The 114,300-nt window shown below is 66.9% G+C and carries 108 protein-coding genes and 1 pseudogene (2 of these 109 running past the window's edge); 82 read left to right on the top strand and 27 right to left on the bottom strand.

Features of this window, described 5'->3' with window-relative positions; translation table 11 throughout:
- The 7 genes and pseudogenes from QQS53_RS05820 to pyk all read left to right on the top strand — a co-directional run.
- Positions 1-72 carry the end of an inositol monophosphatase family protein gene (locus tag QQS53_RS05820; protein ID WP_472775060.1) on the top strand. 705 nt of this gene lie to the left of the window's left edge, so 72 of the gene's 777 nt are visible here — the last part of the coding sequence; its start codon lies off the left edge, out of view; the stop codon is at positions 70-72.
- A gap of 64 nt (positions 73-136) precedes the next feature.
- A pseudogene (gene hisF / locus QQS53_RS05825) lies at positions 137-907 on the top strand (imidazole glycerol phosphate synthase subunit HisF); the annotation flags it as partial.
- A 15-nt stretch (positions 908-922) separates the two neighbouring features.
- The gene (gene hisI / locus QQS53_RS05830) at positions 923-1,300 is read left to right on the top strand and encodes a phosphoribosyl-AMP cyclohydrolase (protein WP_472775061.1); all 378 of its coding nucleotides are present in this window, start codon (positions 923-925) and stop codon (positions 1,298-1,300) included.
- A 32-nt stretch (positions 1,301-1,332) separates the two neighbouring features.
- Positions 1,333-1,980, top strand: a complete 648-nt coding sequence (locus tag QQS53_RS05835; protein ID WP_472774946.1) for a TIGR02234 family membrane protein — start codon at positions 1,333-1,335, stop codon at positions 1,978-1,980.
- 110 nt (positions 1,981-2,090) lie between these two features.
- The gene (locus tag QQS53_RS05840; RefSeq protein ID WP_472774947.1) at positions 2,091-2,921 is read left to right on the top strand and encodes an indole-3-glycerol phosphate synthase TrpC; all 831 of its coding nucleotides are present in this window, start codon (positions 2,091-2,093) and stop codon (positions 2,919-2,921) included.
- A gap of 37 nt (positions 2,922-2,958) precedes the next feature.
- Positions 2,959-3,852 (top strand): prolipoprotein diacylglyceryl transferase, encoded by an 894-nt coding sequence (gene lgt, locus QQS53_RS05845; protein WP_472774948.1) that lies wholly within the window; start codon positions 2,959-2,961, stop codon positions 3,850-3,852.
- A gap of 111 nt (positions 3,853-3,963) precedes the next feature.
- Positions 3,964-5,379 (top strand): pyruvate kinase, encoded by a 1,416-nt coding sequence (gene pyk / locus QQS53_RS05850; protein WP_472775062.1) that lies wholly within the window; start codon positions 3,964-3,966, stop codon positions 5,377-5,379.
- Positions 5,380-5,469: 90 nt separating this feature from the next.
- Here pyk and QQS53_RS05855 read toward each other — a convergent pair whose 3' ends face one another.
- Together QQS53_RS05855 and QQS53_RS05860 are read right to left on the bottom strand one after the other, a co-directional pair.
- A complete protein-coding gene (locus QQS53_RS05855) occupies positions 5,470-7,845 on the bottom strand; it encodes a glycogen/starch/alpha-glucan phosphorylase (protein ID WP_472774949.1) in 2,376 nt (791 codons plus the stop codon).
- Positions 7,846-7,939: 94 nt separating this feature from the next.
- Positions 7,940-9,151, bottom strand: coding sequence for an amidohydrolase (locus QQS53_RS05860; protein WP_472774950.1), 1,212 nt, complete (start codon positions 9,149-9,151; stop codon positions 7,940-7,942).
- Between the two features lie 36 nt (positions 9,152-9,187).
- Between QQS53_RS05860 and QQS53_RS05865 the strand changes: the two genes are divergently transcribed.
- Positions 9,188-9,586, top strand: a complete 399-nt coding sequence (locus tag QQS53_RS05865; RefSeq protein ID WP_472774951.1) for a hypothetical protein — start codon at positions 9,188-9,190, stop codon at positions 9,584-9,586.
- Here the strand turns inward: QQS53_RS05865 and QQS53_RS05870 are convergent.
- A complete protein-coding gene (locus QQS53_RS05870; protein WP_472774952.1) occupies positions 9,583-10,707 on the bottom strand; it encodes a glycerate kinase in 1,125 nt (374 codons plus the stop codon). The two genes, QQS53_RS05865 and QQS53_RS05870, sit on opposite strands and share 4 nt — an antisense overlap.
- A 252-nt stretch (positions 10,708-10,959) precedes the next feature.
- Between QQS53_RS05870 and gdhA the strand changes: the two genes are divergently transcribed.
- Both gdhA and QQS53_RS05880 read left to right on the top strand, forming a co-directional pair.
- Positions 10,960-12,306, top strand: coding sequence for an NADP-specific glutamate dehydrogenase (gene gdhA / locus QQS53_RS05875; protein ID WP_472774953.1), 1,347 nt, complete (start codon positions 10,960-10,962; stop codon positions 12,304-12,306).
- Between the two features lie 147 nt (positions 12,307-12,453).
- Positions 12,454-13,212 carry a DivIVA domain-containing protein gene (locus tag QQS53_RS05880; protein WP_472774954.1) on the top strand — a complete coding sequence of 253 codons (759 nt, stop codon included), beginning with the start codon at positions 12,454-12,456 and terminating at the stop codon, positions 13,210-13,212.
- Between the two features lie 73 nt (positions 13,213-13,285).
- Here the strand turns inward: QQS53_RS05880 and QQS53_RS05885 are convergent, their stop codons facing one another.
- Entirely contained in the window at positions 13,286-13,846 is a 561-nt protein-coding gene (locus tag QQS53_RS05885) for a hypothetical protein (protein ID WP_472774955.1), read from the bottom strand.
- Between the two features lie 172 nt (positions 13,847-14,018).
- Here QQS53_RS05885 and QQS53_RS05890 point away from each other — a divergent pair, with 172 nt between their 5' ends.
- From QQS53_RS05890 to QQS53_RS05910, 5 genes are read left to right on the top strand one after another with little or no spacing between them, the layout of a single operon-like run.
- Complete coding sequence (locus tag QQS53_RS05890; RefSeq protein ID WP_472774956.1) at positions 14,019-14,567, top strand: YceD family protein; 549 nt, start codon at positions 14,019-14,021, stop codon at positions 14,565-14,567.
- Positions 14,564-15,343: a ribonuclease III gene (gene rnc, locus QQS53_RS05895; RefSeq protein ID WP_472774957.1), complete on the top strand. Its 780-nt coding sequence runs from the start codon at positions 14,564-14,566 to the stop codon at positions 15,341-15,343. Before QQS53_RS05890 ends, rnc begins: the two co-directional genes overlap by 4 nt.
- A gap of 29 nt (positions 15,344-15,372) precedes the next feature.
- On the top strand, positions 15,373-16,197 hold the full coding sequence (mutM, locus tag QQS53_RS05900; RefSeq protein ID WP_472774958.1) for a bifunctional DNA-formamidopyrimidine glycosylase/DNA-(apurinic or apyrimidinic site) lyase: 825 nt from the start codon (positions 15,373-15,375) through the stop codon (positions 16,195-16,197).
- A 34-nt stretch (positions 16,198-16,231) separates the two neighbouring features.
- Complete coding sequence (locus QQS53_RS05905; protein ID WP_472774959.1) at positions 16,232-17,731, top strand: alanine/glycine:cation symporter family protein; 1,500 nt, start codon at positions 16,232-16,234, stop codon at positions 17,729-17,731.
- A gap of 36 nt (positions 17,732-17,767) precedes the next feature.
- Positions 17,768-18,049: an acylphosphatase gene (locus QQS53_RS05910; RefSeq protein ID WP_472774960.1), complete on the top strand. Its 282-nt coding sequence runs from the start codon at positions 17,768-17,770 to the stop codon at positions 18,047-18,049.
- Between the two features lie 52 nt (positions 18,050-18,101).
- On the opposite strand, the gene QQS53_RS05915 is transcribed toward QQS53_RS05910, so the two are convergent.
- The gene (locus tag QQS53_RS05915) at positions 18,102-18,665 is read right to left on the bottom strand and encodes a TetR/AcrR family transcriptional regulator (RefSeq protein WP_472774961.1); all 564 of its coding nucleotides are present in this window, start codon (positions 18,663-18,665) and stop codon (positions 18,102-18,104) included.
- A 234-nt stretch (positions 18,666-18,899) separates the two neighbouring features.
- On the opposite strand from QQS53_RS05915, the gene smc reads away from it, so the two are divergent.
- From smc to ffh, 11 genes are all read left to right on the top strand, one after another.
- The gene (gene smc, locus QQS53_RS05920; RefSeq protein ID WP_472774962.1) at positions 18,900-22,406 is read left to right on the top strand and encodes a chromosome segregation protein SMC; all 3,507 of its coding nucleotides are present in this window, start codon (positions 18,900-18,902) and stop codon (positions 22,404-22,406) included.
- A 50-nt stretch (positions 22,407-22,456) separates the two neighbouring features.
- Positions 22,457-24,289 carry a signal recognition particle-docking protein FtsY gene (gene ftsY / locus QQS53_RS05925; protein WP_472774963.1) on the top strand — a complete coding sequence of 611 codons (1,833 nt, stop codon included), beginning with the start codon at positions 22,457-22,459 and terminating at the stop codon, positions 24,287-24,289.
- A 193-nt stretch (positions 24,290-24,482) separates the two neighbouring features.
- The gene (locus QQS53_RS05930; protein ID WP_472774964.1) at positions 24,483-27,428 is read left to right on the top strand and encodes a DUF4040 family protein; all 2,946 of its coding nucleotides are present in this window, start codon (positions 24,483-24,485) and stop codon (positions 27,426-27,428) included.
- Positions 27,429-27,914 (top strand): sodium:proton antiporter, encoded by a 486-nt coding sequence (locus QQS53_RS05935; protein ID WP_083319211.1) that lies wholly within the window; start codon positions 27,429-27,431, stop codon positions 27,912-27,914. It begins immediately after the preceding gene.
- 6 nt (positions 27,915-27,920) lie between these two features.
- Positions 27,921-29,462, top strand: coding sequence for a monovalent cation/H+ antiporter subunit D family protein (locus tag QQS53_RS05940; RefSeq protein ID WP_472774965.1), 1,542 nt, complete (start codon positions 27,921-27,923; stop codon positions 29,460-29,462).
- On the top strand, positions 29,463-29,981 hold the full coding sequence (locus QQS53_RS05945; RefSeq protein WP_472774966.1) for a monovalent cation/H+ antiporter subunit E: 519 nt from the start codon (positions 29,463-29,465) through the stop codon (positions 29,979-29,981).
- Positions 29,982-30,272, top strand: coding sequence for a cation:proton antiporter (locus QQS53_RS05950; RefSeq protein WP_409338163.1), 291 nt, complete (start codon positions 29,982-29,984; stop codon positions 30,270-30,272). It abuts the gene before it with no gap.
- A gap of 4 nt (positions 30,273-30,276) precedes the next feature.
- Positions 30,277-30,624, top strand: a complete 348-nt coding sequence (locus QQS53_RS05955) for a Na+/H+ antiporter subunit G (protein WP_472772878.1) — start codon at positions 30,277-30,279, stop codon at positions 30,622-30,624.
- Between the two features lie 22 nt (positions 30,625-30,646).
- Positions 30,647-30,985, top strand: a complete 339-nt coding sequence (locus tag QQS53_RS05960; protein WP_472774967.1) for a P-II family nitrogen regulator — start codon at positions 30,647-30,649, stop codon at positions 30,983-30,985.
- Complete coding sequence (locus QQS53_RS05965) at positions 30,973-33,075, top strand: [protein-PII] uridylyltransferase (RefSeq protein ID WP_472775063.1); 2,103 nt, start codon at positions 30,973-30,975, stop codon at positions 33,073-33,075. Before QQS53_RS05960 ends, QQS53_RS05965 begins: the two co-directional genes overlap by 13 nt.
- Before the next feature lie 48 nt (positions 33,076-33,123).
- Positions 33,124-34,737 carry a signal recognition particle protein gene (gene ffh, locus QQS53_RS05970; RefSeq protein WP_472774968.1) on the top strand — a complete coding sequence of 538 codons (1,614 nt, stop codon included), beginning with the start codon at positions 33,124-33,126 and terminating at the stop codon, positions 34,735-34,737.
- Here the strand turns inward: ffh and QQS53_RS05975 are convergent, their stop codons facing one another.
- Entirely contained in the window at positions 34,738-36,909 is a 2,172-nt protein-coding gene (locus QQS53_RS05975; protein ID WP_472774969.1) for an acyltransferase family protein, read from the bottom strand.
- A 294-nt stretch (positions 36,910-37,203) separates the two neighbouring features.
- Between QQS53_RS05975 and rpsP the strand changes: the two genes are divergently transcribed.
- The gene (gene rpsP / locus QQS53_RS05980) at positions 37,204-37,728 is read left to right on the top strand and encodes a 30S ribosomal protein S16 (protein ID WP_472774970.1); all 525 of its coding nucleotides are present in this window, start codon (positions 37,204-37,206) and stop codon (positions 37,726-37,728) included.
- Between the two features lie 237 nt (positions 37,729-37,965).
- Here rpsP and QQS53_RS05985 read toward each other — a convergent pair whose 3' ends face one another.
- The 3 genes from QQS53_RS05985 to QQS53_RS05995 form a co-directional block, all read right to left on the bottom strand.
- Complete coding sequence (locus QQS53_RS05985; protein ID WP_472774971.1) at positions 37,966-38,967, bottom strand: HNH endonuclease signature motif containing protein; 1,002 nt, start codon at positions 38,965-38,967, stop codon at positions 37,966-37,968.
- A gap of 262 nt (positions 38,968-39,229) precedes the next feature.
- Positions 39,230-39,859, bottom strand: coding sequence for a TetR/AcrR family transcriptional regulator (locus QQS53_RS05990; RefSeq protein ID WP_472774972.1), 630 nt, complete (start codon positions 39,857-39,859; stop codon positions 39,230-39,232).
- 134 nt (positions 39,860-39,993) lie between these two features.
- Positions 39,994-40,407 (bottom strand): cupin domain-containing protein, encoded by a 414-nt coding sequence (locus QQS53_RS05995; protein WP_472774973.1) that lies wholly within the window; start codon positions 40,405-40,407, stop codon positions 39,994-39,996.
- Positions 40,408-40,448: 41 nt separating this feature from the next.
- Here QQS53_RS05995 and rimM point away from each other — a divergent pair, with 41 nt between their 5' ends.
- The 13 genes from rimM (at position 40,449) to QQS53_RS06060 (ending at position 52,135) form a co-directional block, all read left to right on the top strand.
- On the top strand, positions 40,449-40,949 hold the full coding sequence (rimM, locus tag QQS53_RS06000) for a ribosome maturation factor RimM (protein WP_472774974.1): 501 nt from the start codon (positions 40,449-40,451) through the stop codon (positions 40,947-40,949).
- Complete coding sequence (gene trmD / locus QQS53_RS06005) at positions 40,946-41,821, top strand: tRNA (guanosine(37)-N1)-methyltransferase TrmD (protein WP_472774975.1); 876 nt, start codon at positions 40,946-40,948, stop codon at positions 41,819-41,821. The genes rimM and trmD overlap by 4 nt, the downstream gene beginning before the upstream one ends.
- Before the next feature lie 2 nt (positions 41,822-41,823).
- Positions 41,824-42,192 carry a hypothetical protein gene (locus QQS53_RS06010; protein WP_472774976.1) on the top strand — a complete coding sequence of 123 codons (369 nt, stop codon included), beginning with the start codon at positions 41,824-41,826 and terminating at the stop codon, positions 42,190-42,192.
- Positions 42,193-42,220: 28 nt separating this feature from the next.
- The gene (locus QQS53_RS06015; protein WP_472774977.1) at positions 42,221-44,560 is read left to right on the top strand and encodes a Tex family protein; all 2,340 of its coding nucleotides are present in this window, start codon (positions 42,221-42,223) and stop codon (positions 44,558-44,560) included.
- A gap of 128 nt (positions 44,561-44,688) precedes the next feature.
- Positions 44,689-45,033, top strand: coding sequence for a 50S ribosomal protein L19 (gene rplS / locus QQS53_RS06020; protein ID WP_070768861.1), 345 nt, complete (start codon positions 44,689-44,691; stop codon positions 45,031-45,033).
- A 228-nt stretch (positions 45,034-45,261) separates the two neighbouring features.
- Positions 45,262-45,978: a signal peptidase I gene (gene lepB, locus QQS53_RS06025; RefSeq protein ID WP_472775064.1), complete on the top strand. Its 717-nt coding sequence runs from the start codon at positions 45,262-45,264 to the stop codon at positions 45,976-45,978.
- A gap of 160 nt (positions 45,979-46,138) precedes the next feature.
- Entirely contained in the window at positions 46,139-46,813 is a 675-nt protein-coding gene (lepB, locus tag QQS53_RS06030; protein ID WP_472775065.1) for a signal peptidase I, read from the top strand.
- 6 nt (positions 46,814-46,819) lie between these two features.
- Positions 46,820-47,461: a ribonuclease HII gene (locus QQS53_RS06035; protein WP_472774978.1), complete on the top strand. Its 642-nt coding sequence runs from the start codon at positions 46,820-46,822 to the stop codon at positions 47,459-47,461.
- 69 nt (positions 47,462-47,530) lie between these two features.
- Positions 47,531-47,836, top strand: coding sequence for a DUF2469 domain-containing protein (locus QQS53_RS06040; protein WP_070768865.1), 306 nt, complete (start codon positions 47,531-47,533; stop codon positions 47,834-47,836).
- A gap of 207 nt (positions 47,837-48,043) precedes the next feature.
- Entirely contained in the window at positions 48,044-48,412 is a 369-nt protein-coding gene (locus tag QQS53_RS06045) for a YraN family protein (RefSeq protein WP_472774979.1), read from the top strand.
- Positions 48,399-49,952, top strand: coding sequence for a YifB family Mg chelatase-like AAA ATPase (locus QQS53_RS06050; protein ID WP_472774980.1), 1,554 nt, complete (start codon positions 48,399-48,401; stop codon positions 49,950-49,952). Before QQS53_RS06045 ends, QQS53_RS06050 begins: the two co-directional genes overlap by 14 nt.
- Before the next feature lie 31 nt (positions 49,953-49,983).
- Positions 49,984-51,180 (top strand): DNA-processing protein DprA, encoded by a 1,197-nt coding sequence (dprA, locus tag QQS53_RS06055; protein ID WP_472774981.1) that lies wholly within the window; start codon positions 49,984-49,986, stop codon positions 51,178-51,180.
- A 58-nt stretch (positions 51,181-51,238) separates the two neighbouring features.
- Positions 51,239-52,135: a tyrosine recombinase XerC gene (locus QQS53_RS06060; RefSeq protein WP_472774982.1), complete on the top strand. Its 897-nt coding sequence runs from the start codon at positions 51,239-51,241 to the stop codon at positions 52,133-52,135.
- A gap of 26 nt (positions 52,136-52,161) precedes the next feature.
- Here QQS53_RS06060 and QQS53_RS06065 read toward each other — a convergent pair whose 3' ends face one another.
- Complete coding sequence (locus tag QQS53_RS06065) at positions 52,162-52,659, bottom strand: M23 family metallopeptidase (RefSeq protein WP_472774983.1); 498 nt, start codon at positions 52,657-52,659, stop codon at positions 52,162-52,164.
- A 400-nt stretch (positions 52,660-53,059) separates the two neighbouring features.
- Between QQS53_RS06065 and rpsB the strand changes: the two genes are divergently transcribed.
- The 5 genes from rpsB (at position 53,060) to QQS53_RS06090 (ending at position 57,669) form a co-directional block, all read left to right on the top strand.
- Positions 53,060-53,938 (top strand): 30S ribosomal protein S2, encoded by an 879-nt coding sequence (gene rpsB, locus QQS53_RS06070; RefSeq protein ID WP_472774984.1) that lies wholly within the window; start codon positions 53,060-53,062, stop codon positions 53,936-53,938.
- Positions 53,939-54,226: 288 nt separating this feature from the next.
- Positions 54,227-55,039: a translation elongation factor Ts gene (gene tsf / locus QQS53_RS06075; RefSeq protein WP_472774985.1), complete on the top strand. Its 813-nt coding sequence runs from the start codon at positions 54,227-54,229 to the stop codon at positions 55,037-55,039.
- A 243-nt stretch (positions 55,040-55,282) separates the two neighbouring features.
- Positions 55,283-56,020, top strand: a complete 738-nt coding sequence (pyrH, locus tag QQS53_RS06080; RefSeq protein ID WP_472774986.1) for a UMP kinase — start codon at positions 55,283-55,285, stop codon at positions 56,018-56,020.
- Between the two features lie 74 nt (positions 56,021-56,094).
- Positions 56,095-56,652 carry a ribosome recycling factor gene (gene frr / locus QQS53_RS06085; protein WP_472774987.1) on the top strand — a complete coding sequence of 186 codons (558 nt, stop codon included), beginning with the start codon at positions 56,095-56,097 and terminating at the stop codon, positions 56,650-56,652.
- Positions 56,653-56,763: 111 nt separating this feature from the next.
- Positions 56,764-57,669 carry a phosphatidate cytidylyltransferase gene (locus QQS53_RS06090; RefSeq protein ID WP_472774988.1) on the top strand — a complete coding sequence of 302 codons (906 nt, stop codon included), beginning with the start codon at positions 56,764-56,766 and terminating at the stop codon, positions 57,667-57,669.
- On the opposite strand, the gene QQS53_RS06095 is transcribed toward QQS53_RS06090, so the two are convergent.
- Positions 57,666-58,073, bottom strand: coding sequence for a LapA family protein (locus QQS53_RS06095; RefSeq protein WP_472774989.1), 408 nt, complete (start codon positions 58,071-58,073; stop codon positions 57,666-57,668). The two genes, QQS53_RS06090 and QQS53_RS06095, sit on opposite strands and share 4 nt — an antisense overlap.
- A gap of 104 nt (positions 58,074-58,177) precedes the next feature.
- Here QQS53_RS06095 and rlmN point away from each other — a divergent pair, with 104 nt between their 5' ends.
- From rlmN to QQS53_RS06110, 3 genes are read left to right on the top strand one after another with little or no spacing between them, the layout of a single operon-like run.
- The gene (gene rlmN / locus QQS53_RS06100; RefSeq protein ID WP_472774990.1) at positions 58,178-59,314 is read left to right on the top strand and encodes a dual-specificity RNA methyltransferase RlmN; all 1,137 of its coding nucleotides are present in this window, start codon (positions 58,178-58,180) and stop codon (positions 59,312-59,314) included.
- 43 nt (positions 59,315-59,357) lie between these two features.
- On the top strand, positions 59,358-60,164 hold the full coding sequence (locus QQS53_RS06105; RefSeq protein WP_472774991.1) for an ABC transporter ATP-binding protein: 807 nt from the start codon (positions 59,358-59,360) through the stop codon (positions 60,162-60,164).
- Positions 60,157-61,776: a hypothetical protein gene (locus QQS53_RS06110; RefSeq protein ID WP_472774992.1), complete on the top strand. Its 1,620-nt coding sequence runs from the start codon at positions 60,157-60,159 to the stop codon at positions 61,774-61,776. The genes QQS53_RS06105 and QQS53_RS06110 overlap by 8 nt, the downstream gene beginning before the upstream one ends.
- Positions 61,777-61,867: 91 nt before the next feature.
- Here QQS53_RS06110 and QQS53_RS06115 read toward each other — a convergent pair whose 3' ends face one another.
- On the bottom strand, positions 61,868-62,332 hold the full coding sequence (locus tag QQS53_RS06115) for a DUF2631 domain-containing protein (protein WP_472774993.1): 465 nt from the start codon (positions 62,330-62,332) through the stop codon (positions 61,868-61,870).
- Between the two features lie 163 nt (positions 62,333-62,495).
- On the opposite strand from QQS53_RS06115, the gene dxr reads away from it, so the two are divergent.
- The 5 genes from dxr (at position 62,496) to map (ending at position 69,113) form a co-directional block, all read left to right on the top strand.
- Positions 62,496-63,662 (top strand): 1-deoxy-D-xylulose-5-phosphate reductoisomerase, encoded by a 1,167-nt coding sequence (gene dxr, locus QQS53_RS06120; RefSeq protein ID WP_472774994.1) that lies wholly within the window; start codon positions 62,496-62,498, stop codon positions 63,660-63,662.
- Positions 63,663-63,685: 23 nt separating this feature from the next.
- Positions 63,686-64,894, top strand: a complete 1,209-nt coding sequence (locus tag QQS53_RS06125) for a M50 family metallopeptidase (protein WP_472774995.1) — start codon at positions 63,686-63,688, stop codon at positions 64,892-64,894.
- Between the two features lie 175 nt (positions 64,895-65,069).
- Positions 65,070-66,233: a flavodoxin-dependent (E)-4-hydroxy-3-methylbut-2-enyl-diphosphate synthase gene (gene ispG, locus QQS53_RS06130; RefSeq protein WP_070769459.1), complete on the top strand. Its 1,164-nt coding sequence runs from the start codon at positions 65,070-65,072 to the stop codon at positions 66,231-66,233.
- Positions 66,234-66,307: 74 nt separating this feature from the next.
- On the top strand, positions 66,308-68,167 hold the full coding sequence (locus tag QQS53_RS06135) for a penicillin-binding transpeptidase domain-containing protein (protein WP_472774996.1): 1,860 nt from the start codon (positions 66,308-66,310) through the stop codon (positions 68,165-68,167).
- Positions 68,168-68,243: 76 nt separating this feature from the next.
- The gene (map, locus tag QQS53_RS06140; protein WP_472774997.1) at positions 68,244-69,113 is read left to right on the top strand and encodes a type I methionyl aminopeptidase; all 870 of its coding nucleotides are present in this window, start codon (positions 68,244-68,246) and stop codon (positions 69,111-69,113) included.
- A 104-nt stretch (positions 69,114-69,217) separates the two neighbouring features.
- Here map and QQS53_RS06145 read toward each other — a convergent pair whose 3' ends face one another.
- From QQS53_RS06145 to QQS53_RS06160, 4 genes are all read right to left on the bottom strand, one after another.
- On the bottom strand, positions 69,218-69,622 hold the full coding sequence (locus QQS53_RS06145) for a hypothetical protein (RefSeq protein WP_472774998.1): 405 nt from the start codon (positions 69,620-69,622) through the stop codon (positions 69,218-69,220).
- 42 nt (positions 69,623-69,664) lie between these two features.
- The gene (locus tag QQS53_RS06150) at positions 69,665-70,066 is read right to left on the bottom strand and encodes a hypothetical protein (protein ID WP_472774999.1); all 402 of its coding nucleotides are present in this window, start codon (positions 70,064-70,066) and stop codon (positions 69,665-69,667) included.
- A 340-nt stretch (positions 70,067-70,406) separates the two neighbouring features.
- Complete coding sequence (mtr, locus tag QQS53_RS06155; RefSeq protein ID WP_472775000.1) at positions 70,407-71,816, bottom strand: mycothione reductase; 1,410 nt, start codon at positions 71,814-71,816, stop codon at positions 70,407-70,409.
- Between the two features lie 95 nt (positions 71,817-71,911).
- Complete coding sequence (locus tag QQS53_RS06160; protein WP_472775001.1) at positions 71,912-72,961, bottom strand: alpha/beta hydrolase; 1,050 nt, start codon at positions 72,959-72,961, stop codon at positions 71,912-71,914.
- 220 nt (positions 72,962-73,181) lie between these two features.
- Here QQS53_RS06160 and mqo point away from each other — a divergent pair, with 220 nt between their 5' ends.
- Positions 73,182-74,684 carry a malate dehydrogenase (quinone) gene (gene mqo, locus QQS53_RS06165; protein WP_472775002.1) on the top strand — a complete coding sequence of 501 codons (1,503 nt, stop codon included), beginning with the start codon at positions 73,182-73,184 and terminating at the stop codon, positions 74,682-74,684.
- Positions 74,685-74,815: 131 nt separating this feature from the next.
- On the opposite strand, the gene QQS53_RS06170 is transcribed toward mqo, so the two are convergent.
- A complete protein-coding gene (locus tag QQS53_RS06170; protein ID WP_472775003.1) occupies positions 74,816-76,282 on the bottom strand; it encodes a protein adenylyltransferase SelO family protein in 1,467 nt (488 codons plus the stop codon).
- 19 nt (positions 76,283-76,301) lie between these two features.
- Positions 76,302-77,168 (bottom strand): PhzF family phenazine biosynthesis protein, encoded by an 867-nt coding sequence (locus tag QQS53_RS06175; RefSeq protein WP_472775004.1) that lies wholly within the window; start codon positions 77,166-77,168, stop codon positions 76,302-76,304.
- A 51-nt stretch (positions 77,169-77,219) separates the two neighbouring features.
- On the opposite strand from QQS53_RS06175, the gene QQS53_RS06180 reads away from it, so the two are divergent.
- Positions 77,220-78,512, top strand: a complete 1,293-nt coding sequence (locus tag QQS53_RS06180) for a DUF4921 family protein (protein WP_472775005.1) — start codon at positions 77,220-77,222, stop codon at positions 78,510-78,512.
- Between the two features lie 19 nt (positions 78,513-78,531).
- On the opposite strand, the gene yaaA is transcribed toward QQS53_RS06180, so the two are convergent.
- Positions 78,532-79,296, bottom strand: a complete 765-nt coding sequence (gene yaaA, locus QQS53_RS06185) for a peroxide stress protein YaaA (protein WP_472775006.1) — start codon at positions 79,294-79,296, stop codon at positions 78,532-78,534.
- Positions 79,297-79,326: 30 nt separating this feature from the next.
- On the opposite strand from yaaA, the gene QQS53_RS06190 reads away from it, so the two are divergent.
- Both QQS53_RS06190 and QQS53_RS06195 read left to right on the top strand, forming a co-directional pair.
- Positions 79,327-81,087 (top strand): proline--tRNA ligase, encoded by a 1,761-nt coding sequence (locus QQS53_RS06190; RefSeq protein WP_472775007.1) that lies wholly within the window; start codon positions 79,327-79,329, stop codon positions 81,085-81,087.
- Positions 81,080-81,436 (top strand): DoxX family protein, encoded by a 357-nt coding sequence (locus QQS53_RS06195; protein ID WP_472775066.1) that lies wholly within the window; start codon positions 81,080-81,082, stop codon positions 81,434-81,436. The genes QQS53_RS06190 and QQS53_RS06195 overlap by 8 nt, the downstream gene beginning before the upstream one ends.
- Here QQS53_RS06195 and QQS53_RS06200 read toward each other — a convergent pair.
- Positions 81,433-81,762: a transglycosylase family protein gene (locus tag QQS53_RS06200; RefSeq protein ID WP_472773219.1), complete on the bottom strand. Its 330-nt coding sequence runs from the start codon at positions 81,760-81,762 to the stop codon at positions 81,433-81,435. The two genes, QQS53_RS06195 and QQS53_RS06200, sit on opposite strands and share 4 nt — an antisense overlap.
- Positions 81,763-81,932: 170 nt before the next feature.
- Positions 81,933-82,829, bottom strand: coding sequence for a DUF4439 domain-containing protein (locus QQS53_RS06205; RefSeq protein WP_472775008.1), 897 nt, complete (start codon positions 82,827-82,829; stop codon positions 81,933-81,935).
- Between the two features lie 37 nt (positions 82,830-82,866).
- On the opposite strand from QQS53_RS06205, the gene rimP reads away from it, so the two are divergent.
- From rimP to QQS53_RS06250, 9 genes are all read left to right on the top strand, one after another.
- Positions 82,867-83,424 carry a ribosome maturation factor RimP gene (rimP, locus tag QQS53_RS06210; protein WP_472775009.1) on the top strand — a complete coding sequence of 186 codons (558 nt, stop codon included), beginning with the start codon at positions 82,867-82,869 and terminating at the stop codon, positions 83,422-83,424.
- A gap of 15 nt (positions 83,425-83,439) precedes the next feature.
- Positions 83,440-84,456, top strand: a complete 1,017-nt coding sequence (gene nusA / locus QQS53_RS06215; protein WP_472775010.1) for a transcription termination factor NusA — start codon at positions 83,440-83,442, stop codon at positions 84,454-84,456.
- Between the two features lie 133 nt (positions 84,457-84,589).
- On the top strand, positions 84,590-84,949 hold the full coding sequence (locus QQS53_RS06220) for a YlxR family protein (protein WP_472775011.1): 360 nt from the start codon (positions 84,590-84,592) through the stop codon (positions 84,947-84,949).
- A gap of 107 nt (positions 84,950-85,056) precedes the next feature.
- On the top strand, positions 85,057-87,861 hold the full coding sequence (infB, locus tag QQS53_RS06225) for a translation initiation factor IF-2 (RefSeq protein ID WP_472775012.1): 2,805 nt from the start codon (positions 85,057-85,059) through the stop codon (positions 87,859-87,861).
- Between the two features lie 164 nt (positions 87,862-88,025).
- Positions 88,026-88,463 (top strand): 30S ribosome-binding factor RbfA, encoded by a 438-nt coding sequence (gene rbfA / locus QQS53_RS06230; protein WP_070768491.1) that lies wholly within the window; start codon positions 88,026-88,028, stop codon positions 88,461-88,463.
- Between the two features lie 4 nt (positions 88,464-88,467).
- The gene (locus tag QQS53_RS06235) at positions 88,468-89,436 is read left to right on the top strand and encodes a DHH family phosphoesterase (RefSeq protein WP_472775013.1); all 969 of its coding nucleotides are present in this window, start codon (positions 88,468-88,470) and stop codon (positions 89,434-89,436) included.
- A gap of 53 nt (positions 89,437-89,489) precedes the next feature.
- Entirely contained in the window at positions 89,490-90,830 is a 1,341-nt protein-coding gene (locus QQS53_RS06240; RefSeq protein ID WP_472775067.1) for an MATE family efflux transporter, read from the top strand.
- Positions 90,831-90,868: 38 nt separating this feature from the next.
- Positions 90,869-91,678 carry a metallophosphoesterase family protein gene (locus tag QQS53_RS06245; protein ID WP_472775014.1) on the top strand — a complete coding sequence of 270 codons (810 nt, stop codon included), beginning with the start codon at positions 90,869-90,871 and terminating at the stop codon, positions 91,676-91,678.
- 2 nt (positions 91,679-91,680) lie between these two features.
- Positions 91,681-92,349 carry a 4'-phosphopantetheinyl transferase family protein gene (locus tag QQS53_RS06250; protein ID WP_472775015.1) on the top strand — a complete coding sequence of 223 codons (669 nt, stop codon included), beginning with the start codon at positions 91,681-91,683 and terminating at the stop codon, positions 92,347-92,349.
- 42 nt (positions 92,350-92,391) lie between these two features.
- Here QQS53_RS06250 and truB read toward each other — a convergent pair whose 3' ends face one another.
- Positions 92,392-93,285, bottom strand: a complete 894-nt coding sequence (truB, locus tag QQS53_RS06255) for a tRNA pseudouridine(55) synthase TruB (protein WP_472775016.1) — start codon at positions 93,283-93,285, stop codon at positions 92,392-92,394.
- A gap of 38 nt (positions 93,286-93,323) precedes the next feature.
- Between truB and QQS53_RS06260 the strand changes: the two genes are divergently transcribed.
- The 5 genes from QQS53_RS06260 (at position 93,324) to QQS53_RS06280 (ending at position 98,929) form a co-directional block, all read left to right on the top strand.
- Positions 93,324-94,352, top strand: coding sequence for a bifunctional riboflavin kinase/FAD synthetase (locus QQS53_RS06260; protein WP_472775017.1), 1,029 nt, complete (start codon positions 93,324-93,326; stop codon positions 94,350-94,352).
- Between the two features lie 33 nt (positions 94,353-94,385).
- Positions 94,386-95,318 carry a nucleoside hydrolase gene (locus QQS53_RS06265; RefSeq protein ID WP_472775018.1) on the top strand — a complete coding sequence of 311 codons (933 nt, stop codon included), beginning with the start codon at positions 94,386-94,388 and terminating at the stop codon, positions 95,316-95,318.
- A gap of 131 nt (positions 95,319-95,449) precedes the next feature.
- The gene (gene rpsO, locus QQS53_RS06270; RefSeq protein ID WP_070768484.1) at positions 95,450-95,719 is read left to right on the top strand and encodes a 30S ribosomal protein S15; all 270 of its coding nucleotides are present in this window, start codon (positions 95,450-95,452) and stop codon (positions 95,717-95,719) included.
- A 257-nt stretch (positions 95,720-95,976) separates the two neighbouring features.
- Complete coding sequence (locus QQS53_RS06275) at positions 95,977-98,229, top strand: polyribonucleotide nucleotidyltransferase (protein ID WP_472775019.1); 2,253 nt, start codon at positions 95,977-95,979, stop codon at positions 98,227-98,229.
- Between the two features lie 67 nt (positions 98,230-98,296).
- A complete protein-coding gene (locus QQS53_RS06280) occupies positions 98,297-98,929 on the top strand; it encodes a DUF1707 SHOCT-like domain-containing protein (protein ID WP_472775020.1) in 633 nt (210 codons plus the stop codon).
- A 40-nt stretch (positions 98,930-98,969) separates the two neighbouring features.
- On the opposite strand, the gene QQS53_RS06285 is transcribed toward QQS53_RS06280, so the two are convergent.
- Both QQS53_RS06285 and QQS53_RS06290 read right to left on the bottom strand, forming a co-directional pair.
- The gene (locus QQS53_RS06285) at positions 98,970-99,632 is read right to left on the bottom strand and encodes an AMIN-like domain-containing (lipo)protein (RefSeq protein WP_472775021.1); all 663 of its coding nucleotides are present in this window, start codon (positions 99,630-99,632) and stop codon (positions 98,970-98,972) included.
- An 85-nt stretch (positions 99,633-99,717) separates the two neighbouring features.
- Entirely contained in the window at positions 99,718-100,134 is a 417-nt protein-coding gene (locus QQS53_RS06290) for a VOC family protein (RefSeq protein ID WP_472775022.1), read from the bottom strand.
- A gap of 216 nt (positions 100,135-100,350) precedes the next feature.
- Here QQS53_RS06290 and dapB point away from each other — a divergent pair, with 216 nt between their 5' ends.
- From dapB to QQS53_RS06325, 7 genes are all read left to right on the top strand, one after another.
- Positions 100,351-101,097, top strand: a complete 747-nt coding sequence (dapB, locus tag QQS53_RS06295) for a 4-hydroxy-tetrahydrodipicolinate reductase (RefSeq protein WP_472775023.1) — start codon at positions 100,351-100,353, stop codon at positions 101,095-101,097.
- A 3-nt stretch (positions 101,098-101,100) separates the two neighbouring features.
- Complete coding sequence (gene thyX / locus QQS53_RS06300; protein ID WP_472775024.1) at positions 101,101-101,853, top strand: FAD-dependent thymidylate synthase; 753 nt, start codon at positions 101,101-101,103, stop codon at positions 101,851-101,853.
- Between the two features lie 62 nt (positions 101,854-101,915).
- On the top strand, positions 101,916-102,824 hold the full coding sequence (gene dapA, locus QQS53_RS06305; RefSeq protein WP_472775025.1) for a 4-hydroxy-tetrahydrodipicolinate synthase: 909 nt from the start codon (positions 101,916-101,918) through the stop codon (positions 102,822-102,824).
- 2 nt (positions 102,825-102,826) lie between these two features.
- Positions 102,827-104,998, top strand: coding sequence for a ribonuclease J (locus tag QQS53_RS06310; RefSeq protein ID WP_472775026.1), 2,172 nt, complete (start codon positions 102,827-102,829; stop codon positions 104,996-104,998).
- Between the two features lie 64 nt (positions 104,999-105,062).
- Complete coding sequence (locus QQS53_RS06315) at positions 105,063-105,689, top strand: TIGR03085 family metal-binding protein (RefSeq protein WP_472775027.1); 627 nt, start codon at positions 105,063-105,065, stop codon at positions 105,687-105,689.
- A 77-nt stretch (positions 105,690-105,766) separates the two neighbouring features.
- Entirely contained in the window at positions 105,767-108,988 is a 3,222-nt protein-coding gene (locus QQS53_RS06320) for a DNA translocase FtsK (RefSeq protein WP_472775028.1), read from the top strand.
- A gap of 187 nt (positions 108,989-109,175) precedes the next feature.
- The gene (locus QQS53_RS06325) at positions 109,176-110,291 is read left to right on the top strand and encodes a TerC family protein (RefSeq protein WP_472775029.1); all 1,116 of its coding nucleotides are present in this window, start codon (positions 109,176-109,178) and stop codon (positions 110,289-110,291) included.
- Between the two features lie 148 nt (positions 110,292-110,439).
- Here QQS53_RS06325 and QQS53_RS06330 read toward each other — a convergent pair whose 3' ends face one another.
- On the bottom strand, positions 110,440-110,727 hold the full coding sequence (locus QQS53_RS06330) for a YciI family protein (RefSeq protein WP_368519161.1): 288 nt from the start codon (positions 110,725-110,727) through the stop codon (positions 110,440-110,442).
- A gap of 256 nt (positions 110,728-110,983) precedes the next feature.
- Here QQS53_RS06330 and pgsA point away from each other — a divergent pair, with 256 nt between their 5' ends.
- From pgsA to QQS53_RS06350, 4 genes are all read left to right on the top strand, one after another.
- Positions 110,984-111,529 carry a CDP-diacylglycerol--glycerol-3-phosphate 3-phosphatidyltransferase gene (gene pgsA, locus QQS53_RS06335; protein ID WP_472775068.1) on the top strand — a complete coding sequence of 182 codons (546 nt, stop codon included), beginning with the start codon at positions 110,984-110,986 and terminating at the stop codon, positions 111,527-111,529.
- Entirely contained in the window at positions 111,522-112,037 is a 516-nt protein-coding gene (locus QQS53_RS06340) for a CinA family protein (RefSeq protein WP_472775030.1), read from the top strand. The genes pgsA and QQS53_RS06340 overlap by 8 nt, the downstream gene beginning before the upstream one ends.
- 36 nt (positions 112,038-112,073) lie before the next feature.
- Positions 112,074-112,415, top strand: a complete 342-nt coding sequence (locus QQS53_RS06345; RefSeq protein ID WP_070768471.1) for a helix-turn-helix domain-containing protein — start codon at positions 112,074-112,076, stop codon at positions 112,413-112,415.
- Between the two features lie 110 nt (positions 112,416-112,525).
- Positions 112,526-113,395 (top strand): PspA/IM30 family protein, encoded by an 870-nt coding sequence (locus QQS53_RS06350; RefSeq protein ID WP_472775031.1) that lies wholly within the window; start codon positions 112,526-112,528, stop codon positions 113,393-113,395.
- Positions 113,396-113,493: 98 nt separating this feature from the next.
- On the opposite strand, the gene QQS53_RS06355 is transcribed toward QQS53_RS06350, so the two are convergent.
- Complete coding sequence (locus QQS53_RS06355) at positions 113,494-114,111, bottom strand: energy-coupling factor transporter transmembrane component T family protein (RefSeq protein ID WP_472775032.1); 618 nt, start codon at positions 114,109-114,111, stop codon at positions 113,494-113,496.
- A 19-nt stretch (positions 114,112-114,130) separates the two neighbouring features.
- A protein-coding gene (locus QQS53_RS06360; protein ID WP_472775033.1) for an energy-coupling factor ABC transporter ATP-binding protein crosses the window boundary here: on the bottom strand, positions 114,131-114,300 show its end. Its footprint extends 523 nt past the window's final position; the window shows 170 of its 693 coding nt (coding positions 524-693); its start codon lies beyond the right edge, outside the window; the stop codon is at positions 114,131-114,133.

A 114,300-nucleotide genomic window follows, 5' to 3' on the forward strand; every position in this document is an offset into this window, starting at 1 on the left:
ATGGTGGTCGGCACCGCGCAGGTGCACGCGACCATCCTGGATTCCATCCGCGCCAACCGGGCCGACAACTAAAACACCAGCTATCCGGCCAGCTCCCACGCTGGCCCAGACTTTTTAAATAAGGAGAGTGCTCCCCGTGAGCTTGTCTGTGCGGGTTATTCCCTGCCTCGACGTCGATAACGGCCGCGTGGTCAAGGGCGTCAACTTTGCCAACCTCCGCGACGCCGGCGACCCGGTGGAGCTGGCCGCCCGCTACGACCAGCTCGGCGCCGACGAGCTGACCTTCCTGGATGTCTCCGCCTCGAAGGAGGGCCGCGGCACGCTCATCGACGTCGTGCGCCGCACCGCCGAACAGGTCTTCATCCCGCTGACGGTCGGCGGGGGAGTGCGCAGCGCCGACGACGTGCGCGCCCTCCTGCGCGCCGGCGCGGACAAGGTCTCCGTCAACACCGCGGCCATCGCCCGCCCCGAGCTGCTGCGGGAGCTGGCGGAGATCTTCGGCTCCCAGTGCATCGTACTTTCGCTGGACGCGCGTCGGACCGCGCAGCGCCAGGACTGGGCCCCGTCGGGCTTCGAGGTCACCACGCACGGCGGCACCCGCTCCGCCGGCCTCGACGCCCTGGAGTGGGCCCGGACCGCCGCCGACCTGGGCGTAGGTGAAATCCTGCTTAACTCCATGGACAGCGACGGCACCGAAGGTGGCTTCGACACCGAGCTCATCGGCGCCGTGCGCGCCGCCGTTAACGTACCGGTCATCGCCTCGGGCGGGGCGGGCGCGCCGGAAGACTTCCCGCCGGCCGTGGCCGCCGGCGCGGACGCGGTCTTGGCCGCCTCCATCTTCCACTTCGGCAAGACCACCATCGGCGAGGTCAAAGACGCCCTGGCTCACGCCGGGTATCCGGTCCGGCCGGTGCCGGAGCCGGTGTCGCAACCGGAGGCGGAGCCTGCCCCGGCCAACCCGGCAGAGTGCGAACTGGACCCGGCGATTGCTCGCCGCCTGAAGCGCAACGCGGACGGGCTGGTGCCGGCCGTCGTCCAGTCGGAGGACGGCGAGGTGCTGATGCTGGCCTGGATGGACGACCACGCGCTGGCGTTCACCCTGGCCACCCGCCAGGGCACGTATTTCTCCCGCTCGCGGCAGGAGTACTGGGTCAAGGGTAAGACCTCCGGCAACACCCAGGAGGTCTTGGGAGTCCAGCTCGACTGCGACGGCGACACCCTCCTGGTGACCGTCCGACAAAAGGGCGGGGCCTGCCACACCGGCGATCGCAGTTGCTTCGACGCCGATGTACTACTCTAGGATCCCTGAGTAACCGCAGGAAGGGAGTAGACGTGGGAAAGCGAATTGGCCCGCTGCTCATGGCCCTCGGCGCGATTGGGCTGTGGGGCTCGTCGCGCATGAGCTGGGTCCAGGCCTCCGCCGAGGACGATAAGTCCGGCGGGCAGGTCGTGGACATCCTGGGCTCGCACTGGTCGGTCGAGCTCATGGCCGTCATGCTGTTGCTGCTGGCCGGCACGCTGGCCGGGCTGGTGCTGCGGCGGCTGGCCCGCCGGGTGGTGGCCATCGTCTGCGCGGTGGCGGCGGCCGCGGTGGCCTGGCGGCCCCTGCAGCTGCTGACCGCCGGCCCGGACGTGCAGCGCGCCCAGGACATTTTGCAGGCCGGCCAGGACAACGACCTGGCGGTGGACGTGACCTCCATTTCGGACTGGGCCGTCATCACGGAGGCCACGGCGCATACCGCCGGGCCCGTGCTGGCCCTCGTCGCCGCGGCCGTCGCGCTTTTCGGCGCGGTGCTGTTGGCCACCCGCCCGGGCGAGGACACCGCCCGCTCCAACAAATACGAAACCCCCGCCATGCGGCAGGAGAAGCTGGCCCAGGATCTGCAGGAGTCCCCGGACAGCGGCCGGGTGCTGTGGGACGCGCTGGACGCTGACATTGACCCCACCGATTTAGACAACCAACGTGGGCGTTTAACATAAAGTTTGCCAATCGGGGGTACCTCTGGATTTCCGCTGGGCACGCTTGAAGGGATAGCCTTAGGTGAGACTGCGCATGTGATCCTTGTCGCTTACTTCGAGGAGGTGCCCCGGTGCCCACCCCTATTGCCGTTGACCGTCTAGTCACCGGCGTCCTCGAAGACGTAGCCGCGCGCGAAGCGAAGGTCTCTTTCCAAGACATCAAGGCGAAATCCCGGTCCATGGAACCGCCCCGGGACGCCAAGGCGGCGCTTTTGACCAACGGCTGCTCGGTCATCACCGAATTCAAGCGGGCGGTGCCGTACCTGGGGGAAATCGCGCGCCTGGACAACCCGGAGCGGATGGCGCGGCTCGCCCGGGACTTCGAAGACGCCGGCGTGGTGATGATGGCCTGCCAGACCGACCGGCGCCGCTTCCACGGCTCGCTGGACGATATGCGGCTCATCCGGGCGGCCACCGAGGTGCCGATGATCTGCCGGGACATCATCGTCGACCCGTACCAGATCCACGAGGCCCGCTGCTTCGGCGCGGACGTCGTGCCGCTGCAGGTCGCCCTCTTGGAACAGGCGCGCATGGAGGCCCTGCTGGACCGGATCGAGTCGCTCGGCATGGTCGCCCTGCTGGAAATCCGCAGCAGCCAGGACGCGGACCGGGCCATGCAGGCCGGCGGGACCGTGGTGGGCATCAACGCGTGGTCGCTGTCCTCGGACGCCATCGACCGCGGCGCCTTCGCCGAGATCGTGCCCGGCCTGCCCGAATCCCTGCTGCGGATCGCCGTCGGTGGGGTGGAAAACCCCCGCAACTTACTTGGTTATGCCTCGCAGGGCGCCGACGCCGTCCTGGTGGGCGAGTCGGTGATGACCGCCCAGGATCCCACCGCCCTGGCCCGCAGCCTGGTGGCCGCCGGCAAGCACCCGGCGTGCCCGTCGCGCAAGACCCCCTGATCTCGCATTCGGGTGGGCTTTGGGGCACACTGTGTACGTGCAGATTATGAACTTGGCCAATATCCCGTCCCCGCCGCAGGGCGTGTGGCACTTAGGCCCGATTCCTATCCGCGCCTACGCGCTGTGCATCGTCGCCGGCATCCTGGTCGCAATGTGGATGACCCTGCGCCGCTACCGGGCGATGGGCGGGAACCCGGACACCGTCTGGGACGCCGCCATCGTGGTCATCCCCGCCGGCATCATCGGCGGGCGCCTCTACCACGTCATCACGGACTACGACAAGTATTTCTGTGCCGAGTGCAACCCGGTCGACGCGCTGAAGATCACCAACGGCGGCCTCGGCATCTGGGGCGCGGTGGCGCTGGCGGCGGTGGCGCTGTGGGTGATGTTCAAGGTCAAGGGCATCCCGCTGGGGCCGTTTGCGGACGCGGTGGCGCCGGGGCTGGTGCTGGCCCAGGGCATCGGCCGCCTGGGCAACTGGTTCAACCAGGAGCTCTACGGGGCGGAAACCGATGTCCCGTGGGCGTTGGACATCTACTATCGCGTCGACGAGGCCGGCCGGGTCGCGCCGGTCAGCGGCACCTCCACGGGTGAGGTCATCGCCTCGGTCCACCCGACCTTCCTCTACGAGCTGATGTGGAACGTGGCCGTATGCCTGTTCCTGCTGTGGGCGCACCGCGCGTGGAAACTGGGGCACGGGCGGGTCTTCGCGCTCTACGTCATGGGGTATACCTTCGGCCGCTTCTTCATCGAGCAGATGCGCACCGATGAGGCCACGCTGATTTTCGACGTGCGCGTCAACGTGTTGGTTTCCGTGGTGGTCTTCGTGGCGGCCTGCATTGTTTTCTTCCGCCTGCCGCGCGGCCAGGAGTCCGCGGACGAGGTGGATCCGAAGTTTGCCGCGGCGGGGCAGGAGCGCTCCGAGCCCTAATGTGGGAATCTGTGGGATTGTTTCCGTTTTTGCAGTGGCACCGGCCGCGGGGGCGGGGTACGTTGGGAATGGTTAGGCAGTCACCATTACAGGAGTATGCACAGATAGATGTTGGATAGAAGAACCAAAATCGTATGCACGCTCGGCCCCGCGGTCGCGAGCGAAGACGCTATTTACCGCTTGGTTGAAGACGGCATGGACGTTGCCCGTCTCAACATGTCCCACGGCGACCACGCCGATCACGAGCAGAACTACCGCTGGGTGCGCGAAGCCACGGATAAGACCGGCCGCGCGGTCGGCATCCTGGCCGACCTCCAGGGCCCGAAGATCCGCCTCGGCCGCTTCAAGGAGACCGAGACCTACTGGGCAACCGGCGAGGTAGTCCGCATTACCATCGACGACGTTGAGGGCACCCACGACCGTGTGTCCACCACCTACAAGGGCCTGGCTAACGATGCCAAGCCCGGCGACCGCCTGCTCGTCGACGACGGCAAGGTGGCTTTGGTCTGCAAGGAAGTCGACGGCAACGACGTCATCTGTGAGGTCACCGAGGGCGGCCCGGTCTCCAACAACAAGGGCGTGTCTCTGCCGGGCATGGACATCTCCGTGCCCGCCCTGTCCGAAAAAGACATTGAGGACCTGCGCTTCGCCCTGCGCCTGGGCGTGGACTTCATCGCCCTGTCGTTCGTGCGCTCGCCCGCGGACGTGGACCTGGTCCACGAGGTGATGGATGAGGAGGGCCGCCGCCTGCCGGTCATCGCCAAGCTGGAGAAGCCGGAGGCCGTGGACGCGCTCGAGTCTATCGTCCTGGCCTTCGACGCCATCATGGTCGCCCGCGGCGACCTGGGCGTCGAGGTGCCGCTGGAGCAGGTCCCGCTGGTCCAAAAGCGCGCGGTCCAGATCGCCCGGGAGAACGCGAAGCCGGTCATCGTGGCTACCCAGATGCTGGATTCCATGATCGAAAACTCCCGCCCGACCCGCGCGGAGGCCTCCGACGTGGCCAACGCCGTGCTGGACGGCGCGGACGCGGTGATGCTCTCCGGCGAGACCTCCGTGGGCGTGGACCCGCACAACGTGGTGCGCACCATGGCCCGGATCGTCTCCCGCGCGGAGACCGACGGCCGCGTGCCGCCGCTGGCGCACGTCCCGCGCACCAAGCGCGGCGTGATTTCCTATTCCGCCCGCGACATCGCTGAGCGCCTCAACGCGAAGGCCATCGTGGCGTTTACCACCTCGGGCGACACCGCCCGCCGCGTGGCCCGCCTGCACTCGCAGCTGCCCCTGCTGGTCTTCACCCCGAACCAGGCGGTGCGCTCCCAGCTGGCGCTGACCTGGGGCGCGCAGACCTTCCTGAGCCCGCAGGTCGGCTCGACCGATGAGATGATGCAGGCCCTGGACGAGGCCCTGCTGTCCATGGACGCCTACGACGAGAACGACCTGATGGTCGTCGTCGCCGGTACCCCTCCGGGAATCTCCGGCAACACCAACATGATCCAGTGCCACCTGCTGGGGGAGACCCGCTCCTAAGGCCTCCTACGGCCCCCTAAGACACTGTGATTGAAGGCGCAAGCGCCCGGCACCGATTCCAGGTGCCGGGCGCTTGTCCGTGTCTAAGTCCTAGTCGATCGGTAGGGCGTCGAGGTGCCAGACCTCGGTGGCGTAGTCGTGGATGGTGCGGTCGGCGGAGAAGCGGCCCGAGTAGCAGATGTTAAGCCAGCACTTGCGGGCCCAGCCGCGCGGGTCGTTGGCGTAGTCGGCGGCCGCCTGGTCGCGCTTGTCGCGGTAGTCGGCGAAGTCGCCCAGGACGTAGTAGGTGTCGGCGGCGGAGGTGCCGTAGCCATCGAGAAGGCTGGAGCGCAGGTCCTCGAAGTTGCGGTCCAAGGTGCCGTTGGTCAGGGCATCCAGGGCGCGGGCCAGGCCGGGCACCTCGTGGTAGAGCGCGCCCGGGTGGTAGTTCTCGCGCAGGCCCGGCAGCTCGTCGTTGCGGGCGCCGAAGATATAGGCGTTCTCGCGGCCTACGGCGTCGACGATTTCGACGTTCGCGCCGTCGAGGGTGCCAAGTGTCAGCGCGCCGTTCATCATGAACTTCATATTGGAGGTGCCGGAGGCCTCCTTGCCGGCGACGGAGATCTGCTCGGAGACGTCGGCGGCCGGGATGATGTGCTCGGCGGGGGAGACGTTGTAGTTTTCCACGAAGACCACGCGGATGATATCCCGGGTGGCCGGGTCGTTGTTGACCAGCTCGGCCACGGAGTTGATGAGCTTGATTACCTCCTTGGCGCGCACGTAGCCGGGAGCGGCCTTCGCGCCGAAGATGAAGGTGCGCGGCGTGGGCTTTTTCCCGTCCTGGGTGATGCGGAAGTACAGGTCCAGGATGTAGAGCGCGTTGAGCAGCTGCCGCTTGTACTCGTGCAGGCGCTTGATCTGCACGTCGAAGAGGGAATCCGGGTCGACCTCGGCGCCCTGGTGGCGGTGGATCCACTCGGCGAAGTCGCGCTTGTTAGCGGCCTTGACCTGACGCAGCTCGTCCAGCAGCGCGGCGCCGTCGGGGCCATCGGCGAGCCCGGCGAGGCCGGCGAGTTCGTCCAGGTTGGTCACCCAGCTGTCCGAACCGCTGGCCCGGGTGAGCAGGTCCGCCAGCCGCGGGTTGCACATCTTGAGCCAACGGCGCGGGGTAACCCCGTTGGTCTTGTTGTTAAACTTCTCCGGGTACATCTCGTACCAGTCGCGCAGAGTGTCGGCCTTGATGATCTCGGTGTGCAGGGCCGCCACGCCGTTGATGGAGTAGGAGGCGTAGCAGGCGATCCAGGCCATGCGGACCTGGCCGTCTGCCACCGGGGCCAGGTAGTCGATGGTGCCCTGGTCCAGGCCACGTTGGGCCATGTCCTCGCGGAAGCGGCGGTCGATTTCTTCGACCAGTTCCCAGATGCGCCAAAACAGGCGCTGGAAGATCGAGACCTCCCACTTCTCCATGGCCTCGGCCAGGACGGTGTGGTTGGTGTAGGCGAAGGTCTCGGTGACCACCTTCCAGGCATCATCCCAGCTCATCTGGTGCTCGTCGAGCAGGATGCGCAGCAGCTCCGGGATAGCCAGCACCGGGTGGGTGTCGTTGAGCTGGATGCAGTTGTACTGGGCGAAGCCGCGCAGGTCCTCGCCGTGGTGCTCGAGGTAGTTGTCCACCATCTCCTGCAGGGAGGCGGAGACGAAGAAGTACTGCTGGCGCACGCGCAGGACCTTGCCCTCGTAGGTGGTGTCGTTGGGGTAGAGCACGCGGCAGATGTCCATGACGCGCTCGCGCTCGACGATGGCGTCGGTAAAGCGCTGGGAGTTAAAGGCGTCGTAGTCGAAATCATCGATGGGCTCCGATTTCCACAGGCGCAGGGTGCCGACGTTGCGGGTGCCGTAGCCGGTGATCGGCAGGTCGTAGGGGATGGCGCGCACGTCCATGTCGTCGAAGTGGATGCGGCGCTGCGTGCTGGCGCGGCGGACCAGGAAGTCGTAGCCGTTTTCCATCCACGCGTCCGGCTTCTCGACCTGGTAGCCGTTGTCGAAGGTCTGCTTGAACAAGCCGTAGCGGTAGAGCAGCCCGTAGCCGGTCACCGGCAGGTTCTGAGTGACCGCGGAATCTAGGAAGCAGGCGGCCAAACGCCCCAGGCCGCCGTTGCCCAGGGCCGCGTCGTGCTCCGCCTCTAGGACGTCGGCCAGCTCGCGGCCGGTGGACTGAACATACTCCCGGGCGTCATCGACCAGGCCCAGGTTGGTGAGGTTGTTGAGGAGGGCCCGGCCCTGGAGGAACTCGGCGGAGAAGTAGTGCTGGCGGCGGGCCGGCGCGTAGGCGCGGCGGGTGGTTTCCCAGTCCGCGGCGATGTGGTCCATGACCGCGTTGGCGAGGCCGGACCAGTACTTGCGGTTAGAGGCGGCGGGCGGGGTCACGCCGGCGGCGGCGCGGACGTGACCGGGGATGACAGAGGAAAATTCCGTGGGAGAGGCCATGGGCTAAGACACCTTCGCGTCGAGGGGAGAGTGTAAAAACACTGCCTACTGTAACGGAAGGTAGCCTGGCCCGCCTGACTTCGCGCGCGGCGCCTTAGCGGCCCAGATAGGCAAGCACCGCGGTAAGACCCGCCTGGGTGGCAGCGGCTACGGTCGGGGCGTAGTCGGGCAGGAAGTCGGCCTGGTGGTTGACCGGCGGGTTATCCAGCTGCGCGGCCGGGGTGCAGCCGACGTGCCAGAAATAATAGGGCACGCCCCAGGCCTGCGGGAGATAGCAGAAGTCCTCGGAGGCGGTGCTGCCCGTGGTGGTCACGGACTGCTCGCCGAAGACGGCATCGAAGGCCGGGCGCAGGGCGGCATCGACGCCTGCGTCGTTGTCGGTGACCTCGCCGTGGGCGTAGTACTCGAAGCTCGGGTCCTGCGGGCTGCCGGAGGCCCAGCATTCGGCGCGCACGACGCGCTCCAGGCTGGCGTAGACGCGCTCGGCCACCTGCGGGTCGTAGTAGCGGGTGTTGAGGACCAGCTCGGCGGAGGCCGGGATGATGTTGTTCTTATCCCCGGAGTGCAGCTCGCCGACGGAGATGACAAAGAACTCGTGCGGGGCGACCTCGCGGCCGACGATGCCCTGCAGCCGCACCACGATCATCGCCGCCAGGAAGGTCGGGTCGATGGAGTTGTGTGGCATGGAGGCGTGGGCGGAGCGGCCGAAGACGCGGATGCGCAGGCTGTCGCAGCCGGCCATGATGGGCCCGGGCGTGCTTTGCACCGTGCCGGCCGGCCCGGGCATGATGTGCTGGCCGAAGCAGACGTCCGGCTTGGGCACGCGGTCGGTCAGCCCGTCGGCCAGCATGTATTTCGCCCCCATGGAGGACTCCTCGGCCGGCTGGAACAGCGCCAGGAAGGTCCCGGCCCAGGCGTCGCGCCGGGCGTCGAGGACCTCGCACACGCCCAGCAGGGCGGTGGCGTGCATGTCGTGGCCGCAGGCGTGCATGGCGCCGTTGGTGGACGCGTAGTCCGCGCCGGTGGCCTCCCGCACCGGCAGGGCGTCGAAGTCGGCGCGCATCAGGGCCGTGGGGGTGGCCTCGGTGGCGTCGTTGCGGAAGATGGCAACCATCCCGAAGCCGCCGATGCCGTCGACTACCTCGCAGTCCAGGCCGGCTAGCCGGGCGCGGATCTGGGCCGCGGTGCGTTCCTCCTCGTGGGAGAGCTCCGGGTGGCGGTGGAGATCCTGATAAAAATCCTCCTGCCAGGACAGGTCGACGCCGTGCTCGCGGACGAATTCCGGATTCTTTGTGGGGGAAGCCATAGATTTCACTCCGATAGTTTGGGTAGGGTTACCTGCATGCCACTTATTCAGTTCGATGTCCTCGTCCCCGACCACCAAGCCGACCGCGTGGAAGAAGTCTTCCGCGAAGCCCTGGATCGGCTAGTCGACAACGGGCAGCTGGCCCAGGCGAGTGTAAAGCGTCATGATACTCCGCGCCTGGCGGAGGGGGTAGAAGAACAGCTGCGCCAGACCTACCGCGACGAACACGAAGACCGCGACCTCGAGCATGCTCAGGTCCGCCGCTACGCCCTAGCCGTGGAGGGGGCTACCGGTTCCCTCAACCAGCTGACCATGGTGCTCGCGCGCTTGCTCACCCCGCATGCGGCGTTGCCCAAGGACCACGTCCTACTCGAGGATGAGACCGCCCACGAGCGCCCGGCCATCTTCCCGTGGACCGTGGATATCCAGCGCTAAGACCCTAGCTTTTCCTGGATCTGGCGGGCCAGGGCCTGGCCGGCCGCGCGCAGGCGTTCGGGCATCTCGCCGCCGGCTGGCAGCGCGGCGTGAAAGCTGCCGGCGGGCAGCTCGGCATCGTCAGCGAATTGGCCGGCCGCGATGGCCACGCGCGGTGCGTTGGGGGAGGCTGCCGCGCGGTCGGCGACGGTGCCCACGGCCTTGCCGGTCAGCGACTGGGCGTCGAAGCGCCCCTCGCCGGTGACCACGACGTCCGCCTCGGCCAGGCGGCGGTCGAGGTCGAGCGCGTCGGCGACGTACTCGGCGCCGCTGAGAACGCGCACGTGTTCGTCGTTGCCCCACAAGATGCGCGACATCCAGCTAAGGCCCACCGGGATCGCCCCGGCCGCTCCGAAATACTCGGCGGCGGGGTCGTGCTCGGTGAATTCGCACAGGTTAAGCAGCGCGCCGGTCAGCAGGGCGACCTGCTCGCGGTTAGCGCCCTTTTGCGGGCCGTACATGGCCGGTGCCTCCCGCGGGGTGCAGCGGGTGTCCGCCAGCAGGGTGTAGTCCAGCATCCCGGCCTTGTAGTTCAGCTGCGCGGTGTCGATATCGCCCAGGCGCACCAGCTCGGCCGGGCCTTGGGCCAGGGCGAGCCCGCGGGCATCGTGGGGCGCGGCACCCAGAGCGCACAGGATGCCGATGCCGCCGTCGACGGTCGCGCTGCCACCCAGGCCCAGCACGATGGACTTGGCGCCGCGGGTCTCGGCGTCGGCGATGAGGGCGCCGGTGCCGAAGGAATCCGCGCGGAGGGGATCCGGGCTATCGGCGACTGCGGGCAGGCCGGTGGCGGCGGCGACGTCGATATAGGCGGTGGCGGTTTCCGGGTCGAGGTAGTATTCGGCTTCCGTGAGGCGGCCCAACGCGTCCACCGAGGGGATGCGCACGCGCTCGAGCTGCCGGCCCGCCAGGCTGGCTGCCGTGGCGAGCGTGTGCGCGGTGCCTTCGCCGCCGTCGGCTAGGGGACAGGTCACCACCGTGGCCTCGGGCAGCTCCTGGCGGATGCCGGAGGCCAGGCCGGCGGCGGCCAGGCTCGAGCTAGCAGTACCTTTGAAGGAGTCTGGGGCGACGACGATATGCATGGGCGCAATTATATGGCACGCACCTCCCGCTACCTGCGGACCACCGTGCGGCGGGCGATTTTACCCCTCAATTTCGGTAAAGTGACAGAAAAGATAATGCGCAAAAATGCAGGTAGGGAGGTTGGGTTCTTCCGTGCTGGCTAAAAAGTGGTTGCGAAAGCGGGCCCGCCCAAGGAAACTGTCACTAGGCAAGTTCCCGCGTTTTAGGGGCTGGCCCAAGCCAATTAGTTACTTCCGAGCACAGGAGAAGAGATGTCCGTAGACCTCCAGATTTCCGATTACTACAACAAGCTGCTGAAGAGGAACGCGGGCGAGCCGGAGTTCCACCAGGCGCTTTCCGAGGTCCTGGACTCGCTGAAGATCGTGCTGGAAAAGGATCCCCACTACGCGGATTACGGCCTGGTCGAGCGGCTCTGCGAGCCGGAGCGCCAGCTCATCTTCCGCGTGCCGTGGACGGACGCCGAAGGCAATATCCGCGTCAACCGCGGCTTCCGCGTGCAGTTCAACTCGGCACTGGGGCCGTACAAGGGCGGTCTGCGCTTCCACCCGTCGGTCAACCTGGGCATCATCAAGTTCCTGGGCTTCGAGCAGATCTTCAAAAACTCCCTGACCGGCCTGCCCATCGGCGGCGGCAAGGGCGGCTCGGACTTCGACCCGAAGGGCAAGACCGACCAGGAAGTCATGCGCTTTTGCCAGTCCTTCATGACGGAGCTGCACCGCCACATCGGCGAGTACCGCGACGTGCCGGCCGGTGACATCGGAGTCGGCGGCCGCGAGATCGGCTACCTGTTCGGCCAGTACCGCCGCCTGTCCAACCAGCACGAGTCCGGCGTCCTGACCGGCAAGGGGCTCAGCTGGGGCGGCTCCCTGGTGCGCACCGAGGCCACCGGCTACGGCACCGTCTACATCACCGAGCAGATGGTCCAGTCCCACGGCGAGGACCTCTCCGGCGCCCGCGTGATTGTCTCCGGCAGTGGCAACGTGGCCATCTATGCCGCCGCCAAGGCCCAGGAACTCGGCGCGACCGTGGTCGCCATGTCGGACTCCGCCGGCTACGTCACCACCCCGGACGGCGTGGACATCGACCTGCTCAAGGACGTCAAGGAAAACCGCCGCCAGCGCATCTCCACCTACGCCGAGGAGGCCGGCGGCAACGTCGAATACCACGAGGGTGTCGGCATTTGGTCGGTGGCCGCGGACGTGGCCCTGCCGTGCGCGACCCAGAACGAGCTGGACGGCGACGCCGCCCGCCAGCTCATTGACAACGGCGTGAAGTACGTGGCCGAGGGTGCGAACATGCCGTGCACCCCGGAGGCCGTGCACGCCTTCCAGGATTCCCACGTCAACTTCGTGCCGGGCAAGGCCGCCAACGCTGGCGGCGTGGCCACCTCCGCGCTGGAGATGCAGCAGAACGCCTCCCGGGACTCCTGGTCCTTCGACTACACCGACGAACGCCTGCGCCAGATCATGTCGAATATTTTCACCAACATCGACAAGACCGCCGCGGAATACGACCGCGAGGGCGACTACGTCGCCGGCGCGAACATCGCCGGTTTCAAGAAGGTTGCCGACGCCATGCTGGCCCAAGGCGTCATCTAAAACCGGCGCAGCCCGCGCGGGCATACCGCGGGCGCTTAAGCGTTTGCGGCACGGGGCGGAAATAGTCTCAAGTTAAACTTGAGAATTTCCGCCCTTTTCCAGTGTGGGAAGCCGTTGTAGCCGCTCGCGCTGGCTAGGCTGGTCACCATGTACCGCGTATTCGAAAGCCTTGATGAACTAGTACAGAACCTGGAGCAAGCCCGGGGCGTTCCCATGACCTCGAATTGCATGGTCCCCCGCAACGAGATGCTCGCCCTGCTGGACGATCTGCGCAACGCCCTGCCCGTCGAGATCGACGACGCGCAGGACGTGTTGGATAAGCAGGACGAGATTATCCGCGGCGCGGAGGAACGCGCCGAACACACCGTGGCGGAGGCCAACGCGCAGGCCGATGACATCATCGCCCGCGCGCAGGCCGATTCCGAATCCATGGTCGCCGACGCCCAGGCCCACGCCAACGGCCTGGTCGAGCGCGCGCAGAACGAGGCCGACTCCACCGTGGAAAAGGCCCGCGCCGACGCCGAGCGCGCCGTCGCCCAGGGGCAGGAGTCCTACGAGCGCGCAGTCGCCGCCGGCCAGGAAGAGCAGGACCGCCTGGTCTCCGAGTCGGAGGTAGCGCGCCGGGCGAACGAGGAGGCCCACCGGATCGTGGACACTGCCCACTCTGAGTCCCACCGCCTGCGCACCGAGTGCGACGAGTTCGTGGACAACAAGCTCGGCGAGTTCGAAGAAACCCTCAACTCCGTGCTGCGCACCATCTCCTCGGATCGTTCCGCCCTGCGCCGCGGTGCCGGCGCCGCCGGCCGGGCAGGTGGCAGCGATTATTCCCGCGGTTACAACGGCTACGGCCAGGACTCCTACGACGGCTACGACGGCTACGACGGCGGTTACGACAACCGCGGCTAGCTCGGCCCGCTAGCGCCGGCGACAGCGCCCGCTAGAGGAGCAGCGGGCGCTGGGGCAGTGGCGGGCGCGGTAACTAGAAATACGCCGGCGTGCGCTGGGAGGGTACCGGCTCAGTCGGCGCGGACTTGATGTTGAGGATGGCCGCGATCAGGGCGAAGATGAGCCCGGGCAGCGCGCACAGCGGCCACAGCAAGAGGAAGGACGTCAGCAGATCGCCCTCCCCGCCGCTGGTGACGTGACCCGTGAGCAGCCCCAGCGCGTAGACGGAGGCATGGACCAGTCCGATCCCGGTGGTCAGCGCGCCCACGGAACAAAACGCGGCACTGAGTGGTTCCTTCGCGCTCCAGGTCAGTTGGGCGGCGCAGACCGCCATGCAGGCCGCGCCCAGCATGACGGTGATTTCGAAGGGGACCGGTACAAACAGCAGGGCGCCGACGAGCATGCCGGTCAGCAGCGCACTGCGGCAGACCCGGCGCAGGCGGGAGCCGGTGGCACCGGTGAGCCCCGCCGGGTGCGGGCCGCGTAGCCGGCGGACAAGGCAGCCCACCACGCCCAGGCAGACTGTCGGGGCGACGACCGCGAGGGGGAAAGACCACGCCACCTCGCGCAGGCCCGCCAACATGGATATGTTCATGGTCAACCAGTCTAGGAAGCCTGCCGGCGCGGTTAAAGGGAAAACCCGCCTACCTAAAGCATTATGACCGCGTGCTCAGGGGGCTGACAGATTAGCCGGGAAAGTCGTGCGCCAGCTGTGGGTCTGGGCAGCGCGCCGCGGTGTTGACCGGCGGGGTAGGATATCCGGTGATATGACTTCACCACTGAAATTCAACGTTGCTTCGCTGCTGGGGGCGTCCGCCGAGGGCCTGCCGACCCAGCGCAGCCAGACGGGTCCCGCCCCAGCGCGCATCGGCGGCGAAATGCTCGCCGTGCCGGAGGGCGAGGAGCTTACCGTGGACGCCACCCTGACCCCGCTGGGCGGGGGCGTGCTTGTCGATGCCGACGTGCGCGGCCTCCTGCACGGCGAGTGCTCCCGGTGCTTAAGCCCACTGAACCCGCCGCTGGACATCCACGTCAGCCAGGTGTATGCCGCCGACGAGGATTTCATCACCGGCGACCCGGAGTCCGAGGAGGAGCAGGGCTCCGGCGACGAGATCGGCCAGGTCGAAGGCGACGAAGTGGATCTGCTGCAGCCGCTCATCGACGAGGTTGGCCTGAGCCTGCCTTTTGCCCCGGTCTGTGAGAATGGCTGCGATATCCAAACGCCCAAGGGCGTGACCGCCGGGGTATCCGGTGAGAAGGACCCAGACGACGAGGCAGTGGACCCGCGGTGGGCCGGACTGGAGAAGTTCCTGTGAGCAAGAAAGCAAAGCTAGACCCGCTGGCCGCCTGGGCGGCCGCCTACGACGCGGTGGATCACGAGCCCCTGCGTGAGAAGCTCCAGGTCAACCTGGACGATGAGCACCTGCGCCTGGCGCTGACGCACCGCTCGTTCGCCAACGAGAACGGCCACCTGCCCAACAACGAGCGCCTGGAGTTCCTGGGCGATGCCGTGCTGGGCCTATCCGTGGCCGCGGAGCTCTACGAGCAGTACCCGTCCCGGCCCGAGTCTGATATCTCCAAGATGCGCGCCTCCATCGTCTCGCGCTACGGCCTGGCGGACATCGCCCGGGAGATCGGCCTGGGCGCCTTTATCCTGCTGGGCAAGGGCGAGCAGTCCTCCGGCGGGGCGAACAAGGAGTCGATCCTGGCGGATACCACGGAGGCGCTGCTGGGCGCCATCTACCGCCAGTTCGGCTTCGCGACCGCCCGCCGGGTGGTGCTGCGCCTGTTTAGGCACAAGATTGATACCGCCACCGTCGCCGGCCGCCACCTCGACTGGAAGACCACCCTGCAGGAGCTGTGCGCGGAGCTGCACGCGCCGATGCCCGTCTACGAGGCCAGCTCCACCGGCCCCGAGCACGATCAGACCTTCACCGCCGTCGCCCTGGTCAACGGCCAGGAATTCGGCCGCGGCGAAGGCCACAACAAGAAGCTGGCGGAGCAGCAGGCCGCGCACCTGGCCTGCGACAAGCTGCGCGAGTCCCCGCGGCTGGTCGCCGGTACCGCGCACCCGGACGCGGGGTCGGACTAATACCGCGAACCCGAAGACCCTGAAACACTGTGCCGGAATTACCAGAAGTTGAGGTCGTCCGCCGCGGGCTAGAGCCCTACGTGATCGGGCGCACCTTCGAGGCCGTCGAGGTGCTCCACCCGCGCGCCACGCGCGGCCAGGACGCGCCGCTCGGCGAGCTCATCGTGGGCGCCCGCGTGCGCGCGGTGGCCCGCCGCGGCAAGTACATGTGGCTAGAGCTGGCCGACGAGCCCGCCGCGGACCCCGCCCGCAACGTGGTTTTCATCCACTTGGGCATGTCGGGGCAGCTGCGGGTGGGACACAACGACTCCGCCCACGTGCGCATCCGCACGCGGCTGTCCGGCGGAGTAGAGCTGGATTTCATCGACCAGCGCACCTTCGGCCGCTGGCACTTCGGGCCGCTGGCAACCATCGCGCACATCGCCCGCGATCCGCTCGACCCGAACTTCGATATCGCGGCCGCCGCGCGCCGGATCACGGCGAAGAAGGTCCCCATCAAAACGGTCCTGCTGGACCAGACGGTCGTGTCCGGGATCGGCAATATCTACGCCGACGAGGCCCTGTGGCTGGCCGGCCTCGACCCCCGAAAGCGGGCGAGCGCCCTGCGCCAGTACCGCGCCCGCGAGGTCATCGAGTCTGCCGCGGCGGTTATGCGCACCGCGCTGGCGGCCGGCGGGACGAGCTTCGATTCCCTCTACGTCAATGTCAACGGTGAGTCCGGGTATTTTTCCCGCGATCTTAACGCCTACGGGCGGGCGGGATTGCCGTGCCGGCGGTGCGGCAGCCTCCTGCAGCGGCGGGTCCTCGGCGGGCGCTCGACGCACTACTGCCCCCAGTGTCAGACCTTCGAGTGATCTCCCACCGGGTGATCTAGGCTATGTTATTTACATGACTTTTCTTGAAAACATCGTTGGCACAGGCAACGATTTTCTGTGGACCTGGGTGGTGCCGTGGCTGCTGATCGGCGCGGGCATCTTCTTCGGCATTCGCACGGTTCTGGTCCAGATCCGCATGGTACCCGACATGTTCAAGGCCGTCGTCGAGCGGCCCAACGGCACCGGCCGCGATGAGGACGAGGACTACGGCGGCATCTCCGCCTTCAAGGCGTTTACCATCTCGGCCGCCTCCCGCGTGGGCACCGGCAACATCGCGGGCGTAGCCGTGGCCATCTCCCTGGGCGGTCCGGGCTCGGTGTTCTGGATGTGGATCATCGCCATTCTGGGCGGCGCGACCGCCTTTATCGAGTCCACGCTGGCCCAGCTGTGGAAGGTCCGCGACGGCGACGCCTATCGCGGCGGCCCGGCCTACTACATGAAGCGCGGCCTGGGCTGGGGCCCGCTGGGCGTAATCTTCTCCATCGCCATCGCCTTTACCTTCGGCTTTGTCTACAACGCCTTCCAGACCAACGCCATCGCGGATTCCCTGTCGACCTCGATGGGCAACGACAGCTTCGCCTTCAAGGCCATCGTGGGCGTTGTCATCGCGGCGATTTCCGGCCTCATCATCTTTGGCGGCGTCCAGCGCATTGCCAACATGACCCAGCTCATCGTGCCGTTCATGGCCGGCGCCTACCTGATTGTGGGCCTGTTCGTGGTGGTGACCAACCTGGACGCCGTCCCGGCCATGCTCGAGGCCATCATCGGCCACGCGCTCGGCTTCAGAGAGATCGCCGGCGCCGCCCTGGGTACTGCCATGATGCAGGGCATCCAGCGCGGCCTGTTCTCCAACGAGGCGGGCGAGGGCTCGGCCCCGAACGCCGCGGCGACCGCCACCGTCTCCCACCCGGTCAAGCAGGGCCTGGTGCAGACCCTGGGCGTGTACTTCGACACCCTGGTCGTGTGTACCATCACCGCCTTCATCATCCTGCTGGGCTCCGAGATCAACTACGGCGAGGAGGCCGAGGGCGTGTCCCTGACGCAGACCGCGCTGTCGTCCGAGGTGGGCGACTGGGGCATCCACTTCGTGACCTTCATCCTGTTCTTCCTGGCGTTTTCCTCCATCCTGGGCAACTACTACTTGGCCGAGGCCAACGTCGAGTACCTGTCGCGGTCCAAGGTCGTGCTGGTGGTCTTCCGCCTGGTCGTCCTCTTCTTCGTCTGGTTCGGCGCGGTGGGCACGCTGCCGCTGGTCTTCTCGCTGGCAGATACCGGCGCCGGGACCATGGTCGTGCTCAACATCATCGCCATCGTGCCGCTGAGCGGCGTGGCCATCAAGCTGCTCAAGAACTACAACGAGCAGCGCCGCAAGGGCGTGGACCCGGTCTTCCACCGGGACATGCTGCCCGAGGTCAAGCACGTCGAGTGCTGGGACGGCAGCGATCCGGTCACCCGGCGCAGCGTCGAGGATCGCCAGATCCTGCGCGACGATGCCGCCCCGGACAAGTCCTAGCCCGCCGCACGCAACAGGAAATAGGTGACAGCACAAATGACCAAGCGCATGACCGCCTTCGTCCACGGCCACGTCCAAGGGGTGGGGTTTCGGTGGTGGACCCGCTCGCGGGCGCTGGAGCTCGGGCTGTCCGGGCACGCGACCAACCTGCGGGACGGGCGCGTGCAGGTCGTGGCGGAAGGGACGGAAGAAGGCTGCGCGCGGCTGCTCGAGCTGCTGCGGGAAGAGCCCACAACGACGTCTCGCCCCGGCCGGGTGGATACTGTCGTGGAACAGTATTCCGACCCGCGGGGCGAGGAAGGATTTATCGAGCGCTAAAAGCCCAGCGCCTTAGCTGCTGTCAACGGCTGTCAACGGCTGTCAACGGCTGCTAGCGCGGTGGGCGGATCGTGGTGGAGACCAGGTTAGGCGGCTCGGGTAGGGAGCGGGTGACCTCGACGGCGCGCTCCAAAAGCTCCTCTTTGGGCATGGAGAAATCGTTATCCGCCCAACACATGATGATGTTGAACAGGAGCCCGTTCCAGGTCACGCCGGCGATGGTGTCGTCGAATTCCGTGAGGTTCTTGTTGAGCTCTTCTAGGATGCGGTAGTGCGCGCCGGCGGAGATGGCCAGGGTCAGCTCCTCGCGGTAGTGCCAGGTCTTGTCCAGCACCGCGGCCCAGTAGCTGCGCAGGGAATCGCGCGCTGAGGGGGTGGTGCCGATTTCGTCGAAGACGCGGTGGATGAACTGTTCCACTACTGAGTCTTTGGTGGGGAAGTGACGGTAGAACGAGGACCGCGAGATCTTCGCGGTCCGGATGATCTCGGAGGCCGTGATATCGGCAAAGAGCTTGTCCTTAGCGAGGACTTTGACGGCCTGGAAAACTGCCCGGCGGGTTTCTTGCTTACTGCGCTCGTTGTGAGCGCGCAAGGCCCGGGCCTGAGGAGTGGTCACCTTGTTTTCAACTCAGCTTTCTTGGGTAGGGTTCAACCGGGGAAGTTGAACTAAGGTTCAACAGTTAATCCTAGAGCATATTCACGGGAAAATTTAACTTAGTTCAGCAAAATTTTACCTGATATGTTAACACCGTTTGGTATGGGTTGCGCTTATACCCAAACGGTGTCATCCGCCGTGGTTAGCCGCGTCTGGTGCGCGGCCGGGGCGGGATAAGTTGTTAGACTTTGTCCAATGCACCTGAAATCACTCACGCTCAAAGGCTTTAAGTCCTTTGCCTCGGCGACGACGCTCAAATTCGAGCCGGGGATCTGCGCGGTGGTGGGCCCGAACGGCTCGGGTAAATCCAACGTGGTCGACGCCCTCGCGTGGGTGATGGGGGAGGGCAGCGCCAAGACGCTGCGCGGCGGCAAGATGCAGGACGTCATCTTCGCCGGCGCCGGCGACAAAAAGCCGCTCGGCCGCGCCGAGGTTACCCTGACCATCGACAACGCCGACGGGGCGCTGCCCATCGACTACCGCGAGGTCTCCGTGACCCGCCGCATGTTCCGCGACGGCGCCAGCGAGTATGAAATTAATGGTTCCAAGGCGCGGCTCATGGACATCCAGGAGTTGCTCTCGGACTCCGGTATCGGCCGCGAGATGCATATCATCGTCGGCCAGGGCAAGCTCGCGGAGATCCTCGAGTCCCGGCCGGAGGAGCGGCGTTCCTATATTGAGGAAGCGGCCGGCGTCTTGAAACACCGGCGCCGCCGCGAGAAGGCCCAGCGCAAGCTCAACGGCATGCAGGCCAACCTGGACCGGCTGACCGACCTGACCGAGGAGCTGGGCAAGCAGCTCAAGCCCCTGGCCCGCCAGGCCGAGGCCGCCCAGCGCGCCGCGACCGTCCAGGCGGACCTGCGCGACGCCCGCCTGGGGCTGGCCGGCGCCCGGATCGTCTCCCTGCGCGGCCAACTCGACGATGCCCGCGCGGCCACCCAGCGCGTTTCCGAATCCCTGGCCACGTCCCAGGCCGTGCTGGAAGAGACCACCGGCGCCCAGCTCGACATCGAGACCGAGTTGGAAGAGGTCGCCCCCGCGGCGGAGGCGGCCCAGCAGGTCTGGTTCGACCTGTCCAACCTGAGTGAGCGGATCGCCGCGACCCTGCGCATTGCCGCCGAGCGCGCTCGCAACTCGGGCGAGGCCACCGCCTACCAGGGCCAGGACCCGGAAGAATTGGAGGCTCGGGCCCGCCAGGCGGACGAGGACTACGAGATGCTGCTGGCCAGCGCCGAAGCCGCCGCTGAGGCCTTCGAGGAGGCTAAGGAAGAAGTCGCCGCGCGCCAGGAGGACTACGCCGCGGAGGAAAAGGAACACCGCGCCCAGGTCCGCGCGCTGGCCGACCGCCGCGAAGGCGTGGTGCGCCTGGTCGCGCAGGAAGAATCCCAGACCGCCCGCGTGGAGCAGGCGGAGGCGGAGCTGGCCCGCCAGGAGGCCACGTGCGAGTCCACGCGGGAACGCGTGCACAACGCCCGCCGGGAGGCCGACGACGTCGGCGACAAGCTCACCGCGCTGCAGGCCGAGCGCGAGCCGCTCGACGAGGCCCACGTGCGCGCCGCCAGCGAATCCGACGCCGCCGACAAGCGCCTGGAGCAGCTGCGCGACGATCAGCGCGACCGCGACCGTGAGGTCTACACGCTGCGGGCCCAGATCGACACCCTGGCGCAGACCGCCCCGCCGGCCATCGAGCTCGGCGCGGCCTTTTCCCCGCTGGCCGAGCACGTCACCACGAAATACGACACCGCCCTGGCCGCGGCGCTGGGGGCCTTTGCCGAGGCCCAGGCCGGGCACGTCGACGGCGACGTGTTGGACAAGCTCATCGGCGCCGCCCGCACCGCCGTGGTGGACACCGACGCCCCGGCCAGTTCCGGCTGGCGCCTGCGGGCCGAGCTGCCCGCCGGGACCAGCTGGCTGCTCGACGAGGTCGAGGTAGACCCCGCCGTCAGCGCCGGCCTGAACCGCCTGCTCGCCGACGTCGTGTTAGCCCCCACGGTGGATGCCGCCCGGGAGGTCGTCGCCGCCGACCCGCGCCTGCGGGCGGTGACCCCCGACGGGGTGCTCTGCGGCGAGGGCTGGCTGCAGGCCGGCACCGGCGCGTCTTCGACCGTGGAGGTCAGCGCGCAGATCGCGCAGGCGCGCCAGCGCCTGGAGGCGGCGCAGACCGCCGCCGAGGAACTCTCCGGCACCCTGGAGGGCGCCAAGCAGGCGGCCGAGGAGGCCCGCGTCGCGGCGGCCTCGGCGACCGCGGCCCTGCAGGAGCACGACGCCCAGATCGCGGCCTGGCAGCGCGACCACCAGCGCCTAGTCCAGCAGGTCGAGGCCAACACCAAGGAGCACGAGAAGGCCGCCGCCCGCGCCACCGAGCTGGATGTCGAGCTCGATAAGGCGCGCGAAGAACTAGAGCAAACCCGCGACCGGCTTAGCCGCGTCGATGACGACGAGGCCACCGAGGAGCCGGATTCCGCGGCCCGCGACGCGGCATCGGCGGCGCTGGAGCAGGCCAAAAACCGCCAGGTGGAGGCCCAATATGCCGCGCGCTCGGCGCAGGAGAAGGTCTCCCAGGTAGCCGGCAAGGCGGACAACTTGCGCCGGCAGGCCGAAAACGAGCGCCTGGCCAAGCAGCGCCACGACAACGCCCAGGCCCGCCGCCGCGCGCAGGCCCGCCTGGCGGCCGCCGTGCAGCGCCACGCCGAGGACCTGGGCGCCCGGGCCGCGGACGCCCTTGACCGCGCCACCGAGCGCCGCGACGAGCTGGTCAACCAGCGCAACGTGCTCAACGCGCGGCTGGCCTCGGCCAAGCAGGCCGTTTCCTCGGCCCGGCAGCAGGCCGAAAGGCTTACCCAGCAGGCCCACGATGCCGAGGTCGCCCAGACCCAGGCCCAGGTCCGCGTCGACGAGGCGGAGGCAAAGGTCACCGAGCAGCTTGGCATCTCCATCGCCGACCTTTTGCGCGATTACACCCCGGGCCCGGAGTTCGACCAGGCCGCGGAGAAGAAACGCCTCAAGCAGGCGGAGAAGGACCTGAACTCGCTGGGCAAGGTCAACCCGCTGGCGCTGGAGGAGTACCGCGCGCTGGAGGAGCGCTACCGCTACCTGTCCACGCAGCTCGACGACGTCATCCAGGCCCGCCGCGACCTGGAAGGGGTCATCGAGGACGTCGACGCGCGCATTCTGCAGCTGTTCACCGACGCCTGGCGCGACGTGGAGGCCGAATTCCCGAAGGTCTTTTCCACCCTCTTCCCGGGCGGCGAGGGCCGCTTGGTGCTCACCGAGCCGGATTCCATGCTCACCACCGGCATCGAGGTCGAGGCCCGCCCGCCGGGGAAGAAAGTCAAGCGCCTGTCCTTGCTTTCCGGCGGGGAGAAGTCCCTGACCGCGCTGGCGATGCTGGTCGCCATCTTCCGCGCCCGCCCCTCGCCCTTCTACGTCATGGACGAGGTCGAGGCCGCCCTCGACGACGTCAACCTGCGCCGGCTTATCGCGCTGTTCGAGGAGCTGCGCAACGACTCGCAGCTCATCGTGATCACCCACCAGAAGCCGACGATGGACGTGGCCAACGTCCTCTACGGCGTGACCATGCGCGGCGACGGCATCACCCGGGTCATCTCCCAGCGTATGAACCCTGCCGGCACGGCTCCGGGCGCCGAGCAGGCTGCTGACGATGCCGCCCGCCTCGGCGTCGATGCCTCCGCCCGGGGTTAAACCGCGGGCCCACCTCACTAACGCGGCCGTTTGCTGGCACTATGGAAGGCATGGAATCTAACTTAGCGCTATGGATTGGCATTGCCGTCGTCGTGCTTATCGTCATCGCCCTAGTGGCGGTGGTTTTAGTAGGCAAGCGCCGCGGCGACAGCAAGAAGGTGTCCTTCAACCAGGAAGACACCGAGCCGAAGGAACTGACCCAGCAGGAAAAATCAGGGAACTACCAGGCCAAGTCCGGCTTTAACTTTGCCGCCGGCAGCGAGCCCGACAAGCAGCCCGCCGGCACACCGAACGCCACCGGCAACGCGAACGCCGCGGGCATGGCGGGGGTCTTTGCCTCTGCCCACGACGCCCCGGCCAAGGGCGAGCAGCCGGCCCCGGCGGCCCGGGCCGACTCCTCCCGGCCCGACTCCGCCCAGGTGGACGGCCAAGAGCCGAACGCCGGCACGACCGGCGGCGAAAAGCCCGAGAGCGTCACCGATATCGCGGCCGCGGCCGTCGCCCGCGCGAAGTCCGATGAGCTCGCCGACGCCCCGCTCGCCTCCGAGGCCGACCGTGCCGAAGCCGCGGCGCCGTCTGAGAATCCTGAGAAGGCCAAGCCGTCCGAGGCAGCCGAGAAGGCCGAGGCAGCCGAGAAGACCGAAGCAGGGGAGAAGGCCGAGCCCGCAGCACCGGCAGAACCGTTAAAGCCGGCCGAAGCTGACGGCCCGGCTGAGCCGGAAACCCCGGCGGCCCCGCAGGAGCCGGAGGCCGCGGACCAGCCCGCACAGGATGAGACCTCCACCGCGGAGGCCGAGGAAGCCGCGGCGGCCGCCGACGCGCAGACCAGCTCCGCGGAGCGCGCGCTCGCGGAGACCCCGGCGCCTTCGCCGGCTCCCGCCGCGGACGCGGCAGCGGAGTCGGCGGATGAGCCCGCGGCGGAGACCGCGTCCGAACCCGCGGAACCGCGCGAGGAGATCGCGCCGGCCGTCGGCCGCCTGGGCCGGATGCGCGGGCGCCTGTCGCGTTCCCAGAACGCTATCGGCCAGGGCCTGATGGGCATTCTGTCTGCCGGCGACCTGGACGATGACGCCTGGGAGGAAATCGAAGACACCCTCATCATGGCGGACCTGGGCACCAAGTCGACGCTGAAGGTCACGGAGTCCCTGCGCGAGAAGATCGCCGAGCGCGGCGTCAGCAGCGAGGACGAGGCCCGCGCCATGCTGCGCGAGGCGCTCATCGAGGCCGGCCACGTGGAGATGGACCGCTCCATTAAGGCGATGCCGCACGACGGCAAGCCCGCGGTCGTCATGGTCGTCGGCGTCAATGGCACCGGCAAGACCACCACCACGGGCAAGCTGGCCCGCGTGCTGGTCTCCCTGGGTAAGAAGGTTCTGCTGGGCGCGGCGGATACCTTCCGCGCCGCGGCGGCGGACCAGCTCGAGACCTGGGGCAAGCGCGTGGGCGCGGAGACCGTGCGTGGCAAGGAAGGCGCGGATCCGGCATCGGTGGCTTTCGATGCCGTCGCCGCCGGCGTCGAAAACCAAGTCGACGTCGTTCTGGTCGACACCGCCGGCCGCCTGCACACCTCCACCGACCTGATGGACCAGCTGGGCAAGGTCAAGCGCGTGGTGGAAAAGAAGTCGCAGGTCGACGAGGTGCTGCTGGTCATCGACGCCACCGTCGGCCAGAACGGCCTGGTCCAGGCGCGTATCTTCCGCGAGGTCGTGGACATCACCGGCGTGGTGCTGACCAAGCTGGACGGTACCGCCAAGGGCGGCATCGTCTTCCAGGTGCAGGAAGAACTCGGCGTGCCGGTGAAGCTCGTGGGGCTGGGCGAGGGCGCCGACGACCTGGCGCCCTTCGAGGTCGAAAGCTTCGTCGACGCCCTGTTGGGGAGCTAAGAAAACACCCCATCTGTCCCACCTTGGCCCCTGGCTGCTGCTGGCAGCCGGGGCCAAAGTGATCGGCGGTCCGCCCGGGCAGTGACGTGATCCGGATTAACCACAGTGCTAATCTGGGGAGGCTGTATTTATGCTATTTTCAGCAAACTCCATACATGTCCATTACCGTCCATCGTGTTAAGGCTTTAAACCTGTGACGCTTTTATATGTTGTCCTTCTCGCGGCGCTGGCAGTGGTGTGCTCGCCCGTCGCGGTCAAGGTACTTGATCGAAAAGCAGGGTGGCCGCTGGCGGCTATCTTCGTCGTGGCGGCGGGACTCCTCCTTCGAGAAATTCCCGCAATCTCTAGCGGGAATGGCATCGAGTACCAGCTGATCTGGGTCGCGGACTTCCTCGCGCCCGGGGTGGACGCTGGGGTCTCGTTGCGCGCGGATGCCCTCGGCGCGTTCTTCGCACTGCTCGCGCTTGTGGTAGGCGCCGTCGTCCTTATCTATTCCGCCGCGTACCTTCCCAAGCACCAAGGCAACGTCAGCTTCTACACGCTGATGACCGCCTTTACTATGTCGGTGCTCCTGCTGGTGCTGGCCGACGACGTGATCGTGCTTTTCATGGCCTGGGAGCTGGTCTCCCTGGCCTCGTTCATGCTGATCGCGCGCTCCGGTGCCACCGGTGAACCGGGCTCGCAGCGCACCCTCGTCCTGACGTTTATCGGCGGGCTGACGCTGCTGACCGCCGTGGCGATTGCCGCTACCGCCGTGGGGTCGACGAACCTGCACGCCATCCTGACTTCGCCAGTCTGGGCGGAGAACCACGCGCTGACTGTCGGGGTCGCGGTGCTCATCGCCGTCTCCGCCTTCACCAAGGCCGCGCAGTTCCCGTTCCACTTCTGGCTGCCGGAGGCCATGGCGGCCGCCACGCCGGTCTCGGCGTTCCTGCACGCCGCCGCCGTGGTCAAGGCGGGCATCTACCTGCTTATCCGTTTCTCGACGGTATTCCACGACGTCGCGGTCTGGAACTGGTTGCTGATCGTGGTCGGCATGGGCACGGCAATCATGTCCGCGCTCTTTGCCGTCCAGAAGACCGACCTGAAGAAGCTGACCGCTTATTCGACGGTCTCGCACCTGGGCTGGATCGTGGCGACCATCGGCGTGGGCACCCCGTTTGCCATCGCCGCCGCCGTCGTCCACACCCTGGCGCACGCGCTGTTTAAGTCCTCGCTGTTCATGCTCATCGGCGTCATCGACCACGAGGCCGGGTCCCGCAACATCAAGGACCTGGGCAAGCTGTGGAACAAGATGCCTTTCACGTTCGTCTCCGTGGTCATCGGCGCGGCCTCCATGGCCGCGGTCCCGCCGCTTCTGGGCTTCGTGTCCAAGGAGGGCATGCTGACCGCGTTCCAGGACGCACCCATCGGGGGCGCCGGGGTAGTGGTCCTGCTGATAGCCGCCGGCATCGGCGCGCTGCTGACGTTTACCTACTCGGCGAAGCTCGTCTTCGGGGCCTTCATCGACGGCGACAAGGACATGTCCGGCGTCCACGAGGCCCCGGTCTCCCTGTGGCTGCCGGCCGCCCTGCCCGGACTCATGTCCGTCCCGCTGGTCTTCATCCTCGGGCTTTTCGATGCCCCCTTGGACAACATTGCCGCCGCCGTCGGCATGGATCACCACAGCCACCTGGCGCTGTGGCACGGCATCAACGTGCCGCTGGTGATTTCCGTGGTGGTGCTGGTGCTCGGCATCGCCGGCTTGGCCGTGCGCCGCCCGCTGTGGTCGGCGCTGGAATCCCGCGAGCTGCTGCCCGCCAACGGCAACCAGCTCCTGCACGGGCTGCACAAGGCCAGCGAGGGCATCGGCCGCGTGTTCGCCTCCCTGGCCGCCACCCACAACCCGTCGCGCCACCTGCTGCCCATCGTGCTGCTGGTGGTCCTGCTGGCGGCAACGACGCTGTTCGGCAGCGAGGGCATCGACGGCCAGGCCCTGGCCCCGCGCGTCGACGGCCTGGACAACCCGTGGGACCTGCTGCCCCTGGGCATCATCGTGCTATCGATGTTCGGCCTGGTGCGCACCCAGAACCGCCTGACCGGCGCGGTCATGGTCGGCGCGGTCGGCGTCGGCGTGACCCTGCAGATGTTCCTGCTGGGCGCGCCGGACGTCGCCCTGACCCAGTTCACGGTGGAGGCCCTGTCCGTCATCGTGATGATGATGGTGCTGCGCTACCTGCCGGAGAAATTCGAGCCGGTGCGCAACCCGCGCCGCCGCTACGGCTCCGTGGTGGTGGCCGTGCTGGCCGGTATCACCGCCTTCCTCGGCGTGTGGACGCTGATGGGCCGCCACGAGCGCTCCGACCTGGCCGAGTGGTACTTGAACAACGCCCCGGACATCACCGGCGGCGACAACGTCGTGGCCACCATCATCGTGGAGTTCCGTGCCCTGGATACCCTGGGCGAGCTCTCCGTGCTGGGCATGGCCGCCGTGGTCATCGCCGCGGTGACGACCACGCTGCCGCGCTTCCCGTTCTCGCCGGGCACCCGCCCGGCCCCGTTCGGGCAGTCGCAGCTGAACTCCGTGCCCATGCGTAAGGCCCTGCAGATCGTGGTGCCGATCCTGGTCATCATGTCGGTCATCGTCTTCTTCCGCGGGCACAACGCCTCCGGCGGCGGCTTCCCGGCTGCGCTTATCATGGGCGCGGCCATCGGCCTGACCTACCTCTCCCGGGGCCGCGACGAGATCGTCTTCGGCCAGATGGCGCCCATCCGCCTGACCGGCATCGGCATCATCATCGCGCTGGTGGCCGGCTTCATCGGCTACCTGGCCGACCCGAGCGGCTTCCTGGTGGCCATCCACGGCGAGGCCCTGGGCCAGCACTGGACCACCTCGCTGATTTTCGACCTGGGCATCTACCTGGCCGTGCTGGGCATGCTGACGATGGCCATCAACGCCCTGGGCGGCTACCTGCGCCCGGGCACCGAGCGCGAGTACCTGCCGTGGGTCCACGACGACGACTCCGTGCTCACCAACACTCCGCAGGCCACGATGGAAGACATCGACGACCCGTACCCCGACCCAATCAACCCGGCGCAATCGCCGAAGCCGGTGCTGACCCGCTCGCGGCGCGGCGCCCGTAAGAAGGGGGAGAAATAAATGATTCTGGCTTTGACCATCGCCGTCTTGATCGGTGGGGCCGTCTACCTCATCCAGCAGCGCGGCCTCGTGCGGATCGTGCTGGGCATGATGTGCTTCGGCCACGGCGCTAACCTGACGCTGCTGGCTACCGGCGTCTACTCCTTCCGCGGTGAGGCCTTCCCGTCCCAGACCCCGCCGGAGCAGATGGCGGACCCGCTGCCGCAGGCCTTCGTGCTGACCGCCGTGGTGATTTCCATGGCGACCGCGACCATCCTGCTGACGCTGGCCGCCATGGGGCCCAACGACGACACCGATGCCGCCGACCCCGTCGACGACAACACCGTCGACCACCCGTTCTCGACCCTGGGTCGCGACGCGCACAACCAGGACATCCGACAGCGCTCCGACGAGGCGGTGCGCCGCATCCAGCACGCCCGCGACGCCTACGAGGACGTCTACGAGACCCAGCAAGCTGCCGCCGACCGCACCGCGAAGGAGGGCTAGGCACCAATGTACGACCTAGTAAGCCAAATGCTGCCGCTGTTTCCGGCAGTACCGCTCATCGCGGCGGCCTTCGCGCTGCTGGCGCCCTGGCGCCCGGTCCGCGACGCCATCATGCTGGTGGTGCCCGCCGTCGGCGTCTTCGCCGGCCTGGGCCTGCTGGCCTATACGGTCAACAACGGCCCGGTGGCCCACAACGTGGGCATGTACCCGGGCAACGTGGCCATCCCGTTCGTGGGTGATTCCTTCTCCGCGATCATGCTGACCACCGCGATGATCGTCTCCTTCGGCGCGAACTGGTTCGCCATCGCCGGCGGGGAGACCAAGTCGCGCTACTACCCGTCGCTGACGCTCATCCTGCTGACGGGCGTGGCCGGCGCGCTGATTACCGCCGACCTGTTCAACTTCTTCGTGTTCATCGAGGTCATGTTGCTGCCGTCCTACGGGCTCATCACGATGTCCGGCACCTGGGCCCGCCTGGCCTCGGGCCGCGCCTTCGTGCTGGTGAACCTGTTCGCCTCCACGCTGCTGGTGGTGGGCGTGGGCTACATGTACTCCGTGACCGGCTCCGTGAACATTGCGGCCTTGAACGGCGTGGCGGCCGGCAACGGCCCCGCGACGGTGGCCGCCGGGCTAATCATCATCGCGATTTCGGCCAAGGCCGGCGTCTTCCCGGTCCACACTTGGCTGCCGCGCACCTACCCGGGCACCTCCGCCGCGGTCATGGGCCTGTTTTCCAGCCTCCACACGAAGGTGGCGGTCTACATGCTCTACCGCCTCTACGTCCACCTCTTCGACCTGGACGCCCGTTGGGGCGCGCTTATCGTCGTGGTGATGATCCTGTCGATGGCCGTCGGCTCTTTCGGCGGCCTGGCCGAGGCCACCATCCGCCGCGTGCTGGGCTACCAGATGCTCAACGGCATGCCGTTCATCCTCATCATGCTGGCGTTTACCGCCGCCGATGCGCAGCGCGCCCTGGCCGCCGGCATCCTCTACACGATCCACCACATGATCACCGTCGGCTCGCTCATCCTGGCCTCCGGCGCCATCGAGGAGACCTACGGCACCGGCCGGCTCAACAAGCTGTCCGGGCTGGCGCGCAGGGATCCCATCATCGCGTGGATCTTCGCCGCCGGCGCCTTCTCCGTGGTCGGCTTCCCGCCGTTTTCGGGCATGTGGGGCAAGGTCATGCTGGTCGTGGAGATTGCCCGCAACGGCAACGGCTGGGCGTGGGCCGCGATTACGGCCATCGTGGTGGCGTCCTTCGCGGCCTTCCTGGCCATGCTGCGCGTGTGGCGCAAGGTCTTCTGGGGCCGCCAGCTCTCCCAGGACGAGGTCCCCGACGAGCTGGTCATCCGCAAGAAGCTCATGGCCCCGTCGGCCGCGCTCATCCTGGGTTCGCTGACGATGTTCATCCTGGCCGGCCCCGTCATCGAATACACCATGGCGGCCGCGGGCGACCTGCTGGATACCGGCAGCTACATCCACGCGGTCCTGGGCGATGATGCCGTCGCGCTGCCTAACCCGTCCGTTCTGGAGGGAGGAGCATAAATGCACGTTGTAACGTATATCCTCTGGTTCATTAAGGAAATCTTCGTCTCCGGCTTCCAGCTCGCAGCCTGCTCGTTCAAGGCTGATACGGGCTACCACCCGGTCATTGTGCGCTACCCGCTGCGCGTGACCAGCAGCTGGGAGCTGTTCTGGCTGACTTCCTCGATTACCGCCACGCCGGGCACCCTGTCGCTCGGCCTGCGCGAACCCCCGCGGGAGGGCCTGCCGCGCATCGTCATCGTTCAGGCCGTGCTGGGCGACGACCCCGCGGAGGTCCTGGCCGGCATCGCGGAGATGGAGGAGCGCCTGGCCCCGCACGTCAAGGAGCTCGACTACGGAGTGCCCGGGCAGGGCAGCGCCACCGAGGCCGACCCGGCGTTCTACGAGTACCCGCTCGAGTCCGTGGGCCGCTACCTGCGCGCGCCGGAGCTGGCCGACACGGAAGATCAGCCCATCTCCGAGGACGAGTCCCTGGCCACCCGCAGCTGGCGCCGCCAGCAGAAAGGCAAGGACGTTTAAATGTTTGACGTATCCGCTTTTACCGCTTTCGACTGGTTGGTTGCCGCCTGCGTGTTCATCATGGGCCTGTGCGTTTTCGCCGCGCTCGTGCTGACCCTGCGCACGCGCGACGAGCTCACCCGCGCGGTGGTCGCCGACCTCATCTTCTACGGCATGCTCGCCATCTTCCTGGCCCGCTCAACCATCGTCTACTCGTCCATCGCCTACGACATCGCGCTGCTGGCCGCCATCGCCGGCGGCGTGCTGCCGACGCTGTCGATGGCCCGCATCATCTCGAAGGGAAGGCGCTAAACCCATGGCTATCTACGAAATTGTGGCCTCCGTGCTCATCATCGTCGCCACGGTGCTGGTTCTGGCCACCACCGTCGCGGTCTGGCGCGCCCCGGACGCGCTGACGCGGGTGAACCTGCTGGGCCCGACCATCTGTCTGGCCATCCCGCTGCTGCTCGTGGCTAAACTGGTGGTGGACTTTTCCACGGAGGGCTTCGACGTCATGTCGCTTGTCAAGGCGCTCGCCGCGTGCTTCGGCGTGTGGATCATCGGCGCCATCGGCTCCTACTACATGGGCCGCTCGATTTACGGCGTGACCGTCACCGACGTCAAGCATTCCCTCCGCATCCAACAGCAGCAGAAGCAGCAGTAGAGCACAGGAAGGTTTTTCATCCATGAAACTCGTGACCGCCATCGTGAAGCCGTTTACCCTGCCGGAAATCCGCGAGGCCTTGGGCCAGCTGGAGGTCCACGGCCTCACCGTGACCGAAGTGCAGGGTTTCGGCCGCCAGCGCGGCCACAGCGAGGTCTACCGCGGCGCGGAATACGCCACGGACTTCGTGCCGAAGGTCAAGCTCGAGATGGTCGTGGCTGACGACGCCGCCGCCGAGGTCATCGACGCCGTCATCGACGCGGCCTACACCGGCAAGATCGGCGACGGCAAGATCTGGGTCAGCCCGGTCGAGGACGTCGTCCGTGTACGCACCGGGGAGCGGGGAGAATCCGCCCTCTAGAACTGCGGGACAACGCCTATCAGCGCGCGCTAGAACTCCTGCGCAGCCTGCCCGTCCCGCCAGGCTGCGCGCTGGCCGCCACGGGCTCTTTCGCCCGCCGGGAGATGACCCCGCGCTCGGACCTGGACCTGATGCTGCTGTGCCCGGACGATGCCCCCATCCCGGATGCCACCGACCTCTGGAACCCCATCTGGGACGCGGGCTACCACCTGGATTTCGCGGTGCGCACCCCGCGCGAGTGCGGCGAAATCGCCGCCCAGGATACCGCCGCCGGCCTGTCCCAGCTGGAGCTGACCCACGTCTCCGGCTCCAAAATGCTTGTCGATGCCGCCCGCGCCCGCCTCTATTCCTCCTGGCGGCGCCAGCTCCAGCGCAACTTCGACGCCTTCTTGGATCTGGCCATCCGCCGCTGGCACCGCTCCGGCTCCGTGGCGACGATGACGAAGCCGGACGTGAAAAACGGCCGCGGGGGCCTGCGTGATATCCAGCTGCTGCGCGCGCTCGCGCTGGGCAACCTGTGCGACGCGCCCGACCTGAGCGCCGAGACCCGCCTGCTGCTCGACGTGCGCACGCTGCTACACGAGCACGCGCGCCGGCGCCGGGATGTGCTGGACCCGGAGTTTGCGGCATCGGTAGCCGCGGAGCTGGGGTACGCGGACCGCTACGAGCTGTCCGCGGCCTTAGTGGATACGGCCACGCGCGTCGACCGCGCGGTGGAGCGCGGGCTGGCCACGGCCCGGGGGCTGGTGGGCAAGCGGGGCGCGCACTCGCCGCGGCGGCCGCTGGACCTGGACGTTATTGACAACGGCGGCTATATCACGCTCTCGCGCCACCCCAACCTGGAAGACCCCGCCCTGGTTTTACGCGTCGGGGCGGCCGCCGCCCGCACGGGGCGCCCCGTGGCCGCCGGCGTGTGGCACACCTTGCGCGAGCTGCCCGCCCTGCCGGAGCGCTTCACCGCCGCCGCCACCGACGACTTTTTCGCCCTACTGTCCTCGCCGGCGAATACGCCGCGGGTCATCCGGGAGATGGACGCGCACGGGCTGTGGGAGAAGATCGTGCCCGAGTGGGCGCACATCCGGGGGCTGATGCCGCGCGAGCGGGTTCACACCCACAGCATCGACTACCACAGCCTGGCGACGGTGGCGCGCTGCGCCGAGCAACGTACCAGCGTGGCCCGCCCGGACATCTTGCTGCTGGCGGCGCTCTTCCACGACATCGGCAAGGGCTATGACCGCCCGCACGCGCTAGTCGGGGCGGAGATGGTAACCCGCATGGCCGCGCGCTTGCGGCTGAACCTGGCCGACAGGTCGCGGGCGCAGACCCTGGTCGCCGAGCACACCACCCTGTCGCGGCTGGCCCGCACCATGGATCCGGCCTCGGACGCGGCCCGCGACAGCCTCCTGACCGCCTGCCACTACGATCAGCTCACCGTCTCCCTGCTGTCCGTGCTCGCGCGCGCCGATGCCGAGTCCACCGGCCCCGGGGTCTGGAACAACCGGTTGGAGTCGGCCGCGGGGCAGCTGTGCCGCCGCGCTCTGCAGGCCCTGGTGCCGCAGCCGCACGTGCGCCCGCGCGTGGCCGCGCCCAGCCAGCTGACGGTGACCCGCGATAGCGACAACCAGCTGCTGACGGTGTCGCTGCACGCGGAGCAGCGTGGCATCGTCGAGGTTTTGGCCCTGCTGGCCGCCCTGGGCTGGACCGTGGTCAACTCGCGCATGGAGTACACGGGCGGGGCGCTGGCGGCGGAGTTTTCCGCGCGCACGGTGCAGGAGTCCTGGGAGGACGCCAGCGATATCGACCGCTTCCTGCAGGCCTACAAGTCCGGCGTGCACTCGCGGCTGCCGCAGGTCGCCGGCGGGCACACGACGGCGATGTTCAACGCGGAAGGCCTGCTGGAGGTGCGCACCGTCGAGCGGCGGGCGGCGCTGGGCACGCTCATCGCCCAGCTGCCGGAGATCGAGTGGATGGAGCACGCGGCGCTGGGCGCGACGATGATCGTGACCATCTGCCTGCGCGGCAACCCCTACACGGGCTTAAGCCGCGCCGCGGTGGTTGCGAATGTGACCGCGGCCCTGTCAAGCGACTAAGCTGGGGGAGTTAATAGATAACCCCAAAGATAATGGAGAGCCAGAAACGTGTTTGAGTCATTGTCCGATCGCTTGCAATCAGCCCTCAAAGGGTTGCGTGGCAAAGGCAAGCTGACCGAGGCAGACATCAACGCCACCGCGCGCGAAATTCGCCTCGCGCTGCTGGAGGCGGACGTCTCCCTGACGGTAGTCCGCGGGTTCATCAAGCGAATCAAGGCGCGCGCGGCCGGCGCGGAAGTCTCCGAGGCGCTCAACCCGGCGCAGCAGGTCATTAAGATCGTTAACGAAGAGCTGGTTGAGATCCTGGGCGGGGAGACCCGCCGGCTGAACCTGGCGAAGAACCCGCCGACGGTCATCATGCTCGCCGGCCTGCAGGGCGCCGGTAAGACCACCCTGGCCGGCAAGCTAGCCAAGCACCTAGAAAAGGACGGCCACACCCCGATGCTGGTGGCCTGCGACCTCCAGCGCCCGGGCGCGGTCCAGCAGCTGCAGATCGTCGGCGAGCGCGCCGGCGTGAAAACCTTCGCCCCGGATCCGGGCACGTCCCTGGATTCCCACGACCACGAGATGGGCACCTCCCACGGGGACCCGGTGCAGGTGGCGCGCGACGGCATCGCTGAGGCGCAGCGCGCGCAGCACGACGTGGTGATTATCGATACCGCCGGCCGACTGGGCATCGACGAGACCCTGATGACCCAGGCGCGCAACATCCGCGACGCCGTCAACCCGGACGAGGTCCTCTTCGTCATCGACTCGATGATCGGCCAGGACGCCGTCCAGACCGCCGAGGCCTTCCGGGACGGCGTCGACTTCACCGGCGTCGTGCTGACCAAGCTGGACGGCGACGCCCGCGGTGGTGCCGCCCTGTCCATCCGCGAGGTCACCGGCAAGCCCATCCTGTACGCCTCCACGGGCGAAAAACTCGGCGACTTCGACGTCTTCCACCCCGAGCGCATGGCCAGCCGCATCCTGGGCATGGGCGATATGCTCTCGCTCATCGAGCAGGCCGAATCCACCCTCGACCAGCAGAAGGCCGAGGAGGCCGCGGCCAAGATGGGCAGCGGCGAGCTGACCCTGAACGACTTCCTGGATCAGCTGCTGATGATCCGCAAGATGGGTCCCATTGGCAACCTGCTGAAGATGATGCCCGGCGGCAAGCAGATGAACGAGATGGCCGACATGGTCGACGAGAAGCAGCTCGACCGCATCCAGGCCATCATCCGCGGCATGACCCCGGCCGAGCGCGAAAACCCGAAGATTTTGAACGCCTCGCGCCGCAAGCGCATTGCCAACGGCTCCGGTGTGAAGGTCTCCGACATCAACCAGCTCATCGAACGCTTCGAGCAGGCGAAGAAGATGATGACCAAGATGGCCGGCCAGTTCGGCATGGGCGGCGGCTCCCGCTCGGCGACGAAGAAGAAGCCGAAGGGCCGCAAGGGCAAAAACGGCAAGCGCAAGAAGGGCAAGGGCGGCGGCCGCCAGCGCTCCGGTATGCCCGGTGGGATGCCGGGTATGCCGTCCATGGAGGAGCTGCAGAAGATGCAGAACCAGATGGGCAGCGGCGGCATGCCAGGAATGCCGGGTGGGATGCCGGGCATGCCCAAGGGCATGGAAAACATCGACCTCAACAACCTTGACTTCGGCCAAGGCAAGAAGAAGTAACTAGTAGTAGATTTCCTCCGCCGGCTCCGGCTCTGCCTCGTCCTCCGGGACGGGCGGGGCCGGAGCTTCTTGCTGCTGGGGCTCGCCGGCTAGGAAGGGCGCGATGAGGTCTTCCAGGAGTGGCTTCATGGACATCGCGTAGGCATTCGAGATGTGGTGCATGTCGCGGTAGACCATGACATTACCGATGACGACTGGGCACTTGTCCGCGTCGCAGTACCAGTCGGAGGTATCCACGGCGATCATGTTCGGCCACTGGGCCAGGATGGCCGCCGACGGGTCGACCGGCTGATAGGTCTGCTCGCGGGTTGTGCCGCAGCCGATGGCGTCCTCGTTGGCCACGTAGCACTCATCGAACTCGATGGGGTTGAAGTTTTCATCGAAGCCCCAGGGGTTCTCGCGCAGGCCCAAGAACGGGATCTCGTCGTCGGCCAGAACCTCCCAGAAGCGCTCGTAGCCGGCCGGCACGATGTCGGGGCCGGTGCCGTGCTCGCCCATGGGGCGGGTGGTATTCGAGATGACCAGGTCGGGGTCGGCATCGAGGATGCGCTCGGTGGCCAGCTCGGACCACTGGGCGCACTCCGGGGTGACGGTGAGCTCGTCGCCCAGCTCGATGGGGCAGTCCTGGCGCAACAGCGGCACGACCTTGAAGCTCATTTCCTTGCCCAGCGAGTCGATGGCGGAGGCGTATTGCTCCGCGTGGGAGCCGCCCACCAGGTAGACCTCGACGTCGGAATCCGGGTCGCCGAAGATGCACGGGTTGCCGTCCTTGTCGATCTCGAAGAAGGAATCCCCGGGCTCGGTGTCCGGGATGAAGCAGTGCTGGTAGGCCACCGGCGGGACCATGCTGCCCACGCGCACGGGGTCGGGCTTGACCGGCTGGTTGTCCGGCACGTCCTGGCCCATCAGCGCCATCACGCCGGGGTAGAGGGCCGGGTCCAAGTATTCGGCTTCCTCGCTGTCGAGGGTCGACTTGAACCACGGGTGCACCGACAGCAGGGCGATGACCAGGGCGGTCGCCGCAACGCCGCCGGCCGCACGCAGCGCGCCGACCTTCTCCCGCATGGTCGCCATGGCCTTGTGGACGGGCATGTCGTCGGCCAGGGGGCGCTTGCGATGCTGCCGCAAGGGGGCCTCGATGAAGCGGTGGGTGGCATCGGCAAGCACGAGGGACAGGGCGATGATGATGGCGCCCAACCACCAGGCCGGGCGCTCCATGCCGAGCGCCGAGGTGGACAGGATGAGCAGGGGCCAGTGCCACAGGTAGAGGGAATAGGCGACATCGCCAAGCCAGCGGGCCGGCTTGGACGCCATCGCGCGGGAGATGCGGCCGCCGCCACCGATGATGATGAGCACCGCGCCGCCCAACGGAATCAGGGACAGCGGGCCCGGGTAGGCGGTCGAATCCGCGATGGCCGCGCCGGTGAACATGAGCAGCAGCAGGCCCAGGCCGGTCACGACGTCGGACAGGCGCTGCGGGATGCGGATGCGGTGGCCGTAGATGGCCAGCACCGCACCCAGGGTCAGCTCCCAGGCGCGGGAGAAGGTCGAATAGTAGTTTTCCGGGGTGCCGAAGAAGCCGAAGCGGCTGGCGTAGGCGAACGAGGCGATGGTGACCACGATGAGGATCGGGCCCGCCACGGCGTTGACCTGGCTGGACCGGCCGCGCCAGCGCATCACCGCACCCAGGATCAGCGCGAAGGCGATGCCCAGCAGGTAGAACTGGCCCTGCACCGACATCGACCACATGTGCTGCAGGGGAGAGGTGTCCGCCGCGGCCGCTGCGTAGTCGGCGTTCTGGGAGGCCAGCTCCCAGTTTTGGTAGTAGAGCATCGTGGCGGTGATCTGCTGGGTCAGCTCGATCCGCATCAGCTGCGGCGTCCAGAAATACACCAGCAGGTAGGTCACCGCGATGACGAGAGCCAGGGCCGGCACCAGGCGCCGCAGGGTGCGCCAGATGGGCCACCAGGGGTTGAAGGTGGCGTTCGGCTTCGTTACGTACCGCAGCTGGGAGCCGAGGAAGAAATAGCCGGAGAGCAGCAAGAAGACGTCCACGCCGCCGGAGACACGGCCGACGAATACGTGGTAGATAACCACCAAACCGATGGCAATACCGCGGAGACCGTCGAGGTCATACCGGTACTGAAAACTGCGTGGGGAATCTTGTGACATAAACTCTATTCGCGTTTCATTCTTTGACGTGCGACTTTGGCCCGAGTCTGCGGACACGGCCGCTTAGTAGATTACTCTGTCCCACCCTAGAGTCCACAACAGCCTGCCCGCCGGCGCGTTGGGATTTCGTTTTTCGGGGGGTTATCCAGTAATGTGTCTAGGGTTGCTGCGTAAACCCGTTCCCGTCTACGGTCGGCCGGTAGTCACGCGCAGCTAAAATCCAAGGGCTGAACCGGCCCGCCGGCAAGCGGCGGGTGTCCGAACTGCCCAGTGACTTAAGTAAAGGAGCCACACATGGCTGTCAAGATTAAGCTGCAGCGGTTGGGCAAGATCCGCACCGCTCACTACCGTGTTGTCATCGCGGATTCCCGTACCCGTCGTAACGGCAAGGTTATCGAGAACATCGGTATCTACGAGCCGAAGCAGGAGCCGTCCCTGATCGACATTGACTCCGAGCGCGTTCAGTACTGGCTGTCCGTCGGCGCTCAGCCGACCGAGCCGGTTCTGGCTCTGCTGAAGGTCACCGGTGACTGGCAGAAGCACAAGGGCCTGCCGGGCGCCGAGGGCACCCTGAAGGTCGCCGAGGAGAAGCCGTCCAAGCTTGACCTGTTCAACGCTGCTCTGTCCGAGGCCAACAACGGCCCGACCATCGAGGCCATCACCGAAAAGAAGAAGAAGGCCAAGGAAGAGGCCGAGGCTAAGGCTGCTGCCGAGAAGGAAGCAGAAGAAAAGGCCGCCGCTGAGGCTGCCGAAGCCGCCGAGGCTGCCTCCGAGTCTGAGGCTGAGGGCGAGTCTTCCTCCGAGGAGTCCGCTGAGTAATCCTCAGTAGCTTTCAACCCGCCACCCCGTGAAGGGGCGGCGGGATTTTTCTTGCCGGCACGCTGAATAGGCACGCCGAGTAGGCGCTACGGACGTGGTCCGTGGCGCCTTTTCGCGTGTTTAGGCTGGGGTTGCTCCTTGTTGCCTGGCAGTCGTGGGGTTCGGCTGGCCTTGTTCCTTGTGGCGGCCTCTCGCAGCCTTCGTCTCGCGGCTTTTCTCTCTCGGCTGGCCCGCGTGTCAGCCGCCGCTCCAGGGCGGGTCCCAGGTGACTTTGCCGCGTCTTCGGTTGACCCTCCCGTGTCTGGGGTAGGCCGGATCGTCGTCGTTCCAGGAGTTGTGGAACTCGCACAACAAGGTCAGGTTTTCTTGGTTGGTTTCACCACCGCCTGCCCAGGGGTGGATGTGGTGGACCTGGCACTCATCCGCCGGTTTCCTACAGTTCGGCCAGGCGCAGGTGGTGGTTTCGGCTTTGGCCATGTCCTTCTGCTTCGGTGAGGCATGCCGTTGGTAGCGGTATTGGTTGACCGGCCCGCGCCTCGGATCCACCAGGGTGGCCAGGCCCGCATCGAGGAGGCATTGGCGGACGTAGTCGGCACCGGTCATGGTGGTGCCGTTGCTCAGCTGCAGGGTGATCTCGTCCCCGTCGCCGGCGAGGATGCGCACCCAGTCGGGAAGGGAGATCACCACGTGGGTGGTCTTGGGTTGTTTTTCTAGGCCGCCGCTGAACAAGGCTTCGACGTCGGGGATGGTCTTAATGCTGGCCCAGAGGTTTTCCACCAGCTGCGGGTCCCCGGTAATAGAAAAGGTGCTGGGTCCGTCTTTGCGGCGGGTCACGCGCACGCCTTCGGCGGGTGGGGCTGGGCGGTTGAGTTCCAGGACTTTTTGGTTGGCAAGTCGGCGGAGTTGTTTGGTGGTGCCGGGGGTGTTGCACAGTTCGATGAGCATGGCCCAGGCCTCGCCCTGGTGGCGCACCCGGCGGAAAGCACTATCCAACACCAGCAAAGTGTCGAGGTGGTGGCCGGATTCGGCGGCGGCTCGGCGGGCGGCGGCTTGTTTGCGCGTATAGGACGTCTTCCCGAAGAAGGTCTGGCACGCGCGGTAGTGCGCGGCGGCGGCCACGTCGGACATGACAGCCTTCAAAGCGGGCAGGCTGAGCTGGCGGCACAGGTCCAAATACTGGATCCCGTCCGCGAAGATGGCGTGCGCTGCTGTGAGTGTGTCCATGGCTGTCGTTGTCATGACTCACACGCTAGAAGCCACTGACAACCCCTACAAGGGCCAAAAACCCAATCTGTGGATAACTCGGGGCAATATAACCGCCCTGCGCACACCATCCACAGGCCGAAAACGGCCGTTTTTGCGGCGCCACCTGCCTAAAGGGCGAAAAATGGAGCAACGTGCCCAAGTAGGCGCAAAGCTGGTCTCAACACGCGGCCCGGCTGTGGATAAGTGCCGCGCCTGCGCGAACCTACTGAAGGTGGGGAACCGCCGGTAGTCTTGACTAATCCAGCAGGGAGTTATGCACCGTCGCGAAGACGTGCTCGGCCAGGCGAAGTTGTGTGGACTCGTCCAGGGTCGACAGGTGGCTGTCCAGGCACAGGTGTGTGAACCCGTGCAGGGTCGACCACGCGCCGATGGTGTTGAAGAGCAGCTGCTCCTGGGTCAGCGTGGTGCCGGACTCGGCGGCATACGCTAGCATGGCTGCGCGGTAGGAGAGGATCGCCTTGACATGGGAGGGCGGGAGCTCAAACGTGGCTGCCAGATCGGCGGGGCTAAGCCCCTGCTCGCTGGTGAGCGTGGAGCTGAAGGCGGCCGGGAAGGTGGTATCCCCGATGTTGAGCATGCAGCGGAAGAAGTTGGGCTCCTCGCGGGAGAAGGTGAAATAGGCCCAGGTGGCATCGTAAAGCGCTTGGCTGGCGGTCGTGGCGCCGGAGTTAAAGCCATCGAGAGCGCCTTGGACGCGCGCGACTAGTTCGCCGATGGCGGCCTTGGCGACGGCGTGCTGGAGCTCGCCCTGGTTCTTGAAGTGGCGATAGGCAGAGGTCGGGGAGACGTCGGCCTCGCGGGTGACCGCCCGGATGGTGACGGCGTTGGGGCCTCCGCGCTGGCCGTACCTCGTTGCAATCCGCAACAATTCGTTGTACAGGTCACCGTGATGGTAAGGCTTTGATCGCTGTTCCACCCTCGCTACGGTAGCACTGAATATTTCTCCAGGAACTGTCTCGCCGCGTGGGAAGCGGGCGCGTGGGGGTAAAAAGTCTTTATTTATTTTCCGGCCCTTTCGCCGGTGTGCATCATCAGCAGCATGACGGCAGGGGTATTACCTTTGTTTTTCTCCCCGGGGCAATCGACCCGGTGCGGTGCGTAGGCGGGGAGGTGGATCACGGTGCCGGGGGTGACGTCCGCGGCCTGGCCGTCGTAGGTGAACGTGACCTCCCCGGCCAGGCACTGGACCGTGATGGGGTGGGCCGCCTTGTGATCGGGGAGGCACTGCCCGGGCAGGAAGCTGAACAGGATGAGGTTGACGCCGTCGGCGGTGAGCACGCGGCGGACGCCGGGGCGGGGGCGGGAGGCATCGCTGGCAGGGGCGAGTTCGAGCAGGTCGAGGCAGGTGAGCGTGGTCTCGGCCGGGGTGGCCTCACCGAAGGTCTCGGGGCGGTTAATCGGTAGGTTGTCCATCGGTGTCCAGTCTAGCGGGCGCGCCAATTAGTATGGGGCGTATGGATTTGATGATTGGCCGCGTGGTGAAGTCGCACGGGGTAAAAGGTGAGGTCGCGGTGGACGTGACCACGGACGACCCGGACGCCCGCTTTGCGGTGGGCGAAGTTATCCACGGCACGCAGGGAAATAAGGAGCATGCGCTGACTATCGCGTCGGTGCGCCCGCACCAGTCGCGCCTTTTGGTGCGCTTCGAGGAGATCCCGGACCGCACCGCCGCAGACTCCCTGCGGGGCACCAAGTTCTTCGCGCCCCCGCTTGACGATGCCGACGACGACGGCTTCTACGAACACGAACTGTTGGGACTGCGCGTTATCCACGATGGCGCGGACATCGGCGAGGTCACCGCCCTGCAGCCCGGGGTGGCACACTCGCTGCTGGAGTTTCGCGGCGCCGAGGGGCGCACCAGCCTTATCCCGTTCGTGGAGGAAATGGTGCCGGAGGTGGACCTAGAGGCCGGGGCCGTGACGGTCACGCCGCCGGAGGGGCTGCTGGATCTATGAGGCTCGACGTCGTCACGATTTTCCCGGAGTATTTGGACCCGCTGCGCCACGCGCTGCTGGGCAAGGCCATCGAGCAGGACCTGCTGCAGGTCGGCGTGCACGACCTGCGCCAGTGGGCCACGGACCGGCACAAGTCGGTGGATGATTCCCCGTTCGGCGGCGGGCCCGGCATGGTCATGAAGCCCACGGTCTGGGGCCCGGCGCTTGACGATGTCGCCGCCGGCACCGGCCCGGCCGCCAGCGCCGCGCGCCTGGAGTCCTCGCTGCCGCACCTGAACCGGGCGCGCCACGACGAGCTGGAGGGCATCGAGGCGCGCCCCTACGCGGCCGACGGCGCCCCCGACGACAAGGACGGGCGCCCGCTGCTCATCGTGCCGACTCCGGCGGGTGAGCCGTTCACGCAGGCGCACGCGCGGGAGTTTTCCCGCGAGGACCACATCGTTTTTGCCTGCGGGCGCTACGAGGGCATCGACCAGCGCGTCATCGACGACGCGCAGCGCCGCTACCGGGTGCGCGAGGTCTCCATCGGGGACTACGTGCTCATCGGCGGCGAGGTCGCGGTGCTGGTGATCGCGGAGGCCGTGGTCCGGCTGGTGCCGGGCGTTCTGGGCAACCAGCGTTCGCACGAGGAGGACTCCTTCTCCGACGGGCTGTTGGAAGGGCCCAGCTACACCAAGCCGCGTGTGTGGCGGGAGCTTCCGGTGCCGGAGGTGCTGGCCTCGGGTGACCACGCGAAGGTGGACCGCTGGCGCCGCGAGGAGTCGCTGCGCCGCACCCGGGCCCGCCGCCCGGAGCTGCTGGAGCAGGCCGATCTCAGCGACGCCGACCGCGCCTTCCTGGAAGGCTTGGACGCGGACGGGGAGGCGCGGTAGACATGGAGGTTTCTACCGATCTGTCGGTCCTGGTGGGCGAGGAGGAGCTGCGCGCCTGCGTGCCCGCGATGCCCGCCGCCCTGGCCGAGCGCCAGGTCATCGTGAGCGATATCGCGGTCGAGGTCGTCGACGCCGAGTGCGCGGCGGATAACGTCCTGGTCCGCGAGTACGTCTGGAAGCACGGCGAGAAGCCGGTGGGGCTGGTGGTGTGGCGGGTCATCGTCAACGCGGAGACCGCGCTGGCGCTGCCGAAGGTGACCCAGGCGGTTGCGGAGGCGCTGCCCGCCGGGGCGCTAAGCTACGGCACGAGCGAAATCGGGCACACCGAGTTTGGCCTGGGCACGACCCTGGCGTACTCGGCGTCCCGGTAGTTTAGATTCTTAGTAGAAGAGGTATTTTGTGAATATTGCAGCCACGATTGCTGCGGAATTGAACGTGCGCGTCGACCAGGTCGAGGTCGCGCTCAAGCTCATGGCGGAGGGCAACACCGTGCCTTTTATCGCCCGCTACCGCAAGGAGGCGACCGGCGGGCTGGACGATGCCCAGCTGCGTACCATCGAGGAGCGCGCGACCTACCTGCGCGAGTTGGAAGAGCGCAAGGAAACGGTGCTGGCGGCCATCGAGGAGCAGGGCAAGCTGACCGATAAGCTGCGCGCCCAGATTCTCGCCTGCGAGTCGAAGGCCCGCCTGGAGGACCTGTACCTGCCGTACAAGAAGCGGCGGAAAACGAAGGCGGACATCGCCCGCGAGGCCGGCCTGGAGCCGCTGACCGACCAGCTTATCGAGAACCCGGCGGCGGACCCGGACAAGCTGGTCGAGCAGTTCGTGACCGAGGGCTTCGCCGAGCCGAAGAAGGCGCTGGAGGGCGCGCGGGCCATCCTGGTGGACCGTTTCGCCCTCGATGCCGACCTGGTCGGCCAGGTGCGCGAGAAGTTCTTCGACGACGGCGCGCTCGGCGCCCAAGTCGTCGAGGGCAAGGAAGCCGAGGGCGCGAAGTTCAAGGACTACTTCGACTTCTCGGAGCCTTTCGACACCCTGCCCTCGCACCGCATCCTGGCGCTGCTGCGCGGTGAGTCCGAGGGCGTGTTGCACCTGAACCTGGACGCCGGCGAGGACGCGGCCTACGAGGGGATCATCGCGGATCGCTTCGATCTAGATACGTCGTCGTCCTGGCTGGCCAACGCGGTGCACTGGGGCTGGCGCACCAAGCTCTATGTCTCCTCCAGCCTGGACGTGCGCATGCGGCTGAAGGAGCGCGCCGAGGAGGGCGCGCTGCAGGTCTTCGCCACGAACCTGCGCGACGTGCTGCTCGCCGCCCCCGCGGGCCAGCGCGCCACCCTGGGCCTGGACCCGGGCTACCGCAACGGGGTCAAGTGCGCGGTCGTGGACGCGACCGGCAAGGTGCTCGATACCACCATCATCTACCCGCACCAGCCGCAGAACCAGTGGGCGCAGGCGGTTAGGGAGCTGGCCACCTGGTGTGCGCAGCACTCGGTGGACCTGATGGCCATCGGCAACGGCACCGCCTCCCGGGAGACGGAGAAGCTGGCCGGCGAGGTGGCCGACCTGGTCGCCCAGGCCGGCGGGGCGCGCCCCACGCCCGTGGTGGTCTCCGAGTCGGGCGCGTCGGTCTATTCGGCCTCCCCGCTGGCGGCGGAGGAATTCCCGGACATGGACGTCTCCCTGCGCGGGGCGGTCTCAATTGCCCGCCGCCTCCAGGACCCGCTGGCCGAGCTGGTCAAGATCGACCCGAAGGCCATCGGCGTGGGCCAGTACCAGCACGACGTGAACCAGACCCAGCTGGCCCGCACCTTGGACGCCGTCGTCGAGGACGCCGTCAACGGGGTAGGGGTGGACCTGAACACCGCCTCGGTCCCGCTGCTGGAGCGCGTTGCCGGGGTCAACTCCACCATCGCCGGCAACATCGTGGCCTACCGCAACGAGCACGGCAGCTTCGCCAGCCGTAAGGAGCTCAAGAAGGTCCCGCGGCTGGGGCCGAAGGCCTTCGAGCAGTCCGCCGGCTTCTTGCGCATTACCGGCGGCACCGACCCGCTGGACGCCTCCGCGGTGCACCCGGAGGCCTACCCCATCGTGGCGGCGATTGCGAAGTCGACGGGGCTGGGCATCGGCGAGCTGATTGGCAACAGCCGCGTGCTGAGCGCGCTGAACCCGCAGGACTTCGCCGACGAGACCTTCGGTGTGCCGACGGTGACCGATATCATCGCCGAGCTGGACAAGCCGGGCCGGGACCCCCGCCCGGAGTTCAAGACCGCCACCTTCCGCGAGGGTGTAAACAAGGTCTCCGACTTGACCCCGGGCATGATCCTGGAGGGTACGGTGACCAACGTCGCCGCCTTCGGCGCCTTCGTGGACGTGGGGGTCCACCAGGACGGGCTGGTGCACGTGTCCGCGATGAGCCACAAATTCGTCTCCGACCCGCACGAGGTGGTCCGCTCCGGCGAGGTCGTCAAGGTCAAGGTCATGGACGTCGACGTGCAGCGCCAGCGCATCAGCTTGAGCCTGCGCCTGGACGACGAGCCCGGCGAGGACGGCAAGCCCGCCAAGCCGGGCAAGCCGGGCAAGCCTGGAAAGCCTGGAAAGGAAGCCAAGGGCGGACGGGGCCCGAAGGGTGGCGGCAAGAAGCCGAACCAGCCGCGCGGCGGCAAGCGCGGCCAGTCCGCGGCCCCGCAGGGCGGTTCCATGGCCGACGCGCTGCGCAAGGCCGGCTTCGGGCGCTAAGAACTGCTGCCCGGGATTTGGCGCGGGCTTTGTGCTTGTGTCAAAATGGTTAACTGCTGTATGTAACAGGCACGAACCGGCGCACGGGCGCTAGGGTCCTCTGTCTTAAACTGAAAAGGATTTAAACAATGAGCAACATCATCGACAAGATCGATGCCGCGCAGATGCGCGACGACATCCCGGCCTTCCGCCCGGGCGACACCCTCGAGGTTGACGTCAAGGTCATCGAGGGCAGCACCGAGCGTACCCAGCTGTTCAAGGGTGTCTGCATCCGCCGCCAGGGCTCCGGCATCCGCGAGACCTTCACCGTCCGCAAGGTCTCCTTCGGTATTGGCGTGGAGCGTACCTTCCCGGTCCACTCCCCGAACATCGCCTCCATCAAGGTCTCCCGCCGCGGCCGCGTCCGTCGCGCCAAGCTGTACTACCTGCGCGACCTGCGCGGTAAGAAGGCCCGCATCAAGGAGCGCCGCTAGCCGCTGCCTGTGCCCCCAAAAGCTTTGGGGTGCCGCTCACGCCGCTGGTTTCCCGGACTGCCAAGTCCGGGGCCAGCGGCGTTTTGTTTTGTCTGGACAATTTGGGATGCTCGCCGCGAGGTGCTCGGCGCCGTAGGCGCCATTGTTGATAGGATCTACTGCGTGAATTACGACAACACAGCATCAACCCCGACCCCGGATGAGCCCGAGCAGGCCCAGGCGCAACCGGTGGAGCAGGAAAAGAAGCAGCTTCCGTGGCTGGTGGAAACGGCTCTGATTGTCGTGGGCGTGCTGCTGGTTGTCGGCGTCGTGCAGACGTTTATCGGCCGCCAGTACGTCATCCCGTCGGCGTCCATGGAACCGACCCTGCACGGCTGCGAGGGCTGCACCAACGACCGCATCTTCACCGAGAAGATCAGTTACTACGGCGACAAGAGCCCGGAGCCGGGCGACGTCATCGTCTTCGAGGGCACCGACTCCTGGAACACCAACTACCAGTCGCCGCGTTCGGACAACTCGGTCATCGCGGCCATCCAGGAGGCGCTGAGCTTCGTCTCCCTCGCCCCGCCGGATGAGAACACCCTGGTCAAGCGCGTCATCGCGACCGGCGGGCAGACGGTGTCCTGCCAGGCCGGCGACCCGGCGGTCATGGTGGACGGCAAGCCCATCGACCAAAGCTACGTGATGGACCCGCCGACCTACCCGGTCGACGAGAACTCCGGCTCCGAGGCCTGCGGCGGGCCCTACTTCGGGCCGGTGACCGTGCCGGAGGGCAACTACTTCATGATGGGCGATAACCGGACCAACTCGGCGGATTCGCGCTACCACCTCGACGACCCGTACCACGGCACCATCCCGGACGAGAACGTGCGCGGCAAGGTGGCCTTCGTCTTCTTCCCGTTTAACCGGCTCGGCGGCGTCGATGACCCGGACATCCAGCAGTAACCAGCCTGCGCGTTTACCCCGGCGGGACTACCGGCGCGCGGGAGATCCCCGGCCGGATACCCGCCGGGCCGGAGCCGGGGCCGCGGACGGGACCGGGTCAGAGCGGCGGCCGGGGCGCGCGCCCCGCGACGGCGAGGACGGCGCCAGCTGGTGGCGCGGCATGGCCCTGGCCGTCGTGGCGACCGTCGTGCTGCTGAGCCTCATCCAGGCCTTCATCGGCCGGCTCTACGTGGTCCCGTCCGGTTCGATGGAGCCGACCTTCCACGGCTGCGCCGGCTGCGAGAACGACCGCATAGCGGTGGAGCGGGTCTCCTATTATTTCCAGGACCCGCAGCCCGGCGACGTCATCGTTTTCGCGTCCACGCCCTCCTGGGACGGCGAGTTCACCGTGGAGCGCTCTCACAACGTGCTGGTGCGCGGCCTGCAAAACCTGCTCTCCCTGGTAGGCCTGGTGCCCAACGCGGACAACATCCTGACCAAGCGCGTCATCGCCACCGGTGGGCAGACGGTGTCCTGCCAGGCCGGCGACCCGGCCGTGATGGTCGACGGTCGGCCCACGGATCAGTCCTTCGTGCTGACCCCACCGGTCAATGAGGTCAACCCGCTGACCGGCTCGCAGGCCTGCGGCGGGGACTACTTCGGGCCGGTGACCGTGCCGGAGGACAGCCTGTGGGTGATGGGGGACTCGCGGACGAACTCGCTCGACTCCCGCGCTCACCTGGGCGACAACCGGCAGGGGACCATCCCGGTCGACAACGTCCGCGGCAAGGTCCGCGCGGTGGTCCTGCCGCTGGGCCGCGGCGGCATCGTCAAGCACCCGGACATCCTGGGGTAGCCGGACGTGCGGGCGCTGAAACAGCTGCGGACCTACGAGGTCGCGCTATCCAAGGCGGGCCTGGGGCCGGTCGCCGGCGTGGACGAGGCCGGCCGCGGGGCGTGCTGCGGGCCTATCAGCATCGCCGCGTGCGTGCTGCCAGAGCGAATCATCCCCGAGCTTTCCACCCTGACCGATTCCAAGAAGCTCACTCCGCGGGCGCGCGAGCGGCTTTATCCCATCATCCAGGATTGCGCCCGGGCCTTTGCCATCGTGCACATTGGGCCCGCCGCCATCGATCACCGCGGCATCCAGCACGCCAACGTCTCCGGGATGCGGCGCGCCGTCGCGCGCCTAGACGTGCGGCCGGGCTACGTGCTTACCGATGCCCTGAAGGTGCCCGGCATGCCCTGCCCGCAGCTGCCGATGACCGGCGGCGACGCGGCGGCTCGGTGCATCGCGGCGGCAAGCGTGCTGGCCAAGGTCTCCCGGGACCGGCTGATGGTGGAACTCGACGAGCGCTACCCGGGCTACGGCCTGGCCGGGCACAAGGGCTACGGGACGGCAGCGCACACGCGCGCCATCGAGGAGCTCGGCGTGAATCCGCAGCACCGCCTGAGCTACGCCAACGTCGCCGCCGCGCAGCGAAAATACCTGGGCGCGCCTTGACGTGTGCGGACCGCGGGCAGAATATGCTGGGCGTTATTACCTGCCCACGCGCTAAGGAGGAAGACCAACGTGAGTGCCGAGGACCTGGACAACTACGAGGCTGAAGTCGAGCTGTCGCTCTACCGCGAATACCGCGACGTGGTCAGCCAGTTTTCCTACGTGGTCGAGACCGAACGACGCTTCTACCTGGCGAACGCGGTAGAGCTCATCCCGCACACCTCCGGCGCGGACGTCTACTACGAGGTGCGCATGTCGGACGCCTGGGTCTGGGACATGTACCGCGCGGCCCGCTTCGTGCGCTACGTCCGCGTTATCACCTACAAGGACGTCAACATCGAGGAGCTCGACAAGCCCGATTTCGTACTGCCCGATTAAGGGCGCGCCACTATAGGCGCTGGCGGGGCAGCGCGCAACTTTAAGGGCGCGGCGCCTGTGGATAACTCGGGGTGCTAAGCAGTTATCCACAGATTTGGCGGTTGCGGGGAGGCCTGCCCTTGTGCGGGGGTTGACTGCGGCGGTGTGATGTGGGTGTGCCGTTCGGGCACAAGCTTCAAGCCACAGAATTTTTGGGGGAATTTCTACATGCACACCGCCTATACACGCAACCATGCCTTAGCCCGCCGCGGGGAGGCCTACGCGGCGCAGTTCTACCGCCGCCGCGGCGGCCAAGTCCTGGCCCACAACGTCCACTACGCGGTCGGGGAGATTGACCTTATCGTGCTGGCGGGCGAGACCGTCATTTTCGTCGAGGTCAAAACCCGCAGCCGGCGCGACTTCGGCGTCGCCGAGGCCGTGAGCCCGCGCAAGCTGGCGCGCCTGCGCAAGGCGGCGCGGCTCTGGCTGAAGGACAAGCCTTTCGCGCAGGTGCGCTTCGACGTCGTGGCGCTGGTGACCTGCGGCGCAGGTTTCGAGCTCGAGCATTACCCGGGGGTCGATGATGGCGCTCGGTAAATGCTATACGACCGCCCTCGACGGGGTCCTGGCCAATGTGGTCACCGTCGAGGCCAATATCGGGGCCGGGCTGCCCGGCACCCACGTGGTGGGCCTAGCGGATACCGCCATCACGGAATCCCGGGAGCGCATGCGCACCGCGGTGACCAATTCGCAGCTGCGCTGGCCCAAGACGAAGATCATCATCTCCATGTCGCCGGCGTCCATGCCGAAGTCCGGCTCCCACTTCGACCTGCCCATGTCGCTGGCCATCCTGGTCGCGGCGATGGGGCCGGAGGCGGACCTGGAAACGGGCATCGACGGCGCGAGCCCCGCCGGACGTCTGGCCAGCTGCCTGGTGCTGGGGGAGCTCGGCCTGGACGGGACCGTGCGCGGGGTGCCCGGGGTCATCCCGGCGCTACTGTCGGCGCGCAAGCACGGCTACCGCACGGTGCTCATCCCGCCGGACAACGCCGCGGAGGCCGCTCTGCTTTCCGACATGAACGTGCTGGTGGCGCCGACGCTCGAGCGGGCGCTGGCGTGGGTCTGCGGGGCGACCCCGCTGGACACTGCGGCCGCGGCAGCCGGGCCGGGCGCGCACCCGCGGGCGCCGCGCACGCCGCTGGACTTCCGGGACGTGGCCGGACAAGCGCCGGCGAAGAAGGCCGCGGAGATCGCGGCGGCCGGCGGACACCACCTGATGATGGTGGGCCCGCCCGGCTCCGGCAAGTCCATGATCGCCGCGCGCCTGCCCAGTATCCCGCCGCCGCTGAGCATCGACGAATCCGTCGAGACCACCGCCGTCCACTCGCTGGCGGGATCGGCCGGGACGGTCATCGGGCACGCGCCGTTTATCGCCCCGCACTCCTCGGTGACGCGGGCGGGCCTGTTAGGCGGCGGGGGAGCGCGCGTGCGGCCCGGCGCGGTCAGCCTCGCCCACAACGGGGTGCTATTCCTCGACGAGGTCTCCGAAATCCCCGCTGCCTTCCTGGACGGGCTGCGCGCGCCGCTGGAGGAGGGCATCGTGCGCGTGACCCGGGCGCGCCGGGAGGTCAGCTTCCCCGCGCGCTTCCAGCTGGTCATGGCCGCTAACCCGTGCCGCTGCGGCGCCGATCAGGCCTCCCGCTGCAGGTGCCGCTCCGCCGATCGGCAGAACTACCTGCGCAACATCTCCGGCCCGCTGCGCGACCGCCTGGACATCATCCTGAGCTTGAACGCCCAGGGCGCGGTCATCGGCAGCGCGGAGGAGGAGCCCTCCGCCGTCATCGCCGAGCGGGTGGCCGCGGCCCGGGAGCGCTCCGCCGCCCGGTGGCGGCAGGCCGGCCTGGATGCCCGCACCAACGCGGCGGTGCCGACGTTTTGGATGCGCCGGGAATACCCGGCGACGGAGGACGCGATGGAAACGCTCAAGGCCCTGCTGCTGATGGGGGATATCACGCAGCGCGGCATAGATAGGGCGCTGAAGGTGGCCTGGACGCTCGCGGACCTGGCAGGGCTCGCACAACCGGACCTGGAACTGGTCTCGCAGGCGCTGGAGCTGCGGCAGGACTCGACGCTCTAGGCGACACAACCACAGGGGGAGGAATACTTTTATGCCCGATTTTCACTTGCGTAACGAACTCGACGCCTGGGTCTACCTCAACCGGGTCGTGGAGGGCCCATCGCGGCACCTGGCCGCGCTGCTGGGCGAGTACCCGGTCGACGAGGTCGCCCACGGCGTCTACCACGCCCGGGACTGGATAGGCCCGCTTCTGCGCCAGACCGCCAGCCGGCGCGACTGGCTGCGCCAGGACGAGGACGTGGCGGCCGCCCGTAGCGTCGGCGCCCGGCTGATTACCCCCGCGGACCCGGAATGGCCCCACGATGAATTTGGGAGCGCCTTCGGCTTCTTCGCCCAGGCGGCGGGGGAGGCCCCGGCCAGCTTCGACGCGGAGGCCGTCGCCCCGCATTCGCTGTGGGTGCGCGGCGGCAACCTGCAGCAGGCCGTGCGGGAGTCCGTGGCCTTAGTCGGCACCCGGGCGATGAGCCGCTATGGCTACGAGGCGACGCAGCTGCTCGCCCGGGACCTGTGCCAGCACCACGTCACGGTGGTCTCCGGCGGGGCTCTCGGGATTGATACCACAGCCCACCAGCAGGCACTCGACAGCGGCGGGTGCACGGTGGCGGTGGCCGCGTGCGGCATCGATTACCCGTACCCGGCGCGCAACGAGCCGCTGTTTAACGCCATCGCCGCCCGCGGCGTCATGATCAGCGAGTACCCGCCGGGCACCACGCCGCAGCGCCACCGCTTCCTCACGCGCAACCGGCTGGTCGCCGCGCTAACGGCCGGGACCGTGGTGGTGGAGGCCTCGTTTCGCTCCGGGGCGCTGAACACCGCCAACTGGGCGGAGGCGCTCGGCAAGGTGGTCATGGCCGTGCCGGGGCCGATTACCGGCCGCGGGTCGGTGGGCTGCCACCTGCGCATCCAGGACCAGCGGGCCCAGCTGGTAGCAAACGGAGAGCAGATTAGGGAGCTCATCAGCCCGGTGGGGCAGGTGGACGCCGGCGAGCAGTTCGAGCTGGACTTCGCCGCCAGCCCCACCCAGCGCCTGTCGCGCAACGAGCTGCGCGTTTTTGACGCCGTCCCGCCCAGCGACCGCGCCGAGGGAGCCCGCGCCCAGGACATCGCCCGCGATGCCGGGATGCGGCTGCCGCTGGCCATCCACCTGCTCGTCGTGCTGGAAAAGCAGCAGCTGGTGCGCCGCCAGGGCAACTTCTGGGTCCGCGACAGCCTGCAGGACGGGCACTAGGAGCCAGGCGCGACGCTGCCCGCGAAAGTCCCACACCCCGCGGACTAGACTGTGGGGCATGACTACCACGCCCCACCCCGCCGGCCAGCTGGCCGAGGCGATCGAGGACTTCGCCGAACACCAGCGGCTGGTGGAAGGCAAGTCCGCGGCGACCGTGCGCGGCTACCGCTCCGACCTGCTCGACTTGTCCCGGACCGTGGGCACCTTCGCGGAGTTTCGCCTCAACGCGTTGCGCGCGTGGCTGGCGGAGGCGGTAAGCCAGGGCAAGGCCCGCTCCACCCTGGCGCGCCGGACCGCGGCGGTGCGCGCCTTTTCCACGTGGGCGCAGCGCCAGGGCTACCTGGACGCCGACGTGGCCGCGCGGCTGGTCAGCCCCAAGGTGGACAAGCACCTGCCGACCGTGTTGGGCATCCCCCAAGCCGGCGAGCTGGTCGGTAACGCGGTCTCCCACAACGAGGAGGAATTCGTCCGCGACAGCGCCATCCTGGAGCTGTTGTACGCCACCGGCATGCGCGTCGCGGAGCTGGCGGGGCTGGACTGCGGCGACGTCGATCTCGCCCGGCGCACCGCCCGGGTCACGGGTAAGGGCAACAAGCAGCGGGTGGTGCCTTTCGGGCACGCGGCCGCCGATGCCCTGGCGCACTGGCTCGACGATGCCCGCCCCCGCATGGCCGCCGTCGAGGACGCGCTGTTCGTCGGGGTGCGGGGCAAACGGATTGATGTGCGCCAGGTCAGGCGCATCGTCGAGCGCGCCGGGGCCGTGACCGGCACGCCGGATCTGTCCCCGCACGGGCTGCGGCACTCCGCGGCGACGCATTTGCTCGAAGGCGGGGCGGACCTGCGGGTGGTCCAGGAACTTTTAGGGCACTCCTCGCTGCAGACCACGCAGGTCTACACCCACGTCTCCGCGCAGCGCCTGCAGGAGGTCTACCGGCAGGCACACCCGCGGGCGTAGGGGACCGGCCGTCAAGAGCAAGCGCCCTAGAGCGGCTTGAGGCGGATGACCGGTTGACCTAGCAGGCTGAGCGGGTCGAGGTAGTCTTCCGAGCCGCGCCTCGCGCCCCAGTGCAGCCCGGGCTTGCCGTCGTGTGGGTGGCCGAGGGTTCCGATGGTTTGGCCGGCGGTGACGGCCTCGCCGCGGCGGACCCGGGCGTGGACGGGCTCGTAGGTGGTGCGGATGCCGTCCGCGTGGTCGATGGAGACCACCGGCTTGCCGGCGACCACCCCGGCGAAGGCGACGCGGCCGTCGTCGGCGGCGCGGACCGGGGAGCCGACCGAGACTGCCAGGTCGACGCCGCGGTGGCCGGCGAGCCAGCGCTGGGCCGGCGGGTCGAAGCCGCGCAGCACCTGGCCCGGGTTCGGGGAGCCGGAGACGGGATCGACGTAGGCCAGGGCGGCTGGGGGTGCTAGCAGAAACAGGAACAAGGTGGTCGAACAGCAGGCGGACAGGATACGGGGAACAATTCGTTGAATAGTCATGCCTTCACTGTGGCCGGGATGCCGCCGGCGGGGAAGAGGCGACCGCGCGGCCTGTGGATAACTCGCCGAAATCGGCCGCTTTGGTTGACCTGTCAACACGGGGTTATCCACAGGTGCGTTTATGTTTTGGCGCGGCCAGGGTTTCGGGCTATTATTGAGCGCAGCAGTATGTCTTGCGTGCCGGACTGAGCTTTTTCGTCTTTTACACGCGCGCGGGCGTGCTGACTACGCGCGGCGAAGCCGCTGCCTCCTGCTAGAAGGTGCGCAGCAGTCGCGGCCAACGCGGTCCCCGCGGTTAAAGCGGGGTGTTGGCCACGGCCTTCGTAGCCAGGGTGCGGGATAAAAACCCGCACGAATCATTTGTCCAAAACCAAAACCGAACTAGGAAAGCGAGCGAAACATGGCAGTCGTAACCATGCGCGAGCTCCTCGACGCTGGTGTGCACTTCGGCCACCAGACCCGTCGCTGGAATCCGAAAATGCGCCGTCACATCTTCACCGACCGTAACGGCATCTACATCATTGACCTGCAGCAGACCCTGACCTACATCGATGAGGCCTTCGAGTTCGTCAAGGAGACCGTCGCACACGGCGGCACCATCCTTTTCGTGGGTACCAAGAAGCAGGCCCAGGAAGCCGTCGCCGAAGAGGCCGAGCGCGTTGGCATGCCGTACGTCAACCACCGCTGGCTGGGCGGCATGCTTACCAACTTCCAGACCGTTGCTAAGCGTCTGAAGCGCATGAAGGAACTCCAGGCCATGGACGCGGCCGAGGACGGCTACAAGGGCCGCACCAAGAAGGAAGTTCTGATGCTCAACCGCGAGCGCACCAAGCTGGAGCGCGTCCTGGGCGGCATCTCCGACATGACCAAGGCTCCGTCCGCGCTGTGGATCGTGGACACCAACAAGGAGCACATCGCAGTCAAGGAAGCTCACAAGCTCAACATCCCGGTGGTTGCCATCCTGGATACCAACTGCGACCCGGACGACGTTGACTACCCGATCCCGGGCAACGACGACGCCATCCGCTCCACCAAGCTGCTGACCGGCATCGTCGCCACCGCAGTCGAGGAGGGCCGCAAGGCTCGCGAAGAGCGCCAGCTGGCCGCCGCTAAGGAAGCCGCCGGTGACTCCGCCTCCAAGGAGCAGCGCGACGCCGCTGAGGCCGCCGCCGCTTCCGATCCGGCTTCCGCTACCGAGGCCGAGCAGTCCCCGGACGAAGCACTCAAGGTTGAGGGCCAGGTCCAGAAGCCGGAAGGCCAGCAGCCGGCCGGCAACTAAGCCCTGATTGAGGCTTGAATAACAGTTACCCCCGCGCCCGTCGGAAACGGTGGGCCCGGGGGTTTGCTGTAGCGTATGCTGGTGCACGCTTACCTTGGCTATTTACCACCCGCCGCGGGCGCGGTGAGTGCCGAGGCAAGCGGCATGAGCACTGAAGCTTTAGAACAAGCGGGCCTCAGCCCGGCTTGGGGAGTGTAAAAAGGCCACCCTACGCCGGCGGCACCTGAGCTAATCGGCTACGCTTGTGCATCGAACATCGTTTTTTACACAAGGAGGATCGCCCGAATTATGGCGAACTACACTGCTGCAGACGTCAAGGCACTGCGCGAGGCAACCGGTTCCGGCATGCTCGACTGCAAGAAGGCACTCGAGGAAGCTGGCGGCGACTACGACAAGGCCGTCGAGCTGCTGCGCATCAAGGGCGCTAAGTCCGTCTCCAAGCGCGCAGACCGCGAAGCTACCGAGGGCCTGGTGGCCGTGTCCGGCAACACCATGGTCGAGATTAACTGCGAGACCGACTTCGTGGCGAAGAACGAGGACTTCAAGGCTTTCGCCGCTAAGATCGCCGAGGCTGCCGCTGCCGCTAAGGCTAACTCCACCGAGGAGCTCAACGCCGTGGAGATCGACGGCAAGGCCGTCTCCACCCTGATCGACGAAGAGTCCGCCAAGATCGGTGAGAAGCTGCAGGCTCGTCGCGCCGTGACCATCGAGGGCGACAACGTCGCCACCTACCTGCACCAGCGCTCCGCCGACCTGCCGCCGGCAGTGGGCGTGCTGGTTGCTTACGAGGGCAACGCCGAGGGCGCTCACGCCGTCGCTCTGCAGATCGCCGCCATGAACGCTGAGTACCTGACCCGCGAGGACGTCCCGTCCGAGATCGTGGAGAAGGAGCGCGAGATCGCCGAGGCCACCACCCGCGAGGAGGGTAAGCCGGAGGCTGCCCTGCCGAAGATCGTGGAAGGCCGCCTGAACGGCTTCTTCAAGTCCGTCGTCCTGCTGGAGCAGGCTTCGGTCTCCGACAACAAGAAGACCGTCAAGCAGGTCGCTGAGGAAGCCGGCACCACCGTCACCGGCTTCGTCCGCTACGAGGTGGGCGCCTAAATATAGGCCCCAGCCCAGCGTACGAACGCGCGCAGGCTTTACCCCAGGAAGTTAGCTCCCAGCCGGGAGGCAAACTTCCTGGGGTTCGTTGCGTTAGGGGGTGCCACGCGCCGGCACGGGCAAGCGCGGGCGGGGCATGGGGAAGCGGGCGGCCGAAGTGGGTAGAATGAATGCGACTCGCGTTTGGACGATAAGTCGAAACGAAAGAAACCTTGTTCTACGTTCCATGACAAAGGAGACGACATGCCTGTAACCACCCCAGAAGGCGCACACAGGACCGGCTACAAGCGAGTAATGCTCAAGCTCGGCGGCGAGATGTTCGGCGGCGGCAAGGTGGGCATCGACCCGGACGTGGTCGAAAACGTAGCCCGGCAGATCGCTGAGGTGGCGAACAACGGCACGGAGATCGCCGTCGTCATCGGTGGTGGCAACTTCTTCCGCGGCGCCGAGCTGTCCCAGCGCGGCATGGACCGCGCCCGCTCCGACTACATGGGCATGCTCGGCACGGTGATGAACTCGCTGGCCCTGCAGGACTTCCTGAAGCAGCTGGGCGTCGACTGCCGCGTGCAGACCTCCATCAACATGGCCCAGATCGCGGAGCCCTACCTGCCGCTGCGGGCCGAGCGCCACCTGGAAAAGGGCCGCGTGGTCATTTTCGGCGCGGGCATGGGCATGCCGTACTTCTCCACGGACACCACCGCCGCGCAGCGCGCGCTGGAAATCGGCGCGGAGGTCCTCTTCCTGGCCAAGGCCGTCGACGGCGTCTACTCCGACGACCCGCGCACTAACGCCGATGCCGAGCTCTACACCGAGATCACCCCGAAGGAGGTCATCGAGAAGGGCCTCAAGGTCGCGGACGCGACCGCCTTCAGCCTGTGCATGGACAACAACATGCCAATCCTGGTCTTCAACCTGCTGGAGGAGGGCAATATCGCCCGCGCCGTGGCGGGCGAGCAGATCGGCACCCTGGTGCAGTCCTAATAGCAAAAGAAGCGTCAAACCTGCTAGGGTTTTCCCCAGCTAGTTTCGATATTTCAAGGGAGAAACGTTAACTGATGATCGACGACATTCAACTCAGCGCGGAAGAGCACATGGCCGCTTCCGTGGAGCACACCCGCGAGCAGCTGGTGACTATCCGCACCGGCCGCGCTAACCCGGCTATGTTCAACGGTTTGGTGGCGGAGTACTACGGCGCCCCGACGCCTATCACCCAGATGGCTACCGTGTCGGTCCCGGAGCCGCGCATGCTGCTCATCAAGCCCTACGAGCAGTCCATGATCGGCGAAATCGAGAACGCCATCCGCAACTCCGACCTGGGCGTTAACCCCACCAACGACGGCCACGTGCTGCGCGTTACCGTGCCGCAGCTGACCGAGGAGCGCCGTAAGGACATGGTCAAGCTGGCCAAGTCCAAGGGCGAGGACGGCAAGATCGCCATCCGCAACATCCGCCGCAAGGCCATGGAGTCGCTGAAGAAGCTGCAGAAGGACGGCGACGCCGGCGAGGATGAGGTCGTGGCCGCCGAAAAGGAGATGGAGAAAACCACCTCCAGCTACATCGAGCAGGTCGACCAGCTGGTCGAGAACAAGGAAAGCGAGCTGATGGAGGTCTAGCCTCCGCGCCAGCGATATGAGTAGGGTGCCGCCGCGTCACGCGATTAGCCTGCCGCGGCGGCCGAGTTTTAGTGCCCTTTCGATACTTCTTTGCCAACTGAAGGAATGATTGTGACCAATCCCGCTTCGCCCGATCCCGCGCCCGCTGAGGCGGCGCCCGCTCGGCGCCACCTGCCGAAGCCGAAGAACGGCGCGGGACGCAACCTCTCGGCCGCCACCGGGGTGGGGGTCGCCCTCGGGGCGTTGGTCATCTTTGCGGTCTGGGCCGGCCCGCTGGCCTGGTACCCGGTGGTCTCCGTGGCCGTCGGCGTGGCCATGTGGGAGGTGCTCACCCGCCTGCGGGAGCATTCCTACCACCTGCCGCGCACGCTAATGATCATCGGCGGCCAGGCCATGGTCTGGATTTCCTGGCCGGCGGAAGCCGGCGGCTTGGTGGCGGTCTACGTCACGGCCGTGCTGGCGCTGATGTTCGGGCGCCTGTTCCATAACGGCCGGCACCGCCCGCCCATCCACTACATGCGGGATATGTCGGTCGGCATCTTCGTGCTGACCTGGATCCCCCTCTTCGGCACTTTTGCCGCCATGCTCTCGCGGGTGGAAACCCCGCTGGCCAGCGGCTCGGCCTCCATCCTGACGTTCATGCTGTGCGTGGTGGCCTCGGACACCGGCGGCTATGTCGCGGGCGTGATGTTTGGCTCGCACCCGATGGCCCCGGCGGTGAGCCCCAAGAAATCCTGGGAGGGCTTCGCCGGCTCGATCCTCTTTGGCACCGTGGCCGGCGCACTGAGCGTGAAGTTCCTGCTCCACACCGACGCCTGGATTGGCGCCCTGATGGGCGTGGGCCTGGTCTTCTGCGCGACCCTGGGCGACCTGGTAGAGTCCCAGTTCAAGCGCGAGCTGGGTATCAAGGACATGTCCGCCATCCTGCCTGGCCACGGCGGCCTGATGGACCGGCTCGACGGCATGCTGCCGTCGGCCATGGTCACCTGGGTGGCAATGTCCTACCTGGCGACTTAGCGCCCGGCGCGCTTGACCTGGCGGCGCAGCTCGAACATGCGCCAGCCGCCGACACACGCCATAATCAGCGCGCCGGCGATAGCAAACAGCAAGAAGGCGATGCCGGCGGGGAAGTCGCCGCTCCAGCCGAGGAAGTTGACCGGCACGGACTGCTGGTTCTGCATGATGAAGACGATCAGCAGGATAAGCAGCAGGAAGCCGATGATGAGCGCGACCCAGGTAGAAGCGGCCAAGGAGCCGGAGACCTTGCCCTTGCCCTGCGTTTTCTCCTCGGTGGCCGGGGTGGTCTCTAGGGCACCGGAATCTGCGCCCGCGCCGGTGGTGGCGGGGGCCTTAGCGTTCTTCGAGCCGGCGCCCGCGTAGGCGTCGGTGTAATCCGGTTCTGCGTTTTGGGAATGTGTCATATAAATATTTAAACGTGTCGTGGGTTGATTGCGCCACTTCTGGGCCGCGCGGACGCCCTTAGATTGGGCACTTAGCCCGCAGACGTGCCAAAATGGGAGCTATTATGGCACAGTCTGTGAAACTTAACTTCTCGGCCCCGCGGCGTGGTCTGCCGCCGAAGCACTTCGCCGACCTCTCCCACGATGAGCGCGTGGCCAAGCTCGCCGAGCTCGGCCTGCCGAAGTTCCGCGCCAAGCAGCTCGCGCAGCACTACTACGTCCACTACACCAACAACGTCGAAGACATGACCGATGTCCCCGCCAGCGCCCGGCAGGACATCCAGGACGCGCTCTTCCCGGAGCTGATGACCCCCATCAAGCACTCGGGCACGGACGACGGGGAGACCACCAAGTCCCTGTGGCGCCTGCACGACGGCACGCTTCTGGAGTCGGTGCTCATGCGCTACCCAGGCCGCGCGACCCTGTGCATTTCCTCCCAGGCCGGCTGCGGCATGGCCTGCCCGTTCTGCGCGACCGGCCAGGGCGGGCTGGATCGCAACCTGTCCACCGCGGAGATCGTCGAACAGGTCCGCAACGCGGCCAAGGAGATGGCCGCGGAGGGCGGCCGGCTGTCCAACATCGTCTTCATGGGCATGGGGGAGCCGCTGGCCAACTACAAGCGCGTCGTGCAGGCGGTGCGCCAGATCACCGCCCCCGCGCCCTTCGGCTTCGGCATGTCCATGCGCAACGTGACCGTCTCCACCGTGGGCGTGGCCCCGGCCATCCGCGAGCTGGCGGACGAGGACCTCTCCTGCACCCTGGCGGTCTCCCTGCACACGCCGGACGACGAGTTGCGCGACACCCTGGTGCCGATCAACAACCGCTGGTCGGTCGAGGAGGTCTTGGACGCCGCGCGCTACTACGTGGACAAGACCTCGCGGCGCGTGTCCATCGAGTACGCGCTCATCCGCGACAAGAACGACCAGGACTTCCGCGCGGACATGCTGGGCCGCAAGCTGCACCAGGCGCTGGGCTCCAAGGTGCATGTCAACGTCATCCCGCTGAACCCGACGCCGGGGTCGGAGTGGGACGCGGCCCCGAAGGCGCGCCAGGATGAGTTCGTCCGCCGCGTCCAGGCCCAGGGCGTGCCGTGTACGGTGCGTGATACCAAGGGCCAGGAGATCGCCGCGGCCTGTGGCCAGCTGGCGGCCGAGGAGCGGGACGAGGATTCCGCCGACGCCAAGGAGCCGGCCGGCGTTTAGGTTTATCCTGCGGGGCTGATAGCCGGCTGATAATCTGTCGGGCATGACGCAGCCCAGTTTTCCTCAGCTCGCCGCTGATCCGACGACTCAGGCCTTCGCCGTGCGGGGCCTGAGTAAAGCCTTTTCCGGCACCCCGGCCGTGGACAACCTCAGCCTGGATATCCCGCGCGGTTCGCTCTACGGCATCGTGGGCCCTAACGGCGCCGGCAAGACCACTATGCTGACGATGGCCTGCGGGCTCGTGCGGCCCGATGCCGGGCAGGCCTACCTGGCCGGCCACGACGTGTGGGCCGAGCACAACCAGGCGGTGGCCCGCGTCGGGCTGCTCATGGACGGCGCCCCGGTTTTTGACCGCCTGAGCGGCCCCGAGTACCTCTACTACCTGGGCGCGCTGCGGGGGATGGAGGAGTCCGTGGTGGCTAGCCGCTCGGAGGAGCTGCTGGCGGCGCTGCAGCTTTCCGATGCCGGCTCCAAGTACATCGCGGACTATTCGGCCGGCATGACCAAGAAGATCCTGCTGACCGGCGCCCTGCTGCACGCCCCAGACGTACTGGTGCTGGACGAGCCCCTGGAGGCCGTCGACCCGGTCTCCGGCCGGCTCATCCAGTCGATCCTGCGGGAGTTCGTCGCCGGCGGCAAGACCGTTATTCTCTCCTCCCACGTGATGGAGCTGGTCGAGGGGCTGTGCGATCACGTCGCGGTCATCCACCGCGGCCGGGTGGCCACCTGCGGCCACGTCGATAACGTGCGCCAGGGTCGCAGCCTGACCGACCTGTTTATTGAGCTGACCGGCGGCGGCTCCCTGGCCGAGGGCTCGCTGGGCTGGCTGCGGGGTGGCCGCGATGACTAAGAACTCGGTCCCGGCGACCCTGTTTTCTCTCCACCGCACGCTGTGGACGCGCAGCTTTAAGTCCAACCCATCCCAGACGTGGATGGTGGCTCTTTTCGGCTTCTACGCGCTCATCGGACTGGTCAGCGTGACCCTGAACGTGGGCCTGGAGGTCTCCGCCGGCCCGGGCCGCTTCCACGCCCTGACCGGTGCCGTGGCCCTTGGCACGGCGGCGCTGATCGTCGTTAGCATCTTCATGCCCGCCGGTGAGCGGCAGGTCGGGCCGATAGACCTGCGCGGCCTGCCCATCGACGCCGCCACGGCCGAGCGCGGGCTCGCGCGGGTGGCGCTGTGGTCCAGCCGCGTCTTCATCGCCGCCGCGGTCACGCTCATCTTCGCGGTGGCTGGCTCCTTCGTGCTGGCGGCTAACGGCGCCGCCGCGATGATCGTGGTCTTCGTCCTGGGCCAGGCCGTCTCGCTGGCGTTGGCGGTGGTGTGGACCGAGGTGGTCGCCGGGGGAGCGCAACTGGTGGTCAAGGAGATGGGCGCCAGCAAGACGCGGACGTCCATGATTTCCGGGGCCGGCTTCGTGGTGTTGATCTTCGGCTTCATCGCCGTCCAGAACTTAGGCGTCGAGGGCCTGCCGATAATCGGCTTCGGCGAGGTCGCCGCCTGGACGCCGTTGGGCGCCGGAATGGGCTGGGCGGCATCGGTAGCCAACGGGCAGTGGGCGCAGGCTTTAGGCCAGCTGCTGGCCGCCGTGGTCTTCCTGGCCCTGGGGGTGTGGCTGTGGCACTGGCAGGTCTCCCGCAGCTTCCGCCAGGCCTACGAGTCGGGGCCACAGGCCGCCGAGGGGGCGCGGGCCCAGGGCGTGGGCGCCCTGCGGCTGGCGGGCCTGCCCTATGCCAGCCCGGGCGCGATGGAATACAAGCGCGTGCTGCGCTACTTTATCCGCGATACGCGTCTGTCGTCCACGCTGCTGCTCTTGCCGGTGATTATCGTCTTCGCCGTCGTGATGAGCCTGGGTGGCCGCGGGGCGGAAGCGTTGTTTATCATGGCCTTTACCGGGGTCCTGGGCGGGATTAGCGCCTCCAACGATTTCGGCTACGCCGGGCCCAGCAACTGGGTGACCATGGTAGCACCGGTGCGCCCGCGTGTTTTCCTCTACGCCCGCCACCTGGCCATGATCACCCCGGGCGTTATCGCGACGGTCGTCCTCTTCGTCATCTTGCTCATCATCCAGCCCGATCCCTCGCTGACCGCGCTCGTGGGCGTGGCCACCCTGGGCCTGCTGCTGTCGTCCTGCGGCCTGTCCATGGTGATGACCACGTTCAACCCGTACCCCATGTCCGCGCCCGGGGAGAACCCCTGGACGGACAAGTCCGGTATGCAGGCCGCGGCGTTTATCAGCGCCTTCGTCGTGCTGCTGGCCGGCTGGCTGCCGATTGCGCCCGGCGGAATCCTGATGATCCTCGGGGTGAGTCAGTCCTCGGCCCTGCTCACTGGCCTAGGCGTGCTGGTGACCGTGGCCCTTCCCGTGGCGATCTACGCGGCGGCCTGGGTAATCTGCGGCAAGCGCGTGGACAAGCAGATGCCGGAAGTCTACGCCAAGGTCGGCACCTACGTGAAGTAGCGCGGGGCAGGGTCACCTGCTGCGGACACGACAAAGCCGCCGGCCCCGGGAAGAGGGCGGGCGGCTTTAGTCTTGCGCGGCTAGGCGCTTTTTAGCGCTCTACCTCGGCGGTCGGGACGGCCTTGCCGGTGGCCTCGACGGCCTCGCCGACGCGGAGGTGGGAGACGCGGGAAGGCTCGATGTTCAGGGCGCGCAGCTGGGAGTCGGTCAGCTCGGCGTAGGGGCCGCCGACGGTCTTCTGCTCGTAGGTCCAGTCCAGCTCCTGGTAGCCCTCCGGCTGGTTGCGCGCGGTGATGGTGCGCACCTGCTTCATCTTCGGCTGGAAGAGGTCGATGATGAGGCCGATGGCGATCAGCGCGGCAAAGAGGAAGAGGTAGATAGTCTCCACGTGGCCGTGGTGGTTACCGAAGTTGTAGCCCAGCAGGATCAGGACGGTGATCCAGCCGGCAACCTGAACACCGGTATGCGGGGTCCGGGACCAGCCGAACTCTGCCGAGGGGACGTCATCGGTGGAAACTCCGCCGTGGACCTCAGGAACCAACTTGTGGGAAGACACGTGCACTCCTTTTGCGTGTGCGCCTTAAACACACGCCCCAGGCCGGGGCGCGGCACGGCGCTATAGGCCAACTATCTGGGCCCTATTTTAGAACATTGACGCGGGCCCGTGCGATCGAACACCCCCGCCGCGCGGGGCCGGCGGAGCTACTACTCTAGGACGGGTGAGTATTAAGCGCGTTCTGATCCTGGGATCTACCGGCTCAATCGGTACCCAAGCAGTGGAAGTCATTCGGGCCAACCCCGACAAATTCGCGGTCGTCGGCATCGCCGCCGGCGGCAGCAACCCGCGGGCCATCGCGGAGCAGGCCCGGCAACTCAACCTTTCGGCTAACCACGTCGCGGTAGCCGACCGACAGGCCGCCGCGGAGGTCTCGGCGGCGCTGGGCGGAGAAGTTATCGCCGGCCCAGACTCCGCGGAGGAGCTTACCCGCGCGGTTGCCGCGGACACGGTGCTTAACGCCCTGGTCGGTTCGCTGGGGCTGAAGGCCACGCTGGCCGCCATCGAGACCGGCGCCTACCTGGCGCTGGCCAACAAGGAATCCCTGGTGGCCGGCGGCGCGCTGGTCACCAACGCCGCCCGTCAGGGGCAGATCGTGCCAGTAGACTCGGAGCACTCCGCCATGGCTCAGGCGCTGCTGGCGGGCCGGCGCGGCGAGCTGCGCTCGCTGGTGCTAACCGCCTCGGGCGGGCCGTTTAGGGGCTGGAGCCGCGAGCAGATGTGGGACGTGACCCCGCAGCAGGCTGCCCAGCACCCGACGTGGTCGATGGGGCAGATGAACACCCTGAACTCGGCCACGCTCATCAACAAGGGCCTGGAGCTTATCGAGGCGACTCTGCTCTTCGACGTGCCGGCCGCCGATATCGAGGTCACCGTGCACCCGCAGTCCATCGTGCACTCGATGGCCACCTTCGCCGACGGCTGCACCATGGCGCAGGCCTCCCCGCCGTCGATGAAGCTGCCGATTTCCCTCGCCCTCGATTGGCCGAACCGCGTGGCGGATGCGGCGCCGGCGCTGGACTTTAGCAACGCCTACACGTGGGAGTTCGAGCCGCTGGATGATGAGTCCTTCCCCGCGGTGCAGCTGGCCCGCCAGGTGGCGACCACGGGCGGCAGCCACCCCGCGGTGTACAACGCGGCGAACGAGGAGGCGGCCGCGGCGTTTCTGGCCGGGCGGATCCGCTTCCCGCGCATCGTGGACATCGTGGGCGAAGTGGTAGGTGACTGCGCCGGTTATGCTGGTGTACCCTCAAGCGTCGACGATGTCCTCGCCGTCGAGCGCGAGGCCCGCGCCCGCGCCAACGAGCGCGTGGATTATTACGCCCGCTAGCCAGCTAGAAAGCGGTACTGTTAATGGCCAATATCTTGGGGATTGTCCTGTTCGCCCTAGGCATCGGGATTACCATCGCCCTGCACGAGGCGGGGCACATGCTCACCGCCCGCGCCTTCGGGATGCGGGTGCGCCGCTATTTCATCGGCTTCGGCCCGAAGCTGGTGGGCTTTACCCGCGGGCATACCGAGTACGGGCTGGCCGCCCTGCCGGTCGGCGGCTTCTGCGATATCGCGGGCATGACCCCGCAGGACGAGTTCCTCACCGAGGAGGAAAAGCCCCACGCGATGTACACCAAGCCGTGGTGGCAGCGCATCGCGGTGCTCAGCGGCGGGGTGGCCGTGAACCTGGTCTTGGGCTTTCTGATCCTCTTCATCGTCGCCCAGACCGCGGGCCTGCCCGATCCGAAGGCGGATTACCGCCCGCGCGTGGGCGAGACCGTCTGCAGCGCCGACGCGGATGCCGCCGGCAACCTGAGGCCGTGTCAGGGCGACGGCCCCGCGGCGGCGGCCGGGGTGCGCCCGGGCGATGTCATCCTGACCCTGGACGGCGAGGAGGTACCGGATTTCACGGCCCTGCGCGACGAGGTCATCCAGCTGCCGGGTAAGACCGTCGAGCTGGGCATCGAACGCGACGGCCAGCCGCGTACCGTCGAGGTGCAGCTGGATACCGTCCTGCGCCCGAACCCGCAGGGCGAGTTAGTCGAGGCCGGGTCTATCGGGCTGGTCAACCGGCCGCTGGACACGGTCCGGCAGTACGGCTTCTGGGAGGCGTGGCCGGCCACGTGGCACTACTCGTGGAACATGCTGGAGGCGACCGTCGAGGGGATCAAGCAGTTCCCGGCGAAGATCCCGGGCGTGGTGGCCTCCATCTTCGGCGCCGAGCGCGACGAGCAGGGCCCGATGTCCGTGGTGGGCGCCTCCCGCGTCGGCGGCGAGCTGGTGGAGAACAACCTGTGGGCGGCGTTTTTCATGATGCTGGCGACGCTGAACTTCTTCCTGGCCTTGTTCAATCTCATACCGCTCCCGCCGTTTGACGGCGGCCACATCGCGGTGGTCATTTACGAAAAGATCCGGGACTTCTTCCGGCGCATGGCCGGCAAGCAACCCGCCGGCCCGGCGGACTACACCAAGCTCATGCCCGTGACTTATGCGATCGCAGCGGCGCTGCTGGCCGTCGGCGTGGTCATCATCATCGCGGACGTGGTCAATCCCATCCGGCTCTTCGGCTGACCGGCCCTCCCCAGCGCAGGCGTCGGTGCGCGGCAGGCAGTGCTAAAGTGGGGGCGTTATCGGTAGTACCGCACAACCTGTCCCTACTTTTCCTAGCCGGTTTCCGCCCGCTGCGGGCGGCACCTGTCGGAGGGGTGAGGACAGGCCGGCAAAATCAGACAAGCAAGGAGCGTGCATGTCAACCTCTATTGGTCTCGGCATCCCCGAAGGACCGCCGCCTACCCTGGCCCCGCGGCGCAAGACCCGTCAGCTTTCCGTCGGCCCCGTCGGCGTGGGCTCGGAGCACCCCATCTCGGTCCAGTCGATGACCAACACCAAAACGCACGACATCAACGCCACGCTTCAGCAGATCGCGCAGCTGACCGCGTCCGGCTGCGACATCGTGCGCGTCGCGTGTCCGAAGCCCATCGACGCCGAGGCGCTGCCGGCTATTGCGAAGAAGTCGCCCATCCCGGTCATCGCGGACATCCACTTCCAGCCGAAGTACATCTTCCAGGCCATCGAGGCCGGCTGTGCCGCGGTGCGCGTGAACCCGGGCAACATCAAGGAATTCGACGGCCGCGTCAAGGAGGTCGCGCAGGCGGCCGGCGACGCCGGCATCCCGATCCGTATCGGCGTCAACGGCGGCTCCCTGGACAAGCGCCTGCTGGAAAAGTACGGCAAGGCCACCCCGGAGGCCCTGGTCGAGTCCGCCATCTGGGAGGCCGGCCTCTTCGAGGAGCACGGCTTCGGCGACATCGCCATCTCCGTCAAGCACTCCGACCCGGTGCTGATGGTGGAGGCCTACCGCCAGCTGGCCGAGCAGACGGACTACCCGCTGCACCTGGGCGTTACCGAGGCCGGCCCGAAGTTCATGGGCACCATCAAGTCCTCGGTGGCCTTCGGCTCGCTGCTGTCCCAGGGCATTGGCGACACCATCCGCGTGTCCCTGTCGGCCGACCCGGTGGAAGAGATCAAGGTGGGCGACCAGATCCTGCAGTCGCTGAACCTGCGCCCGCGCAAGCTGGAGATCGTCTCCTGCCCGTCCTGCGGCCGCGCCCAGGTGGATGTCTACACGCTGGCCGAGGAAGTCACCGCCGGCCTCGACGGGATGGAGTTCCCGCTGCGCGTGGCCGTCATGGGCTGCGTGGTCAACGGCCCGGGCGAGGCGCGCGATGCCGACCTGGGCGTTGCCTCCGGCAACGGCAAGGGCCAGATCTTCGTCAAGGGCGAGGTCATCAAGACCGTGCCGGAAGACAAGATCGTCGAAACGCTCATCGAGGAAGCGCAGCGCATTGCCGAGGAAGAGGGCATGGAAGCCGTCGAGGGCGCCAAGGCCGAGGTCCGCGTCACTAAGTAACAAATTGGCCTAGGCCGGCACGAAAGATGTGTTGGTCGCGGCCCGCAGCCACCGCGTGAGTAATGTTTGCACATATGAAAAAGGCGGTGGCTTTGCTGTGCGTAACAGCGTTGTGCAGTAGCGGGGTAGTGGCCTGCACTCCGAAGCCGCCTTCGGTCGAGCCGGTGGCCGAAGAGGTCTTCACCGCTCTCGAAGAAGGCGATAGGGAGTCCCTGGACGGGCTGGTCGACAACGCCGAGACCACGCAGCAGATCTTCAAAGAAAGCTACGACGGCCTGCAGGCCGAAGGCGTGGACTTCGAGCTGGCCGGCGTCAACAGCCACGATCCGGGCTACGCGACGGTTGACTACTCGGTGACGTGGACGCTGCCGCGGGATCGCCAGCTGCAGTACGACACCCAGATGGCGCTGACCAAGTCCAACGACGAATGGACCGTGCGCTGGCAGCCGTCGATGATCCATCCCAAACTGGGGGCGAACCAGCACCTGGAGCTGCGAGCCATCGAAGCCGAGCGGGCCGGGGTGGTCAGCTCCGACGGGGTGGAGCTGCTCAAGCCCGGCACGGAGTTCCGCCTGTTGGTAGACGGGGAGAAGACCTCCTCGCCGCGCGGTCTGGCCGCGCGGATTGCCGACGCGGTCTCCCGGGCCAAAGCCGAGGATGAGGCCGTCGGCGACATCGACGCCAAGGAGCTGGCCAAGACGCTGGAGGACAACACCGGCACCTATTCGGTCGGGATGTACAGCGAGGCCGCCGGCAAGATCCTGCAGGAAGAGCTGGCCGGGGTGGACGCGGTGCGCCTTAACGAGGAACCGGCCCTGGTGACGAAGGACCCCGGTTTCGCGCCGGATATTATGTCGCGCGTGCGCTCCCTGGTCCAGGATGATGTGGACGGCAACAACGGCTGGAGCATCTCCGTGGTCAACGAGCACGGCGCCGCACTCAGCGACGTCGAGCGCCACCCCCCGGAGCCGGCGCCGGCGCTGAAGGTGGGCATCGACTACGACGTCCAGCGCGCCGCCCAGGAGGCCGTCGATGCCCGGGCGGGGCAGGAGGCCATGATGGTGGCAATGCGCCCGTCGACGGGCGAAATCCTGGCCGTCGCGCAGACTCCCGAGGCCGACAAGAAGGGCGATTTGGCCCTGCAGGGCCAGTACCCGCCGGGCTCGGTATTCAAGATCATCACCGCCGGGGCGGGCGTTGACCATCAAGGCCTGGATCCCAGCACGATCGTGCCGTGCCCCGGCACGATGGATATCTACGGCCGCGTGGTGACCAACTACAACGGCTTCGCGCTGGGGGATGTCCCGCTCGAGCGCGCGTTTGCCCAATCGTGCAACACGACCTTCGCCGATATCTCCACCAAGCTGGCCCCGGGCGAGCTGAAAGACATGTCCAAGGCCTTCGGGCTGGGCATCGACTACGAGGTGCCGGGCCTCAACACCATCACCGGCTCGGTGCCGGTGGGCGAGGAGCCGCTGGAGCGCACCGAGGCCGGCTACGGCCAGGGACACGACCTGGCCAGCCCGTTTGGCATGGCGCTGGTCTCTGCGACCGTGGCGGCCGGCAAGCGGCCGGTGCCGACCCTGCTGGCCGGCCGGGAGACTAAGGCCAGTGAGGACGTCAACGGGCCGACCCCGGAGGTCATCGACAAGCTGCGGCAGATGATGCGGGCGACGGTGACTAACGGTACGGCTTCCGGCATGCAGGCCGCCGGCGAAATCCACGGCAAGACCGGCGAGGCCGAGATCAACGAGGGCTCGCACGCCTGGTTTACCGGCTACCGCGCCGACGATGATATCGCCTTTGCCACCCTGGTGGTCCTGGGCGGCGGCTCGGAGGTCTCCGTGGCGATAACGGACAGCTTCTTCCAAAAACTGGACCAGTACCGCGCCGAGCCGGATCCGGACACGCCGGCGGCCCCGGCGGAGAACTAACGCGCGCCGCGCGCAGCGTCAACGACGCCTGAACCCGGCGGGTTGCTTGGCCGTCATGGGGACTACGATGGAGAGCATGACTAACCGCGGAAAACTGCAACCTGGTAAAGAAACTCCCGTGCGCACTGTCGATGAGTCCATCGAGCGCCCCGAATACGTCTGGAAGGACACGGTCCAAGAAAATATCGGGGAGCCATTCGTCCAGACTCCGGAGACCACCGAGGCCATGCGCGAGGCCTCCAAGATTGCGGCCAACGCCCTGCAGGAGGCCGGCAAGGCGGTGGCCCCGGGCGTGACCACCGACGAGGTCGATCGCGTGGCGCACGAGTACATGTGCGACCACGGCGCTTACCCGTCGACCCTGGGGTATATGGGCTTCCCGAAGTCGTGCTGTATCTCCCTCAACGAGATTGTCTGCCACGGCATCCCGGATAGCACCGTGATTGAGGACGGCGACATCGTCAACATCGACGTCACCGCGTACAAGAACGGCGTGCACGGCGACACCAACGCCACCTTCCTCGCCGGCAACGTCTCCGAGGAGCACAAGCTGCTCGTTGAGCGCACCAAGGAGGCGATGATGCGCGGCATCAAGGCCGCCAAGCCGGGCCGTGAGGTCAACGTCATCGGCCGCGTCATCGAGTCTTATGCCAAGCGCTTCGGCTACAACGTCGTCGAGGACTTCACCGGCCACGGCGTGGGCCCGACCTTCCACAACGGCTTGGTCGTGCTGCACTACGACTCCATGGCCTACCGCAACGTCCTGGAGCCGGGCATGACCCTGACCATCGAGCCGATGATCAACCTGGGCTCCCTGGACTACGACATCTGGTCCAACGGCTGGACCGTGCAGAACAAGGACGGCAAGTTCACCGCCCAGTTCGAGCACACCCTGGTCATCACCGAGGACGGCAACGAGATCCTCACCCTCCCGGACGAGAACTAAGCACCCTTCCTCCCTGTCGGCGCCCACGCCGAGCGGGGAGAAGACACAAAAAGGCGCCGGCCCCACAAGGAGGGCCGGCGCTTTAGCGTATTCGAGTAAACGCTTTACTTGAACAGGCCGTCGAAGATGTGGCCCGGCAGGATGCCGTTGAACACGGCGTAGTTGTAAGCAGCGATCAGGCCGCCAACCAGGGACAGAACGCCGCCGGCGATGGTGGTGTCGCGGAACAGGACGGCCCAGTCCGGAAGATCCTTATCGTCTGCCTTCTCGGAGCCGACCAGATCGACGCCGGAGACCTGGTTTTCGTCCTTGATGACGGGCTTGCCGTCTTCGCCCTCGGTCCAAGCACCCAGGTCCTTGCCCCACTGGGAGGACAGGGAGCCGATGGAGCTGGAGCTGGAGTTGGAATCCTCGGAGACGTTGTCTTCGGCGGAAGCGATGGCGGTGCCGGAGACGGCGACGGTCAGGGCGGTGGCGGCAGCAACAGCTGCGGTGCGGAAGTTGCGCATTTTAGTAACCTTTCAGGGAAACGAGTTGAGCTGAGTGCTGTTTTAGCGGGAGAACGGGCCGTACTTGATGAAGTTGTCCAGCGGGCCAACGATCATGCCCAACACGGAACCGATGCCGCCGGCGATCAGCAGGCCGTAGAGAGCCTTAGCCCAGTTCGGGGCGCCGGAGAAGTCCTTGGAGGAACCGAAGATGGAGACACCGTCGGCTGCCTTGTCACCCTCGAGGTTCAGGCCGGTGTTGATCTTGGAGGACAGGCTCGGGGTGTAGTCCTCCTCGGTGGTGTCCTGCTCAGCACCATCGGTCGTCAGGTTGGTGTGGTCTTCCTTGACGATCTTGTTGCCGTCTTGGTCAACGGTGTTGGTTTCAGCGGTGGCAATGGAGGTGCCGCTGAAAGCTACAGCGACGGCAGTGGCGCCAGCGATGGCTGCTTTGCGAATACGCATATTAAATCCTTAAGAGAGGTCGTAATGTGCAAGGCTTCCCTCGTGGAAACCTGTGGTGCTGGTGGCAATCCCAGGGGATTGCCAGATTACACTCGGTCCCCGGACAGTGGCTGGAGCCGGTGTCAGAAAGGAATACTAATGGATACGGTGAAAAAACGCAGGCCGTTCACACTAATTGGGGGAGAAAAACCTTTACGGTTACTCCAAGCTTAGTAAGCTTATATTTACTTAAGGGTGGCCGTCTCGCTTTAAAACCCCTACCAAAGAGTGGCCGATGTGACTACTGTGACGTGTGGTGGAATAGTCGCACCGGCGGGTGGGATGAATATTTTGGGAAAATTTAGGAAAAATCTAGCCCCAAAAGTGCGTTCTCGGTGAGCTCCGGCAGGGCCGGGTGGATCCAATACTGCTTCGTGGCGACCTCACGCACGTCCAGGCCGAAGGCCATGGCGGTAATCATCTGCTGGATGAGAGTCGAGGCCTGTGGGCCGTAGTAGTGCGCGCCCAGCAGCTGGCCGGTGGCCTTGTCCGCGATGAGCTTGCAGATTCCTGTGTGGTCCTCCATCGCCCACCCGTAGGCCACGTCGCCGTAGTCCTGGACCTTGACGGTCACGTCGTAGCCCTGTTCGCGCGCGGCGTCCTCGGTAAGCCCCACGGTGGCGATCTGCGGGTGGGTGAAAATAGCCGAGGGGACCAAGTCGTGGGGCATCGGACGCATGTCGTCCGGGTGCAAGATGTTGTGGCGCACGGCCTTGGTCTCCGCGTTGGCGACATGCTTGAGCATGTAGGGCGAGGAAACATCGCCGAGCGCCCACACGCCCTCCGCGGAGGTGCGGCCGTAGGCGTCCACAGCGATCCGCCCGTCCTCGCGCATCTCAATCCCGGCAGCGTCCAAGTTCATCTGGTCGCCGTTGGGCACGCGGCCGGTGGCGATGAGGATCTCCTCGGCGGTGATGGTCTGGCCGTTGTCCAGCTCCAGCTCGACGCCCTCGCCGCCTTCGCGCAGGGCGGTGCCGTTGGCGCCGGTGATGACCTCGAAGCGCTGCTTGGCCTGCTCGTTGAAACGGGAGGACAGGTCCTTGTCGAGGAAGCGCAGTAGTTCCTCCGAGCGATTAACAATGGTGACCTTCGTGCCCAGCCCGTCGAAGACGTGGGCAAATTCCATGGCGATGAAGCCGCCGCCGACGATAATCAGCGAGCGCGGCTGCCGCTCCAGGCGCATGATGTCTTCGTTGGTGCGGTAGGTGACCCCGGAGTTCGCGTAGACCTCAGGGATAAGCGGGCGCGATCCGGTAGCGATGATTACCTGCTCGCCGCTAATCGTCTTGGCGTCCTCGCCCTGGCCGGTGCGAATGGTCTTGGGGCCCACGAAGCTGGCGTGCTGGTCGTAGACAGTAATATTCGGGGTCTCGTCGCCGCGGCGGTAGGCCTCGCCGCCCTCGGCAATCTTGTCGATGCGCCGGTGGAAGACCCGGTCCACGATGGAGTCCCAGTCGACGCTGTCCACGTGCGCCTGGATGCCCAGCTTGTCGGCCGTGCGGGCGCCGTAGGCGGTATCGGCGGCGTAGACGTACATCTTCGTCGGGATGCAGCCGACGTTCATGCAGGTTCCCCCGAAGCGGCCGGATTCGACGATGGCGATGGACTTGTCGTCGAAGTCCGGGGTGGGGATAGAGTTGCCGGAACCGGCGCCGATGATGATGAGGTCGTAGTGGGCGTCGACAGCCGGGGCGGCGGCGGACTGGGTCATGGATTTTCTCCTTATATAAGTGGTGGGGAAGTAGGGCCCGAAGGTTAAGGCCGCATTGAGCGCCTCGTTGAGCCTGGAAAGGTAGTCCTTGACTACTAGTGTGCCCGTGCTAGCCAGCGAGAGCTAATCTCAAAGGCCTCGCGGCGCGCGGGCGGCAGCGACAAAAAGACTTCGTGCCGGGCGCCCAGGATCGGACAGACAGTAATGTCGTTGCCCAAGCGGGGAGCCCAGTGGACGGTCTGGGAGACATCCACGACGGCGTCGGCCGTGTCCGTCTCCGGCGAATAGGGCTTGCCCAGCCGCGAGCGGGTCGAGCACAGCACCAGCCCCGGCACGCCGATATCGATGGCCCCTTGGTGGATCCGGTCCTGGCCGGCAATGACCCCGCGCAGCCAGCCCAGGTACTTCTTGTGCCCGGACAGCGGCTTTAGCGTGGTGTCGTAGTCCCACTCGCCGTAGCGGGAGGCGTGGATGGAGTCGCCGAAAGCGCTCAAGCCCCCACCGGGGAAGGCCATCTTCGGGAAGGCCTTGCCGATGGCGTTGATGACCGGCTTGGCGGCCTGCAACACGGGCTTCGGCACGCCCATGATGTCGAGCCATGGGCTGTTAAAAATCGCCGAGGACACTCGCGCGTGTGCGGCGGGCTGGGACGTGCGCAGCCGGTCCAACCAGAGCGGCACGATGACCCCGGCCGTCGAATGCGCGAGGGGAGTGACATCCGGGTGTGGGCCGCAGATAGCCTCCAAGGCTGCGTCGAGGTCGGCGTAGTATTCCTCCATCGCCGCGGCGTAATGCCACGTCTGGCCATCCCGGCGGGAGCGGCCGCATTTGTGTAGATCAATGGCGTAGAACGCATAGCCGCGGGCGTGGAAATAGCGCGCCACGTGTGCCTGGAAGAAGTAATCGGTCATCCCGTGTACCCACAAAAGGGCTGGGCGGGAAGTGAACTCTTCGTCCCCCGCGGGGCCTTCCTGCGCGGCGGTGGCGGGAGCATCAGCAGCGCCGTCGGGGCCGGGGTAGTACCGGACGAGAGTGGCGCAAAGATCGCCTTCACCCAGCGGATCGGGGCCTAGTTCGAGGGTGCGGGCGGAAAATCCCGCGCCCAAACGGTCGGGGTGCCAGTGTTCGGGTTGGTTCACACTCATGCCCCCAACTTTAGGCACACTTGCGCTTCAATTCCGCCTCAATCACGTCTTCCGCGGGGCGGCAGTACAAATCGCCGGGCTACCAGCGTAGGGTTGTAGACAACGCGTTTGACTGGGGCCGCGAAGCCGGTGACCCAGGCACTGCGCTGCGAAAGGATCGGATAGCCCCTTTTGCGAAACTTTGACCACAATCATTGAATATGAAGAGGTAAGTAACAAGGTGTCCCCCGCAAAAAACGTCGTCCAAGCAGTTGACGAGGTAGACGTAGCACTCGTCGGCGCCGGCATCATGAGCGCCACCCTGGGAGCCATGCTGCGCGAACTAGAGCCCAGCTGGACCCAGATGGTCTTCGAGCGCCTCGACGCTCCCGCCGAGGAGTCCTCCTCGCCGTGGAACAACGCTGGCACCGGCCACTCCGCGCTGTGTGAGCTTAACTACACCCCGGAGAAGAACGGCCGCATTGATGCCTCCAAGGCGATGAACATCAATGAGAAGTTCCAGATCTCCCGCCAGTTCTGGTCCCACCAGCTCAACAACGGCATCTTGACGGACCCGCGGGAATTCATCAACCAGGTTCCGCACATGTCCTTCGCCCAGGGCGAAATCCAGGTGGACTACCTGCGCCGCCGCTACGAACTGCTCAACCAGAACCACATGTTCCCCGAGATGCAGTTCTCCGCGGATGATTCCGTCTTCGCAGAGAAGCTCCCGCTGATGGCCCAGGGCCGCGACTTCAACTCCCAAAAGGTCGCCATCTCCTGGACCGACGTGGGAACCGACGTCAACTTCGGCGCCCTGACCAAGCAGTTCCTCACCGCCGCCAAGGCTGCCGGCACCGAGGTGCGCTACGGCCAGGAGGTCTACGACCTCAAGCGCGACGGTGGCGTGTGGAAGATCTACTCCAAGAACCGCCACACCGGTGATACCCAGATGACCAAGGCGAAGTTCGTCTTCGTCGGCGCGGGCGGCTACGCCCTCGGCCTGCTGCGCAAGGCCGGCGTGCGCGAGGTAGCCGGCTACGCTGGCTTCCCGGTCTCCGGCCTGTGGCTGCGCGCCACCAACCCGGAGCTCATCAAGCAGCACCAGGCCAAGGTCTACGGCAAGGCCAGCGTCGGCGCCCCGCCGATGTCCGTGCCGCACCTGGACACCCGCGTCATCGACGGCGAGAAGGGCCTGCTGTTCGGCCCGTACGGTGGCTGGACCCCGAAGTTTTTGAAGAAGGGCTCCAACCTGGACCTGTTCAAGTCCATCCGCCCGGACAACATCCCGTCCTACCTGGGCGTGGCCGCCCAGGAGTTCGGCCTGACCAAGTACCTGGTGCAGGAGGTCATGAAGGACTTCGACGACCGCATGAAGTCCCTGCGCGAGTACGTACCGTCTGCCGACCCGAACGACTGGGAGACCATCGTGGCCGGCCAGCGCGTACAGGTCATCAAGCCGGCCCCGGCCCCGCGCTTCGGCTCCCTGGAATTCGGCACCACGCTGATCAACAACCCTGAGGGCAACATCGCCGGCCTGCTCGGCGCTTCCCCGGGCGCTTCCATCGCCCCGGCCGTCATGCTGGAGCTGCTGGAGCGCTGCTTCGGTGAGCACATGATCCAGTGGTCCGAGAAGATCTACGAGATGATCCCGTCCTACGGCGAGAAGCTGACCAAGAACCAGAAGCTCTTCGACGAGATGTGGGAGTTCACCCAGAAGACCCTGAAGCTGGAACAAGACTAAGCCTTCTAGCTGAGACAGCGTCTTCTCACACTTGCCCCGCCGCGGCCCTTGGCCGTCAGGCGGGGCTTGTTGCGTTTTCCCAGACAATGACCGGCCCGCCCGTGGGGTGAGGCGACGGGGAGGCGGCGGCCTTAGGTCCCGCAGTAGGTCAGGTAGTTCTCCAGGCCGCCCGGGTCCGGGTGGGTGAGCAGCTCGCGCTCGTCATCCGGCAGCGCGTCCGCGTCCGCGTGCTTGTCGGTCAGGGCGGTAACCAGGCGCTGGGTGGGGCCGAAGTCACCGTACGCGGCGGCGTCCAGGGCGTTTTCCACCGCCCGCGGACGCGGGATGAGGCGCGGGTGGTGCCGGTCCAGGCGCGCGGCATCCGGGCCGGCGGCCAGCCACTCGTTTACCCACTCCTTCTCACCCAGCGTGTCGGCCAGGCGCCGGGTAGCCTCAGCATCCCCGCCGGCGGCCGCGGCGAGGTCGCGGTGGCAGGTAGTCAGATCCGGCTGGCTTTCGGCGAGCAGCTCGCGCCAGCGGCGCAGCAGCGCGTCGGGGGCGTCGTCGGAAAGGCCCAGGGTCTCGCGCCGCGTGTAGCCGGTGGCGTAGTTGCCGAAGCGCTCGCCGGAGCTATCGACTTCCTGCTGGGCTACCTCGGTCGCGCGGCTGGGGTCGTCGCTCAGGATGGGGAGCAGGGACTCGGCCAGGCGGGTCAGGTTCCAGCCCAGGATGTTGGGCTGGTGCCCGAAGGCGTAGCGGCCGAAGCGGTCGATGGAGGAAAAGACCGCGTGCGGGTCGAAGCGCTCGCCGAAAGCGCAGGGGCCGAAATCGATGCTCTCGCCGGAGATGGTCGTGTTGTCCGTGTTCATCACTCCGTGGATGAAGCCGGCCTCCTGCCAGCGGACGACGGTTGCTATCTGGGCCTCCATGACGGCGCGGAAAAAGTCTCGGTAAGGCTCGGCGGTATCCGCCAGGGCGGGGTAGTGCCGCCGGATGGCGTAGTCCGCGAGCGAGCGGGTGGCCTCTGGGCCGCGCAGCTGCGCGTAGTGGAACGTGCCCACCCGCAGGTGGCTGGCCGCCACGCGGACGGAGATGCCGCCGGGCAGGGCGCGCTCCCGGGCCACGGGCCGGCCGGTGGAGATGATCGCCAGGCAGCGCGTGGTGGGAATACCCATGGCGTGCAGGGCCTCGGAGAAGACGTACTCGCGCAGCATGGCCGGCAGGGTGGCGCGCCCGTCCGCCCCCGGCCGGGAAAACGGCGTCCGGCCCGAGCCCTTGACGTGCAGGTCGCGCAGGACCCCGCCAGAGTCGCGGACCTCGCCCAGCAGCAGCGCGCGCCCGTCGCCCATGTGCGGGTTGAACTGCCCGAACTGGAAGCCGGCATAAGCCATCGCCTGCGGGGGCTGGTCCGCGGGGTTGCCGCGCCCACACAGGAAGGCGGTGCCCTCCGGGCTGGCCAACCACTCCGGGTCGAGCCCGAGATGAACTGCCAGCGGCCGGTTGAGCAGGACCAGGCGCGGGTCGGGCTGCTCTTCGCCCCAGCTAGCGCGCACGAAGTCGGGCAGCGCCGCGGCGAAATCAGCGGTTAGTTCGGTGCCGTTGCCTAGAACAAACGTCATGGGCCCAGCCTAACGGGATTTAGGTCACCACGTGGCCGGCAATCCGCACCGTGGCACGGCCGCCGACCCAGAGGTCGTCGCCGTCGTCGCGGATCTCCACCCGCCCGGCGCGGCCGCGGAACGTGCCCTGGCTGACCCAGTACTCCGGCCCCACGGCACCCTGGGAGCGCAGGAACTGCGCGGTACCGCCGTTGAGTGAGCCGGTCACGGGATCCTCGTGGTCGGGCGTGAACGCGCGGATGAGGTAGGCCGGGGAGTCGTCGCGGGCTGTGCCGTCGCTATCCCCGTGCGCGTCGGGCTGCGTAGTCATCCCCACCACGCCCAGCTTGTGCGGGGTGGTGGGGCGGAAGGAATCGATAGCGCGCACGGCGGCGGCGTCGGCCAGCTGGACCATGCGCCAGCCCGGGCCGTTGTCCACCCAGGCGTGGGAGATGACCGCAGCCGTGTCCACGCCGATGGCGTGGCAGCTGTCGGCCAGCTCGTCCTCGCTCAGCGGGCCCTTTTTCTGCAGGGGCGGGGTGGCGAAGAAGAGGGGGCCGTCGCCCGCGGCGTCCTGGCGGATGGTGATAAGTCCCGCGGCGCATTCCTGGGTAATTTGGCCGGGCTGGCGCGCGGTTCCGCCGAAGGCGAGCCAGGCCCGCGCGCTGCCCAGGGTGGGGTGCCCGGCGAAGGGTAGCTCGGTGTGCGGGGTGAAAATCCGCACTCGGTAGTCTGCCTCCGGCGCGGTGGGGCGCAGCAGGAAGGCGGTCTCGGACAGGTTTGTCCAATTGGCGATTGCCTGCATCTGCTGGTCGCTTAACGCGTCCGCGTCTTTGATGACCGCGAGCGGGTTGCCGCTAAACGGGGCGGTGGCAAAGACATCGACTTCGCAATATTCGTGGCGCATGGCGGCGATCTTAGCGCGTCGGCGCGCGCGATCCCGCCTAAGGTAGAGGGCATGAACCTGCCGCTGTTTTCTCGCGTCGAGCCCATCCAGACCATGGCCGACGGCACCGTCAAACAGGTCAACCCATTCTCCGGGACGGAAGTGTGGACGGTGCCCGGCCGGGGCAACCGGCCCTTGGCTACCACCAACGACACGCCCCAGCCCACCGCGGCCGAAGACGATAAGCGGTGCGCCTTCTGCGCCGGGCGAAAGCTGGAAACCCCGCCGGAAAAGGCGCGGATCCTGGCCGACGGGACCATCGTCCGGCACGCCATGCCCGCCGAACTCGACGCGACCACACCGCTGTTTAGGCGCGTGCCCAACCTGTTCGAGATCGTCTCCTACGACTACTGGCGGGCCAACTACGGCTACCGCATGGACACCGCCACCGCCGCCCACCAGGAGGCCTACCTCGCGAACCCGGCAGGGCGCCGCCATGTCGAGGCCATCATCGCCGCGAAGGCCAAAGCCAGCGGGCAGGACCTGCCGGCGGGGCAAGAGGAATTCCAAGCCGCGGCCGCGCCCTTCTTCGGCGGCGGGCACGACGTCATCATCGCGGACCGGCACGTGGATTCCGACGGCGGGCTGTTGTCCTCCGGGCGGCTGACCCCGGACGAGCACCTGCGGATGATGCAGCTGTGTATTGATTCCATGCGGGACCTCTACGAACACAACCGGTATGTGTCCTACGTGGCCGCGTTCCAGAACTGGCTGGCGCCGGCGGGCGCGTCGTTCGAGCACCTGCACAAGCAGCTGGTGGCCATCGACGACCGCGGCATGGCCTCCCAGCGGGAGGTCCAGCTGCTGCGCTCCCACCCGAACATGTACAACGAGTGGGCGGTGGGCTACGCCGCGAAGCACAACCTCGTCATCGCGGAGAACCAGCACGCGGTGCTTTTCGCCGGCTTCGGGCACCGCTACCCGACGCTGGAGGTCTTCTCCAAGTCCGCGATCGGCCGCCCCTGGCGCCAAAGCGCCGAGGAGGTGCGGGCTGTCAGCGACCTGGTCCATGCCGCCCACGCGGCGGTGGGCCCGGCCGTGGCCTGCAACGAGGAATGGCACCACCAGCCCGTCGACGTGGCCGTGCCGCAGCCCTGGCGGATCCTCATCAAGCTGCGCGTCTCGACGCTGGCCGGCTTCGAGGGAGGCACCAAGATCTACATCAACACCATCAGCCCGTGGGGCCTGAAAGACAAGGTGCTCGACGCGCTTGCCACCGCCCACGCGGAAGGCCGGGTGGCCCCGGACATCCGCCTGGGCGAGGAGTGCCACACCGAGCACAACTGCCTGCGCTACAGCCTCTAAGCAGGCCGGCTGGGAAACGCTAGACCACCAGGTTCAGCTGCCCGGCGGGCCGGCCGGTGGTCTCCGGCAGCTCCACGGTGAAGCCGGCCTGGTTGAGCAGCTCGGCAACCGCCTCGGCATCGTTGGCGGGCTGCTGGGCGCTGGCGAGCGCCCGGGCGGCCAGGCCCTTGTGGTGCTTGTTGAAGTGGCTGACCACCTTGCGGCCGCCGTCCGGCTGCACGGATTCCACGCGCAGCGTCAGCGCGCCGGGCACCGGGCCCAGTTGCTGGTACGCACCCGAGCGCAGATCGATAATCAGCTCGCCGCCCTCCTGTAGCTTCTTCAGCTCGGCCGTGATGGCCTTGCCCCACCGCTTCTTCATCGTGGGCGCGGCCTCCGCGGGGTGGGCGCGCCGGGGCAGCTTGGTCGAGCCCGACAGCCGGTAGTGCGGGATGAGGTCCCCGGCGCGCACGACCCCGAACAGCGCCGAGCCGACCGCTAGGTGCTCGAGCGCGGCCGGCGGCAGGCTGGCCGGCTCCAGGGCGTCGTAGAGCACCCCGGTGTAGCGGTAAAGCGCCGGGGTAGTGGGGGTGGCAAAAAGCTGCTGGTTCGCCTCCGCCGAGGGCAGGAGCTTGTCGGAAATGCCCAGCACGCCGAGGGCCTCGCGGGGCTCGAGCGCGCTGAGATCAGCGGCTATGTCCTGCCGGATTTCGGTCAGCGCGGGAAAGGACAGCGACTCCAGATCTAGGGGAGCGCCTTCGCCGCCGGTCGACTTCGTCTCTGAGGGAGGGAGGATGATGAACATAGTTTTAGGGTAGCGGGGTATATTTGTGACATGATTACTCGCCTGTCTGAGCTGTTTTTACGTACCCTCCGCGAAGATCCTGCGGATGCGGAAGTCCCTAGCCACAAGCTGCTGGTCCGCGCAGGCTACGTGCGCCGAGCCGCGCCGGGCATCTACACGTGGCTGCCGCTGGGGCTGCGGGCGCTGCGCAAGATCGAGGACGTCGTGCGCCAGGAAATGAACGCCATCGGCGGCCAGGAAGTGCTCTTCCCGGCGCTGCTGCCGCGGGAGCCCTACGAGGAGACCAACCGGTGGACCGAGTACGGCGACAACCTCTTCCGCCTTAAGGACCGCAAGGGCGCGGACATGCTGCTCGGGCCGACGCACGAGGAGATGTTCACCACCGCGGTCAAGGACATGTACTCGTCCTACAAGGACTTCCCGGTGACCTTGTACCAGATCCAGACCAAGTACCGCGACGAGGAGCGCCCCCGCGCGGGCGTGCTGCGCGGGCGCGAGTTCACCATGAAGGATTCCTACTCCTTCGACATGACCGACGCGGGGCTGGAGGACAGCTACCAGCGCCACCGTCGCGCCTACCAGAACATCTTCAACCGCCTGGAGATTGATTACGCCATCTGCCAGGCCACCTCGGGCGCGATGGGCGGGTCGGCCTCGGAGGAATTCCTGGCCGTGTCCCCGGTGGGCGAGGACACCTTCGTGCGCGCCACCGACGGCGACTACGCCGCCAACGTCGAGGCCGTGGTCACCCAGGCCCCGGCCGAGCGCGACTTCGCCGGCGCCCCGGAAGCGCAGATTCACGAGACCCCGGAGGCCGGCACCATCGAGGCCCTGGTGGACTGGGCCCACGCGGCCGGCATCGAGGTCGACGGCCGGGCCGTCGAGGCCGCCGACACCCTCAAGTGCATGGTCATCAAGACCCGCCAGCCGGGCGAGGACTGGGAGCTGGCCGGCGTGCTCATCCCGGGCGACCGCCAGCTGGATGAGAAGCGCCTGGAGGCCAGCCTCGAGCCGGCCGAGTTCGAGCTGGCCGAGGAGGCCGACTTCGCCCGCCACGACTTCCTGGTCAAGGGCTACGTCGGGCCGAAGTCGCTCAACGACAACGGCGTGCGCGTGCTCGCCGATCCGCGCGTGGTCAACGGCACCTCCTGGATCACCGGTGCGGACGCCCCGCAGCGCCACACCGTCGGCCTGGTGGCCGGCCGCGACTTCCACGTCGACGAGTTCATCGAGGCCGCCGAAATCCGGGAGGGCGATCCGGCGCCGGAAGGCCAGGGCACCCTGCGCCTGGAACGCGGCATCGAGCTGGGCCACATCTTCCAGCTGGGCCGCAAGTACACCGAGGCCTTCAACGTGTCCATCCTGGATGAGAACGGCAAGCGCGCCACGCCCACCATGGGCTCCTACGGCATCGGTATTACCCGCATGCTGGCCGTGCTGGCGGAACAGCGCCACGACGACAAGGGCCTGAACTGGCCGGTGGAGGTCGCCCCGTACCAGGTGCACGTCGTCGTCGCGAACAAGGACCAGGCCGCCATGGCCGCCGGCGATGAGCTGGTGGGAAAGCTCGACAAGCGTGGTATCGAGGTGCTCTTCGACGACCGCCCCAAGGTCTCCCCGGGCGTGAAGTTCAAGGACGCCGAGCTGCTGGGCATGCCGTTTATCGCCATCCTCGGCCGCTCTTTCGCCGACGGCATCATCGAGCTGCGCGTGCGCGGCGGCGAGACCCTCGAGGTCCCGGTGGGCGAGATTGTCGACACCCTGGTGGAGCGGGTGCGTGGCGATGAATAAGGCGCAGGTTTTCGCCGCGGCCCTGGGCGGCATGGGAGTGCTGCACTTTGCCGCGCGCGACGCATTCGAGTCCATCGTCCCGCCGCAGCTGCCCGGCCACCCGCGGCTGTACAACTACGCCTCCGGGCTGTGGGAGCTAGCCACCGCCGGCCTGCTGTGGCGCAAAGACACCCGCCGCGCGGGCGCGGCCAGCGCGTACGCCTTGCTGCTGGCGGTCTGGCCGGCCAATTTCTACCACGCATGGAAAGAGCGCTCCGGCTCGGTGCCGAAGCGCTGCTATCACGTGGTGCGCTTGCCGCTGCAGATTCCCATGCTGCAGCTGGCGCGCCGAATCTATCAGGCGAACTAGCCCAGCGGGCCGCCGCAGTTCGGCCACGCGCCCGGGCCCTGGGTGGCCAGGACGTTTTCTGCCACGGCGATCTGCTGCTCCGGGGTGGCCTGGTCCGCCTGCGGGGCGTACTGCTGGCCGCCGTGTGCCGCCCAAGTCTGGGCGTTGAACTGCAGGCCGCCGTAGTAGCCGTTGCCGGTGTTGATAGACCAGTCGCCGCCGGACTCGCAGGCGGCTACCTGCTGCCAGGCGTCGGGGCTAGCGGCGCCCGCCGTCGGGGCGGCGAGGCCGGCGACACCGATCGCGGTAGCGGCTGCGGCGGACAGGAAAGATTTCCGGGAAAACATAAACTCCTAAAATCGGGTGCAAGGTCTGCCTGGTTGCGCGAGCGACAGGGCCCGTCAGCAACCAACGACCGTCCAACTTAGGATCGCTCCCTGCGGCTATGCAATGAAAACCTCCGCAAAAACCGATAAAGGTTTTCTGGCCGCCCGTTCAGGCGGCGTTAAGCTCCCCGCTAGGAGCGGGCGCCGACCTCGATGAGCCAGTCGCGCCACTCGGCGGAGGCCGACTGCCCGCTCAAGCGCGCGGCCTCGTCGGTGGCGGCAGCGCGCCAGGTCTCGGCGTTGGACTCGCGCAGCGACCGCACGAACTGCTCGGCGCTCGCCGCGTCCGCGGGCAGCTCCAGCCCGGCCGGCTCGTAGCCGGCGGCCGGCTGCGGGACGTCGCCGGTGGCCGCCAGCGCCTGCTGGAGCTGGGCGGTCAGGTGCGCGTGGGTATCAAGTCGGGCGTCGATGATGGGCGCGAGCCAGGGCTCGGCAAAAGCCCGGGCGAAATCCAGGCCGAAGGACTGCTGGTATTCCCAGTCCAGAAGCTCCCGCGCGGCATCGGCCTGCTCCGGGTCCAGGGCATCGACTGCCCGATCGGGCGCGGGTTCGGACTCGGGCGCGTCCGGGCCGTCGGACTCCGCGGCGAGATCGTTAACGGCGGCGGAAAGATCAATGGCCTGCCCGGTCACCAGGGGCCGGGACTCGGCCGTCACGGAGGTGAGCTGGCCCAGCACCTCGTCGCGGGCGCGGGTGAGCACGGCCGCGGGGTCTTGAACGTTATCCCCGGTGGCCGTTTTTTCAGCGGCGTGCTCGACCTCGCAGGAGGCGGGGACCTGGCCGTCCTGGGTGCCGCACAGGCGGGCGACTTCCGCGTAGAGCGCGTCGGCCTGGCCCTGGCGCAGATCCGCGTGCCCGGGATCGGCGACGCTCAAGGCCTCGGCGTCTGCTTCTGCCGACTGGGCGAGCTCGACCAAGGTGGCGTCTGGGCGGGGGCCGAAATAGTCCACCACGGGTTGGCAGGCGGTCGCGGCGGGGGCGAGTGCGATGACGGCAACGGCGGGGGCAGCAAGCTTTCGGCGGTTCACGCAAGAGACTGTACCCGGTCGGGTTAGGCTGGAGGTTATGGCTTTCCCAGACTCGGCAACATTGACTGATTTCGTGCAACCGCTCATCCAGGACCGCGGCCTCGACGTCGAAGACATCAAGACCACGCGGGCGGGCAAGAAATCCCAGGTAATCATCCGTGTGGACGGGGATAAGCGGCCGACCTCGGACGTGCTGGAGGAGGTCTCGGATCTCATCTCCCAGCGCTTTGATGCCGCCGAGGACGCCGGCGAGCTCAACTTCGGCGCCGGCTACACCCTGGAGGTCTCCACCCCGGGCGTGGACCTGCCGCTAACTGCCCCACGGCACTTCCGCCGCAACCAGGCCCGCCAGGTGGCCGTCGAGCTGGCCGATGCCCCCGGCCAGCGCACCGTCTGGCGCCTGGGCGCGCTCAACGCGGATAACACCGAGGTCATCGTGGTCCGCACCGTCAAGAAGGACCTCGAGGTAGAGATCCTGCGATTGGCTAATATCGCCCGGGCAGTGGTAGAAATTGAATTCGCGCAACCTTCAGCCGCCGAGCTGGAAGTAGCGCGCGAAGACTTTGCACATGCGGCCGAGCGCGCCTCGGCCTAACGAGAGGATCGACAAGTGAATATTGATCTGGCGGCACTGCGGGCCATCGAGAAAGAGCGCGAGGTTCCGGTTTCCGAGCTGCTGCGTTCCATCGCGGGCGCACTGCTGAGCTCCTACCTGGACTACCGCGGCGGCTCGGCCGGCGACAACGCCAAGGCCCGCGTGGACATCGACTCGGAGACCGGCGAGGTCGCCGTCATCGTCAGCGAGCTGGACCCGGAGACGGGGGAGCTGGCCACCGAATACGATGACACGCCGGAAAACTTCGGCCGCGTCGGCGCCCGGGCGGTCCGCGAGGCCATCTACGGCCGCCTGCGCATGGCCGAGGCCGACCGCACTTTCGATTCCTACTCTCACATCCAGGGCACCGTGGTCTCCGGCATCGTTGAGCGCGAAGCCACGCTGAACGCCCGCGGCATCATCGTCGTGCAGCTGGGCACCGAGGCCGAGCCGCAGGACGGCATCCTGCTGCCGGCCGAGCAGATCCCCGGCGAAAAGCTGGAGCACGGCGACCGCGTCAAGGCTTACGTCGTGGGCGTGAGCCGCAACGGCACCAACGTCCAGATCAACCTCTCGCGCACCCACCCGGAGCTCGTCCGCGGGCTCTTCGAGCTCGAGGTGCCGGAGGTGGCCGATAAGGCCGTGGAGATCCTGGCGATCGCCCGCGAGGCCGGCCACCGCTCGAAGGTTTCCGTCCGCGGCACCGTCAAGGGGCTCAACGCCAAGGGCGCGTGCATCGGCCCGCGCGGCCAGCGCGTGAACAACATCATGCGCGAGCTTGGCGGCGAGAAGATCGACATCATCGACTACCACGATTCCCCGGAGGTCTACGTCGGCAACGCCCTGGCCCCGTCCAAGGTGGTGCGCGTCGAGGTGCTCGACCCGGACGCCCAGGTCGCCCGCGTGACCGTGCCGGACTACCAGCTGTCCCTGGCCATCGGCAAGGAAGGGCAAAACGCCCGCCTGGCCGCGCGCCTGACCGGCTGGAAGATTGATATCCATTCGGACGCGGACGCCGCCGCCCACGAGTAGGCGCGAGCTGTCCTAGGCCCCACACGCGGAGTGTGGGGCCTAAGTTCATTTTTAGTCCACTTTGCCGTAAACTATTGGACGGCCCTAACGCGGCCAGGTTTCATGGAGTAAAGCCAAGATTCGGAGGTAATGAGTGCAAGCTAATCGGGCCCGTCCCATCCGGCTTCGCACTTGCATCGCCCACCGAACCACGCATCCGGACTCGGAACTGTTGCGAGTGGTGGCAACCACCACCGCGGACGGCGCGGTCATCGCCGTGCCTGACCCGCCGCGCTCGCACCCGGGGAGGGGAGCGTGGATAAATCCCACCCTGGCCGCCTACGAGCTAGCGGAGAAAAGGCGCGCCTTCGGGCGGGCTCTTCGCGTGTCTGCAGCTGTGGACACAGGTCAGATTCGAAAGTACTTGGAGGCCAAAGCCGCCAAGGAACCGCATGCCGCGGCCGGCGACGGCCGCGGGGAAGACCCTGAGATTGTAAGGAAGACCGAACACTGATGAGCGCACAACGATGAAGCATCAGCGATGAAAGTCCTACGTAAACCCTAGGGGTCATGACCGCCTTTCCGGCGCTTATGGCCTCTAGCTAACCCAAGAGGAGACAAGTGGCCGGAAAGCTACGTGTTCACGAGCTGGCTAAACAGCTCGGTGTAACCAGCAAGGAACTGCTCGCAACCCTGAAGGAACAAGGCGAGTTCGTCAAGACCGCCTCGTCCACCATCGAACCGCCGGTGGTCAAGAAGATGCGCGCCCACTATGAGGCGCAGGGCGGCGGCGACAACGCCGCCGAGCAGAAGTCCGCCAACCAATCCAAGCCCCAGCCGGGCTCTGGCAAGGCTGCCCCGAAGCCGGGCTCGAACAAGTCCGCCGCGCCGAAGCCGGGGGCCGGTAAGTCCGCCCCGAAGCCGGGCGCTGGCAAGGCTGCACCCAAGCCGGGCGCGCCGAAGCCGGGTGCTGGCAAGGCAGCTACCCCGAAGCCGGGCCAGGAAGCCCCGAAGCCGGGCGCAGGTAAGTCCGCACCCAAGCCGGGCGCTGGCAAGTCTGCCCCGAAGCCGGGCCAGGGCCGCGGCGAGAACAAGTCCCGCGGCGGCGAGCGCCCGACCCCGGGCAACGCCATGCCGCGCCCGATGCCGAAGCCGGGCGGCACCCGCCGGGTGGCCAACAACCCGTTTTCCACTGGCGGCTCCAACGAGTCGCGCGGTGGCGGCAAGGGCGGCCCGCGTCCGGGCGGCACCAAGGGCCCACGTTCCGGTGGCAACAAGCCGGGCCAGGGCCGCGGTGACAACAAGCCGCGCGGCGGCCAGTCCTCCGGCGGTCAGGGCGGCGGTCGCCGTCCTACCCCGGCGATGATGCCGTCGCACCCGAACCCCGCTTCCATGCCGTCTAAGTCCGCCAATGGCGGCGGTGGCGGCCGGGGTGGTCGCGGCCGCGGTGGCGGACCGGGCCACGGTCCGGGTGGCTTCCGCGGTGGCCGCGGCGGCCGTCGCGGCGGTACCGCCGGCGCATTCGGCCGTCCGGGCGGCGCACCACGCAAGGGCAAGAAGTCGAAGCGTCAGAAGCGGCACGAGTTTGAGGAGCAGCAGAAGCACGTCGTCGGCGGCGTTCGCCTGCCCGACGGTGGCGGCAAGACCGTGCGTCTGCGCCGCGGTGCTTCGCTGGCGGACTTCGCCGAGAAGATCGGCGCGGATCCGGCCGCCCTGGTCCAGGCGCTGTTCAACCTGGGCGAGATGGTGACCGCTACCGCCTCCGTCTCGGAGGAGACCCTGCAGCTGCTGGGCGCCGAGATCAACTACAAGGTCGAGGTCGTCTCCCCGGAGGACGAGGACCGCGAGCTGCTCGAGTCCTTCGACCTGCAGTTCGGTGAGGACGAGGGCGACGAGGAAGACCTCGCCAAGCGCCCGCCGGTGGTCACCGTCATGGGCCACGTCGACCACGGTAAGACCCGCCTGTTGGACACCATCCGTAAGACCAACGAGCGCGAGGGCGAGGCCGGCGGTATTACCCAGGGCATCGGCGCCTACCAGGTGGACGTGGAGGTCGACGGCGGCGATCGCGCCATCACCTTCCTGGATACCCCGGGCCACGAGGCCTTCACCGCCATGCGTGCCCGCGGTGCCAAGTCCACGGACCTGGCCATCCTGGTCGTGGCCGCTGACGACGGCGTCATGCCGCAGACCATTGAGGCCATCAACCACGCCAAGGCCGCGGACATCCCGGTCGTGGTCGCGGTGAACAAGATCGATAAGCCGGAGGCGCAGCCGGACAAGATCCGTGGCCAGCTCACCGAGTACGGCCTGGTTCCGGAAGAGTACGGCGGCGACACCATGTTCGTGGACATCTCCGCCAAGGCGGGCCAGAACATCGAGGAGCTGCTGGAGGCGGTCGTTCTGACCGCGGACGCGGCCCTCGAGCTGACCGCCAACCCGGACATGGACGCCCAGGGTGTGGCCATCGAGGCCTACCTGGACCGCGGCCGCGGCCCGGTGGCGACGGTCATCGTCCAGCGCGGTACGCTGCGCGTCGGTGATTCCATCGTCGTGGGCGACTCCTTCGGTCGCGTGCGCCGCATGCTCGACGAGTTCGGCAACGACGTGGACGAGGCCGGCCCCTCCCGCCCGGTCCAGGTCCAGGGTCTTAACGGCGTGCCGGGTGCCGGCGACAACCTGCTGGTGGTCGAGGACGACCGCGTGGCCCGCCAGATCGCTGCCCAGCGCGACGCCCGCAAGCGCTCCGCTATGCAGGCCAAGGCCCGCAAGCGCGTCTCCCTGGAGGATCTGGACGCGGTGCTGAAGGAGACTTCGACGCTGAACCTTATCCTCAAGGGCGACAACGCCGGTTCGGTCGAGGCTCTGGAAGACGCCCTACTGGACATCAAGGTCGACGACGAGGTTCAGCTCAACGTCATCGACCGCGGTGTCGGTGCGGTCACCCAGACCAACGTCACCCTGGCAGCGGCCTCCGACGCCGTCATCATCGCCTTCAACGTCCGCGCTGAGGGCAAGGCGACCAACGAGGCCAACCAGGAGGGCGTGGATATCCGCTACTACACGGTTATCTACCGCGCCATCGAGGATGTGGAGAAGGCCCTCAAGGGCATGCTCAAGCCCATCTACGAGGAGCGCGAGACCGGCGCGGCCGAAATCCGCGCGCTGTTCAAGTCCTCCGCCGTGGGCACCATCGCTGGCTGTATGGTCACCGAGGGCCAGGTCAAGCGCAACGGCAAGGTGCGCATCGTGCGCGATGGCAACGTCATCGCCAGCGACGCCCGCATCGAGTCGCTGCGTCACGAGAAGGACGACGCCAACGAGATCAACGCCGGCTACGAGTGCGGCATGGTCCTGTCCTTCCCGGACATCCAGGTCGGCGACCAGATCCAGGCCTTCGAAGAGGTCGAGGTCCCGCGCGACTAGTTCGACCCGAGCCTGCAACTAGCTGGCGCCGACCGGTAGGCCCACTACCGGTAGCGAACGTCCCCGGCACGCTATAGTGCGTGCCGGGGATTTTTCGTTGCGCGGGGAAGATAGAATAGATTAGCTTGAAGATCGATTTTCCCAACTCAGGTCTAGGAGGAACAATGGCAGACCACGCACGCGCGGGACGCATGGCGAAGAGGATTCAGGCAATTGTTGCTAACGCCCTCGAACACAACATCAAGGACCGCCGCGTGGAGCTGGTGACGGTCACCGACACCCGCGTGACCGGGGATCTGCACGACGCGACGGTCTACTACACGGTCCGCGGCCGCGACATCGACGACGAGCCGGACTTCGACGCCGCCGCGGAGGCCCTGCACCGCGCCCGTGGGCAGCTGCGCAAGCTGGTCGGCGACCAGCTGGGCGTGCGGTTTACGCCGACGCTGAGCTTCGAGGTCGACACCGTGCCGGAGTCCTCGGCGCACATGGAACAGCTGCTGGAAAAGGCGCGCGCCCGCGACGCCGAGCTGGCGAAGCTGAAGGAAAACGCCCAGCCGGCCGGCGAGGCGAACCCGTATAAGGAGAAGGAAAGCGAGTAGATCCGTGCTCGAACAGGATTATGAGCGGGTAGCGGCGGCGGTGCGCGCGGCGGAAAGCGTGTGCATCATCACCCACCTGCGGCCGGATGCTGACGCGGTGGGTTCGGCCTGCGCGCTGAATATGGCGCTGCAGCAGTTCGACAAGCCCACCCGCGTGGTCATCGGGCAGCGCCGGGAAGTCTCCCGCAACCTGCTTTCCATCCCCGGCTCGGAGGCCGTTGAGTTGGTCGATGACCTGCCGGACGGCTACGACCTCTACGTCACGGTGGACTGCGGCTCGCTGGATCGCACCGGCTCGCTGGCGTACGCGGTGGAGCAGCAGGCGGCCGCCGGGCGCGTGGTCTGTATTGACCACCACGCCTCGAACCCGGGCTTCGGCTCGGTGAACCTGGTGGACTACGAATGCGAGTCCACCACCGTGGTGCTGTCGCAGATCCTCGACCTGCTCGACGTGCAGATGGGCAAGGACATCGCGCACGCGCTCTATGCCGGCCTGGTCACCGACACCGGCAGCTTCCGATGGGGCCGGCCCGCCATGCACGAGTACGCCGCCCGCCTGATGCACTACGGGCTGGACACCAAGCAGATCGCGGTGGATCTGCTCGACAGCACCACCGCGGCCGATCTGCAGATGCTGGGCCGGGTGCTTTCCGGCGTCCAGGTCGTCGAGGCCGGCTCGCACACGCTAGGCGTGCTGGTCGGCCGCCTGGCGGATATCGGGGATCACTCCGATGCCGCGGTGGAGTCACTGGTGGAATTCGTCCGCGCCCTAGACGGCACGGACATCGGCGTTGTGTTCAAGGAGCAGGCGCCGGGTGTCTTCGCGACCTCCCTGCGGTCTTCGGTCGTGGACTGCTCGGCCATCGCCCTGCAGTTCGGCGGCGGCGGGCACGTGCCGGCCGCCGGCTACACCGCCCACGGCACCCCGGAAGAAATCACTGAGAAATTAGTGGAAGTTGTACGCACGTATTAATGACTAAAGACGAAAACTCTGCCGATACCACCCCCGCCCCGAGCGAGGCCGACATGAGCGGGGCCACCACGACCGGTGGGAAGGTCCCGGAGGTCACCCTGCGGCGCATCCTCGGGCTCGCGCTTCCCGCGCTGGGTGTGCTGGCGGCGATGCCGCTCTACCTTCTGTTCGACACCGCCGTCGTCGGCCGCTTGGGCGCCGAGGACCTAGCGGCTCTGGGCGCGGCGGCCGCGGTGCAGTCGGTGGTGACCACCCAGCTGACGTTTTTGTCTTACGGCACCACGGCCCGCGGCGCGCGGCTGTACGGCGCGGGCAAGCGCGCCGAGGCCGTCGCCGAAGGCATCCAGGCCACCTGGGTCGCGCTGGGCGTGGGCACGGCGCTGGCGGTTATCATGTGGCTTTGTGCCGAAAAGATCACGTGGTGGATGACCGGCAACGCGGATACCGCCGCCCGCGCGGCCCAGTGGCTGCACATCGCGGCTCTGGCCATTCCGATCACCCTGGTGGTTATGGCCGGCAACGGCTGGATGCGTGGCGTGCAAAACACGCGCAAGCCGCTGGTCTTCACCCTGGCCGGTGTCATCCCCGGGGCTATCTGCGTGCCCATCTTCGTCCACTTCTGGGGCCTGCCGGGCTCGGCGGCGGCCAACGTGCTGGGCATGGGGATCGTGGCCACGCTCTTTCTCATCGAGCTGGCCCGGCAGCACGGCGGTTCCTGGAAGGTGCGCCCGCGGGTCATCGGCCGCCAGCTGGTGCTGGGGCGCGACCTCATTTTGCGCTCGTTGAGCTTCCAGGTCGCCTTCCTGTCCGCGGCCGCGGTGGCCGGCCGTTTCGGCACCGCCTCCCTGGCCGCGCACCAGGTCATGCTGCAGCTGTGGAACTTCCTGACGCTGGTCCTGGATTCCCTGGCGATCGCGGCGCAGACGCTTATCGGCGCGGCCCTGGGCGCCGGATCGGCGCAGGCGGCCCGGCGCACCGGCGGGCGCATCATGCACTACTCGGCCGGCTTTGCCGCTGTGCTCGCCGCCATTTTCGCGCTGGGCGCCGGGGTCATCCCGTGGATCTTTACCAACTCGGACGCCGTGGTGGATGCCATGCGCGGTCCCTGGTGGGTCATGGTGGCGATGGTGGTCGCCGGCGGCATCCTCTTCGCCTTCGACGGCGTCCTGCTGGGCGCCGGCGACGCCGCCTACCTGCGCAACATCACCATCGGCTCGGTCCTGGTGGGCTTTTTGCCCGGCATCTGGTTGGCCTACGCCGCGGACGGGGGACTGCTGGGCATTTGGTTGGGCCTCGGGGCGTTTATCGCCTTGCGTACAATCGCGGTGGTATACCGTTTCTACTCCATGCGCTGGGCGGTCATCGAGCCCCGAGCGGTGGAGGACGCGGACTAGCAGCCAACTGAACCGACAGCGAGAACGAGGAGGACCAGGTGCCACGCACCCTGTGGGCGGTCGCGGACCTGCACGCCGCCGTCAAGGCGAACACGCCCCATATCGACGGCCTGGCGCCTGAGAACCCTAACGACTGGCTCATCGTGGCCGGCGACGTGGCGGAGCGCACCGAGCTCGTGCTGCGGGTGCTTCGCCAGCTAAAGTCCCGCTTCGCCGAGGTCATCTGGGTCCCCGGCAACCACGAGTTGTTCAGCCGGTCCGGGGACCGCTGCCGCGGGCGCGACAAATACGACGAACTCGTCGCCGGCTGCCGGGACCTAGGCATCTACACGCCGGAGGATCCGTACCCGGTCTTCGCCGGCCACACGGTGGCAGGCTTATTCACCCTCTACGACTACAGCTTCCGCCGCCCCGGCGTCAGCGTGGAGGAGGCCTTGGCCGCCGCGCGGGAGGCGCAGCTGGTGATGACTGACGACTTCGCCATCGCGCCTTTCGTGGACATTCGTGCCTGGTGCTGGGACCGGCTGGCCTACACGATCAAGCGCTTGTCCCGGATTTCCGGCCCCACGGTGCTGGTCAACCACTGGCCGCTGGTCCAGGAGCCGACACTGAAGCTGGGTATCCCGGAGATCAGCTTGTGGTGCGGCACGCGTCATACCCGCTCCTGGGCCAAGCGCTACGAGGCCTGCGCGGTGGTTTACGGCCACCTGCACATGCCGGGCACAACCGTGGTCGATGGGGTAGAACACCACGAGGTCTCCCTGGGCTACCCGCGCCAGTGGCGCCAGTGGGAAGCTCATTACAACCGGCGGCCGTGGCCTTACCCGGTGCTGCGGGAGGAGGACTGATCATGCTAGAGCCAAGTTTGTTCCCGGATGCCGCCCGGTTTTGTTACGTGCGGACCCGCTCGGAACATTCCGACCTGATGAATTTCCAGGGCCTGCACCCGCTGGAGCAGTCCATCGTGTCCCGGTCGGTCAACGTCCGCAAATCCGAATTCGGCGACGCCCGCTGGTGCGCCCACGAGGCCCTGCGGGAGGCCGGCTACACCGGCAGCGAACCGATCTTGCGCGGCGAACGCGGCAAGCCGCTGTGGCCGGATGGGTTTACCGGTTCCATGACCCACACCGAGGGCTTCCGCGCGGCCGTGGCGGCGCCCACCACGAAGGTGCGCTCGCTGGGGCTGGACGCCGAGCCGGCGGAGCAGCTGCCGGAAGGCGTGCTGGCGATGATTGCCCGCTCCGGCGAGATCCCCCAGCTGGAGAGGCTGCGTGCGGCCGGCGTCCCCTTCGCCGACCGGCTGTTGTTCTGCGCCAAGGAGGCCACCTACAAGGCGTGGTTCCCCATGACGGACCGCTGGCTGGGCTTCGACCAGGCCGAGATCGACCTGCGCGAGGACGGCACGCTGATTTCCTACCTGCTGGTTCGGCCCACCCCCGTGCCGTTTATCTCCGGGCGTTGGATAGTCCGGGACGGCTACGTGGTGGTCGCCACGACGGTGGACATCAACTTTCCCTAAGGGCCAGCCTTAAGCACCGCGGGCCGCCGGGGACGCGAAGCGTTAAAGCGTGGACGGGCGCGCGACGAAGACGGTGGCCAGCCGCTTGCCCTTTTCCTTGACTAGGGCGACCGCGCGGCCGTCGGGGCCGACGGCGGCGTGCGTGCCTTCCAGCCCGCGGGGCTCGAGCCACTGCCCCATGGCGAGCGCGGCCTGCTCGTCGGCGGTGACCTCGAGGACGGGGTAGCAGCGGGTAAGCGCCTCGTCGAGGGAGAGCGATAGGCGGGGAGAATCCTCCAGCTCGTCCAGGGGAGCGGAGTCGTCCAAGTAGAAATTGCCCACGGCCGTGCGCCGCAGGGCGGTCAGGTGCCCGCCGCAGCCCAGCGCTTCGCCCAGGTCCCTCGCCAGGGAACGGATATAGGTGCCGGAGGAACACTCCACGCTGCACTCGATGTCGATCCAGCCGTCGGTGCGGGTGATGGAGTGCACCTCGAAGGAGTGGACGGTCACCGGGCGGGCGGGGATCTCGACGTCCTCGCCGTCGCGCACGCGCTCGTGGGCGCGCTTGCCGGCGATCTTGATGGCGGAAACACTGGCGGGCCGCTGCATGATGTCGCCGCGCAGGTCCTGGATGGCGGCCAGGATGCGGGCGTCGTCGAGCGCTTCGGTGGACCCGCGCGAGGTGATTTCGCCCTCGGCGTCGTCGGTAGTGGTCGCCGCGCCCAGGCGGATGGTGGCCTGGTAGGCCTTGGTGGCCGCGACGAGGTGGGCCAGGAATTTCGTGCCGCGCTCCAGGCCGGCGATGAGCACGCCGGTGGCCATCGGGTCGAGGGTGCCGGCGTGGCCGACCTTGCGGGTGCCGAAGTACCGGCGCAGCCGGGCCACGACATCGTGTGAGGTCATGCCCGCGGGCTTGTCCACAATTACCAGTCCAGAGCTAGCGAGAGGATCCGTCATGGCCTTCGAGTCTAGGGCATGGGCGGCCATGTTCTAGCATGGAGGGCGTGGATATTTGGTATGGAATGGAGGCCATCAGCGACCAGCTGGAGGCCAGCGTGGTCACCATCGGCGTCTTCGACGGGGTACACCGCGGCCACCAGCAGCTGATCGAGCGCACCGTGAGCCGGGCCCACGCCCAGGGCGTCAAGGCCGTCATGGTGACCTTCGACCCGCACCCGGTGACCGTCTTCTTGCCGCAGCGCGCCCCGCTGGCGGTGACGACGCTGCAGCGGCGCTTCCAGCTGGCCGAGCGCTACGGGCTCGACGCGGTGGTCGTCATCGACTTCACCCACGAGCTGTGCGGCCTGAGCCCGCGGGACTACGCCCAGTCGCTCCTGGTCGACAAGCTGCACGCCCAGGGCGTGGTCGTGGGAGCGAACTTCACCTTCGGCGCCGACGCCGCCGGCACCCCGGCCGTCCTTACACAGCTGGGCGAACAGATGGGTTTTACGGTAGATGTCATTGAGCTGCTCGATGACGAGGGCGTGCGGATCTCCTCGACCACGGTGCGTCAGTTCCTGGCCGCCGGCCAGGTCGACCGGGCCAACTGGGCGCTGGGGCGGCACTTCTCAGTCTCCGGGCCTGTGGTCCGCGGGGCCGGGCGCGGCGGCAAGGAGCTGGGCTACCCCACGGCCAACCAGTACTTCCCGGATTCCATCGCCATCCCCGCCGACGGCGTCTACGCCGGATGGTTCACCATCGACGAGCCCGCCGCGCCCATCGAGGGCAACATGGAGGCAGGCGTGGCCTACGCGGCGGCGATCTCCGTGGGCACCAACCCGACCTTCGGGGACGAGCAGCGCTCCGTGGAATCCTTCGTTCTGGACCGCAGCGCGGATCTCTACGGCCACGACGCGACCGTGCAATTTACCGCCCACGTCCGCGACATGGTCAAATTCGACTCCGTCGACGAGCTACTCGAGGCCATGCGCAACGACGTGGCAAAAACCCGCCGGCTGCTGGCCACCGACGCGCAGGCCTGCGGGTGGGAGCCGGGCACCTATTTCCTGGAAGGCGAGAGCTAGCTAGCGCGGATTAGCGCGAGGGAGGACACGTACGTGCGCAAGATCATCCTGGACCTAGACACCGGCATCGACGACGCGCTGGCGCTAGCGCTCGCCGTGGCCCACGAGGACCTCGAGCTCATTGGGGTGCTGGGCACCTACGGCAACGTCGAGGTCGAGGTGGGCGTGCGTAATACCTTGGCGCTTTTAGACCTGCTCGGTTGCGACGACGTGCCGGTTTTCGTCGGCCCGCAGCGGCCGGGCTTTGCGGTCAGCGCGGCCTCGGCCGGCATTCACGGCGCAAACGGCCTGGGTGGGGTAGAGCTGCCCGCGCCCAGTCGCCAGGCACAGCCGGAGCCGGCCGTGGATTTCTTGGTCCGCATGGCGCACCGACACCAGGAAAGCGGCGATATCGTCTTCGTGCCCACCGGGCCGTCGACCACGCTGGCGCGGGCCCTGGACCGCGACCCGGCGGTGGCAAGCCTGCCGGTCGTGATGATGGGCGGGGCCCTGACCGTGCCGGGCAACGTCACCGCCTGGTCCGAGGCGAACGTCTCCCAGGATCCGGCGGCTACCGATGCCGTCGTGCGCGGCTGCCGGGATCTGACGATGGTGGGCCTCGACGTGACCTTGCAGACCCTGCTGACGCGGGAGACCACCCGGGCCTGGCGGGCCGCCGGCACGGCGGCGAGCGTGGCCTATGCCGACATGGTGGATTTCTACCTCGACGCCTATGCGAAAAACTCGCCCCACCTGGGCGGGTGCGGACTGCACGACCCGCTGGCCGTGGCAGTCGCCGCGGAGCCCGACCTGGTCGGCAGCCGGCGGATGCCGCTCAAGGTCGACGCGGACGGGCCAACCATTGGGCGCACCATCGGCGACGAATCCCGGATCGGGGAGGACGCCGGGGTAGCAGTCGCCCTGGATGTCGACGCCGACCGCTTTGTCGACGGCTTCTGTCGGCGGCTCGCTCGCGTGCTCGCGTGATTTGGTGGTTTGTGCCGCTAGCAGCTAAGATTTCCGGATAGCTTTGTGACTGCGGTCCGCAGCAGTTGCGGCGGCGCCTTGGAGGGCGCTTGATTTCATGCGGACTGAAATATGTTTGAGGAGATTATCTCATGGCACTGACCACTGAGAAGAAGGCCGAGATCCTGAAGGAATACGGCCTCCACGAGACCGACACCGGCTCCCCGGAAGCCCAGGTTGCACTGCTGACCTACCGCATCAGCAACCTGACCGAGCACCTGAAGGACCACAAGCAGGATCACCACTCCCGCCGTGGCCTGCTGCTGCTGGTCGGCCGTCGCCGCGGCCTGCTGAAGTACCTGGCTTCCACCAACATCGACCGCTACCGTGACCTGATTTCCCGTCTGGGTCTGCGTCGCTAATTTCCAGCGTCGATTGTCGCATTAGGCGTTGAGCACCTGCCGTGCTCAGCGCCTTTTTGCGATCTCTTTAGCCTTTTCTGCCTCCCCGCCGGCATCCGCTGCGGCGGTGCCGTGCGCTTTCGGGCGCGACTTTAGCGGGCGCGGTTGTATCGGTCCGGCGTTTGTGCTGGTAGTATTGAGCACCGTTGTGTGAATTCAACGTTGTACGACTACCGGCGACACCGACGATTGCCGGATGATGAGGAGAATTAACTTTAATGAGCGCTAACAACGCTGTTGAGTATGTAAACGACGACGACTTCGGTATCACCGAAGCTATCGCCACGCTGGATAACGGGGACTTCGGTACCCGCACGATCCGCTTCGAGACCGGGCAGCTGGCCCGCCAGGCCGACGGCTCGGTGACCACCTACCTGGACGACGACACCATGCTGCTGGCCACCACCACGGCCTCCAACCAGCCGCGGGAGGGCTTCGACTTCTTCCCGCTGACCGTGGACGTGGAAGAGCGCATGTACGCCGCGGGCAAGATCCCCGGCTCGTTCTTCCGTCGCGAGGGCCGCCCGTCCACCGAGGCCATCCTGGCCTGCCGCCTGATTGACCGCCCGCTGCGCCCGACCTTTGTCAAGGGCCTGCGCAACGAGGTCCAGGTCGTTATCACCGTGCTGTCCCAGGCGCCGGATGAGTACTACGACGTCGTGGCCATCAACGGTGCTTCCGCCGCCACCCAGCTGTCCGGCCTGCCGGTCTCGGGCGCCGTGGGCGGCGTCCGCATGGCCTTCATCGCCGATCAGAAGCACCCGGAGGGCCAGTGGGTGGCCTTCCCGAACTCCGAGCAGCACGACCGCGCGATGTTCGAGATGGTCGTGGCCGGACGTATCGTCCAGCGCAAGAAGGGCCGCAAGACCGTCGAAGACGTGGCCATCATGATGGTCGAGGCCGGCGCCGGCGTCAACGTCGCCGAGCGCGTGGCCGAAGGTGCCCCGGCGCCGCAAGAATCCGCCGTGGCCGAGGGCCTAGAGGCCGCTAAGCCGTTCATCAAGACCCTGTGCGAGGCCCAGGCCGGGCTGGCCGAGCGCGTGGCCAAGGAAACTCAGGAGTTCCCGCTCTTCCCGGCCTACTCCGACGAGGTCTTCGCAGCCGTGGAGAAGAAGGCCAGCAAGAAGCTGGAGAAGCTGCTGACCATCGCCGGCAAGCAGGAGCGCGACGAGGCTACCAACGAGCACATGGAGCAGGTCGAGGCCGAGCTTATCGAGCGCTTCGAGGACGAAGACGCCTCCAAGCAGATCCGCAGCGCTTACAACGCGGTGATGAAGGAGATCGTCCGCCACAAGATCCTGACCGAGGGCTTCCGCATCGACGGCCGCAGCGTGACCGACATCCGCGACCTGGGCGTCGAGGTCGAGCTGGTCCCGCGCGCCCACGGTTCCTCCCTGTTCGAGCGCGGCGAGACCCAGATCCTGGGCGTGACCACCCTGGACATGCTGAAGATGGAGCAGCACATCGACTCCCTGACCCCGGTCGAGTCGAAGCGCTACATGCACCACTACAACTTCCCGCCGTACTCCACCGGCGAGACCGGCCGCGTCGGCTCCCCGAAGCGCCGCGAGATCGGCCACGGCGCGCTGGCCGAGCGCGCCCTGCTGCCGGTCATCCCGTCCCGCGAGGACTTCCCGTACGCCATCCGCCAGGTCTCTGAGGCGCTGGGCTCGAACGGCTCGACCTCGATGGGTTCGGTCTGTGCCTCGACGCTGTCGCTGTACAACGCCGGCGTCCCGCTGAAGGCCCCGGTGGCCGGCATCGCCATGGGCCTGGTCTCCGGCGAGGTCGACGGCAAGGAGAAGTTCGTCGCCCTGACCGACATCCTGGGCGCGGAAGACGCCTTCGGCGACATGGACTTCAAGGTCGCCGGTACCTCCGAGTACATCACCGCCCTGCAGCTGGACACCAAGCTGGACGGCATCCCGTCCGCCGTGTTGGCGGACGCCCTGGAGCAGGCTCGCGATGCCCGCTCCGCCATCCTGGCCACCATGGCCGAGGTCATCGAGGGCCCGGACGAGATGTCCCCGCTGGCTCCGAAGATCACCTCCGTCCAGGTGCCGGTCAACAAGATCGGTGAGCTCATCGGCCCGAAGGGCAAGACCATCAACTCCATCACGGAGGAGACCGGCGCCGACATCACCATCGAGGACGACGGCACCGTCTACGTCTCCGCCGAGTCCGGCGAGGCCGCCGACGCCGCCCTGGACAAGATCAACTCGATTGCCAACCCGCAGCTGCCGAAGGTCGGGGAGCGCTTCCTGGGCACGGTCGTCAAGACCGTCGCCTTCGGCGCCTTCGTCTCCCTGACCCCGGGACGCGACGGGCTCATCCACATCTCCAAGCTGGGTGGCGACGAGCGCATCGAAAAGGTCGAGGATGTGGTCAACGTGGGCGACAAGATCCAGGTCGAAATCGCCGACATCGACAACCGCGGCAAGATCTCCCTGGTCCCGGTCGACGAGGACTAATACTCCAGCGACCTAACGATCGATAGTTAAGGGGCCGGAAGGCCCCTTTTCTTGTATCGTTAGATGCATGGACACACCCCGACAACGCGCTGGCGACAGGCAGCGCCACGCAGCCGCTGAGCTGGTCAGCCAGGCCTTCAGCGAAGGCAAGATCAGCTTGGCTGAATTCGACGATCGCTCCCAGCGGGTGTGGGAGGCTACCTACCTCGACCAGCTCACCGAGCTGGTCGGCGATTTGGGGCTAAGCCACGACCTAGACAAGCGTGATTCGCCCGCGCCGGTGCGCAACGCCAACTATCCCGTGGTGGTTCCCAACCGCGAGGGCTCGAAGTTCTCGATCGGCATCATGGGTGGGGCTGAGCGCTTCGGCGGGTGGCACTGCGAGCCCAGCCACTTCGCCTTGAGCATCATGGGCGGCAGCGATCTGGACTTCTCCGAGGCCACCCTCGGCGCGAACCGTGTTGTGATCAACGCCTGGGACCTCATGGGCGGCTCGGAAATTCGCGTGCCGGAAAACTACAACATCCGCCTAGAGGGCTTCGGGATCATGGGCGGCGCGACCGTGAAGAACGGCCCGGGCGTGACCGTCCCGCTCTCGGATGTCCCGGATGACGCGCCGACCATCGTGCTGGTCAACTACGCGCTCATGGGCGGCAGCGACATCATCCGCGTGCCGGCGGTGCGCCGCCGCAAGGACTAATCCCGGAAGTCGGCCGCCTACGTAGAAGACGCCCGCCTATTTAGCCGGCGAAATCGATGACCACGCGCGGCGGGCCATCCATGTACGTCACGGAGTAGGGCACTTTTTCTTTCAGACCCACCACGAACTGGGACTGGGCCTCGAAAGCGCTGGTGAACTGGACCTCTTCGATGACGCCGGCGCCCGGGAAGCTGCCGGTGTCTAAGTATTGTTCCTCCAGCTCCGGCGTGGACGGCCACGGGGTGGGCTCGATCCCTAGGTCTAAGAAGGCGTTGCCGGCTACCTCGACGGGATGGCCGGAGGCCTGCTGGGTGGGCGCGTCGGTGTAGCTGGCGAACCAGCTGGCGGGGCCCTCACCGCTAAATTCAATGACCATGCGGGTAAAGCCGTCGTGTTCCGCGGTGCGCACGCGCACTGGGACCAGCTCGCCGGCGCCCTGGGCCATGTGCTGCTCATCGTCCAGGGTTGGGGTGCCCAGCATCTTCACCCCGTCGGAAGCCCCGGCGGCAGGGGCGGTCGCGCCTTTTTGGACCGTGGAGGATTCGGCCCCCGCGGCGTCGTTATCGGGGGCGCTAGAGGTAGACGTCACGGTGCTGGGGGAGGAGGCACTATTAGCGTTGTCGGAGCTATCGGAATTCGCGCAGCCGGTGAGGACGAGGCCGGCCACCGCGAGGGGAGTGAGGGTAGAGATCCACTGGCGCATAGGGAGTCATCTCCTTGGGTAGGTAAAGGTTATCCCCAGTTTAGCCGAAACGCGTGTGGCGATTGTTAATTATGAAAAGAGGAGGTTAGTTCTTGAGCTCCACGATCTGGATCAGGTTGCCGCAGGTGTCGTCGAAGACCGCGATCCGGGACGGGCCCACGTCGGTTGGCTCCATGGTGAACTCGACGCCGCGGTCTTTAAGCGCCTTGTAGTCCCGGTCCAGGGAGTCGGTGAGGAACTGCGTGAGCGGAATCCCTGCCGACCGCAGCGCCTCGGTGAACTCGCCGGCGGCGGGGTGGCCCTTGGGCTCGAGCACGATTTCCATGCCGGCGCCGGGCAGCACCGAGCCGTCCTCGGCCAGCTGCGTCGGGTTGGTGATGGTCAGCCAGCGGAAATCGCCGTGCGTGACGTCGTCCTTGACCTGGAAGCCGATCGTGCCAACGTAGAAATCGTGGGCGTGGGCCACATCATTGACCAAAATGGAACCGATATACATGCGCATGCGCGCCAGTATAGTGGCCCAAAGCCGTGCGGCCGGGCGGTAGAATGGCCGGGGTAACAGAACGCGGGCTCTCGGCCCGCAGCCGTGTTTCAGCCGTTTCCACCGCTACAGCCTTAAAAAGGTTGGCGGTGGGCCCGCGCCGTCCCGCCCCGCGCGGGGCGGGGTGCGGCGGCTGGCGCGGGAAGAAAAGACCGCAATGGGAAAGAAGGTAGCGCGATGAATATTCAAGTCGGTGTGCTGGGTGCAAAGGGACGCGTGGGCGAGGCCGTCGTCGAGGCGGTGCAGGCTGCCGAGGACCTGGACCTGGCGGCGACCATCGACCACGGCGACTCCCTGGAGCTGCTCAAGACCAACGGCGTCCAGGTCGTCGTGGACTTCACCACGCCGGATTCCGTCATGGGCAACCTGGAGTACTGCGTGTCCAACGGTATCCACTGCGTGGTGGGCACCACGGGCTTTGACAAGGACCGCCTGGCCCAGGTCAAGCAGTGGACGCAGGCCTCCGGAGCGGGGCACGTGCTGATCGCGCCGAACTTCGCTATCTCCGCCGTGCTGACTATGGTGCTCTCCCGCCAGGTCGCCCAGTACTTCGAGACCGCCGAGGTCGTGGAGTACCACCACCCGACGAAGCTGGACGCGCCGTCCGGCACCGCCGTGCACACCGCGGAGGGCATCGCCGCCGCCCGCCAGGAGGCCGGCATGGGGCCCATGCCGGACGCCACGGAAAAGGCCTTGGACGGCGCCCGCGGCGCCAACGTGGACGGCGTTCCGGTCCACGCGGTGCGCACCCGCGGCATGGTGGCCCACGAGGAGGTCATCTTTGGCGCCCAAGGCCAGAGCCTGACCATCCGCCAGGACTCTTACGACCGCACTTCCTTCGTGCCGGGCGTGCTGGTCGGCGTCCGCAACATCGCCGACCGCCCGGGCTTGGTCGTCGGGCTGGAATCCTACCTGGGACTCTAGATCATGGCTGAGGTCAGTAACCTGCAGGTTGAGCTGATTGCAGCGACGGCCTTTCACGCCCCCACCGGGGTGGAGTGGGAGCCGGATGACACGGCCACCGACGCCGAGGCGCTGGTCGAGTTCGCTGGCCGGGCCTGCTACGAGTCCTTCGACAAGCCGAACCCGCGCACCGCCACCAACGCCGCCTACCTGCGGCACATCCTGGAGGTCGGCCACGCCGGCTTGCTCGAGCACGCCACGGCGACACTCTATATCCGCGGCATCTCCCGCTCGGCCACCCACGAGTTGGTGCGGCACCGGCACTTCTCCTTCTCCCAGCTCTCGCAGCGCTTCGTGCACCCCGAGCGGGCCGCCGTCGTGCTGCCGGAGCCCATCGCCCGGGACGAGCAACTGACCCGGCTGCTGCTGTCCGCGGTGGATGAGAGCCGTTTCGTCTACGAGGAGCTGCTCCACGCGCTGGAGGAGAAGCTGGAGGACGAGCCTAATGCGCTGTTGCGCAAGAAGCAGGCCCGCCAGGCCGCGCGGGCCATCCTGCCGAACGCCACCGAGTCCCGGATCGTGGTCACGGGCAACTACCGCACCTGGCGGCAGTTCATCGCCGCGCGGGCGACGGAGCACGCGGACACGGAGCTGCGCGCGGTGGCCGTGGCCTGCCTGCGGCTTTTGTCTCAGCAGGCGCCCGTGCTCTTTGATGATTTTCACATCACCACGTTGTCCGACGGCACGGAGATGGCCGCCAGCCCCTACGCGGGCTAGAACACCGCCATGCCGGGGGCGGATGCCCGCAGCTCATCAATAAGCGGGTATCCTTGACGCCTATGAGCACAGGTATGACTGCACAGACCGGCATCGAGACCTTCGGCCGCGTCGGGGTCGCCATGGTCACACCGTTTGACCAGGACGGCGCCCTGGACTTGGGCCGGGCTCGAGAGCTTGCTGCGCACCTCGTGGACAACGGCATTGATTCCCTCATCATCGGGGGCACTACGGGTGAGTCTCCCACCACCTCCGTGGTGGAGAAGACTGAAATGGTAAAGGCCGTCAAGGACGAGGTGGGCGACAGGGCACGAATTTGCGCTGGTGCGGGAACCAATAATACGGTGTCTTCCGTAGAGCTTGCCCGCACCATGGCGAATGCGGGGGCGGACAGCCTCCTGGTCGTGACCCCGTATTACTCGAAGCCTTCGCAGGCGGGAGTCCTGGCGCACTTCACCGAAGTAGCTGGCGCCACCGATCTGCCGATCTGCGTCTACGACATTCCTGGTCGCTCCGGTATCCCGATCCACGCGGATACGTTACGCCGGTTGGCTGAACTGCCCACCGTCGCGGCCGTGAAGGACGCGAAGGGTGACCTGTCACTCGGCGCCCAACTAATGCAAGAGACCGGACTGGCGTGGTACTCCGGCGATGATCCGCTCAACCTCCCGTGGCTTGCCATGGGGGCCAGCGGCTTCATCTCGGTCATCGGCCACGCCGCCCCGCGGGCTCTTGCGGAGCTTTATACTTCTTTCTCAGAAGGAAACCTTGCACGTGCAAGGGAGATAAACGTAAATATTCTGGCCCCGCTCGTTCACGCCCAAGCGCGTCTGGGCGGCGCCACCTTAGCCAAGGCGGCCCTGCGACTGCAGGGTATCGACGTCGGCGATCCGCGGCTGCCCATTCTGGCAGCCACCGAGGATGAGCTGACCGAACTCCGCCGCGATATGCAACAAGCTGGAGTCCTATAAGTATGACTGAATCTCGTAACCGCGCCCGGAAAGTGACCCGCAAGGCGGGCCCGCCGACGGGCCAAGAAGCAGCCTCCAACGAGGCGGCATCGCCGGTATTCCAGGCCCCGCAGAACACCGGAAACGACACTTCCGGCAACAACGGCAACGGAAACAACAACGGCAATTCTGATAACAAGAACAATCAGAACAACGGCGGCAACCAGGGCAACGACAACCACGGTGGGAACGACAACCACGGTGGGAACGGAAACAACAACGGCGGCAACCGCCGTTCCAACCGTTCCCGCGGTTCCCGCGGCGGCCGCGGCCGTGGCCGGGGCGGCAACAACGGCGGCAACGGCAACAACAACGGCAACGGTAAGGGCGGCAAGAACAACCGCAACAACAACCGGGGCCGCCGTAACGTGCCTAAGTCCATGCAGGGCGCGGATCTGACCAAGCGCCTGCCGGAGCCGCCGAAGCAGGCCAAGGGCTCGCTGCGCATCTACGCGCTGGGCGGCATCTCCGAGATCGGCCGCAACATGACCGTCTTCGAGTACGACGGCCGCCTGCTGATCATCGACTGCGGCGTGCTCTTCCCGTCCTCGGGTGAGCCGGGCGTGGACCTCATCCTGCCGGACTTCGGCCCGATCGAAAACCGCTTGGACAAGGTGGAGGCCCTCGTGGTCACCCACGCGCACGAGGACCACATCGGCGCTATCCCGTGGCTGCTGAAGCTGCGCCCGGATATCCCGATCGTCGCCTCCCGCTTCACCATCGCGCTGATCGCGGCCAAGTGCAAGGAGCACCGCCAGAAGCCGAAGTTCGTTGAGGTCAACGAGAAGTCGGACGTTTCCTACGGCCCGTTCCGCGCGCGTTTCTGGGCCGTCAACCACTCCGTGCCGGATGCCCTGGGCATCATGCTGGGCACCCCGGCCGGCAACATCATCCACACCGGCGACATCAAGATGGATCAGACCCCGCTGGATGGTCGGCCGACCGACCTGCCGGCCCTGTCCCGCTACGGCGACGAGGGTGTGGACCTGATGCTGTGTGACTCGACCAACGCGAACATCCCGGGCGTTTCCGCCTCGGAGGGCGACATCCCGGCCACCTTCAAGCGCCTGGTTTCCAACGCCCGCCAGCGCGTCATCATCGCGTCCTTCGCGTCCAACGTCTACCGCGTGCAGGCGGCTATCGATGCCGCCGTGGCCGCCGGCCGCAAGGTCGCTTTCAACGGCCGCTCCATGATGCGCAACATGGAGATCGCGGAGAAGATGGGCTTCCTGAAGGTCCCGCGCGGCACCATCGTGCCGATTGACGAGGCCGCCAAGATGGCCCCGCACAAGACGGTCCTGATCACCACCGGTACCCAGGGCGAGCCGATGGCCGCGCTGTCGCGCATGGCCCGCCGGGAGCACCGCCAGATCACCGTCCGCGACGGCGATCTCATCGTCTTTTCCTCCTCGCTCATCCCGGGCAACGAGGAAGCCGTCTTCGGCATCATCAATATGCTGTCGCAGATTGGCGCCGAGGTCGTGACCAACAAGGAGGCCAAGGTGCACGCCTCCGGCCACGGTTACGGCGGCGAGCTGCTCTTCCTCTACAACGCCGCGCGCCCGAAGAACGCCATGCCGGTCCACGGCGAGTGGCGCCACCTGCGCGCCAACAAGGAGCTGGCCATTTCGACCGGCGTCGACCGCGACCGGGTCGTGCTGGCGCAGAACGGCGTCGTCGTCGACCTGCACAACGGCCGCGCCCAGGTCGTGGGCCAGATCCAGGTCGGCAACCTCTACGTCGACGGCGTGAACATGGGCGAGGTCGACGCGGACACGCTGGCAGATCGCACCAACCTGGGCTCCGGCGGCGTGGTCTCGATTACCTGCGTCATCGACAACCGCACTTCCCGCCTGATGGAGCACCCGACGGTCGCGACCACCGGCTTCAGCGACGACGATCGCTCCGTGGTCCCGGAGGTGGCCGAGCTGGTCGAGAACACCATGAACGACCTGGCCGCCGAGGGCGAAAACGACACCTACCGCATGGTGCAAAAGATTCGCCGCAAGGTCTCCAAGCTCATGGATTCCAAGTACAAGCGTGAGCCGGTCATCCTGCCGACCATCGTGCCCACCTCGGGCGACGGTTCGCTGATTGACGACGATGAGGTCCACAGCGCCCGCGAATCCCTGTAGCGCCTAAACCGGCGCGGGTGCTCCCCAGCTCCCTTCTCAAGCGTGAAGGGATATGCTGGGGAGCATGTCTTTTTCCGGTACTGAAAGAAACCGACTAGCCGATCTCCTCATTGACCTAGGCCCGGACGCCGACACCTTGTGTGAAGGCTGGACCACCCACGACATGGCCGCGCACCTCTGGCTGCGCGAGCACCGCCCCGACGCGGCCGCCGGCATGTTCATCCCGGCTCTTAGCGGCCACCTGGACAAGGTCACCAACCAGGTCAAGGAGCGCGACTACGTGGAGCTGGTCAACGCCTGGCGCGCGGGCCCGCCGAAGTGGAGCCCGTTCTTCCTCCTCGACTCGCAGGCGAACTTCGCGGAGCACTTCATCCACCACGAGGACGTCCGCCGCGCCAACGGCCAGACCGAGCCGCGGGACTTCTCCGCCGCGGTGGATGACCAGTTCACTGCTACGCTTCGCCGCTTCGCCCCGCTCATGCTGAAGAAGTCGCGCCTGCCCGTCATCCTGCACCCGGCTGGCGGCCAGCGGATTGTGGCCGCGGACAAGCGGGGGGTGGCCGAGCGCGGCGACGCCGTGGTGGCTATCTCCGGGCAGCCGGCCGAGCTGCTGCTGTGGGTCTACGGCCGCGACGCCGCCCAGGTGGAAATTGCGGGCGACGAGTCCGCGATTGTAAAATCTAGCCTGTAGGGTTGACCGCAACTTTTCTTCGTGAAATGTGTGTTGCGCCTGTGATTAGTGGGGTATAAGCGGCTAGAGTTACAGGCATGTCTGTCAAGAATGCCTCGTCTCGCCGCAGTAGCTCCCCTGGCCGCAACAAACCTTCGCCGGCCAAACGGGCGCGTCCGGCGGGCCGTGGCAAGGCCCCCGAGACTTTAGCGGTATCCAGCGCTGCCGAGAGCGAGCACCCTCGCACCGGCAGCGCTTTCCGTGCGGTCGGGCACGGGGTTGGGGCTATGTTTTCGGCCACCGCCCGCGGCGTGAGCCGGGGCCTGGCAAGCCTAAAGCCCAGCGACGAAGACTTGCTGGACGAGGGCAACGCCGGTAACGATCATAGCGACGGCGCTGCGGCGCCGGTGGAGCAGAACACTAAGCGGCCGCGCCGCGCCAAGAGAAAGAAGTCAGAAATTACGCCTGAGGACACCCCGTCGAAAAGGTCGAAATTGGAAGAAGAGATTGACGAACACGACGCGCTGGATAACGAAGAGTCCACCGCGGAGGCCGGCATATCCATTGGCAACCCGGACGCGGTTGGCCTGATCCTGCTGGGCCTTGCCGCGGTGATCGGCGCCTCCGTGTGGCTGGACATCGCCGGCCCCATCGGTGCCGGCATTGCCACCGTGGTTCACCTCGTCATCGGCGCGGGCGCACTCGTGCTGCCCGTCGCCCTGGTTGCCCTGGCCTTGGTGCTTATGCTGCGCATCGGCGGGCCCTCGGGCGGCATCCCGCCCCGGGTCATCCTCGGTACGACCCTCATCGTGGTGTCCATGTTGGGGCTAATCCACATCTTCGCCGGTGACCCCACCGAATGGGCCGACCGCATGAGCGCCGGCGGCGCCGTGGGCGCCTGGACCGGCGGGCTGCTGGCCCTGGGCTTTTCGGGCTACGTGGCCGTGCCCCTGCTCTTTTTGGTCATCGTCTACGGCGCGCTGAAGGTCACCGGCATTACCGTGCGCGAGGCGTGGGACCTGCTAGTCGACACGATCTCCGGCCTGCGCGGTAAGGACGCCGCGGGGGAGGATGCTGACGACGACGCCTACGGCCAGGTCAGCGATCACATCGACGACATCGCCGCCGGCCGTAACAGCGGGCGCCGTTCCACCGCCCGCCGGGCCACGGGGCGCCTGCTGCCCAACAAGCCGAAGCCGGCCCCGCAGGCGGGCCCGGGAGCAGGTTCCGCCGCTGCCGCGGGCGCCGGGGGTGCTGCGGGCGCGGCAGGTGCCGCCGCGTCCCCGGGTTCTGCCTGGAGCGCTGCGGAGGCGGAGACCACTGCTTTGAACAATCCGGGCCGTGCGGCCGGGACCAAGTCCAGTCAGCGCGATGAGTTGGCGGATACCAACGAGATCCCGGTCGTACGCGACGCCACCCCGGAACCGGAAGACCTGTTTAGCGCCTCCCAGGATGCCGGGGCCGCGGAGCCCACGCGCACCCTGGACGCGGGCGCGACGTCGACGCCGCGCGCGGCTGGTGCTCAGTCGAAGCCCAGCGACGCGGTCTCGGCCTCGCGGGAGGCCATGCGCCAGGCGATTATCGCCCGCTCCGGTCAGGATCCGGCCAGCGGGAAGGCCGCCGGCGAGGAAGAGCCGGCGGCAGCACCCGCCGCGGCGACCGCTCCCGCGACCCAGGCGCCGACCGAGGACGGCGACTACGACCTGCCGACGACGGACCTGCTGACCGCGGGCACTCCGGCGAAGGAGCGCACCGAGGTCAACGATCACATCATCGCGGCCATCACGGACGTCTTCGAGGAGTTCAAGGTCAACGCCCAGGTGACCGGCTTTAGCCGCGGGCCGACAGTGACCCGCTACGAGATCGAGCTGGGACCGGGCGTGAAGGTCTCGAAGGTGACCAACCTGCAGTCCAACCTGGCCTACGCCGTGGCCACCGACAACCTGCGCCTGCTGACCCCGATCCCCGGCAAGTCCGCCGTGGGTATCGAGGTGCCGAACCCGGACCGCGAGATGGTACGCCTGCGCGAGGTGCTCGACGCCCCGGCGACCCGCGCGCAGACCGACCCGATGCTCATCGGCCTGGGCAAGGACATCGAGGGCGACTTCGTCTCGGCTTCGGTCAAGAAGATGCCCCACCTGCTGGTGGCCGGTGCTACCGGCTCCGGTAAGTCGGCATTCGTGAACTCCATGCTGGTCTCCCTCCTCACGCGCGCGACGCCGGAGCAGGTGCGCCTCATCCTGGTCGACCCGAAGATGGTCGAGCTGACGCCGTACGAGGGGATCCCGCACCTCATCACCCCGATCATCACGCAGCCGAAGAAGGCTGCGGCGGCCTTGCAATGGCTGGTTGAGGAGATGGAGCAGCGCTACCTGGACATGAAGTCCGCGCGCGTGCGTAAGATTGAGGATTTCAACGCCAAGGTGCGCTCCGGCGAGTACCAGGCCCCGGCCGGCTCTCAGCGCGACGTTCGTCCGTACCCGTACATCGTTTGCGTGGTCGACGAGCTGGCGGACCTGATGATGACGGCGCCGAAGGAGATCGAGGACTCCATTGTCCGCATCACCCAGAAGGCCCGCGCGGCCGGTATCCACCTGGTCCTGGCTACCCAGCGCCCGTCCGTCGACGTGGTCACCGGTCTCATCAAGACCAACGTGCCGTCCCGCCTGGCGTTCGCTACCTCCTCGCTGACCGATTCCCGCGTCATCCTGGACCAGGGCGGGGCGGAAAAGCTCATCGGCATGGGCGACGCCCTGTTCATCCCGCAGGGCGCCGGCAAGCCGCAGCGCCTGCAGGGCGCGTTCGTCACGGACGAGGAAGTCCAGGCCGTGGTCGATGCCGCCAAGCAGCAGGCCCAGCCGAACTACACCGAGGGTGTTACCGAGGAGAAGCAGGATAGCAAGAAGAAGGAAATCGACGACGATATCGGAAAGGATATGGACGACCTCCTGGAGGCCGTCGAGCTCGTCGTTACTTCCCAGCTGGGCTCCACCTCCATGCTGCAGCGCAAGCTGCGCATCGGCTTCGCCAAGGCCGGCCGCCTGATGGATCTTATGGAATCCCGCGGCGTCGTGGGCCCCTCGGAGGGCTCGAAGGCCCGCGAGGTGCTCACCAAGCCGGAGGAGCTCGAGACCATGCTGTGGTACATCAAGGGCGCTGACCCGGCTGATGCTCCCAAGGAGGTGCAAGAAGAAATGGCACAACAGGAAGCTGCGGGTGCCGCCGGTGAGGCGGACACCAACCCGGACGGGGCGTCTGCCGGTGGGGAAGATCCCCGCACCGTACAAGCAACCTACAACCCGTCGTCGGGGGCGTTTTAAGGCCCCGACGGGCCGACTCGTGTAGGATTAAGCGAGTCTTGGAGGGGAGTACCCCATCCTTCGGCGCTGATCGTCAACACGGCAGCGGCAGCACACACTGCCCGCTCCCGGTCGCGCCGGCCCGGGTGTCCGGGCGGGGGAGACCTCCGGTCAATTTTTTGCTGCAACGACCGGAGGGATAAGTGCCATGAGTGTACCCGTATGGATTTGGCTGCTAACTGGCGCAGTCATTCTCGGATTTTTCGTCTTTGATTTCTACTCGCACGTGCGTACCCCGCACGAGCCCACCCTGAAAGAATCCGGTCTGTGGACCGGCTTCTACGTCGCTTTGGCGCTGCTGTTCGGCGTAGTCATCTGGGTCCTGTGGGACCACGAACACGCCGTGCAGTACTACACCGGTTACGTGACGGAGAAGGCCCTGTCGGTTGACAACCTCTTCGTCTTCGCCCTGATCATGGGCGCGTTCAAGATCCCGCGGAAGTACCAGCAGAAGGTGCTGCTCATCGGCATCGTGCTGGCACTCCTCTTCCGCCTGGTCTTCATCCTGCTGGGCGCCGCGGTCATCGCCGCGTGGTCGGACGTGTTCTACCTGTTCGCCATCTTCCTGCTCTACACCGCCATCAAGCTGATCGTGGACGAGGTTCGCGACGCCCCGGAGACCGACCCGAACGACATGGCGGTCATCAAGATGATCCGCAAGGCCATCCACGTCACCCCGCGCTACCACGGCGACAAGCTCATCCACCGCGAGGAATCCGGCCCCAAGAAGGGCAAGCTGGCGCTGACCCCGCTGTTCGTGGCGCTGGTGGCCATCGGCCTGATTGACATCATGTTCGCCTTCGACTCCATCCCGGCCATCTACGGCATCACCTCGGAAGCGTTTTTGGTCTTTACCACCAACGCCTTCTCTTTGATGGGCCTGCGCCAGATGTACTTCCTGCTCGACGGCCTGTTGGACCGCCTGGTGTACCTGCCGTATGGCCTGGGCATCATCCTGGGCTTCATCGGCGTCAAGCTGCTGCTGCACGCCCTGCACGAGAACAACCTGCCGTTCATCAACGGCGGCGACGACGTCCCAGTGCCGGAGGTCTCCACCATCTGGTCACTGATCATCATCGTGGGCGTGCTTGTCATCACGGTGTTGGCATCCATCTGGAAGAACAAACGCGACGAAGCCCAAGGCGGCATCAAAGTCTCCCACAACCACTACGACTGGGACGAGGAAGGCAACAAGATCGTCCGCGACAAGCGCGGCCACCTCATCGGCAAGGCCGACGAGGTCGCCAGTTCCGAATTGCCTTAAGCCCGACCATGGTGGGGGCGGTGCGCTAGCGCACCGCCCCCACCCGATCGCCCCGAGCACGATCTTTCGAAAGCCCGTATCTACGCTGTTGATGGGGAATCTGGTCGGGCATATGGCGCTGCGGCGCCGGAATGAAAGAATGCGCAGTCTAAAAAATCTTGGTGACGGGGTTCCACTCGCGGAAGCTGCGGCGGGTTACCACGCCTGAGGTGTGGAACGGGTCGTCGTCCATGATCTTGATGGCGTCGGCGACCTGGGCGTCGTCGTCTAGCTGCAGGATGATGAGCGCCCCGCCGGCTGAATCCGGGTGGGGGCCGGAGCCCACAATGAGGCCCTTCTCGTGCAGGCTGTTGATGAATTCGCGGTGGGCGGGGCGCTGCTCCGACACGAGCGGGTTGGTGGGCGCGTAGTCGTAAAAGGTGGCGAAATACTTCATGCTGTCATCTTAGTTTTTTAGCGCCCGCCCCGGCGGTTTTCTTGCGGACTAGATCGGTTCCTGGTCTATTCCTGGGCGAGACTTGCTCCCTGAACTAGCGGGGGTTTGGCTTTGTCCGCCTCGCTGATTGTCCGGTGGGGCCCCGTTTGGGCCGTGGCAGAAAAGGAAACTATCTAAAGCAGGTAAGATTGTAGGCGTGAGTCAACCAGGAACTAGGTCATCCAACCCCGGCCCAGCGCACAGCGGTGGCGGGGGCTTGAAGCGCGGCGGGGAGAAGCCCTCCAATTGGAACCTGCCCAACATCCTGACTAGCCTGCGAATCCTTTTCATTCCGTTCTTTGCCTGGCTCGTGTTGGCTGAACATCAGTGGTGGGCGTTTGCTGTCTTCGTCCTGCTGATGATTACGGACAAGCTCGACGGCGACATCGCCCGGGCTAAGGGGCTCATCACGGATTTCGGCAAGATTGCCGATCCGATTGCAGACAAGGCGCTGATGACCACGGCGCTGGTCTGTCTGAATATCATCGGGGTGTTGCCGTGGTGGATCACCGTGGTCATCCTGGTGCGCGAGTTCGGCATCACTATCTGGCGCATGGTCATGCTGCGACGCGGTCTGGTGGTCCCGGCCTCCAAGGGCGGCAAGCTCAAGACCGTTTTGCAGTCACTGGCTGTAGCCATGTATCTGTGCCCGTTGCCCGACTGGATGAATATCCCGACGCTGACCGTCATGCTCCTAGCCATGGCCGTCACGGTTGTCACGGGCGTGCAGTACCTGGCGGATGCCCGGAAGCACAATGCCTAATCCTTCTGGCCCAAACCCCGCCGCCCGTGAGATGGTGACCGCACTGAAGGAGCGCGGCGAGACCGTCGCCTGGTGCGAGTCCCTGACCGCGGGGCTGGGCGCGGCCACGCTCGCCACGGTGCCCGGGGCATCGGCGGTCCTGCGCGGGGGACTGGTCACCTACGCCACTGAACTCAAGACCACGCTGGCCGGCGTGGACCCCGCGCTGATCGCGGAGCACACTGTTATCTCCGCTCCAGTGGCGGAGGCAATGGCCGCGGGGGCGCGGGCGCAGTGCGGCGCCGACTGGGGCTTGGCCTTGACCGGCGTGGCCGGGCCCGACCCGCAGGACGGGCACGCGGTTGGCGAGGTCTGGGCGGGGCTTGCCGCCCCGGATGACTCCCAGCACTCCTGGCAAGTGGGTGGTCGTGCTGGCCTTTCGGGTACCCGAGACGAGATTCGGGCCAGGGCAGTGGCCGACACGCTTGCCGTGGCTGTGGAAAAGATTCGAAATTTTCCTCGCCGATAGGGAACAAAGTACGTTACTGAGCCGTTGGAACTAGTGATGAACACTACTACCGCACTGCTGGATACCCCCACCCGCTCCCATGCCGCGCCGTTGAACGAGCCGCTGCTGCGGGAGGCCCTGGGCTTGAGCCTGCGTGCTTTCCGCGCGGACAAGTCCGTGACTCTGCGCGAGCTCGCCGCGGTCGCCCACGTCTCCCCGGGCTACCTGTCCGAGCTCGAGCGCGGCCGCAAGGAGGTTTCCTCCGAGATGCTCGCGGCGGTCTGCGGCGCGCTCGACGTGTCGGTGGCCGACGTACTCATCGAGGCCGCCGGCTACATGGCGCTGCCGTCGGTGGATGAAGAACTGGCGCAGACCGCCCCGGCTGCCTCCGAGCTTTAGCTCCCCTTGACGCCGCCTATTGGCAGCGTGTGCCCGCTATTTTCGCTACGATGGTGGGTCGAAGCACTACTGAGCAATCGATATGTTTAAAGAAAAGAGGCCCTTGGCTCATGGCTAACCCATTTTCCAAACTCTGGAAGTACCTGATGGCTTTGTTTGACTCCAAGATTGAGGAAAACGCCGATCCGAAGGTCCAGATCGAGCAGGCCATCGAGGACGCTCAGCGCCAGCACCAGGAACTGTCCCAGCAGGCTGCGGCCGTCATCGGTAACCAGCGCCAGTTGGAAATGCAGCTGAACCGCCGCCTGGGCGAGATCGAGAAGCTGCAGGGCAACACCAAGCAGGCCCTGCAGCTGGCCGACAAGGCCCGCGCCGACGGCGACGAGACCAAGGCGGTCGAGTACGAAAACGCCGCTGAGGCCTTCGCCGCGCAGCTGGTGACCGCGGAGCAGTCCGTCGAGGACACCAAGAAGCTGCACGACCAGGCCCTGCAGCAGGCAGACCAGGCCAAGAAGGCTGTCGAGCGCAACGCTATGGCGCTGCGCGAGAAGGTGGCGGAGCGCTCCAAGCTGCTGAGCCAGCTGGAGCAGGCCAAGATGCAGGAGAAGGTCTCCGAGTCGCTGAGCAGCATGAACGAGCTGTCCAACGGCTCGACCCCGTCGCTGGACGCCGTCCGCGACAAGATCGAGCGCCGCTACTCCAAGGCTCTGGGGCAGGCCGAGCTGGCTGAGAACTCCGTCGAGTCCCGCATGCAGGAAGTCCAGCAGGCCGGCGTGCAGCTGGCCGGCCACTCCCGCCTGGAGCAGATCCGCGCCGAGATGAACGACTCCAAGCCGGTCGAGTCGGGCCAGAAGAAGCAGCAGATTGAGTCCGGCCAGAGCACCAGCGGCAACGCCCAGTCGGCCGCCGACAAGGCAGCCCAGCCGGAGGTCAGCAACGACGCCGTGGAGGCCCGCCTGCGCGAGCTGCGCGGTGAGTAATCCGCACTAGCTACTGTGCTTAGCATCAGCGCCCGCTGACAGACACAACCCCCAGCCATCCCGAACAGGGAAGCTGGGGGCTTGCTGCGTTGCTGGCCCTAATCGCCGACGCCGCGGGCGGCCAGCGCCTCGCCCATTGCCTGGGCGCGGCGGATGGAGCGAATGACCACCGGGGTGGCAAAGGCCATCACGGACATGTTCGCTCCGCGGGCCTTGCGGGCGTCCAAGACCTCGCCGACGGTTTCGAACATCAGCGGGATGAGTCGGATAGTCAGGGACATCGCCAAGCTGATGGTCTCCACGGGCAGGCCGAAACGCGCCAGGGGAGCAAGGGTCCGCTCCATCGACTCCATGATCTCGTCCACCGTCGAGGTGAGAGTGAGCAGGAAGGCGACCTCCATCGCCGCGAAGATGGTCAAGAACATCACTGCCGCGTACTCGAAGTCGCGCGACCACCACTGGAAGGCCGCCAGCGGCACGAGGATAAACAAGGGCGGGGTGAGCTGGCTGGCGATGATGGACGGCGGGACCTGGGCCAGGGCGTAGGGGATAGCGCCTACGATTGCCGCGGCTAGGGCCCAGGGGATGGTCCTGATGAAGATGCTGGTGACCAAGATAAAGACGATGATGATAGCCAGCTTCACCGAGGGAGAGAGCCGGTGAACGATGGTGTCTTTATCGACGTAGACATTCAGCGGTATGTTTTTGCGCCGCACGAGCGTTGACTCCTTTGCCTTAGAGCGGGCGGGCTGCCATGAGGTCGCGGTAGAAGCTCAAGACCTCCGCCGGCGGGCCGTCGGCGGCGACCTGGTGGTCGTCAATGCAGATGACCCGGTCGAAGTCGCTGAGGAAATCCAGGTCGTGCGTGACGACGATGAGCTGTTGCTCCAGGCTGGCAAACTCGC

Source organism: Corynebacterium sp. 2571A, assembly GCF_055700935.1.

Excerpts from the sequence above, each read along its gene's own strand:
- QQS53_RS05855 (WP_472774949.1), bottom strand. The coding sequence starts at position 7,845 with ATGGCCTCTCCCACGGAATTTTCCTCTGTCATCCCCGGTCACGTCCGC.
- QQS53_RS05860 (WP_472774950.1), bottom strand. The coding sequence starts at position 9,151 with ATGGCTTCCCCCACAAAGAATCCGGAATTCGTCCGCGAGCACGGCGTC.
- QQS53_RS05865 (WP_472774951.1), top strand. The coding sequence starts at position 9,188 with ATGCCACTTATTCAGTTCGATGTCCTCGTCCCCGACCACCAAGCCGAC.
- QQS53_RS05870 (WP_472774952.1), bottom strand. The coding sequence starts at position 10,707 with ATGCATATCGTCGTCGCCCCAGACTCCTTCAAAGGTACTGCTAGCTCG.
- gdhA (WP_472774953.1), top strand. The coding sequence starts at position 10,960 with ATGTCCGTAGACCTCCAGATTTCCGATTACTACAACAAGCTGCTGAAG.
- QQS53_RS05880 (WP_472774954.1), top strand. The coding sequence starts at position 12,454 with ATGTACCGCGTATTCGAAAGCCTTGATGAACTAGTACAGAACCTGGAG.
- QQS53_RS05885 (WP_472774955.1), bottom strand. The coding sequence starts at position 13,846 with ATGAACATATCCATGTTGGCGGGCCTGCGCGAGGTGGCGTGGTCTTTC.
- QQS53_RS05890 (WP_472774956.1), top strand. The coding sequence starts at position 14,019 with ATGACTTCACCACTGAAATTCAACGTTGCTTCGCTGCTGGGGGCGTCC.
- QQS53_RS05905 (WP_472774959.1), top strand. The coding sequence starts at position 16,232 with ATGACTTTTCTTGAAAACATCGTTGGCACAGGCAACGATTTTCTGTGG.
- QQS53_RS05910 (WP_472774960.1), top strand. The coding sequence starts at position 17,768 with ATGACCAAGCGCATGACCGCCTTCGTCCACGGCCACGTCCAAGGGGTG.
- smc (WP_472774962.1), top strand. The coding sequence starts at position 18,900 with ATGCACCTGAAATCACTCACGCTCAAAGGCTTTAAGTCCTTTGCCTCG.
- ftsY (WP_472774963.1), top strand. The coding sequence starts at position 22,457 with ATGGAATCTAACTTAGCGCTATGGATTGGCATTGCCGTCGTCGTGCTT.
- QQS53_RS05935 (WP_083319211.1), top strand. The coding sequence starts at position 27,429 with ATGATTCTGGCTTTGACCATCGCCGTCTTGATCGGTGGGGCCGTCTAC.
- QQS53_RS05940 (WP_472774965.1), top strand. The coding sequence starts at position 27,921 with ATGTACGACCTAGTAAGCCAAATGCTGCCGCTGTTTCCGGCAGTACCG.
- QQS53_RS05945 (WP_472774966.1), top strand. The coding sequence starts at position 29,463 with ATGCACGTTGTAACGTATATCCTCTGGTTCATTAAGGAAATCTTCGTC.
- QQS53_RS05950 (WP_409338163.1), top strand. The coding sequence starts at position 29,982 with ATGTTTGACGTATCCGCTTTTACCGCTTTCGACTGGTTGGTTGCCGCC.
- QQS53_RS05955 (WP_472772878.1), top strand. The coding sequence starts at position 30,277 with ATGGCTATCTACGAAATTGTGGCCTCCGTGCTCATCATCGTCGCCACG.
- QQS53_RS05960 (WP_472774967.1), top strand. The coding sequence starts at position 30,647 with ATGAAACTCGTGACCGCCATCGTGAAGCCGTTTACCCTGCCGGAAATC.
- QQS53_RS05975 (WP_472774969.1), bottom strand. The coding sequence starts at position 36,909 with ATGTCACAAGATTCCCCACGCAGTTTTCAGTACCGGTATGACCTCGAC.
- rpsP (WP_472774970.1), top strand. The coding sequence starts at position 37,204 with ATGGCTGTCAAGATTAAGCTGCAGCGGTTGGGCAAGATCCGCACCGCT.
- QQS53_RS05985 (WP_472774971.1), bottom strand. The coding sequence starts at position 38,967 with ATGACAACGACAGCCATGGACACACTCACAGCAGCGCACGCCATCTTC.
- QQS53_RS05995 (WP_472774973.1), bottom strand. The coding sequence starts at position 40,407 with ATGGACAACCTACCGATTAACCGCCCCGAGACCTTCGGTGAGGCCACC.
- rimM (WP_472774974.1), top strand. The coding sequence starts at position 40,449 with ATGGATTTGATGATTGGCCGCGTGGTGAAGTCGCACGGGGTAAAAGGT.
- trmD (WP_472774975.1), top strand. The coding sequence starts at position 40,946 with ATGAGGCTCGACGTCGTCACGATTTTCCCGGAGTATTTGGACCCGCTG.
- QQS53_RS06010 (WP_472774976.1), top strand. The coding sequence starts at position 41,824 with ATGGAGGTTTCTACCGATCTGTCGGTCCTGGTGGGCGAGGAGGAGCTG.
- rplS (WP_070768861.1), top strand. The coding sequence starts at position 44,689 with ATGAGCAACATCATCGACAAGATCGATGCCGCGCAGATGCGCGACGAC.
- lepB (WP_472775065.1), top strand. The coding sequence starts at position 46,139 with ATGGCCCTGGCCGTCGTGGCGACCGTCGTGCTGCTGAGCCTCATCCAG.
- QQS53_RS06045 (WP_472774979.1), top strand. The coding sequence starts at position 48,044 with ATGCACACCGCCTATACACGCAACCATGCCTTAGCCCGCCGCGGGGAG.
- QQS53_RS06050 (WP_472774980.1), top strand. The coding sequence starts at position 48,399 with ATGGCGCTCGGTAAATGCTATACGACCGCCCTCGACGGGGTCCTGGCC.
- dprA (WP_472774981.1), top strand. The coding sequence starts at position 49,984 with ATGCCCGATTTTCACTTGCGTAACGAACTCGACGCCTGGGTCTACCTC.
- QQS53_RS06060 (WP_472774982.1), top strand. The coding sequence starts at position 51,239 with ATGACTACCACGCCCCACCCCGCCGGCCAGCTGGCCGAGGCGATCGAG.
- QQS53_RS06065 (WP_472774983.1), bottom strand. The coding sequence starts at position 52,659 with ATGACTATTCAACGAATTGTTCCCCGTATCCTGTCCGCCTGCTGTTCG.
- rpsB (WP_472774984.1), top strand. The coding sequence starts at position 53,060 with ATGGCAGTCGTAACCATGCGCGAGCTCCTCGACGCTGGTGTGCACTTC.
- tsf (WP_472774985.1), top strand. The coding sequence starts at position 54,227 with ATGGCGAACTACACTGCTGCAGACGTCAAGGCACTGCGCGAGGCAACC.
- pyrH (WP_472774986.1), top strand. The coding sequence starts at position 55,283 with ATGCCTGTAACCACCCCAGAAGGCGCACACAGGACCGGCTACAAGCGA.
- frr (WP_472774987.1), top strand. The coding sequence starts at position 56,095 with ATGATCGACGACATTCAACTCAGCGCGGAAGAGCACATGGCCGCTTCC.
- QQS53_RS06095 (WP_472774989.1), bottom strand. The coding sequence starts at position 58,073 with ATGACACATTCCCAAAACGCAGAACCGGATTACACCGACGCCTACGCG.
- rlmN (WP_472774990.1), top strand. The coding sequence starts at position 58,178 with ATGGCACAGTCTGTGAAACTTAACTTCTCGGCCCCGCGGCGTGGTCTG.
- QQS53_RS06105 (WP_472774991.1), top strand. The coding sequence starts at position 59,358 with ATGACGCAGCCCAGTTTTCCTCAGCTCGCCGCTGATCCGACGACTCAG.
- QQS53_RS06110 (WP_472774992.1), top strand. The coding sequence starts at position 60,157 with ATGACTAAGAACTCGGTCCCGGCGACCCTGTTTTCTCTCCACCGCACG.
- QQS53_RS06125 (WP_472774995.1), top strand. The coding sequence starts at position 63,686 with ATGGCCAATATCTTGGGGATTGTCCTGTTCGCCCTAGGCATCGGGATT.
- ispG (WP_070769459.1), top strand. The coding sequence starts at position 65,070 with ATGTCAACCTCTATTGGTCTCGGCATCCCCGAAGGACCGCCGCCTACC.
- QQS53_RS06135 (WP_472774996.1), top strand. The coding sequence starts at position 66,308 with ATGAAAAAGGCGGTGGCTTTGCTGTGCGTAACAGCGTTGTGCAGTAGC.
- map (WP_472774997.1), top strand. The coding sequence starts at position 68,244 with ATGACTAACCGCGGAAAACTGCAACCTGGTAAAGAAACTCCCGTGCGC.
- QQS53_RS06145 (WP_472774998.1), bottom strand. The coding sequence starts at position 69,622 with ATGCGCAACTTCCGCACCGCAGCTGTTGCTGCCGCCACCGCCCTGACC.
- QQS53_RS06150 (WP_472774999.1), bottom strand. The coding sequence starts at position 70,066 with ATGCGTATTCGCAAAGCAGCCATCGCTGGCGCCACTGCCGTCGCTGTA.
- mtr (WP_472775000.1), bottom strand. The coding sequence starts at position 71,816 with ATGACCCAGTCCGCCGCCGCCCCGGCTGTCGACGCCCACTACGACCTC.
- QQS53_RS06160 (WP_472775001.1), bottom strand. The coding sequence starts at position 72,961 with ATGAGTGTGAACCAACCCGAACACTGGCACCCCGACCGTTTGGGCGCG.
- QQS53_RS06170 (WP_472775003.1), bottom strand. The coding sequence starts at position 76,282 with ATGACGTTTGTTCTAGGCAACGGCACCGAACTAACCGCTGATTTCGCC.
- QQS53_RS06175 (WP_472775004.1), bottom strand. The coding sequence starts at position 77,168 with ATGCGCCACGAATATTGCGAAGTCGATGTCTTTGCCACCGCCCCGTTT.
- QQS53_RS06180 (WP_472775005.1), top strand. The coding sequence starts at position 77,220 with ATGAACCTGCCGCTGTTTTCTCGCGTCGAGCCCATCCAGACCATGGCC.
- yaaA (WP_472775006.1), bottom strand. The coding sequence starts at position 79,296 with ATGTTCATCATCCTCCCTCCCTCAGAGACGAAGTCGACCGGCGGCGAA.
- QQS53_RS06190 (WP_472775007.1), top strand. The coding sequence starts at position 79,327 with ATGATTACTCGCCTGTCTGAGCTGTTTTTACGTACCCTCCGCGAAGAT.
- QQS53_RS06195 (WP_472775066.1), top strand. The coding sequence starts at position 81,080 with ATGAATAAGGCGCAGGTTTTCGCCGCGGCCCTGGGCGGCATGGGAGTG.
- QQS53_RS06200 (WP_472773219.1), bottom strand. The coding sequence starts at position 81,762 with ATGTTTTCCCGGAAATCTTTCCTGTCCGCCGCAGCCGCTACCGCGATC.
- rimP (WP_472775009.1), top strand. The coding sequence starts at position 82,867 with ATGGCTTTCCCAGACTCGGCAACATTGACTGATTTCGTGCAACCGCTC.
- rbfA (WP_070768491.1), top strand. The coding sequence starts at position 88,026 with ATGGCAGACCACGCACGCGCGGGACGCATGGCGAAGAGGATTCAGGCA.
- QQS53_RS06240 (WP_472775067.1), top strand. The coding sequence starts at position 89,490 with ATGAGCGGGGCCACCACGACCGGTGGGAAGGTCCCGGAGGTCACCCTG.
- QQS53_RS06250 (WP_472775015.1), top strand. The coding sequence starts at position 91,681 with ATGCTAGAGCCAAGTTTGTTCCCGGATGCCGCCCGGTTTTGTTACGTG.
- truB (WP_472775016.1), bottom strand. The coding sequence starts at position 93,285 with ATGACGGATCCTCTCGCTAGCTCTGGACTGGTAATTGTGGACAAGCCC.
- QQS53_RS06260 (WP_472775017.1), top strand. The coding sequence starts at position 93,324 with ATGGAGGGCGTGGATATTTGGTATGGAATGGAGGCCATCAGCGACCAG.
- rpsO (WP_070768484.1), top strand. The coding sequence starts at position 95,450 with ATGGCACTGACCACTGAGAAGAAGGCCGAGATCCTGAAGGAATACGGC.
- QQS53_RS06275 (WP_472775019.1), top strand. The coding sequence starts at position 95,977 with ATGAGCGCTAACAACGCTGTTGAGTATGTAAACGACGACGACTTCGGT.
- QQS53_RS06280 (WP_472775020.1), top strand. The coding sequence starts at position 98,297 with ATGGACACACCCCGACAACGCGCTGGCGACAGGCAGCGCCACGCAGCC.
- QQS53_RS06285 (WP_472775021.1), bottom strand. The coding sequence starts at position 99,632 with ATGCGCCAGTGGATCTCTACCCTCACTCCCCTCGCGGTGGCCGGCCTC.
- QQS53_RS06290 (WP_472775022.1), bottom strand. The coding sequence starts at position 100,134 with ATGCGCATGTATATCGGTTCCATTTTGGTCAATGATGTGGCCCACGCC.
- dapB (WP_472775023.1), top strand. The coding sequence starts at position 100,351 with ATGAATATTCAAGTCGGTGTGCTGGGTGCAAAGGGACGCGTGGGCGAG.
- thyX (WP_472775024.1), top strand. The coding sequence starts at position 101,101 with ATGGCTGAGGTCAGTAACCTGCAGGTTGAGCTGATTGCAGCGACGGCC.
- dapA (WP_472775025.1), top strand. The coding sequence starts at position 101,916 with ATGAGCACAGGTATGACTGCACAGACCGGCATCGAGACCTTCGGCCGC.
- QQS53_RS06310 (WP_472775026.1), top strand. The coding sequence starts at position 102,827 with ATGACTGAATCTCGTAACCGCGCCCGGAAAGTGACCCGCAAGGCGGGC.
- QQS53_RS06315 (WP_472775027.1), top strand. The coding sequence starts at position 105,063 with ATGTCTTTTTCCGGTACTGAAAGAAACCGACTAGCCGATCTCCTCATT.
- QQS53_RS06320 (WP_472775028.1), top strand. The coding sequence starts at position 105,767 with ATGTCTGTCAAGAATGCCTCGTCTCGCCGCAGTAGCTCCCCTGGCCGC.
- QQS53_RS06325 (WP_472775029.1), top strand. The coding sequence starts at position 109,176 with ATGAGTGTACCCGTATGGATTTGGCTGCTAACTGGCGCAGTCATTCTC.
- QQS53_RS06330 (WP_368519161.1), bottom strand. The coding sequence starts at position 110,727 with ATGAAGTATTTCGCCACCTTTTACGACTACGCGCCCACCAACCCGCTC.
- QQS53_RS06340 (WP_472775030.1), top strand. The coding sequence starts at position 111,522 with ATGCCTAATCCTTCTGGCCCAAACCCCGCCGCCCGTGAGATGGTGACC.
- QQS53_RS06345 (WP_070768471.1), top strand. The coding sequence starts at position 112,074 with ATGAACACTACTACCGCACTGCTGGATACCCCCACCCGCTCCCATGCC.
- QQS53_RS06350 (WP_472775031.1), top strand. The coding sequence starts at position 112,526 with ATGGCTAACCCATTTTCCAAACTCTGGAAGTACCTGATGGCTTTGTTT.